Genomic DNA, 95,240 nt, shown 5'->3' on the forward strand with positions numbered 1-95,240 from the left:
GGCGTTGTGTCGAAAATCGTCGAGTAATTCGCGCAAGCGAATGATCAAATGGAAAGGGCGCCCATCCGGCGCCCTTTTTGATGCTAGGTTCTGATCAGTGCGTTTTCCTCAATGTAATCAGCGCATTCTGAGAAGCCACGCAAACGAATCTTTTGCAGTTCGTTCACTGTTACCGGAAGGTCGTACCCTGCTTGTCTGGATAGCCCTTCGCACTGGGGGCCAACTCTGGCGGCGCAACCAGACAGGACACCAGTTCCGATCCAAATCAAAATCAGAAATCGCATTGCGGAACCTCAACTATCGTTTCTTCGTTGTAGATGGTGCTGTCCACAAGTGTCATTTGCCCTCGTAGCATAATCGCGTTTTCGCTGGTTATGCCTTCCGGCAGCTTGAGTGACAGAACTCGGGCAAAGGTCTCACCAATTTTTGCCGCGTTTTCCACAGTCATTACTTGCTCAGATATTCGGAGCTGATTGTCCGGCGCATCGACAATTTCCCGGTAGTCGAGCTTATATGCCTGAATGGAAAAACTGACGGGCTCAATAATTATTCCTTTTGGGTTTTTCACCTGGATTCTGGCGGCAAGCGTACAGTCATCGTGAATTTTCGAGGTAACGGTCAAGGTCGCGTGAGAAGAATGATCCTGTCGAACAAGAACATACCAACCGGCGACCAACGCGGCTGTTATCACAACAATTTTTTGGACAATGTCCAACAACTTATCGGCAGTTTCCATTCACCAACTCTCCACCATCGTTTGGTCACCTGCGGCATTGGCACGCAAGAAAATGCCAGGCAAAGCCTATTTGAGGTGAACCATCGTATATTGGTTGGCTTGAAATCAAGAAGTTAGCTGGAATTTCCCCCGGAACCCTTCTGTGGCCACCAAAAGGCGTGAGATCCAGAAATGCGACAACAAGAGGAGTGGTCCTTACCTGTGCCAGTTTGGTAAGGGTCGACAATTTGAGTGCGACCACTCGTGATCAGCCTGCTCGGAGTTGCGAAGGATTAATCCGCCGCCAGTTGAGCAGCAGCCCTAACAGCCTTGATGTTCTTGCCGTAAATTTCAGGTTTGTCCACCGACCCGCCCTTGAAAACCGCCGATCCGGCGACCAGCACATCTGCGCCCGCCGCAGCGACCAGAGGGGCAGTTTTGGGGTCTACACCACCGTCGATTTCGATGTGCACCGGGCGGTCGCCGATCATCTGGCGCAGGCGGCGGATTTTGCTGGTCATGTCGATGAACTTCTGGCCACCAAAGCCGGGGTTTACGGTCATAACGCAGATGAGATCGGTCAGATCCAACAGATGCTCGACCGCTTCGGCCGGAGTGCCCGGGTTCAGCGCGATACCGGCCTTCATTCCTGCAGCGCGGATGGCCTGCAGGGTGCGGTGCGAATGCGGCCCTGCCTCGATATGGGCGGTCAGCACATCGGCCCCGGCATCGGCATAGGCCTGAATATAGGGATCGACCGGCGCGATCATCAGATGCACGTCCATCACCGTTTTGACATGCGGGCGGAAGGCTTTGACGGCGGGCGGACCAAAGGTCAGGTTGGGAACAAAATGGCCATCCATCACGTCGATATGCACCCAGTCGGCGCCCTGCGCCTCGATGGCCTGAATCTCGGCACCGAAATTGGCGAAATCGGCGGACAGGATCGACGGGGCGATCTTGATGCTGCGGTCAAAGCTCATGGTGGCCTCGTGTCATCTGAACAGTTGAGGATGCGTATAGCGTTGAGGTCAGATGATGGATAGCCCCCGCGACAATCGCGCCGTAACAAAACTTTCACCTTACTGACACACAGCCGTTGAACAGTGGCTGTAGCTGACCGCCAAGACGAATTGGGGGTGGCCTGTGCTGCGTATCGACAAACTGACCAAACGCTTCGGCGATAATCTAGCCGTGGATGCGGCGACCTTGGATGTGGACAAACCGTGCATGATCGGCATCATCGGGCGATCCGGCGCCGGGAAATCCACCCTTTTGCGGATGGTCAATCGCCTGACCGATTCCAGCGAAGGCAAGATCCTGTTCGAAGGCCGCGATGTCACCCAGTTGAAGGGGCGGGACAAGCGGGCCTGGCAAGCCGAATGCGCCATGATCTTTCAGCAGTTCAATCTGGTCCCGCGCATGGATGTGGTGTCGAACGTGCTGCATGGCACGCTGAACCACCAATCGACGCTGGCCACCATGTTCAACCTGTTCCCGATGGAAGACATCCACCGCGCCATCGACATTCTGGATCGTCTGGGCATTGCCGAACATGCGCCGAAACGGGCCGAGGCCCTTTCGGGCGGACAGCAACAGCGTGTCGCTATTGCTCGGTCGCTGATGCAGGACCCGAAAATCATTCTGGCGGACGAACCGATTGCCTCTCTGGACCCGATGAATGCCCAGGTGGTGATGCAAGCCCTGCGCCGCATCCACGAAGAGGATGGCCGCACGGTCATCGCCAACCTGCACACGCTGGATACCGCGCGCCGCTATTGCGACCGCGTCGTCGGCATGCGCGATGGTCGCATCGTCTTTGATGGGCTGCCGGAACAGCTGACCACCGGCGTCGCCCGCGAGATCTATGGGGCCGATGCGAGTTTCTCGGAAGAGGCGACCTCGACCGAGATCGAGACGCTCGACGCCACCCAGAAGGCCCTGATGGAAGCCGAAGCCACCATCTGAGCCACCCCAACCACCTTTCATCGCCCGACCCGATGAGAGGTCGGGGACATCAACCTGGAGAGAGACAGATGAAAAACCTAATTGCTGCCCTTGTTGCGACCACTGCCATGGCCGCGCCCGCTATGGCGCAGGAAATAAGCGAATTCCGCATTGGTATTCTGGGCGGCGAAAACGCCCAAGACCGAATGAGCAAAAACGAATGCCTGCGCGAATACACCGAAGAGCTGCTGGGCGTTCCGACCAAGCTGTTCGCCCCTGCCGATTATAACGGTGTGATTCAGGGCCTGCTGGGTGGCACGATTGACGTCGCTTGGTTGGGTGCGTCGGGTTACGCCAAAACCTATCTGAGCGATCCCGAAGCGGTTGAGCCGGTTCTGGTCAAGGTCAACAGTGATGGCGGCTATGGCTACTACTCGGTAGGCTTTGCGCGCAAAGACAGCGGAATCGCTTCGCTGGACGACATGAAGGGTAAGGCCTTTGGTTTTGGTGATCCGAACTCGACCTCGGGCTACCTGATCCCTTCGATCGAGATTCCACAGGCCACCGGTGCGACCATGGACTCGGGCGATTACTTCGGTGAGGTCAAGTTCACCGGCGGTCACGAACAGACTATCGTTGCGGTAAACAACGGTGACGTTGACGGCGGCGTGACCTGGGCCGACGGTCTGGGCGATTGGGAAGACGGCTATCAGTCGGGCGCGCTGCGCCGTGCTGTGGATGCCGGTCTGGTCGACATGAACGATCTGGTCCAGATCTGGAAATCTGCTCCGATCCCGGAAGGCCCGGTTGTTCTGCGCAAGGCTCTGCCCGAGGATGTCAAAGTTCAGGTCACCGAACTGTGGAATACGCTGGATGAAAAAGACCGCGAGTGTTTCTACGGCGTGGCAGCAGGCGAAGCCAAGAGCTTTGATCCCATCACGCACGAAGCCTACGAGGTCATCATCGAAGCGCGTAAGCTGAAGTCGAACTAAGCCTGCAACTCACATGATCGGGGTCCGGTGTTATACCGGACCCCGTTTTCTCAGGAGCATTCTATGACAGACCTGACCGCAGGGTCCCACAGTGTCGATCAGATCCGCGACGAATACTCAGAAATGACCCGGCGAAAACGGGCTTATGGTGGCATTCTCCTGATCCTGTTTGTGGCTTTGATGGCCGCAGGGTTCCGCACTGCGGATGATCGAAACGCAGGCAGTTTCGTTGACGGTTGGTGCAGGGTTTTCGACTATCCGGCCGAAGTTCTCTCGGAAGCGTGGGAAAAGATCGGCGCGATGCCGGAAAATCTGATCCGGTTCTTTCCGGCCTTGATCGAGACGATCAATATCGCGGCAGCATCAACCCTGATCGGTACGATTGTGGGGACATTTCTTGCCCTGATGTCGACACGGGGCATGGCGCAGTGGCCATCTCTGATCCCATTGTTTCGTCGGATTTCCGATATCTGCAGGGCCATCCCTGAAATCGTTATCGCGCTGGTTTTGATCTTTATTCTCGGCGGCGGTCCGGTTCCGGCAATGATTGCGATTGCCATCCATACCGCCGGTGCATTGGGCAAGCTATTCTCGGAAGTGAACGAGAACGCTTCGCTGAAGCCGATTGAGGGGCTGCATTCGGTGGGCGCGAACTGGTCGCAACGGATGTATTTGGGCGTGATCCCACAGGTCGGACCGAACTATGTCAGCTATGCCTTGCTGCGGTTCGAGATCAACATCCGTGCCTCGGCCATCCTCGGTTTCGTCGGTGCTGGCGGTCTGGGCTATGAGCTGCGCAACGCGATGTCATGGGGGCAGGGGCGCTACGACGAGGCCGCGGCCATCTTCCTTCTGCTTTTTGTCACAATCATGGTCGTGGATCAGCTGTCCGGCTATCTGCGGGATCGCCTGACCCACGGGTCTGAAAAAGGAGCTTCGGCATGACGACATTTGCCACTGATCTGTCGACAGATGACCTCAAGGCCGAGGCCGGTCGTCTGTTCAACCGCAAACGGATCGTGAATTTCGGGTTGCCCGGCCTTGTCGCTGTTTACCTGATCTACGTGTTCTTTGCCTTTGACGTGCCGGGCTTGGCAGGGCGCGCAAACTGGGAAAACGGCAAGACGCTTGTTGCCGACACCTACAGTTACAAAACCCATGTCACGCGAGACAATCGCAATGGAGAGGTGTCCGTTGCGGTCGAAGGGGACCGCAAAGGCACCTATCCCGACGGAACCGCACCCGATTGGGTGGCGCTGGGCGAAACCACGATCATTGACCTGGAGGATGGTCACGTGGTGCGTTTCGGCCCTGAGACAATCGAATATGATATCCCCGGCTATGGCGTCGTGCGCGCCACACCCACCCGCGCCTCTGGGGTGCAGGCCGAGCTACCGGCGGGCGAGGTTCCAGACTGGATCAACGTCTCGAAAAACCGGCTGGCGATCACCACCGATGCGGGGCGTCTGACCGTGACCCGCAACCGGTCCGAAGTGTTCTGCTATTTTCCAGGGTGGGAGCTGTTCTGGTTCACCCTCGACAGCCCGTATTATGGCAAATCTTTCCCCGAGTTGGTCAGCCGCGCCACCGCCGGTGAGGCCGGTGCCATTTTCAACGATTTCTGGACCAACAAGATCTGGCGGCATCAGGATGTGGCCTGGGCCATCTTCGAGACGATCCTGATGGCGTTTCTGGGCACCATGGGGGCAGGGATTATCGCCTTGCCACTGGCGTTCCTGGCGACGCGGAACTTTAACCCCTTGCGGTCGGTGCGCTTTGCCACACGGCGGGTGTTCGACTTTGTACGCGGTGTGGACGCCTTGATCTGGACCGTTGTTCTGGCACGGGCCTTCGGCCCAGGGCCGTTGACCGGAGCGCTGGCAATTCTGGTGACCGATACCGGGACATTCGGCAAGATATTCTCAGAAGCGCTGGAGAATGTGGATGAGAAGCAGATCGAGGGCATGCAGTCGACCGGTGCGAATGCGCCGCAGCGCTATCGCTTTGGCGTGATCCCACAGATCACTCCCGTGCTGTTGAGCCAGCTTTTGTACTTTCTCGAATCCAACACCCGCAGCGCGACCATAATTGGCGCGATTACTGGCGGCGGCATTGGTCTGTTGCTGACGCAGGCGATCATCACTCAGAAAGATTGGGAAGAGGTCGCCTATTACATCGTTCTGATCATTCTCATGGTGATGTTGATGGATTGGTTCTCGGGCTGGTTACGGCGTCGTCTGATCCAGGGCGACAGCGGCAAGAAGAGCAAGCCGAGCAACGCGAAAACCAAAGATTTTATTCTGCCGTGAGCGCAGCTTGAAAGGTCAGGACTATGGCACGATTGCGCACGGATGAACCGTTCATCCATCCCGATTGCCAGATTACCAACAGCAGCTTTGGTGCATTTGTCGAGATTGGCACCGGCAGTCGGATCGCCAACGCGGTCTGGGGCGACTATTCCTATTGCGACCGGACCTGCGACATCGCCAACGCCCAGATCGGCAAGTTTTCGAACATTGCCAGCTTTACCCGGATCGGCGCCACGGATCACCCGTTGCAAAAGGCCTCGCTGCATCATTTTAGCTATCGGTCGGCTGACTATTGGGACGATGCCGAGGATGATGCCGAGTGGTTTGCCCATCGCGCAAGCCGGATCGCATATATCGGGCATGACACATGGATCGGTCACGGAGCGATCATCAAGCCCGAGGTGACAATCGGTAAAGGTGCGGTCATCGCATCCGGGGCGCTGGTGACCAAAGACGTACCGCCCTACATGATCGTTGCTGGGGTGGCGGCCCAACCACTCCGCCCCAGGTTCCCACAAGCGGTTGCGGATCGGATGGAGCAGTTGGCCTGGTGGGACTGGGACAACAGCCGCTTGCGTGACGCATTGCCGGATTTTCGCAAACTAGAGGCCGAGGCGTTTTTGGAGAAATACGAATAGCTGGCCCTGTGACCCCAGGTGCTCCGCGCCCGCAGAAGCATCGGTTTCGCCGATCCCCCTTTGGGGCCTTGGGCCGGGCGCCGCGCTTTGCGCGGCGCTACGCCCAATGGGATGAAACCTCCGATAGGAGGTTGAAGACGGGCGGGAGGCTTACGGGATCAATCCTCGTTCAGGGTCAGCGTAACTCGTTCCCCGGCAAAGGTTGTTCTTCCGTACTCGACAGGATTGCCCTCGGGGTCTGCATTGATGCCGATCGAAAACAAGACTGGTGCGCCCTCGGACAGGTGCAGGTGCAGAGCTTGAGTTGCCGTGGCCGCGCGCGCGGTCAGGCGGGTTGAGATGCGCGTGTAATCCGGCACATCGCATCTTTGCAGGGCTTTGGTGACGGATTGGGTTTCGGTCAGAATCTGCAGAATATCAGGAAATCGCTTGGCCGGAAAAACGCTTTGAAACAGGCCGATGGGTTGCCCGTCGGCCAGAGACAGACCGTCATAGACATGCACCGTGTCGCCGGTTTCAAGCCCCAATGCATCGGCCTCGGCTTCATCCGCGGCCCGTGTGGTCAGGGCGAGGATCTTCTTGCCGGGCATCTTGCCGCTGGCCGAGATGCTCTTGTGGTATCGCACCCGCTTACCAATCGGATACTCGGTTGGTCGGGTGGCGACGAATACACCGGCCCCGCGCCTAGAATGGACCAGCCCCTGGTCGGCCATGTCAGACAGCGCCCGACGAACCGTGTGGCGGTTAACGCCATGCGTTGCGGCCAGTTGCGCTTCGGTCGGCAGCCGGTCACCGGTTTGATATCGCCCTTCGGCAATGTCCGACGTCAGGCTTAGGGCGATGCTTTTCCAGATCGGCGTTTTGTTCATGTCACCAAAAATTCACACAGTTGCGATTGCGAGTCGCCGGGCGGCGGTCTATGATTTGTATAGTTGTATAGGATAAGTAGACAACCCCGCCAAGAGGCTTTGATGACACAACAGAGAGATTCCGCGACCGAGGCGCGTAAGACCTGGATGGGCCTGCTGGCCCGCGCGACAGATGACGCCACGTTGGCGCTGTGGGAGGGCCTCACGGACCGTCCCGGCTTTGAATGGCTGCGCAGCCCCGAAGTGGGCGGCGTGATGGTGCGCGGACGTACCGGCGCCACCGGGGCGCCCTTCAACCTGGGTGAAATGACGGTCACGCGCTGCTCGGTGGTCTTGCAGGATGGCACGGTCGGACATGGCTATGTTCAGGGCCGGTCAAAGCCCAAGGCCGAAGCTGCAGCTGTGATTGATGCGATGATGCAGACTGCGGCAGCAGACCATGTGCGGGAAAACCTGCTCGGTCCGCTGGAACAGAAAATGCAGGCGGTCAAAATCGCGCGGGCAGCAAAGGCGGCGGCAACCAAAGTAGAATTCTTCACGCTGGTTCGGGGAGAAGATTGATGACTGCGCAAACTCAATTCTCGGGCGGGTTCCAGAACATACCGGTTGATTCCGCGCATGCTTTTCGCGCGGCGATGACGGTGATGGCACGCCCTGGCGAAATCCGCAGCCTGTCAGGGGCCGTGCCCCCTGCGCCCTTGTCGGTAGCAGCGGGCACTTTGTTGCTGACTTTATGCGACCCGGAAACCAAGGTACATCTGGCGGGTGAGCTCGACACCGACGCTCTGCGCGAATGGCTGACCTTCCACACCGGCGCGCCGCTGGTTCCTGCTGCCGAGGCGGATTTCGCCGTCGGCACTTGGGGCAAACTTGGTGGGTTGGATCGCTATCGCATCGGAACTGCCGAGTATCCGGATCGGTCAACCACTCTGATTGTTGAGCGTGACAGCCTGGATCAGTCCGGTGCCATTTTGCACGGTCCCGGTATCAAGCAGAGCGCAGGCTTGAACCTACCCGATATCCCTGCGTTGCAACGTAATGCGGCTCTTTTCCCTTTGGGATGTGACTTCTTCTTTACCTGCGGTGACAAGGTCGCGGCCCTGCCGCGCAGTACCCAGATCAGCGCGGAGGGTTAAGCGATGTACGTTGCCGTCAAAGGAGGCGAAAAGGCGATTGAGAATGCCCATGCCTGGTTGGCCGAAGAGCGCCGAGGCGCCCCGGATGTGGCCGAGCTTAGCCTGGTCCAGATCCGGGAGCAGCTGAGCCTGGCGGTGAACCGGGTGATGGCAGAAGGATCGCTGTATGATCCGGACCTTGCCGCACTGGCGATCAAACAGGCGCGTGGCGATCTGATCGAAGCGATCTTTCTGATCCGCGCCTATCGCACGACATTGCCGCGTTTTGGTTATTCCGAACCGGTTGAAACTGGCAATATGGCCTGTGACCGTCGGATATCGGCGACGTTCAAGGATGCGCCGGGCGGGCAGGTGCTGGGCCCGACATTCGACTACACCCACCGCCTGCTAGATTTCAAACTGGCTGCGGATGGCGAAACTCTACCCGCGCCCGAAGGTACGGCGCGACACGAGCCGACCCCGCATATCACCGAATTCCTCAAGGGTGAGGATATTATTCAGGACGAGCCGGTCAGCGATGCTACGCCTGGCGACCTGACCCGCGAACCGCTGGAGTTTCCGGCGGACCGTCCGCTGCGGTTGCAATCGCTGGCGCGCGGGGATGAGGGGTTTGTGCTGGGCATGGCCTATTCGACTCAGCGCGGCTATGCCCGCAACCACGCCTTTGTTGGCGAGCTGCGGATCGGCAAGGTCGCGGTCGAAATGGACATTCCCGAACTGGGCTTTGCCATCGAGATCGGCGAAGTCGAGTTGACCGAATGTGAGACGGTGAACCAGTTCCAAGGCTCAAAGACTGAGCCGCCACAGTTTACACGCGGCTATGGGCTCGTCTTTGGCCAGTCTGAACGCAAATCCATCGCCATGGCCCTGGTCGACCGGGCGCTGCGGTGGGAGGAGCTGGGCGAGGACAATCTGGGCGCACCTGCACAGGACGAGGAATTTGTCCTGAGCCACTCAGACAATATTCAGGCAACCGGTTTCCTCGAACATATCAAGCTGCCGCATTACGTGGATTTTCAATCCGAACTGGAATTGGTGCGCAAGCTGCGCCGCGAGGCCGAGGAACGGGCTGCATCGAGGGAGGCTGCGGAATGAGCTCTGTACGCTTTGCCCTACAGGCTCGTCCTACGGTTCAAAAACCAGTCGCTGCCCTGATTGGGCGATTTTCTGCCGAAAGCTTCGCGCGAATTCACGATTTCGAGCGATTCCCATTCGCACGAAAGGTCGCGGGCCATGGCCCCGAGGCGCCACTTTGCGCGAAAATTGCGCCAGATAAAATAGAGCATAACCGCCAAAATGAGCGAGCAAATACCAAATACGTTCATAAAAACACCAGAAACAAAATAGTTACATCAAATGACTGAATATAACTTCGCATATCTGGACGAACAAACCAAGCGGATGATCCGTCGGGCGATCCTCAAGGGGTTGGCTATTCCCGGATATCAGGTGCCATTTGCCAGCCGAGAGATGCCGATGCCTTATGGCTGGGGTACCGGGGGCGTGCAGGTATCTGCCGCAACTTTGACCCCGGACGATACGTTCAAGGTGATTGATCAGGGCGCGGATGATACGACCAATGCTGTGTCTATCCGTAAGTTTTTCGAGAATACGGCGGGCGTCGCCACCACCGAGGAAACCGAGAAGGCGACGGTCATCCAGACCCGCCACCGCATCCCCGAGGCGAAGCTGCGCGCGGATCAGATTCTTGTCTATCAAGTGCCGATCCCGGAACCGCTGCGGTTTCTGGAACCGCGCGAGACCGAGACACGCAAGATGCACAGCCTCGAAGAATACGGGTTGATGCACGTGAAACTGTACGAAGACATCAGCCAGCATGGTGCGATCTCAACCGCTTATGCTTATCCTGTGATGGTCTCGGACCGTTATGTGATGGACCCGTCCCCCATCCCGAAATTCGACAACCCAAAGCTTGAGATGGACGCGATCCAGCTGTTTGGCGCGGGCCGCGAGCAACGTATCTACGCGGTGCCACCGCATACCAAGGTCGTCAGCCTCGATTTCCAGGACTACCCGTTCGAGGCCACCAAGGCCGACCATCCCTGTGATCTGTGCGGGGCCGAGGACAGCTATCTGGATGAAGTCATCATGGATGATGCAGGCACCCGCATGTTTGTTTGCTCGGACACTGATTATTGCCGGTCGCGCCGCGAGGCGGGCCATGTGGGCCGTTTGGCCAGAGAGGATGCCGCATGAAACGAGAAGATGTGCTTGGAATTGACCACCTTGGCCTTACGGTTTCGGACCTCGACGCCACGCGGACGTTCTTCGTCGATGCGCTGGGTTGGGAGGTCTTCGGCAGCAATCCGGATTATCCGGCGGTTTATGTAACCAATGGCGCGGCGAAGCTGACGCTTTGGCAGCAAAAAGGCAAGGGGCTACAGGGGTTTGACCGGCACAAGAACGTCGGATTGCATCATGTTGCATTGAAAGTTCCCGATGAAGAAGCGCTGACTGCGGTTTTCGATGCGGTCAAAGACTGGCCTGCCGTCGCTGTCGAGTTTGCACCTGAACCCTCGGGTTCAGGTCCGAAACTCCATTTCATGATCCGAGAGCCGGGCGGCAATCGGATCGAGTTTTCATATGACCCAAGGTGAATGAAATGACACCGCTGCTGTGTGTACAGGATATCAGAAAATCCTACGGGGCCCGTATCGGCTGTACCGATGTGAGTTTTGATCTCTATCCCGGCGAGGTGATGGGGATCGTAGGTGAGAGTGGTTCGGGCAAGTCAACCCTGCTGAACTGTCTGGCGGGTCATCTGGAGCCGGATGCGGGGCAGGTGATCTTTGACACTCGTGCAGACGGTCCGGTGGATACCGTGACCATGTCGGAACCTGAACGCCGGATGCTGAGCCGCACCGATTGGGCATTCGTGCACCAACATGCGCGCGATGGCTTGCGTATGTCTGTCAGTGCGGGCGGAAATATCGGCGAACGACTGATGGCCGTAGGTGGCCGCCACTATGGCGATATCCGCGACAAGGCGATCGACTGGCTGGGTCGGGTTGAGATCGAAGTGGAGCGGGTTGATGATCGTCCGACCGCGTTTTCCGGTGGCATGCAGCAGCGCCTGCAGATCGCGCGGAATCTGGTGACCGGCCCCAGGCTGGTCTTCATGGATGAACCGACTGGTGGTCTGGACGTCTCGGTACAGGCTCGCCTGTTGGACCTGTTGCGCGGGTTGGTTCGGGAAATGGGGCTGAGCGCCATCATTGTCACCCATGATCTTGCCGTTGTCCGTCTGCTGGCGGATCGGCTGATGGTGATGAAAAGCGGTCATGTGGTCGAGGCCGGATTGACTGATCAGGTTCTGGACGATCCGCAGCATGCCTATACGCAACTGCTGGTGTCCAGCGTGTTGCAGGTATGAGGGCCGGGACCATGATTGAACTGAACAATGTCAGCAAAAGCTTTACCCTGCACAATCAGGGCAGCGCGGTGATCCCGGTCATGCAGGGCGCTACACTCAGGGTTGAACCGGGTGAGTGTGTGGCGCTGACCGGCGCGTCAGGCGCAGGGAAATCCACCTTGATGCGGGTGATCTATGGCAACTATCTGGCTGCCTCGGGCCAGGTTCTGGTCGGTGGTTTAGACGTCGCCAAGGCTGAACCGCGCGAGATCTTGACCCTGCGGCGCGAAACGCTGGGCTATGTCAGCCAGTTCCTGCGTGTTGTGCCCAGAGTGCCAACGCTTGAGGTCGTGGCCGAGCCGCTTCTTGCCGTTGGTTGCGATAAACAGAAGGCACTGGACAAGGCCGCGGGTCTGCTCGAGCGTCTGAATATTCCTGAACGGCTCTGGTCCCTTAGTCCGACGACCTTTTCGGGCGGCGAGCAGCAGCGCGTGAACATCGCACGCGGTTTTGCCCATGAGTACCCGGCCATGCTGCTGGATGAACCCACGGCCAGTCTGGATGCGCAGAATCGCGAAACCGTCCTGTCCCTGATCCTTGAGGCGAAAGAGCGCGGAGCGGCGATTATCGGCATCTTCCATGATGTTGACGGACGGAAGCAGGTTTGCGATCGCGAGATCAACGTTTCGCAATTCACGCCGGGAATTGCGGCATGACGCTTGCCCCGGTCATAGCGGTTGTCGGTCCGTCAGGTGTCGGCAAAGACAGTGTGATTGAGGCGTTGGAAGCCCGTGCAAAAGGTATCCAGCGGCTGCGCCGTGTCGTCACCCGCCCCGAAGGCGAAGCGGGGGAAGATTTCAAACGGGTCACAGATGACGCGTTTCGACGGATGGAAGGTGAGGGCGCATTCGCGCTCAGCTGGCATGCACATGGGTTGCTCTATGGTGTGCCGAAAGAGATCGCGCAGCAACGTCAGGTGGCGGAGGCAGTTCTGGTCAACCTGTCGCGCGCTGTGTTGTTGCAGGCGCAAGAGATCTTTGGCGATCTGATTGTTATCTCGTTGATTGCAGACGCGAGCGTTCTAGAGCAACGCTTGTCATTGCGCGGGCGCGAAAGTGACAGAGAACAGGCGCGTCGGTTGGGCCAGGCCAAGACCCCGTTGCCTAAGGGGCTGGTCCGGGTGATCGAGGTCGACAATTCTGGTGCTCTGCAGGATACGGTGGCCAAAATTTTGTCCCGCCTTCAGTTGGAAAGCGCATAGCGATGGATCAGGTGAAACCGTCCATCCTCGGCCTCGCCCATCAGGGCCAGATCCGCAATTCGAAAGGGTTTTGGCAAAAGCGGCCCCAGATGGTTTTCCAGGGTGCGCTGGACCGAAGCAAGCACGGGCTTGCCCAACCTGCCGCTCAGGGTGATGTGAAACCGAAACGCGTTCAGCACATAAGGGTATCCCCATTTGACCAGGTTGGCGTCCTGATCCGGTGTCAGTCTGGAGGCGCGGCGATGTTCAAGTTCAGCCGCCGACGGTGGGGACCGGAACATATCAAGCTCTTGAACACAGGCGGCGGCCAACGCGTTCAGCGCGGCTGTGTCGCCCAGTGGTCGCAGGGCAAGAAACCGGCCAAGGCGGGCAATCTCAAGACCTTCCATCATGATTGCGCATTGGCTGGCAGCAAGGGTGGCGCAGGCCTCTTGCAACGCTGTGACGGATTGCCCCTCGCGCAGGCGAAACGGGGGTTTCATGGTCGCGTGCAGCCCGTATTTTCGCGGTACCTCCGTAACCGCTGCAACATCCACACCATCCAGCCCAGGATGGGCGACCTCGGTGCCAGCCTCCATGTCCCAGCCCAGCCAACGGGTTGCGAATTGCGTCCACTCCGCCGTGGCGGGTGGCGCAAAATAGATCGCGTATCGCGTGAATGTCACATTGGCCTCCTATTGCGTGGCCTTCCAATACCTCAAACTGTGTGAAGTTCAGATGACAGAAGAATTGATCCTTGCCAATGCCACGCTGATCCTGCCCGACGAAACCATTAACGGCAGCGTCCGGGTTCAGGGCGACAGCATCACCGAGATCGATACAGGCGCGGCGGTTCCAAGCGGTGCAATCGATTGTGAGGGTGACTATGTCAGCCCCGGTCTGGTCGAGCTGCACACAGACAATCTGGAACGTCATATCCAGCCCCGCCCCAAGGTCGACTGGCCCCATGCGGCGGCAATTCTTGCCCATGACGCCGAACTGGCCAGCACGGGCATCACAACCGTGTTCGATGCGATGCGCGTCGGGTCGATCCCGACTGGTCCGCGATACAACAAATACGCACGTGGCCTGTCCCGCGAGCTGTGGCAGTTACGAGAGCAAGACGCCTTAAAAATCAGCCATTTCCTGCATTTGCGGGCCGAGTTGTGTTCAGAAACGCTGGTCGAAGAACTGGATGAATTCGGCCTCGAGGACCGTGTCGGGCTGGTGTCACTGATGGACCACACGCCCGGTCAGCGTCAATTCCGCGATATCTCAAAGCTCGAAAGCTATCTGAAAGGAAAGCTGGGGTTGGAGGGCAAGGAATTCCAGCAGCATGTCGCGGACCTCAAGGCGATGCGGGACAGGAACGGCGAAAAGCACGAGGTGGAAACCGTAAAGGCGGCCAAACGTTTTGGGGCCATGCTGGCCAGCCATGACGACACCACCCAGGAACAAGTACATGTGTCAGCGGGCCACGGTATCCGGCTGGCCGAATTCCCCACTACCGTCGAAGCGGCGCGGGCTTGCCACGATCACGGGATCAAGGTGATGATGGGGGCGCCGAATGTAATCCGGGGCGGGTCACATTCGGGGAATGTCGCCGCCAAAGAACTGGCCGATCTGGGACACCTGGATATTCTGTCATCGGACTATGTGCCGGCCGCGTTGTTGCTGTCGGCGGCACGGCTGGGGGAGATGTGGGGCAACATGGCCCGTGGACTGCGGACCGTTACGATGTCCCCGGCGCAGGTGGTCGGGCTGGAAGACCGTGGCGAGCTGCGCGCAGGCGCACGCGCCGACGTCATACGGTTCCGGATGCGTGAAGGCGCGCCTGCCCTGAACGGAGTGTGGTCGCTAGGGCGACGTGTGGCCTGATCAGGCCCTGTAGAAAAGGTATCGGTCGGGTGCGATGGTCTCCGGTCCGGTGATCTGTTCAAACCCAACCAGTGGTTGGCCGGATATCAGCAGCCCACCGGGCAGCATGACCTGAGCGATCAGCGGGCTGAGCATCGCCGCCTCAGCCACATCATCCTGCTTGATACCGCGCCCGAAATCGTAATGTGCCAATGCTATTTTTGGGCCACCGGCTGCTAGTTTCTTTAACATAGGACCCGCTTCGCCCTGCAGAAAATCCTCTGCCGGAGGGGTGCTGGACGGGTGGCACTGTAAAACCCTGTCCATGACCCAGATGCGCCGGTCTGGTAGAATTTCACGTAGGTGATCATAGGTGCGGCCATTCCCCAAACCCATGTCCAGTATATCGCCGCTCGTATCTGTAATCTGATCGACCGCCCAGTTCAGCCCGTCGCGTTGGGCCGTCAGGCGGCGCAGCATTGAATCCAATCGGCTCATTCGGGTCTCCGTGATCTATCGTTTTTTGGGGCGGTCCAGACGGTCGCCGGACCATCCAGAAACCGCGTCAGAAAGTCCTGCGTAAAGGACCAGACTTCCTCGTCATGCACCAGGTGATGCGTCAGAATCCCAAACGGCTCGGTATTGTCCGCAGGCCCTTCGCGCCTGTCCCGCAGCAGATCTGTGGCCTGAGCGATCAGCTTGTCCCGAGGGGCCAACCCCCGTGACCCGCGCCAGTCGATCGGGTCCAGATGCGTGTTGACCTGCATAAGGCCAGGTGCCGCCATCTTTGCCTTTCGGGGCGTCGCAGTGGACAGGATTTGATATCCCAGGCCCGGCAATTCCTGCACCATTTCTGAGGCGATACGGTTCCACGGCGGCACGAACATTGGGCACAGCTTGTCGGGAAACAGGGTCTGTAGCCGGGTCAGCCCGGCTCGTGCATCGTTGCGGATGTCCTGAATGGGGCGATGCAGTTGAAACTCTGATTTCTTCTCACTTTTCTGAGCATGGTTTTGATGGGCCCAGCCATGGACCACCGGTATCAATGCGGGCGAGCCTTCGACATGGGTAACCAGATCTTCATCTGCGTCGCGCGGAATAATCGCCAGATGAACCGGCAGTTCCAGTGATGCGGACAGCGCCTCCAGACGTTCCAACTGTGGCGTGACACAGACCGCGTCATCATCCCTCCACCACAGCGGCAGAGTCAGCCCTTCCTGTTGCCACAGATCAAGCTCGGTCATCAGGGGTTGCCAGTCAGCGGTCATGAGCGTGATCCAACAGTGATCTTACAATCTCAACAGACTTTTCTGCCCCGCTGAAACCTTGGCCGGTGCTTGGTCGTTTGGGGGCAGCCAGGATGGCCTCGACAGCCTGCGCCAGTGTTTCTCCAGTCAATTGGTCACTCGGCAATACGTCGATCGCGCTGAGTTTTGACAGGCTTTGGCTGCGCAAAGTCTGCTCGACTTCGCTTCCGTCGTCGAAGGGGATAAAGACCGAGGGTGTGCCAGACTGCAAGATGTCCAACGCAGTGTTGTAACCGCACATGCTGACCGACGCGGCGGCCAAGGGCAGCATTTGGCGAAAGTCCGGGCGCACCGGTTCTAACGTCACAGGGGCGTCGCCAGCCAGTTTTGTCAGGTGTTTTATACGTGCCGAGGCGTCCTGTCCGCCCACCAACAGGCGCCAGCGCCTGTTGGGCATCTTTCGTGCGGCCTCGATGGCCGCCTGAAAGATAGGCTCGCCCACCGACCCACCGCCAGCGCTTACCAGAATCTCACCTTTACCGATCCCTTCGGGATGCGGGGTCGGTGCCGTAGGGGCCACGAACCCGGTATAGAACAGGCGATGCGCCAGACGTTCCGAGACTGGCCAGCTTACATCCAGCGGGATCATGTTCTGGTCTGAATGGACAAGGACACCGTCAAAGAGGTCAAGAATGATTTCCTCGGTGCGCTGGGCTTTGGCAGGTTTGGATGGGGGCGCCAGTATGTCCCTGACAGATCCCAAAATAACCGGACGGGGACCCTGTGCGTGGGCCGCCTCCAACAGGGCGTCGAACTCATCCGCCAGAGATCTGCGGCCAAAGGGGTACAGCTCGGTGATCAGCGCATCCGGGGCAAAGCTCCGCAGCGCCTCTGTCAGGGCAAACTTGCGAGCATCGAAATAGGCAGCATCTGCGACCTCATCCGAATGCGTCAGCAATCGCGTGAAATTGGTGCCGTCTGAGCGCAATGGCGGCAGCCCTAGCAAGTCGATCCCGGTATGGTCCAGCTGCGGCGCGGACATTCCGCCCGAGACCAGCAAGACCTTGTGACCCTCAGCGGCAAAGGCCCGGCCCAATGTAAGTGCGCGGCTCAGATGTCCGGTGCCCAGCAGATGGGTCACAACAATCATCACCCTCATATGCGGGTCTCCTGCCGGATCAAACGGATAGGGTCAGTTTCGGGGCGCATGGACTCCATGTCCACGATATAGAGGCGGTTGCGCTTGATCTTAAAGGGGGCGGGGCCGTCAAAATCCCATCCCCAGGCGCGGGCCAGAATGACCCGCATGATACCGATATGGCAAACGGCTACGGTATTTTCGCCAAGACTGGCAAGCCAAGGTTCCAGCCGCTGCCAAATTTCGCCGGGGCTTTCACCTCCGGGGGGTAGGAAACCCCAACCCCAATCCTCGATATGGCGATAACCGCTTGCGGGATCGGCAATGAGATCGGTGCCGTGCTGCCCCTCCCAAGCGCCCCAGTTCATTTCCGTGAGGGCCTCGGACTTCAACGGTTCGCGCCCTGAAACCAGTTGTGCCGTTTGGGCCGCACGCGCCAACGGGCTGGACCAGACCATAGCCTGATCCCAAGGGGAGGGCAGGGAATAGCATGCCAGTTCTGTCTGAGCCTGTTCATCCAATGGAATATCGCTGCGCCCCTGAATGCGCCCGGCGCGGTTCCACGCCGTATGCCCGTGGCGCAATAGGGCGAGCTTGCTCATGTGGATGCCTCCAGCAAAGGATCAACAGCCGTCCAGAACCGATCAGTTGCATCGGGCATCAGGTGGCGCGCGGCTATATATGCGGCCGATTGGCTGCCTTGAGAAGACCGCAGTGCCGGATTGTCCAGAAGAGTGCGCAGCCTTGCAGCCAGCCCCTTGGCCCCTTCAGCAACCGAAGGATAGTCGGACGGCATAAGCACATCCCGGACGCCCGGCCTGTCTTGCGCGACCACGGGGATACCATGTGCCTGAGCCTCTAGATAGATCATACCATAGGCCTCATTCACGCCGGGCCAGACCATCAGGGATGCGGTAGCATAAGCCTTGCGCAGCGCGTCGCGATCAAGCTGCCCCAGAAACCGGACTTTCGTGCCAAACTTGGCCATCAGCGCTTCGATTTCGGCGCGGGCGGGACCATCGCCCGCAATAGACAGGGACCAATCGCCCTGCAGGTGGCGCAGTGCCTGTTCAAGCACCCGGTAAGAGGCCAGCTTGTCGCCGTGTCGCATCATGCCCACGGCCAGCATCGGGCCATCGCAGCTAGAGGCCTGCGGCAGCGAGGAGGCGGGAAGAAACGGCGGAAGCTCGACAAGCGTCTGATTTCCGAACTGCTCGCGTTCCAGCGTGATGAGGTCATTGGCGGTGTGATAAAAGATCACCCGGGCCGCGTCGCAGGCCTGATGGGCCGCTTGGGCAAACCCTGACCATGGCCCCTGAAGGCGGCTGTAGGCACGGGTGCTTTCAAGCTGAACATAGGGTATGTTTCGCGCCGTACTTACACGGGGTCCAATCAGATCAGGGGCCTTGTAATAATTGTGATAGGTCACCCATAGCGCAGTGTCAGCAGGTAGGTCGTAGGTCAGGCGCAGCACCTCGGCATCAGCCTCATGGCGCAGCTTGGCTTGGACCTCTTTGTCGCCGTGCTTGTCGAATACGCGCAGGTCCGAGGCCAGATCCACCGCATCCCCTCGGGCTTGGATTGCAAGAAGAAGATTTCGTGCCATTTCCCGGTCCCCCGACGGCACCGGGCTGTTGGGGGATTTCATCGGGGCATAGAAGGCGATGCGCGGCATCAGCTCTTATGCGCGCCCAGCGCGCTTAACCTGGCAGACAAAAGCGCTATGCCCGGGTCCATGCGGAATTCGGTGATCAGGCGATCATAGGCAGCGCCCGCCATACCAGCAGCTTGTGCGGGGTTGGCCGCCAGCTTTGAGATCGCATTTGCCAGCGCGACCGGATCGTCGTCCGTCAGGACGCCATGCGTGCCTGTCTCGATAAACTCAGGAATCGCAGAAACGGGGGTCGAAAGGATTGGCAGATATTGCGAGGCGGCTTCCATCAACACATTGGGCAGGCCATCCCGGTCCCCATCTGCGGCGATCCGGCTGGGCAGAACAAACAGGTCTGCTGTGCGCATCGCGGCGATGACCTCGGGTTGGTCACAGGCCCCTTTCCAGGTGATGCGCCCGGACAACCCGGCCGATGCGGCCCGGTTCTGCAAAGTATCACTCAGGCTTCCTCCGCCGATATGCGTCCAGTGCCAGTCAAGATCTTCTGGCAGCATGGCGAATGCATCAATCAGGCGATCAAAGCCTTTCTTTTCGACCAACCTCCCAACGGACAGCATATGAAAAGGGCTGTCAGCGGGGCGTAAGCCGCGTTCCGGCGGGGCTGGAAAGCGGCCCAGATCCAGCCCGTGATAGATCAGTTCAACCCGTGCCGGATCGTCGGCTAGGCTGCGCAGATGCTGGGCGCCGATCGCGGTGCAGGTTGCACCAAAAGCTGCTCCGTAAGTGTCGGAGTGCAACTTTTCCGATTTTTCCCAATCCGGTGACGTCCAGATATCTTTTGCATGGGCTGAAAAGCTCCACGGAAGGCCGCGCATGATCGCGGCATAGCGCGCGACCGACGAGGGCGTATGCATGAAATGCGCATAGAGAACCTGTGTGCTGGCGGGCAATTCCGCAGCCAGAACGCTGGCCTGACCGAACCGACGGATGCGGTTATGCGTGGGATCGCGGCGCAAATCAGCGCGCCAGATCTTATAGGCCGCGCCGTATCCCGGAAGGCACTGCGCTTGTTCGCGGGCAGCCCATATGCGCTGAGGTTCTTGATACAGATATTCCGGCAGATATCGAACCTGGCCACGAAACCTGTCGTGCAGCGGATGCCGTTTCACATCGGTTGGATGACGCAGGGACCAGATGTCGAACTGATGGCCGGCCTCTTGCAGAGCAACAAGTTCCTGCGCGATGAACGTTTCGGACAGGCGCGGCCACCCTTTGACCAACACCGCCAGATTGGATGCGCCTGCGGTCATCCGGTTGCCCGTTCCTGTTCCTGATTCAGCAATACCTCAATGCGCCCGGTGACATAGTCCAACCCGTCCAGCAGGCCCTGTTCAATGGCCTGAGACGGCAATGGCTGATGTGGTAGATCGCGAATGGCACGGACCATGGAATCGGTTGTTAGCCCGTCACGGAACTCGTCCAACATCCGGATCAGTCCCAGATCCTCGGCGCGTGAGGCACGGATCCACTGTTCCATACGCGGACTTGTCCGTGGAACAATGACGGCGCGTTTGTCAAAGGACAGGACCTCGCAGAACGTATTATACCCGCCCATACAGACAACGCCAGCCGCGCCGTGGAACAGCGTTTCGATCTGGGATTCAAAGCCGACGGCGGTCACACGCCCGTTCAAGGCGGCCACACGGGTTTCGAATTCGTCCCGCAGATCACCAGACAGGAACGGGCCATAGACCAATACCGCGCGTGGTGACAGGTCGGGGTCCTTTTCGTAAGCCGAAAGAACCAGGTTCACCATCGCCTTGCCGTCCCCACCACCACCTGGGGTAATCAGGATATAGGGCTGTTCCGGTGGGGTACCGATTGGCCCCAGATCACGACGCAAATAGCCAGTCCAGTGAATGCGCGACTGGGCCGCGTGATTCAGAGGCAGCCCCTTGGTCGGATCATAGATCGAACGCAGCCCGTAAACCCAGATTTCATGATAGAATCTTTCAGTCGCTGCAGTTGCCTCTTTCCGTTCCCACTCTGCGGCCAGAACTTCGGGTTCATCCAGAACATCACGCAAACCCAGCACCAGTTTGGTGCGCTGCGAGAGCAACAGGTTTTCGAGTGTTGGCAATAGCTCGCCGCGGAACCCGGTGGGTTCTTTGTCTACGATCAGAATGTCCGGGTCGAACTGCTGAACGGCGGTCTGAATCAACCCCGATCGCAACTCGGTCACCTCGTCGATCCCCATCCCGATTGTCTGAGACGCGTATGACCCGTCCGCCCGTTTGGTCACGCCAGGCAGACGCACGTGGTCGACCCTGCGCGGAAATGTGAACCGGCCAGCGACGGGCGATCCGGTCAGGATCAGGGATGATGCCGTTGGATCCGCCTGCGTAATTGCGGCGGCCAGTGCACGAGACCTGCGCAGATGGCCCAGCCCGAACGTGTCATGGCTGTAGAACAGGATCCGTGGCGCGCGGCCAGTAGTATCGTTTTGTCTTCCTAGGCTCATGCCTTCGCCTGTCTTAAGTGTCTTGGTGTCGGTCCGCGCATCGGCACCTGTTAGCTTATCGTCTTTCACCCGTCTTGCCAAAGGGCCTTGTGACCCGCCGACTGGAAGGGACTGCGTAAAACGTCAGCCATTCCTCTGGTAAGCCGCAAGGTGCCTTTTCGTTTTTGCGCAAAGACCTTAGCTGCTTGCCCGAAAGTGTATGCCCAGCCCGTCATATTCAGTTTTGAAGCGGATGAAAACATCCGATTCCAACTCATTGCACCCGGAACACGCCTGTGCACTTTATCGGGACCGCAGCGGCGCATAAATTGAAGTGTTCGGAAAGCTTCTGTAACCTGCGACAACATGCGACCCGGAAGCGAGAATTCATGAGATTTAACCTATTGGCTGCAATGGCCCTGTTCGTCTGGGTAGCTATGCTATCTCTGGGGTCGGAAGCGACGGCGCAGACTTCGCTTATACCCGGGTATGGTTCGGGGTCTGGCACGACATCTGAAGCAGATAAGGAAAGCGAACTGGCTGACGCGATCCGATCAGCCACCGAAGCGGGTGCAAGCGTCATTGTCATCGACAGCGCCGGTCAGCTTGTCTCATCTGGTGGCAATACCGCCTCGACGCACGACGATATCGCCCATGACCCGATGTCCGAAGGGTCACAGTTGATGAAGGCGCAAGAGCGGTTCTCGAAGTTCCGCGAGTCGATGGAGTCGCGCCTGCAGGCTTTGCCGTATTCGATCTTCGAAGTGCAATATGTTTTGCGAGAGACCAGCCCGGACGGCCGAATACAGACCTATGTCGAAGTGTTGGGCTGGAATATACTCTTCCTTCTTCTGGGGCGCTGGCTGTCGATAGAAATCTACGGCAAGCGTCTTGCAAAAAGGCTGGTGGTGGCGCGGTCAAAAGAAGATCCGCAAGGCTATCGCGAAAAAATGCCCTTTCTGGTCTTTCGCTTTTTCATGGGTGTTGGGGCCACGATCTTCGCGATGCTGATGGCCCTGATCGTGGGCTATCTGATCTTTGGCGAGGCTGAAGATCTTTCGATTCAGTTCACGACCACCGCCATATTCACGGCTTTCTTTCTTGCACGCACAGTTTCCGATCTTTGGCGTATGGTGTTGTCTCCTTACCTCAGTCAGTACCGGCTGCCGCCCTTTTCCGACCGGGAGGCAAAACGCCTTTACGTCTGGGCCTCGGCAATCGCGACATATGATATCTCGGTAGTATTGTTTTCTACCTGGGTTGCGGATTTTGGTCTGAACTACAATGTCTATGCGATGGTCTATGGCGGCCTGACCATGTTTGGCGCCTTGGGCAATGTTCTGATGATTCTGTTCAACGCCCGCGCCATCTCGAACGCGATCCGAGGCGGGCGGTCAAAGGAACAGGTATCCTGGATTTTGCGCCTGATATCGATTGCCTGGGCGCCGGTTCTGGCAGTTTATATCGTGTTCAGCTGGTTCAAACTGGCTGTTGATCTGGTGCTTGAGAACGAGAATTCCATTCCGATTGTTGCCAGCAGCTATGCCATCTTCATGTCTGTGGTCATTGCCTATGGCGCGATGAACTATCTGCTTGAACGCTACTTCGTCCGCAATCGCCAGATTGAAGAGCTGAACGCAGAGACTGGCGCCGGTGTTGAAGAGGATGAGGTTCCCCAAACCCCGCAAGCGGAAAAGAGAAAGCACTCAATCGTCACCTATGAGGATCTGGCGCGACGTGTGGCCGGCATCCTGGCATTTGTCGTCGGGTTATATGCTCTGGTCGTGATCTGGAATCCGGACGCAAGCTGGAGCGAAGACCTGCCTATTGAACGGGCTCTCGACGTGATGGTTATCCTGTTCATGGGCTATATCTTGTTCCATTTCTTCCGTGTCTGGATTGATACCAAGATTGCTGAGGAAGAAGACGTAGCCGGTGGAGAGGTTGAACTGGGCGACGAGGGCGGGGAAGGCGGGCAAAGCCGTCTTGCGACACTGCTGCCGTTGTTCCGTGGCGCAATTCTGGCGGTTGTTGTTGTGACCATCGTTCTGATTGTCCTGATGGAATTGGGTATCAATGTCAGCCCGCTGTTCGCCGGTGCCGGTGTCGTGGGTCTGGCCGTTGGGTTCGGGTCGCAAACGCTTGTCCGGGATATCTTCTCGGGCGCGTTTTTCCTGATGGATGATGCCTTCCGCAAAGGCGAATATATCGACATTGGCGATGTGAAGGGGACGGTCGAGAAAATCTCGGTCCGGTCGTTCCAGTTGCGGCACCATCTGGGCGCACTGAATACGATCCCCTTTGGCGAGATCAAGGTTCTTACCAACTATTCGCGTGATTGGGTGATCATGAAGCTGCCCCTGCGGGTGACCTATGACACCGATGTCGAAAAAGTACGGAAACTCATCAAGAATTTGGGCCAAGAGCTTTTGAGCGATCCGGTGATTGGGGATAATTTTATCCAGCCATTGAAATCGCAGGGCGTGATCGAAATGCAGGATTCGGCGATGATTATTCGGGTCAAGTTCATGACCAAGCCGGGCGATCAGTGGCTGGTGCGTAAGAAGGTCTATCAGGATATCCGCGAATTGTTTGCCCGCGAAGGGATCAAGTTTGCTCATCGTGAGGTGACCGTCAGGCTTGCCGACGGAAAAGAGGCCGAAAACCTGACACCGCAGGAACGCGAAGCGGTGACCGGTGCAGTGCATGCGGCCATCGACGAGGATTATCTGGACGATATCGGTCCTGGAGGCGACGACCGCTAGGGACCGCTCCCGCCTCTTTGGGCTGCGTCTCTGACGAGACCCCTTCCAAAGCGTTGGGCCGGACCGCGCGGCTGCCGGCGAGGGCGTAGGCGTAGGGCTATGACCAGGTGGCGCTCGACGTGCCCAGTTTGCTTGCGGGCAGGTCCCACGACATCTGGGCCGGACCAACCGAGAGCGCGGGCTTCAACCTGTGGCCAGGTCCCCATCCAGAGGTTTCGGTTTTGGTCGTGAAATCCGCAGGAACCGAAGCGCCAATTTCTGTCTTGGTGTCGAACTTGCCTAGAATGGTCAGCAGGTCAGCCGTGCGTGCCAGCGACAATCGGGCCTGCATGATCGGCGCACCCATCGCGGCTTCGGACAATGCTGACAGGACGGCGGCAGCCATCAGATATCCAGTCGCGTGGTCCAGCGCCTGCACCGGCAGGGGTGTCGGCTTGTCTGCACCGGCCCATACCCGACCTGCATCGGCAATCCCGCTGCTCATCTGTACGAGGCTGTCAAATCCGCGCCGCGAAGACCAAGGGCCTTGCCAGCCATAGGCATTCAGCGTGACTTCTACTCTGTTCGGGGCAATCTCGTCCCGTTTGGCTTGGGTGAGGCCCAGCGCGTCCAATGCGCCAGGGCGGTAGCCATGAATGAAAACATCCGCCTGAGCCAGCAACGCGTGAAGTGTCTTGGCACCTTCCGGCGATTTCAGGTCAAGATAGGCGCAGCGCTTGCCCAGGGAAATGTCCGGGATCACACCGGGTTCATCCCAACCCGGAGGATCAATGCGCAGGACCTCTGCCCCGAACCCCGCCAGAGTTCTAGTTGAAACCGGACCGGCCAGAACGCGGGTCAGATCAAGCACGCGCAGACCTGCCAGCGGGCGCTTGGCCGTTGCCTTTGGCCGGTCGCGAAGCTTAATCTGTCGGGGTTTGTGCCATCCGATCAGCGGGTCCCGTGAAACCGCGCGCCCCTGTGGATGATCCTGCCATTCCCCACGGCTGCGCATGGCGGCTGCCACACCACCCTCAGCCACGACAGCGTTTTCAAGATTGGCCGCCGACAAAGTTGCAACAGCCTTTGTAACCGCGTCCCGATCTCCTTTGACCTTCAGGACTTTCAGGGCGGCCGCACGGTGCTGAGGCAGGTTCGTGTGCAGCCTGATCCAACCATCATTGGCAAGGTAATCACCGGCGATACTGTCCCAGAGGTTGGGCATTTCCCAGCCATCGGGTTTGAAAGAATATCCGTACCAGAGAGACGCCAACCGGTGATCGACCAAAATCTCGGGCGGGCTTTGGGTCAGGTTCAGCGCGCCCATCAGGCGTGCCAGTTCCTGACCAACAGCCGCAAAGCTGGCGGTCGCCAGTTCGGAGACTGCATACACGCTGGGTCGCGCTCCGGTGCCGGTTGTCCGATACCCTTCGGGTGATGGCAGTACGGATAACAGCGTCATTGCTGATACGGATCCAGGCTGTCACGAAGCCCGTCACCCAGAAAGTTGAATGCCAGCACGATGACAATGATCGGCAGCATCGGGATGGCCGTCCAGGGGTAGATCTCGATCGAGGCAAGGTTCTGCGCATCGTTCAGCATCACACCCCAGCTGACGGCCGGGGCGCGCAGCCCAAGCCCAAGGAAGCTGAGCGCCGTTTCGCCCAGGATCATTGCCGGGATCGACAGGGTTGCCGATGCGATCAGGTGCGACATGAAGTTGGGTAGCAGGTGTTTGCGGATCACCCGGCCCGAGCTTGCTCCCATCATTTCGGCTGCACGTACGTATTCTTCTTCGCGCAGCGAAAGGAATTTGGCACGAACAGATCGCGCAAGGCCAGGCCAGTCGAGAATCCCCAGGATAATCGAGATGATGAAGAATACCGCGACCGGGCTCCAATTCGAGGGGACCGCCGCTGATAGCGCGAGCCAAAGGGGCAATTCAGGTAGTGAGCGCAGAATTTCGATTATACGGTTAATCACCCAGTCGATTCTGCCGCCAAAATATCCCGCAATCGAGCCGAACAGGATACCAAGAAAGAAGGACACTGAAATCCCGATCAGACCCACCGTCAATGACAGCTGGGCGCCAAAGAGGATACGGCTGAATACATCACGGCCCAGACGATCCGACCCCCATAGGAACAAAGTCGCGTCTTCAGGCGCGCAGAACAGATGCGTGTCCGACTTGATCAGACCCGCCAGCTTGTACTCGGCCCCTTCGCAGAAAAACTTGATTGGCCGCGGGGTGTCGGTGTCGGCGACAAACTTCCACTGGAAGGTCTCCAGATCCGCCTCGGCCACCATCGAATAGACATAGGGGCCGATGAATTCGCCCTCATGGAACCAGTTGATGCTTTGCGGCGGGGCATAGAGGTGCTCGTCATTACGTTCATTCGGGCCATAGGGCGCGATGAAACCCGCAAAGGGCAGCATGAGATAGCACAGCAACAGGAAGACGCCGGAAATCAGGCCCAGCTTGTGGGTTCGGAATTTGCGCCAGACCAGAATCCAGTTCGGAGCATCCAAATCGGCGCGCTCAAGTTGTTGCAGGGCGGCATCGGGATCGAATGGTGCGTCGTCGACATAGCGACCATCAGGATGTTGGGTCATGCTTCACGCCCCTCATATCGGATGCGCGGGTCCAGCATGACCAGCAGAATGTCAGAGATCATCGTACCGATCAGTGTCAGCAAAGCCACAAACATTAGGATGAAGGCGGACAGGAACTGGTCCTGGGTTTTCAGCGCCGTCAGCAATGTCGGGCCGATCGTCTGAAGGCCCAGAACAACCGATACCAGAACAGAGCCGGAGACCATCGAAGGCAGCAGGTTTCCGATATCCGCGACAAAGGGGTTGAAGGCCACGCGCAGCGGGTATTTGGTCAGCATCCGCGACGGGGCCATGCCTTTGGCAATGGCGGTTTCCACATAGGGCTTGCCCAGTTCATCCAGCATGTTCGCCCGCAGCCGCTGCATCATGGCCGAGGCGCCAGATGTGCCGATCACAAAGGTCGGTACGATCAAATGGACGAGGATGGATTTCAGCTTTTCCCAACTCATCGGCAACCCTTCAAAGGACGGGTCCATCAGGCCTCCGATTGGCAGGTTGAAATAGCGGTGCCCATAGTAGAACAGGATCAGTGCCAGTAGAAAGTTCGGCGTTGCCAGACCCAAATAGCCCACAAAGGCCGAGGTATAGTCGATCCAGGTCCGCGACTTCGCGGCTGCAAGAACACCCAGGGGAAGGGCCACTGCATATACGAACAGGATGGCGGCCAGATTAACCACGACGGTCAGCCACAGCGTGTCGCCCACGATTTCTGCGACCGGGCGGTCAAATTCAAAGGACCAGCCGTAGTTGCCTTGCACCAGCCCATCGAACCCATGCGGGCCAGGCCAGAAACCGATCCAGATCAGATATTGCTCCCACATGGGGCGATCTAGCGCATATTCCGCGCGCAGGAATTCTGCCTTGGCCACACCCGCCGATTGTCCGGACGCCTGCAGTTCAGCGATCTGGTTGCTGAGATAGTCGCCCGGGGGCAGGTTGATAATCACGAATACCAGAACCGACACCACCAGAAGGGTCAGCAGCATCGTGAAAAAGCGATAGACTGCATAGCGCAGCATGACCATGTGGCTGCTCCTGATCAGTCGGCGAAAAAGAATTCGTCCGGCCGGTGAATGCCGAAATGTGCGCCGGGTTCCCAGGCCCACATGGCCTGCTCGGGGACGTTGCGCAGGCGGTTCGATACGACGATAGGCTGAGGCGCACCGTTCAGAATGCCAATGGCATAAAGTTGGTCAGCGTGGATTTTCAGCATCTCATCCCATGCGGCCTTGCGTTCCTCATCAGTCGAGGCGACCTCCCAGTTATGGGCCAGTTCCATCAGGCGCTCGGCCTCAGGCATATCGGGTTTCTCGCCAACATCGCCTCCAGTCTGATAGTACTGCCCCCATTTTGGCCAGGCCAAAAACACCTGATCGGTAGGGGCAAGATAAGCTGGTGAGGTGTGGTGTTGCGGGATGCCGTCATCCCAGCCGAACCAGACGGACGCCATTGTGCTGCCGGCAAACACCCGGTTGCGCAGAATGTCCCTGTCCAATGGGCGCATAATAAGATCGACGCCAATGTCGCGCCATGTGTCCGTGACGATTTGCAACGCGTTTTCGACCTCTTGCCGCTCACCTGCGGTTTCGATGACCAGCTCCATCGGGCGGCCATCGGGCAACAGTCGCGTGCCGTCTTTGTCGCGCTCGGTCAGGCCGGCCTCGTCAAGCAGCGCATTCGCCAATTCGATGTCGTACTGTGCCCATGCCTTTGCGTTTTCTTCGTTGAAGAAGGGCGAAGCGGGCAAGACCGACATCGCGGCGGGATGGGCCAGTTTGAAATACAGCGCCTGATTTATCGTTTTGCGGTCGATTGCCAGAGACAGCGCGCGGCGAACACGCGCGTCACGCAAAACGGCACGCCATGCTTCGTCTTCGTAGTTCAGATTGGGGTAAATCGCGATCTGTGAGGCAACCCCGGTTTTCCACAGCAAGGTTTTGTAGTCTCCACCAGCCTCGCCCTTTTTCAAGATCGAAGCGTCGCGGAACGCCAGTCCGCGCCCCTGTAGATCGGATTCGCCAGCATTGGTTTTTGCAGCAACCAGACCCCCGGCCACGATCTCCATCTCGACCACGTCGATATAGGGAAGCTGCACCCCATGGCTGTCGATGCGATGAAAATAGGGATTGCGAACAAAGTTGTGACGGATCTTTTTGCCCGAACTTGCATTCAACCAGGGCTGCAAAGTTGGCAACTCGTGGTTGTCAAACTTGTAAAGGTTGTCGAGTTTGTTGTGTAAAGCTGCCCAGCTTTTGACGCGGGCATCTTCAACCTGAAAGGCAAGCTTTTCTGCGTCAGCGTATTTCTCGTGGTACTGTTTCAGGAACTCGGAAGGGCGGTAGATGAAAGGCGGGCGCGCTTGTGCCAGAGCCTGCAGGAAGCCGGGGTTGGGATCTTCCCATTCAAACACAACGGTCGTTTCATCGGGGAAGGTCACGGTCGGAGTCTTGCCTTCGACGATCAGAAAATCCGGTGGTCCCGACGGGCTGAGCAGTTCGTTATTTGCCACATCCTCCCACCAGTATCGGAAGTCCTCGGAAGTGAACGGAGAGCCATTCGACCATTTGTGACCTTCACGCAGGTTGAGGGTGTATTTGCGGTTGTCGTCGTTCTGGAAGGATTCAAGCAGGTCTGGAACGACCTGATAGGTCTGGTCGAACCCAACAAGGCGGGCGTATCCGTAAACGACCATCTGCCGGATGTCTTTGGACCGAGTAATCATTGTGCGCAAAGTGCCGCCCTGTTTGCCGAATTCCCTGCCTTTTGCAGCAAGATCCACAATCAGGGGTTCGGCGGGAATTCGGTCCTGTATGGGGGGAAGGTTCCCCGCATTCACTTCGGTTTCCCAGAAAGTACTTTCTTGCAGCTCGGGCATGTCTGCCGTGGCGGGCAGGGCCCATGTTGCGGCCAGCGCAACGGCCAGTAACAGCGGGCGAGTGGTCTTAAACATGGCATCGTACCTTATGGCCGGGCTCCATCTCTACCAATGAAGGTACCACGGAGTCGGTAAATCGGAAGGCGTCATCCCAACTGTCAGGTGAACCAGCACCCAAAGCAACCAAATTCAGGTCGATGGGGCGGTTGATGTCGGGCTCTGGTTGCGCAGCAATCAGTGCCTTGGTGTAAGGGTGACGAGGGTTGTAAAACAGTGTCTCGGGCGGGGCCTGTTCCACGACAAGCCCACGACGCATCACAGCAACTTCGTCGGCAATGCGTGCAACAACCGCAAGGTCGTGCGAGATGAAGAAATACGACAAATTCAGGCTGTCCTGCAAATGTTCCAGCAACGTCAGGATTTGTTCCTGAACCGATACGTCCAGAGCCGAAGTGGGTTCGTCACAGACAATAAGCTGAGGGTCGAGCATCATTGCGCGGGCAATCGACAGGCGCTGTCTTTGGCCGCCGGAAAAAGCATGGGGATAGCGTTTCAGCATATCGGCGTTCAGGCCAACACGTGTCAGCATCTCGGCCGCTTTTTCGCGCTGCTCGGCGGTCGATCCGATACGATGAATCTCCAACGGTTCGGTCATCGCATCCTGAATGCGCATGCGAGGACTGAGCGAGCTGTAGGGATCCTGAAACACCATCTGCGCCTTGCGCTGAAACGCGGTGCGCTGGGTCCGCGTCATCTTGTGAACGGTGATTGCTTCTTCATCGGGGGAGGATCGAAACAGAACCTCTCCGCCCGGATCAGGCGGCTCAGCCCCTAGTGCGATGCGGGCGGCCGTAGTTTTGCCCGAGCCGCTTTCGCCGACGATCGCCAGCGTCTTGCCCCGCGCGAGGTTCAGATCGACTCCGCGGCAGGCATAGATCAGGCGTTCGCCCTGCCAGCCCTTGCTGGATCGCATCGTATAGGTTTTCGACACGGCCTTCATCTGAAGGATCAGATCTTCGTCGGGCATCGGGATGCCAACCGCGTCCTGATCCGGAATCTCGGGCGCGGCGTTGAACAACTGTTGGGTATAGGGGTGAGCAGGGCTGGTCAGGATCGGTGCCGCAGCTCCAGCCTCCATCACGCGGCCTTTGTGCATGACCACGACCTGTTCGGCCATATTGGCGACGACCCCCAAATCATGGGTCACAAGGATCAGTGCCATTCCCGTTTCACGCTGAAGCTCTTTGATCAGCCCCAGCACCTGGGCCTGTGTCGTAACGTCCAATGCTGTCGTCGGCTCGTCCGCGATCAGTAATTCCGGTTTGGAAACCATGGCCATAGCGATCATGGCGCGTTGGCGCATCCCGCCGGACAGCTCGAACGGGTAAGAATCATAGGCGCGCTGAGGGTCTGGAAAACCCACGCGTTCGAACTGTTCCAGAACCGTTTTGCGGGCCTGTGCCTCGGAGGCATTGCGATGCAGCCAAAGAACTTCGCTGACCTGATTGCCAATTTTGTGCAGGGGAGAGAGCGAGCGCATCGGCTCTTGAAAGATCATCGAGATCCGATTGCCACGAATGCCGCGCATCTGACGTTCGCTGATCTGGGTCAGTTCCTCCATGCCTTTAGAATCATTCAGAGTAATCGTACCGCTTCGAATTTGGGCTGCTCGGGGAAGAATGCGTAAAGCAGCCCGGCATGAGATCGTTTTCCCCGACCCTGATTCACCCACAAGCGCAAGTGTCTGTCCCGCTTCGACGTCGAAGTTGACGCCTTGAACCACAGACTCTCCGGCACCAAATCCGATGCTGAGGTCCCGGACAGACAACAACGCAGTCATGCGGGTATTCCACCCGTTAGGCCGTAGCTCGGCATAGGCTTGATCAACTCCCTGTGTTTTTTGTCGCAGTTTCGCGCGGTTGTGCCTGTATAGTCAAACCCGTTCTTAGGGTGAAATGTCGCGAAAACGTGAAACTGAGGCCGATTTGCCTACACAATGCCTTGAGGATTTGTCATCACATGCGATGTCGGTCACAGGTTATGTGTCGTCAAATATCAAGGAGAGATTTCCCAGTGCCCGATCCCCAAAGCCGTCTTGACCTGTTCATCGACCGTATGGTGTCGCAGCGTGCCTGCCTGGACCATGCCATTGCACAGACAAGCACCATGTCCGGTCCGGTGTTCGAGCTGGGATTAGGGAATGGTCGTACTTATCATCACATGGTTCAGTACATTCAAAACCGTCCGGTCTATGTGTTCGAGCGCGCCGTGGCCTCCCATCCGGACTCTACCCCGCCCGAGGATCTGGTGATTCTGGGGGATGTGCGTGAGACTCTGCCTGCGGCGCTGGAACGGTTTGGGGCGACGGCCAGTTTGATCCATGCGGATCTTGGCGGCCATAACAGGGACAAGAACGATGCTTTCGCGCGGTTGGTTTCCCCCCTGATAGAACCGTTGTTGGCAGAAGGTGGGCTGATGGTGTCCAGCGACCGGATGTATTTCGAAAACCTGACCGAAATCCCGCTGCCTGAACATGCGGTGGACGGACGTTGCTTTATCTACCGCCGCTAAGCGCGAGAAGGATACCAAATGCTTTTCTATGATTGCACGACCGCTCCAAACCCGCGCCGCGCGCGCATGTTCATCGCAGAAAAAGGGCTGGAGATTGAAACGCGCAATATCTCGATAGCAAAGGCGGAACAGTTGGATGGCGCTTTCCTTGCGGTAAACCCCAATGCGACGATCCCTGTTCTGGTGACGGATGAGGGTGCAACGCTGACCGAAAACCTGGGCATTGCCGCCTATCTTGAGGCGCGCTTTCCCGAACCACCTTTGATGGGACGTACGCCAGATGAAAAGGGGCTGGTCCTGATGTGGAACAGCATTGTCGAGCAGCAGGGTGGAGTGCCTATTGCCGAGGCTCTGCGCAACACCCATCCAGCGTTCAAGGATCGGGCGATTCCAGGCCCTGCGAACTATGCCCAGATTCCCGAGCTGGCTCAGCGCGGCACGGCTCGGGTGGGCCGGTTTTTCGATTTGCTTGAAACGCGGCTGAAGGATAGCGCGTTTGTTGCGGGGGCTGAGTTCACGCTGGCCGATATCTCGACCTTTGTGTTCGTTGACTTTGCCCGCGTGATCAAGATGCGGATTCCACAGGAAAATACCGCGACGCTGTCTTGGTTCGACAAGATCGCATCGCGTCCAAGCGCACAGCTTTAATGCGTTGAAATTGAGCTGTCTGAACTTGCTCACTTGCACTGTACAGAAATGTCTAGACAGGTGTGAACAGTATCACTAGCGTCTCCCTCGAGTCATGCAGGGGAGAGCATAATGAAATCTCAGTATCGCGTTGTGGTCATCGGTGGCGGCGTTGTGGGCGCCTCGGTTCTGTATCACTTGGCCAAATTCGGCTGGTCAGATGTGGTCATGCTGGAACGGCGGCGATTGGCGTCGGGATCGTCCTGGCACGCGGCGGGCGGTATTCACGCGCTGAACGCGGATCCGAACATGGCGTCGCTGCAGGCCTATACAATCGACCTTCTCAGCGAGATCGAGAAGGAATCCGGGCAGAATATCGGCCTGCACATGACCGGTGGTCTGACTTTGGCTGGAACGCCCGAGCGGTGGGAGTGGCTGCAGGCCAACTATCGTATCTTCCAGTCTATCGGTATCGAAGACTGCGAATTGCTGACTCCACAAGAGGCGCAAAAGCGCTGTCCCATTATGTCGACTGACGGCGTTCTGGGCGCGATGTGGGCCGATCGAGAAGGCTATATCGACACGACCGGTACGGTTCAGGCCTATGCAACTGCTGCCAAGAAACGCGGTGCCGAGTATTACGAGGAGACCAAGGTCGAGGAATTGATCCAGACCGATGATGGCTGGCAGGTCGTGACGGACAGGGGCACAATAACTTGCGAGCACGTGGTCAATGCCGCGGGGCTTTGGGCCAAGCAGGTCGGGCGCATGGCGGGGGTTGAGCTGCCAGTGTCGCCGCTGAAACATCACTATCTGATCACGGATACAGTGCCCGAAGTGGCGGCGGCGGATTTTGAGATGCCAATGACCGTGGACCTCGAGGGGTTCACCTATATGCGGCAAGACCAAAAGGGCGTTCTGGTTGGTATCTATGAGGTCGACCATGAACATTGGGCAATGGACGGTGCGCCGTGGAATTATGGCGAGGAACTGTTTCAGGAGCAGCTTGACCGGATTGAGAATGAACTGACGCTGGGCTTTGAACGCTATCCGTCGATCCAGAATGTCGGCATCAAAACCTGGGTCAACGGGGCGTTTACATTCTCGCCTGATGGTAACCCGCTGGTCGGGCCGGTTCCAGGTAAGCGCGGGTATTGGACCGCCTGCGCTGTCATGGCCGGGTTCCTGCAAGGCGGCGGCGTTGGCAAAACGCTGGCAGAGTGGATGATCCATGGCGAGCCCGAGGCCGATGCATGGCCGATGGACATTGCCCGCTATGGCGATTTTGCTCAGAACAAACGCTATATCCGTGAAACCACCGGGCAATTCTATTCCCGCCGTTTCGTGATGACATATCCGAACGAACAGCTGCCTGCCGGTCGTCCGCTGAAGATGGCGCCAGCTCATGACGCGATGACTGAAGCGGGATGCAAATGGGGTGTCAGCTGGGACCTTGAGGTGCCGCTGTACTTCGCGCCGAAAGGGTTCGAGGAAACGCCGACCCTCAAGCGATCCAACGCGCATGATATCGTGGCCAAGGAATGCAAGTTGATCCGCGAGGGCGTCGGCCTGATGGACATCTCTGGCTTTTCCCGGTTCGAGGTCACCGGGCCAAATGCCGAGCTGTGGCTGGATCGCGTGATGGCCTCGAAACTTCCCGCGCCGGGACGGGCCAAGTTGGCACCAATGCTGGGTGAGAATGGGCGGCTCAAAGGGGATTTGACCGTTCTGAACTGGGGCGATGGCACCTGGTGGATCATGGGCAGCTATTACCTGCGCGCCTGGCATATGCGCTGGTTCGACGATCATATGATCGACGGAGTCGAGGTTCGCGATCTGGGCGAGGAGTATTGCGGGTTCGGTCTGGTCGGGCCGAAATCGCAGGAGGTAATCGAAAAACTGGCCGAGCAAGACATCTCCGGCCTGAGATTCATGGGCTGTGGTGATTTTGATATCGGTCTTGTCAGGGCTCGCGTTGCGCGCATGTCAGTCACAGGTGAAAAAGGCTATGAGATCAACTGCCGCTATGGTGATCACATCAAGCTGCGCCGGATGTTGCTTGAGGCCGGGGCTGATGAGGGCATTCGTGAATGTGGGTTCAACGCGATGCTGTCCACGCGGCTTGAGAAAAGCTTTGGCATCTGGTCGGCTGAATTCACTCAGCTTTACACGCCGGGCATGACCGGCATGGATCGCTGGATCGACTGGGACAAGGATTTCGTCGGTAAAGAGGCCGCCTTGGCCGAACGCGATGGCAATGGTCCTGCGCAGGTTCAGGTGACGCTTGAGGTTGATGCTCTGGACGCAGATGCCAGCGGATACGAACCTGTCTGGTCAGGGGCAGAGCACGTGGGTTTTGTCACCTCGGGCGGCTATGGCCACTACACCGGCAAGTCCCTGGCGATGGCGCTGGTCAATCGTGACAAGGCCGCACCAGGCACTGAACTGTCTGTCCATGTGGTTGGGGTCGAACGACCTGCGCGGGTCATCGCGCCGTCGCCCTATGATCCACAGGGCAAAGCGATGCGGGGTTGAGCGTGTCGGCCAGTGATCAGGGACGCAGGCGCAGACGGCGCGGCGTGGATGCCGCGCCGCCGCCCGGTCGGGATATCAACTATCGCCAGCTGAAAAATCCTTTTCCACTGATGGAGGTCTTTCCCGCAGACCAGATCGCCGACATGCACGAAACCGCGCTGCGCATCTTGCAAGAGCTGGGTGTGAAAGTTCTGCTGCCCGAGGCGCGGAATATCTTTGCCAAAGCTGGCGCGCGCGTGGATGTCGATAGCGAAATGGTTTTTATTGGTCGCGACATGGTCGAGGCCGCCGTTGCCTCGGCCCCGAAATCCATCACCTGCCGAGCCGGTGCGTCGCACCGGGATTTCACGCTGGAACTGGGTAGCCTTGTGTTTCAACCGGGGGCAGGGGCCCCCAATGCCACCGATCTGGAGCGCGGGCGTCGCCCGGCGACGGGGCAGGATTATCTGGAGTTCCTGAAACTCACCCATCATTTCGACGTCTTTCAAATGATCTCGCCTCAGGTTGAACCGCAGGATGTGCCGACCCCTCTGCGGCACTATTTCACCACGCAGGCGCAGATGGAGCTGACAGACAAGTTCCCATTCTTCTTCTCGCGCGGGACACCGCAGGTGATGGATTGCTTTGAGATGCTGACGACCGCGCGAGGCCTGTCGGATGACGAATTTAGGACCCACCCGTACAGCTATACGATCATCAACACGAACAGCCCGCGCACGCTGGACATACCGATGGCGCAGGGGCTGATCGACTTTGCGCGCCACGGGCAGATGTCAATCATCACGCCCTTTACGCTGATGGGGGCGATGGCACCGATCACGGTGGCGGGGGCCATCACCCTGTCCCATGCCGAGGCGTTGGCCGCACTGACTCTGACGCAATTGGCGCGTCCCGGTGCGCCTGTGTGCTATGGCACTTTCACCAGCAATGTGGATATGAAATCCGGTGCTCCGGCCTTTGGAACGCCCTCGCATTTTCAGGCCTCACTGGCGGCCGGGCAGTTGGCGCGGCATCTGGGCCTGCCGTGGCGCTCGGCTGCGGGCTCGGCTTCGAACATCAATGATGTGCAGGCGGCAAATGAAAACCAGTTTGGCCTATGGGGGTGCCTGATGGCTGGGGCGACGGTGATCATTCACTCGGCGGGATGGCTAGAGGGCGGATTGACCGTGTCCTTTGAAAAACTGGTCTGCGACGCCGAAGTGTTGAACATGGTGGCCGAGCTGTGCGCCGGGGTGCAGGCTGGCGAGGCTGAAATTGGGTTCGACACTGCGCTAAGCGAGGTTGAGCCCAGCGGACATTTCTTTGCATCCAGCCAGACGATGGAACGCTACAATACAGAATTCTACGAGCCACATGTCCATGATTATGCCAATTTCGGCACCTGGGCCGAGCGTGGATCGTTGGACGCAAACAGTCGTGCGACCGGTGTATGGAAGGAAATCTTGGCCAATTTTCAGCCACCTGAGCAAAACAGCGACCAGATTGGCGCGCTGAAAGACTTTATTGCCAAACGTACCGAAGAGGGCGGCGCGCCGCCGGAGAGTTAAATGAATACGAAACCCATCCTGCACCGGGACGACCCGGAAGCTGAACCGCTGATCGGCAATATCAAGGTCACGCGCGACGACTGGCTGAACGTGGCGTTGGATGTGCTAATCTCGGACGGGGTCGATCAGATCAAGGTGATGAATCTGGCGGAACGGATGGCCGTGTCTCGGTCGTCCTTCTATTGGTACTTCAAATCGCGCCAGGAACTGCTGGATGCTCTTCTGGCACGGTGGCAGGCCACCAATACCGCGGCATTGGTCGCGCAGGCTGAAGCTCCGGCAAAGACGATAACCGGTGCGGTGTGCAATGTGCATCGCTGTGTCGTCAATACCGACCTGTTTGACACCGCGCTGGATTTCGCGGTGCGCGACTGGGCGCGCAAATCGGGCAAGGTGCGGCGCGCGCTTGACCAGTCTGACGCGCGACGGTTGCTAGCGCTGCACGCCATGTTTGCCCGCTTTGGCTATTCCGAGGTCGAGGCGGAAACCCGTGCGCGCGTGCTGTATTACATGCAGATAGGATACGATCTGGCGCAGCTGAATGAACCGATGTCCACGCGGATATCAATGGTGCCGCATTATCTATATGTCTTCACCGGGGTCGAGCCGAGGCCAGAGGAAGTGGAAGAATTCAGCGCCTATTCGCGCCATCACTGGAAAGGAGAGCCATCATGAGTCAACCAGATGCAATCATCATCGGAACAGGCGTGATCGGGGCGGCCATCGCGTTCGAAATGGCCAAGGCCGGGTGGAAAACCGTATCTCTGGACCGGAACGCTCAGGTTGGCCATGGCTCAACCGCCGGGTCCTGCGCGATCATCCGGATGCATTATTCCACCTTTGACGGCACGGCATTCGCCTGGGAAGGCTATCATTATTGGCGCGACTGGGCCGAGTATCTTGGCCTGCCGCAAGGCGCCGATCTGGCCCAATTCCGCGAAACCGGCTGTCTGGTCATGAAGACCGAGGCGAACGGGCTGCTGGAAAAACACATGAAGAACAGTTCCGCGCTGAATTGCCCATTCGAGGTATGGTCCCCGGAACAGGTCACCGACCGGCTGCCGGTCTATTCGCAGGACAGTTTTGCCCCCGCTCGTCGCATGGATGATCCCGAGTTTGGGCAGCCCAACGGACGCAAGATGCAAGGCGGCGTTTACTGGCCTCAGGCCGGGTATGTCACCGATCCGGCCCTGTCTGCACAGAACCTGATGGATGCCGCCAAACAGCACGGGGCCGAGGTGCGAACCGGGGCCGAAGTGGTCGAGATTTTGACTGATGGCGGGCGAGTTTCTGGTGTCAGGTTGGCATCGGGAGAAGACATTCATGCGAAAGTTGTGGTTAACGTAGCCGGGCCGGGTTCGGCCATCATCAACGGGATGGCTGATGTTCTGGATGACATGACCATTCAGACCCGCCCCTTGCGCCAAGAGGTCGTTCACGTCCCTGCGCCCGAGGGGTTTGACTTTGAAAATGACGGCACAATCGTGTCGGACAGCGATATCGCCTGCTATTGCCGGCCTGAGCATGGCAACCACATCCTGGTGGGCTCGGAAGACCCCGAATGCGACCCACATCAATGGTGCGAAGATGACGTAACCTATAATCGCGACTTTACCGACCAGTGGACGACACAAGCGATGCGCTATGCCCAAAGAGTGCCTAGCCTTGGCATTCCTTCCAAGACCCGCGGTGTGGTGGACCTGTATGATGCGTCGACGGATTGGATTCCAATCTATGATAAATCCAGCCTTCCCGGTTTTTATATGGCCTGCGGATCCAGTGGAAATCAGTACAAGAACGCGCCCGTTGCAGGCAAGATGATGACGGCGCTGATCGGGTATTGCGAAGACGGGGCGGATCATGACAGTGCGCCGCTACAATTTGAACTGCCCTATATTGGACGCACAATCGATGTCGGTTTCTATTCCCGCAAGCGCCCGATCAACAAAGAAAGCAGTTTTTCCGTTTTGGGCTAGCCGACGCGTCCTGATGCACTAGCATTCACGGGATCGAGTTGAGCCCGGACGCATAATGACCAAATCGAAGAACAAGGTTCTGATCCTCGGCAGCGCCCCCACCGCGCTGCGTGCGCGGGACTGGGCGCGTACGCCGTTCACGCATATCGTCGCTATCAACAATGCCTGGCGGGTCCGCGCAGACTGGGATTTTCTGATCCACCCCGAGGATTTCCCGACCAAGAACATGCCCACATCTGTCAGTGACATTCAGCGTATAGTCACTGCAAATGAATACGTTCCGATACAGAACGGTTTCGGTGGATTTGTCTATGCCGGGGGAACGATGGCCTTTACCGCCGGATACTGGGCTTTGTCTGCATTACAGCCCTCGGTTCTGGCTTATTGCGGTTGCGATATGATATATTCCGGACAGGGTCGGACACATTTCTACGGCAACGGAGCCGCAGATCCGTTGCGACCCGATGTGACCTTGCGACTGCTCGAGGCGAAGTCGGCGCGACTAGGATTGTTTGCTGCGGCGCAGGGCTGTCGCACAGTGCGATTGTCCGAAGGGCCAAGCCGACTGGTTTACCCCTCGGTCGACAGCGAAGATTTGTCTTCGGTCGAGATGCCTTCTACATCGGGGATGGCTGAGATCATACGGTCGGAGTCGGATCTTGGATATTTCGTGGAGTCTGGACGGTACTGGGAGGTTGAGACCGAGTTCGACCCGCAGAAGATTGATGCCTTGGACCAACGGTGGCTATCGCTCTATCCATCGGCCTCTCAGCTCTGAATTGCTGTGGTATTTCTGGTTCAGGCCGCGAATGTCGCCCAGGCCCAGACCATTGCCACATAGGTCAGATTATGCATGCACTGATCCAGCCCGGCTGCCCGCCAAAAGGCTGCCTGAGTCGGCATAAGCTGTTTTTTGTCGGAATAGCTGGCTTTGGCAAAATCGATGTTGAAATGAACTATCCACTCTAGCGCGGCAATGATCAGGATAAACGGCAGCGGAGCGCCGAAAACCAAAAAAACCAATACCGAACCAACAACATGCACAGCAGCATGTTGCGCGCGTCCCCAGTGAAAATACTCACCCCGGCCTGACAGCATCTTGGGCGTCTGGAGGTAAAAATCTGCAAACATATGTTTGATCTGCAATAAGCAGAGCATCAATAACACAGTGCCTAATGTGGCAGGCAAAAGACTCCTCCCGATATCGTCCTAAAGCGAACAGTAGGGGCTAATGTGAGGTTGCGCAAATGAACTTGTTCACATTCGGCAAATATCTGTTCAATTCGGAAACTATTTGCGTCTGCAGGCTTGATTGCGGTAAATTCAGACTGTGGAATTTACGAGAATTTCGTAAAGACCGGGTCAGTGATCCGCAGCAGGGGCAGGTTCCATAGAACGCACGATTTTCCGTTTTATCTGGAAATATTCAAAGCGCGACCAGCTGATTTTGCTGGCCGTAACCACGTCTTTGTTTCCGCTGCTTTACCTGACGCTGGAACTGCCCAAGCGCATCATCAATGACGCGATCGGGGCTGCGACCCCTGTTGTTGATGTGCTGGGCTACAGCCTGTCGCAAACGAATTTTCTGATCATATTATGCATTGGGTTTCTGCTCGCCGTTCTGGCGCATGGTTTGATGAAAATGCGTATCAACACCATGAAAGGCGTCCTGAGCGAACGGATGCTGCGCCGATTCCGTTATCAGATGATCAGCCGCGCCTTGAGATTTCCGCAACCCTATTTCGAACGGGTCAGCCAAGGCGAAATGGTGTCGATGATCACCGCTGAAAGCGAGCCGATGGGTGGGCTGATGGGCGATGCGATCAGCCAGCCGGTATTGCAGGCGGGACAGATGATCACGATCCTGTCCTTCCTGTTCCTACAGAGCTTTTGGTTCGGGCTTGCTGCCGTTTCCCTGATCCCGTTACAGGCATGGTTGATCCCAAAGCTGCAGCGCCAGATCAATCTGTTGAACAAAAGCCGCATCCAGGAAGTGCGCGTGCTGGCTGCACAGATCGGTGAAAACGCAGCAGGTGCGTCAACGCTGCGGGCAAATGGTGGCTGGCGGTATCGCCGGGCAATGATCTCGGATCAGCTGGGCCGGTTGTTTGAAATCCGCTTCGATATCTACCAGAAAAAGTTCTTTATGAAGTTCATCAACAACTTCATTTCGCAGCTTACCCCATTCCTTTTCTATCTGGTTGGCGGCATTCTGGTCTTGCAGGGCTCGGTCTCGTTGGGTGCGTTGGTTGCGGCTTTGGCGGCTTACAAGGATCTCAGTTCGCCTTGGAAAGAGTTGCTGACCTATTACAATCAGACACAAGATATGTCCTTGCGCTGGGATGTTGTGATCGAACGCTTTGCGCCCTCTGGAATGCAGGACGAAAGCCTGTTCGAGGGCGAGCCCGACAAACATCCCAGGCTGGACGGGGATATTGTTCTGAAACATGCGTCTGTTCGTGACATGGACGGGAATCTGGTTCTGGACGACCTCGATCTGACATTCCCAGGCGGTAAAACCATCGGAATCGCTGCGCCCAGCGAAGAAGACCGGCGCGCGGTTTCGGAATTGCTGACCCGAGAGATCCTGCCCAGTTCCGGCAGGGTAACGGTCGGGCAGGAAGATTTGTCAAAGCTGCATCAGGGAGTCATTGCTGCGCGGATCGGTTTTGCCTCATCGCGACCGGTTATGTTTCAGGGAACTTTGGGCGACAATGTGATGATGCCGATGCGTCTTCGTCCTCTGTCGACAGAATCAGACGACCCCGGCTTTGCTGAAACAAGACGAGCGGGCAACAGTACCGACCCGTTTAGAGTTGATTGGCTGGACCCGTCGCTGGCTGGTTTGAACACCGTGGAAGACCTGCGCGACTGGTGGTTACAACTGATCGACGGTCTAGGTTCGGGCGCTGCCCTGTTTCAGCGCGGTGCTGAACAGACATTCGAAGCCAACGAGCACCCCGAGTTGGTCAGAAAACTGGTTGAACTACGGCCCAAAGTTCAGGAGGCGGTGGTCAAGGCTGGGCTGCAACAGCAGGCTCTGATCTTTGACCGCAATGCATATAATGCGGCCTTGCCGGTCGCGGAAAACCTGCTTTTCGCGACACCCTGCGTTCCGGTCACTCAGGAAATACTGACCCGTCAGGGCGTGTTTCTGGGCCAGCTGCGCGAGCTGGGCTTGGACGAAACCCTGGTCAGCCTGACGCGCGATGTCATTGATATGTTGCGCCAGATCTTTGGGTTGGACGGCACGGACCACCCGTTGTTCCGCAAGCTTGGCCTGCAGGCCGAAGTCTACGAAGCTGCAGTCGAACTGGTAGAGCGCACCCGAAACGAAGGTGTCAGCGGTCTGGATGATGGGCAACTGGCCAACCTTTTGGCGGTTCCGTTTGTCATCTCGGCTGAACAGATTGGTCCCGCGTTTACGGATGAATTGAAAAACCGCATACTTGAATTGCGGCAAAGCCACTCCGAAAAACTGCTGCAACATCTGAATGATGTCTTCGTACCGCTGAAGGAAACCGAGTTTGCCCCCGGTCTGACCGTGATGGAGAACGCTTTGTTCGGTAAGGTCAGCCAGATCGGCGGCGCGCGATCAGATGAGGTCCGTAAGCTGATCGTTGATGTCCTTTCTGAAAACGGAGCCCGACCTTTGGTGGTCGAGCTGATTTACGATGTACCGGTCTCGCTGGGCGGGCAGAACCTGCCTGCGGTTTTCGCCGAACCTTTGGCCTTTACGCGGGCTACGATCAAGAAACCCGACATTCTGATCCTTGATAATGCCTTGGCAAGCTATGACATGGAAACTCAGATTGCGGTCTATAAGAACCTGCGCGCCCTATTGCCAAATGCGACGGTGATTTATCTGAACGATCAGTACGAAAACCCTGACGTATTCGACATGTTCATAGAAATAAGGCAAGGTCGTGTGGTTTCAGACGAAGGACCCGCCGACGTGGAAGAAGATAGCGCAGCATCAGCCGATTTGGCGCGCAAGCTTCGTGCGCTGGAACAGACGCCGCTGTTTTCCGGTCTTGACCGCAGACAGCTGCGCCTTCTGGCATTTGGTGCGCGCTGGTTCCAGGCCCAACCGGGAGAGGTGGTGTTCCTGAAAGACGACCAGCCCACCGATGGGGCCTATGTCGTTTTGGAAGGCGAGGCAGGCCTGTATTTGCCGCAATCAGAAGGTCCCGATCAACTGATCGCAACGGTTGGCTCCGGCGCATTGGTCGGAGAGTTGGGGTTGATCCGAAAGGAACCCCGCGCCCTGAGCATGATTGCGGAAACCGACCTGTCTTGTCTGCGTATCGGTGAGGAAGAATTCCTGGCCGTGGTCGAAAACGATGCCGCAACCGCTTTCAAGCTGATGCAGGTGATCGCCGGCTATGTTTCGAACTAGGGGTTGGCTTCAGGTTTGCAGAACAGGTCGTATAGCAGCTGGATGACTTTCGCTGTATTTCCGTCTTGCAGGGAATAGTAGATGGTTTTGCCATCGCGCCGTGTCGACACCAGCTGTTCTTCTCGTAGGCGCGCCAACATCTGACTGACTGCGGCTTGCCGGATTTGCAGCAGTTTTTCCAGCTCACCAACCGATTTCTCGCCATCACCCAGATGGCACAAAATCATCAGGCGGCCTTCATGCGCCAGCGTCTTCAGGTACGCGGCGGCACGTGCTGCACTTTCCTGCATGCCGGGCGGAGTTTCGTCCGTATTCAGTGTTTCGTGGTCTTGAACTGTCACGCGCGTATAGGTTCCAAACTTGGCTTTGGCGCAATATGACTCAGAATTTCAGTACTTGTCACCCCTTTGCAGCAGGGGCACCGCCCTGAAAGGCGTTGCCGTTGGCATAGTCGCAAGGTTCTTCCTGCATCTGAAGGTGCAACCCATCGCCGGTATAGGGGTGTGAGCGGGCCATATCTTCGTCCACTTCGATCCCCAACCCTGGCGCATTCGGTGCCACGACAAAGCCATTTTCAACGCGCAGTGAACCTTTGATCAAAGCGTCGTGATACGGCGTATCAATGGTTTCCAGCAACAGCAGATTTGGGATTGAGGCTGCCAGATGGATGTTGGCGGCCCATTCAACTGGACCAGCATAGAGATGCGGAGCCATCTGGGCGTTGAATATCTCGGCCATGGCTGCGACTTTCTTCATCTCCCATATCCCACCTGCACGCCCAAGGGCGGGTTGCAGGATTTCTGCAGCACCTGCGCGCAAAACTGCACCGAATTCGGCTTTGGTGGTCATGCGTTCCCCGGTTGCCACGGGTATTCGCACGTTGCGAGCGACGCGGGCCATGTCTTCGATCATGTCAGGTGGGGTAGGTTCTTCGAACCAAAGCGGTGAATAGGGTTCCAGCGCCTGACCCAGCCGGATTGCGCCTGCGGTGTTGAACTGACCGTGGGTGCCAAACAACAGGTCGGCCCTGTCGCCGACCGCTTCACGGATCGCTTTGCAAAAGGCAACTGACATCGAGATGTCGGACATAGCAGGCATATGCCCGCCACGGATCGTGTAGGGACCAGCGGGATCAAATTTTACTGCCGTGAAGCCGCGGCTCACCATTTCAGCTGCACATTCCGCGGCCTGGTCGGGCGAAGTCCAAAAGTCGGCCAGGTCATGCTGGGGCAGGGGGTAAAGGTAGGTGTAGGCCCGGATGCGTTGATTAACCAGCCCACCCAAAAGCGCATAAACCGGACGGTCGCGATCTTTACCCAGAATGTCCCAACACGCGATTTCCAACCCTGAAAACGCACCCATTACGGTCAGGTCGGGGCGCTGGGTAAAGCCGCTGGAATAGACGCGGCGGAACATAAGCTCGATATTCTCGGGGTTCTCGCCGAGCATATGCCGTTCAAAGACATCCCGGATTACGTGACACATAGCTTCAGGTCCAATGGATGAGGCATAGCATTCGCCCCAACCGGTGACGCCTGTGTCGGTAGTAACCTTTACCAGTATCCAGTACCGGCCACCCCAACCCGGAGCAGGGGGGGCCGTGACAATGATATCGAGATCCTGCAGTTTCATAGGATATACTCCAGCCGGGGCTGCTTAGGCCCTGTCAAACATGATGACGTTTCGTTTGGCCGATCCGGTTTTGGTATCCGCAATCGCCTCGTTGATTTGCGACAAGGACCAGCGGCCCGAGATCAGTTCATCCAGCCTCAGCCGCCCCTGTTCATACAGGTCGATCATCCAGGGAATATCACGTTGGATCACCACATCCCCCATCTTTGACCCGATCAGCCCCTGACCAAGTGCGGCCAGGACAACAGGTTCATAGCTTGCCATGTCGCCGGAATGGGGCATCCCGATCATGATGGCCTTACCGCCTCGGCCAAGATAGCGAACGGCCTGGTCATAGGCCGGGATCGCACCGACTGTGATCAGCACGGCATCGGCCCCTCGACCGCCAAGTGCGCGGTAAGCTGCCTTCCATGGTGCGTCCAAAGTGGCCAGAACGCCGTGGGTTGCACCAAATTCCTTTGCAATGGCCAGTTTGTCCTCGGTCATGTCGACCGCAACGATGCGACGGGCACCCGCAATCCGTGCGCCTTGTATGGCGTTCAGGCCAACGCCTCCGGCCCCGATCACGACGACATCCTGACCCGCGCGCAGACCGGCTGCATTCACGGCAGCGCCCACACCGGTGATCACCCCGCAAGACAGCAGACTGGCCACATCCTTTGGCATGTCCTCGGGGATTTTCACGATCTGCCGGTGGCTGACCACGACTTTTTCGGCAAAAGCCCCGCACGCCATTGCCTGCTCCAGCGGCCCCCCGTCAGCGGTGCGCAACGGACCTTTTACAGTGTCGTGGGGTGTTTCACATAAGGTTGGCTTGCCACCCGCGCAGGAGGGGCAGGAACCGCATGCACGGATCAGCGTCACCACGATGGAATCGCCAACCTCGAACCCTTCGGTCATGCCGCCCGTTGCGGTGATCACACCCGCGGCCTCATGGCCATATACAGCGGGCAGGAATCCACCCCAGGCGCCGCTGGCGAAAGAAATGTCGGAATGGCAGATCGCAACTGCATCCAGGGTGACCTCGACTTCGCCGGCGGCGGGCGGGGCGATCAGCACGTCTTCTATGACCAGGGGTTTGTCGAATGCCCGACATACGGCCGCCTTGATGGATTGCATGTTGTCCTCGTATTCGGTTTGAATCACGGTGGCGCGGTTCGGAATGCCCTGCAAGGCCGAAACCGTCATCGTCATGTCGTTGTTATGCAGAAATGGGGCGAGATCTGTAAAAGAGGATAAGGCCGACAATCATAAGGCACATGGCCAGAAGAAACGGCGCGCCGGGAAAATAGATGGCGGTGCCGGGCTTTGCGAACCAGGCAAATACGCTGCTCATGACCAGAGGGGAAATCACCATGGAAAGCGCGTGCAGTGAAGTTAGCACGCCCTGAAGCTCTCCTTGTTGCGAATCTGGTGTTGCGCGCGAGGCCAGAGCCTGGATTGCCGGGGTTGCGACTGCGCCGATAGCCGTGATCGGGATCAGCATCAGCGCGATTATTCCATTGGTCAGAAAAGCCAGAAGCAAAAAGCTGACAATCTCGAACACCATCCCGAGAAGGATTGTTACGCGTTCGCCGAGATAACGTGTGGCGGGGCGTATCAATCCGCCCTGAACCGCGGCCATTCCAATTCCGTAAAGACCCAGCGACACACCAATCATCTGGGGTGACCATCCAAAACGCTCGGCGGTGAAATAGGCCCAAATGGCCGGATAGACATAGATTGAGACAGAATAGAGGAAATAGACCCACAACATCGGACGGATCCCCGGCAGCGCCGCGATGGCACGCAGTGAATTCACGGGGTTAGCGCGGCGCAGGCTGAACGGGCGCCGGTTCTTATCGGTCACCGTTTCAGGCATCACCATCAAACCGACGCCGAATGTTATGGCCGAAAGCGCTGCGGCAGCCCAGAAGGGCGCACGGGTCCCATATTCGCTCAGCAATCCGCCGATGACCGGACCCAGGACAAAGCCAACCCCGAATGCCGCCCCTAACAGACCGAAATTCGCAGCTTTTTCGTGGGGTTTCGACACATCCGCCATGAACGCCGCGGCGGTGGAATGAGTTGCGGCTGTGATCCCGCCGACGATCCGACCGGCAAGTAATAGCCAGATACTGCCAGCAAGCGCCATGACCACATAGTCCAACGACATAACAAACAGAGATACCAACAATACCCCCCTGCGCCCGAAAGCGTCAGACAGGTTGCCCAGGATCGGTCCAAAGATAAATTGCATCGCTGCAAAAGCGGTGCTTAGGACGCCGCCCCAGATCGCCGCGCTGGCCAGCGTACCACCCTGAACATCAATAATGAGCTCGGGCATAATGGGCAGCACAAGGCCAATCCCCATTGCATCAATCATGACAGTGGCAAGAACAAACAGGAAAGGTAAGCGCATGGGAACCGACAAAGAAAGTTTCGGGCACCCTATCGGGGGTCAGGTTCAGAGGAAAGCCGCAAGATTTCGCAGATCAGTCAAGAGTATCAAAGCCCTGCGCGATGTCGTCCAATAGATCGGTCAGTTTTTCAGGGTGCGAAAAGAATGGCGAATGAGAGCTTTGGATGGAATGGCGCATTCCCTCGGGCATGCTGAGGCTCATGATGTGCTGGTATTCAGGCGGGATGGTATGGTCGTCGAGTGTTCGGATATATGCTTTGGGCATATCCTGAAAATGTGCTGTCAGGGTAAGCCGTGTCTCCTGAGGTGCAATGGCCTGCGGGCAAAGCCGAGCCAGCGCATAAAGCAGGACCTCTTCCGGGCAGTCGTGGTAAAACAAGGCCTTCACGCTTTCGGGTTTGACCGTATAGGACAGCCCGTCAGTCGATTTTTCGACGGCATCAACTATTGTTTGCCGCGGTGATTTCCGGCGCATCTCGACCATCGACAATCCGTTCTCGGGGACGTAGGCGGACAGGAAAACAAGTCCGCGCATCGCATCCGGTCTCAATTCGGCGGCGGCACTAATGGGGTATCCCCCCCAAGAATGGCCGACGATGATCGTATCCGATCTGCTCGCAGCCAGAACGGCGTTCCGGCAACTGTCCAGGGTCACCTGGTCGATCGACGTCGGGTCAGATCCGTGGCTGGGCATATCAATTGCGCGGACCGAATGGCCGCGTGTTTCAAGTGCTGGGATCAAATCTCTCCAACACCAGGCACCATGGCATGAGCCATGGACCAACAGAAAATCCGCCAAAGCAATGCTCCTTCAGATATGACCGATGCCAGTCAAAAAGTCTTTTAGTAGCGCCGCGTATTCAATGGGTCGTTCGACGCAAGGCAGATGGCCCGCTTTGCGTATCAATTCGAAACGGGCACCGGGAATTAGATCAATGGTTTCTTTTACTAGATCCGGCGGGGTAGAGCCATCCTCACTGCCCGCAATGCCCAAAGTCGGCAAACGCAGGCCACTTGTCGGCGTGTAAAAATCTGTTCCGGAAATGGCGGCGCAACATCCCAGATATCCTTCAACAGGTTGCCGCACCATCATGTTGCGCCATAGCAGGTGCTGGGGCGACGCGTGGAAAGCCCGCGAGAACCAGCGCTCCATAGTTGAGTCGGCTAACATTTCGATGCCGCCGATCCGGACGGCTTCCATACGGTCCGCCCAAATCGCCGGGGTGGCTATTTTGGCCGCTGTATTTGACAGAACCAGCCCGCGAATCAAATCCAGGCGTTTGACGGCCAGACCTTGCGCGATCATCCCGCCGATGGACAGACCGACAAAAACGCAATCTCGGACCTTTAGGTGATCCAGAAGGCCTTCGGCATCGCGGATCAGCGCCCCCATCGAATAGGGCGCCTGAGGCGCCGAGGACAGGCCATGCCCGCGTTTGTCGTATCGAATGACTCGCAGCCCATCAGGCAGGTATGGCAGCATCGCATCCCACAGGTGCAGATCGGTGCCCAGCGAGTTCGCGAACACGATCGGCGCGCCTTGTGGGTCGCCGTCGATCCGGTAATGAAGCTGTACATCCCCAAGGTCAGCTATCTGCATAAAAATCCTCAGTCTTTGCATGCTGAACTGACACGCTGCCGGAACCGACGGCGGTTGTCAGGTCAGGAACTCCATAGCTTTGGCAAAAACGTCCGGGTCCGCATTGCCACCCGATGCGACAATGATAACGGCGTCTCCTTGAATTTCGGACCTGCGAAACAGCGCTGCGGCCAGGGAAACCGCACCGCCCGGTTCCAGCACGATCTTCAGGCGCAGAAAGGCCAAAGCCATGGCGCGCATCGCCTCTTCTTCGGTCACAGACAGGCCGGGACCGCACAGCCGTTGCAGGATCGGAAAGGTGATGTCGCCGGGTTGCGGGGTCAGAATGGCGTCGCAGATATTGCCAGATGTGGCCGCGTTGTTCTGTATTCGTCCCAGTGCCAACGAGCGTTTGACGTCGTCAAACCCTTCGGGCTCGCAGGGGCGGGCGCGCAGACCGGGTGCGTGCCCCTCTAGCGCAAGCGCAATACCCGAGGTCAGCCCCCCGCCGCCGCAACAGACCAGCACATCAGCCTGTTCGACGCCCAGCACAGCCGCCTGGCGCGCGATTTCCAGCCCGGTTGTGCCTTGTCCGGCGATCACCAGCGGCTCATCATAGGGGCGGATCAAGGTCAGGCCGCGCTCGGATGCCAGGGCTTCGCCGATCTCTTCGCGGCTTTCATTGGCGCGGTCGTACAGAACCACCTCGGCCTCCAGCGCGCGCGTGTTGTCGATTTTGAGCTTTGGGGCATCCGAGGGCATGATGATAACAGCCGAAATACCATGCTGTGCGGCGGCATAAGCCACGCCCTGAGCATGATTGCCCGAGGAATAGGCGATCACACCTTTCTTTCGGTCTGCTTCACTGAGGCCCGAAATGGCCGACCACGCCCCGCGAAACTTGAAACTGCCGGTGTGCTGCAGGCATTCCGGTTTTACCAACACGCGGCGTCCCGCGATTTCATCCAAAAACGGAGAGGTCAGGATTGGTGTTTCTCTGACGTGCCCTTGCAGACGCAGGGCTGCGGCTTCGATCATTTCAAGTGTGCTCATGCCGCGTCCAGTACTTTGCGAATAACGCCCAATGATTGAGGTTCGTCCAGAAACGGCACGTGTCCGCGATCGGGCACGGTAGCCGAGATCAACCCCGGATGCCGGTTCTGCATCTCGGCCAATGTCTGCGCGCTCAGAAGATCGGAATTTTCACCGCGAATGACACCCGTTGGGATGTCGTGCAGGGCCTCGAAGAAAATCCACATATCCGGGATTGCCCCGGCTGCGGCCTGTTCCAGCAGCGCTGTGCGCAGGGCCGGATCATAGCGCAGGGTCAAACCTTCTGTCGTTTCCTGATTTTGAAATTCAGCCATCTGCCGCCATCTTTCCAGCGAAATCCCTGGAAACTGCGGGCCCATCATGTGCTGAAGCGCCTGCGCGGCCTCGTCATAGGTTTTCGAGACCGGTTGCTTGCCGACATATTCCATTATTTTGGCGATGCCCGATGGGTTAAAGACCGGACCAACATCATTGAGCACAACAGCCGCCAGCCGCTTTGGGTGGGTGGTGGCCAAGGTCATCGCGATCAGGCCTCCACGTGAGGTCCCAATCACGGTCACCTGATCCAGGCCAAGATGATCCAGCAGATCAATCACGTCTTGAGATTCGCGTAACAGGCTATAGTTCCCGTGATCCGAGTCATGCTCGGATTGCCCGCGCCCGCGATAATCCATCGCGATCATCCGCCAATCGGTCATGTGCGGGGCAAGAAATGAGAAATCCCGGCTGTTTCGGGTAAGGCCTGCCAGACACAGAACCGGCCTGCCGCTGCCGGTGTCTTCGAAATAGAGGCGTTTGCCGTCGTTGGTCGAAAAAAAGGGCATCAGAGTCCTGCAAGTTCCGGAATGGATGTCAGGTCGGACAGTACATGCGTTGGCTGCCATGGCAATCGATCCATTGGTTCGTTCGCACGGTTGACCCAGGCGGTGACGAAACCATAGCCACTGGCCCCCGCCGCGTCCCAGCCATTTGAGCTGACGAACAAGACTTCGTCGCGCTCGCAGCCGAAGCTCTGCGCGACCAGATCATAAACCTTGGCATGCGGTTTGAAGACGCCGACGCTTTCGACCGACAGAATATCATCCAGAACGCCGCTTATACCTGCGGATTGAACCGCACCATCCAGCATCGGCGGTGATCCGTTCGACAAGATCGCAGTCTGCATCCCGCCGGCCTTCAGGGTGGCCAGCATTTCGGGAACCTCGGGATAGGCCTGCAATTCCCAGTAGAGATCAAGCAGGCGCTGGCGTAGGGCCGGGTGCTGGTCCAGCCCCGTTGCCTCTAGTGCCCAATCCAGACCGTCTTGGGTGACGTCCCAAAAATCTGCATGTGCATCGGCCACCGCACGCAGCCAGGTGTATTGCAACTGTTTCAGGCGCCAGTGATTGGCCAGATCCGGCCATTTCTGCTGTAACGCCTCAAAGCCGGGTTCTGATGCAGCTTGCCTTGCGGCTGCGGCCACATCGAACAACGTGCCGTATGCATCAAAAATGCAGGTTGTGATCGGCATCAATTCCCCTCCGTTCATTCGGTGCAGGTTTGCAAAAGTGCTAAGGGTTTACAATGTTGCTTCATTGCCTAGGTTTGACCGCTCAATTTTCTATCGGCCGGAGGCCAAAATGACAGCGATAAAACAGGGCGACACAGTTCGCATCCACTATACCGGTACGTTGCAGGACGGGAATGTCTTTGACAGTTCACAAGGGCGCGATCCACTGGAATTCGAGGTGGGGTCCGGGCAGATTATTCCCGGATTGGACAGTGCAATGCCTGGTCTGGTGGCCGGGGACAAAAAACGTGTCGAGATCGCCTGCGTTGATGCTTATGGGCCGATCAATCCCGAAATGCGTCAGAGCATTCCACGCGAAGGTATTCCGGACGACATCCCGCTTGAACCCGGCACCCAGTTGCAGATGCAAACGCCCGAAGGGCACGCATTGCCGGTAACTGTTGTCGAGGCTGATGAGGTGACCGTCACGCTAGACGCGAACCATCCTCTGGCCGGAAGGGACCTGATTTTCGAAATCGAAGTGGTTTCGGTGAATTGAGTTTCGTGATCTGGATCAGCCTGAAAACAGGCTGGTCCATGATGCAAAGATCTCGCGTACATGCGGCTGAGTGAAGAATACAAACAGCATCAGCAGCATTGTTAGGGTCATCAAGACGACGCGGCCCTTAAACCCCAGAAAACCCGGTTTTTGGCGGGAAACCCGCTTGCTGCTGGCGATGATTTGCTCTGCTTTGTTCATGCAACTATCCCTGCCTGCGAAAGATGGTCAAATCTTGGCACTGACAGGGAAAGAAATGGTCACATATGGTCCGGTTGAGGCATTCCCAGAACGTGGAAGCCACCATCAACACGAATAACTTCGCCCGAGGTGCATGCCCCCGCATCCGAAGCCAGATAAACCGCGGTGCCGCCGACAGCCTCAAGCGTGGCATTGCTGCGCATTGGAGCGTTCTGGTCGCAGAACTTGAAGGTCTTGCGGGCCCCACCGATGGCCGCACCGGCCAGTGTTTTCATCGGACCCGGAGAGATTGCGTTCACCCGGATTCCGTCAGGTCCAAGATCGTTGGCCAGATAACGGGTCGCTGATTCCAGCGCAGCTTTGGCCACACCCATTACGTTGTAGTTGGGCACAACCCGGTTAGACCCCTGATAGGTCAGCGTCAGGATCGTACCGCCGTTTTCTTTCATCATCGGATAGGCGCGGCGGGCCACTTCGATCAGCGAATAGGCCGAAATATCCATCGAATTCTTGAAATTCGCCCGGCTGGTGTCCAGGAACCGGCCTGTGAGCTCGGATTTGTCAGAATAGGCGACGGCGTGGACAACAAAATCTATGGTGGGCCAGCGCTGGGCAAGCTCGTCAAAAGCGCGATCTAACGACTCGTCATCGGTGACGTCCGCATCGACCATGAAATCGCTGCCAAGGCTCTGCGCCAACGGTTCCAGCCGCTTTCCGAATGCCTCGCCCTGATAGGTGAATGCCAATTCGGCGCCCGCTTCGTGCATGGCCTTTGCGATGCCCCATGCGATCGAACGGTCATTCGCCACGCCCATAACGAGGCCGCGTTTGCCTTTCATTAGATCTGACATTCCATTCACCCGTTATACTTTGAAAGAACCATGGACCCGTTCGTCCCACCAAAGCCGAAGCTGTTGGTCATGACGCTGTCCAAACCTGCATTTTCAACTAGCTGAGTTGCAATTTCTCCGGGCTGGATGCCCTCGGCAAGCGTGTCGACGTTGATCGACGGCGTTATAAAATCATGTTCCAGCATCAAAAGGCAGAAAATAGCCTCCAGCGCGCCAGCCGCACCTTGTGCGTGACCTGTCATCGACTTGGTCGAGGAAATCGGCGGCACGCTACCCTCGCCAAAAATACGGCGCACAGCTTCGACTTCACCGACATCTCCGACCGGGGTCGAGGTGCCATGGGCATTGATGTAGTCGACCTTGCGGCCTTCGGGCAGGGTGTCCAGCGCCAGACGCATGGCGCGTTCGCCACCTTCGCCAGAGGGGGCTACCATGTCGTGACCGTCGGAGGTTGCTGCAAAACCCGTCACTTCAGCATAGATTTTGGCGCCGCGTGCCAATGCGTGTTCCAGATATTCCAGCACGACAATACCGCCTCCGCCGGATATCACGAACCCGTCGCGGTCTTGGTCGAATGCACGAGAAGCTTTTTCGGGCGTATCGTTGTATTTCGACGACATGGCACCCATTGCATCGAACAGACAGGACAAGGTCCAGTCCAGCTCTTCCCCGCCGCCCGCGAACATTATATCTTGTTTGCCCATCATGATCTGCTCTGCGGCATTGCCGATGCAATGCAACGAGGTCGAACAGGCCGAAGTGATCGAGTAATTGATGCCCTTGATCTTGAAGGCGGTCGCAAGGTTGGCCGAAATGGTTGAGCACATGCATTTAGGAACTGCAAACGGGCCGATCCGCTTGGTCGCGCCGTTTTTCAGCACGGTCTGATGTGCGGTCAGCATGGCGCTGGTCGACGGTCCGCCCGATCCGGCGACAAGGCCGGTACGTGGGTTGGCAACCTGGTCTTCGGTCAATCCTGAATCGGCAATCGCCTGGCTCATCGCGATATGCGCATAGGCCGCTCCGGGACCCATAAAGCGCAGGGTGCGCTTGTCCACATGTTCGCTAACGTCGATTTTGAGCGACCCGGCGATCTGGCTGCGAAAGCCATGTTCGACCATCTGGTCATTGGCCACGATGCCGGACTTGCCGGCCTTGAGTGAGGTCAGAACCTCTTCGGCATTGTTCCCGATGGAAGAGACAACTCCCAAGCCGGTGACAACTACTCGACGCATGTGCGTGCTCCTTATTTGGGGCCGGTCAGGCTCAGGCTTCGGACAGAACTACTTTCATGTCCTTGACATCGTAAATCATCTCACCGTCGGCTTCGACGATACCATCTGCGACACCCATAGTCAGGCGGCGGGTCTGGATCGCTTTCTTGAAGTCGATTTTATAGGTCAGCATCTTGCGGTCCGGGCGTACCATACCTGTCAGCTTGACCTCGCCCACTCCAACGGCCATGCCGCGCCCTTTCCAGCCGCGCCAGCCCAGGTTGAATCCGGTCAGCTGCCACAAACCGTCCAGGCCCAAGCAGCCGGGCATGATCGGGTTGCCGGGGAAATGGCAATCAAAGAACCAAAGGTCGGGCGTAATGTCGAATTCAGCAAGAATATGACCTTTGCCATGGGCGCCACCATCGGCCGAAATCTCGGTGATCCGATCCATCATCAACATCGGCGGGGCGGGCAACTGTGCGTTCCCGGGGCCGAATAGTTCGCCGCGGGCGCATTTCAGCAGATCGTCCTTGTCAAAGCTGCTTGGGAATTGGGCCATTCTGCGCCTCTCCTGCCAGGGGTCTTTCCATCTAATTTGGTCTCGTCTAGCACCCGTATGCAAGGTCCTGCAAGAGCAGTGGCCTACATCATGTTGTGTTTACATTATTCTCTGCGAATGAAATTCATTTGAAATTACCTGACTACAGCACTTATATATACCTCAGCAACAAATTGGTATTGGACTGATGACAGCAGATTGCCAGAGCATAGCCACAGGTTGGTTGGTTCACGCCGGATTGCGTCCGACGCGTCAGCGCGTAGCATTGGCAGAGCTGCTGGTCGGTGATGGCCGCCATCGCCACGTCACCGCCGAAAGCCTGTTTGAATCGGCCAAACAGAACGGAGATGCTGTTTCTCTGGCGACGGTTTACAACACGTTGCGCGCCTTTTGCGATGCCGGGGTTCTGCAGGAAATTACCGTTGACGGATCGAAAAGCTATTTCGACACCAACACGCATGATCATCCGCATTTCTATTGGGAAGATGAGGGCCGGCTCAGCGATGCTCCGTCCGAACAGCTGGTCATCCAGCGACTGCCGGAAGCGCCTGAAGGGGTTGAGATCGCGTCGGTCGACGTTGTGATCCGTCTGCGTAAAAAGTAAACTTACGTCATCAGTCCGGTCAGGATGTCCTGTGCCTTTTCGCTATGCGAATCTATAGGGCCTGTTCCATGCCGTGCCACAACAACGGGTTCTGCTGCGATTTCATCTGACACAGGTATGCTGACCAACGGCATCCCGTCATAGCTGGTCTTGGCAGGAATGTTGGCATAGCTGATGGCAACGCCTTCGCCATGCGCCGCGAGGCTGCGTTGGATCTCGGGCGACGCGGCCCGATGTGCGACAGTTGGGTTCTGTCCGAGTTGACGGAACAGACCAAGGAAATGCTGCGCAGAGAGCCCCTCGTTCGACAGGATCAGCGGGTGGGCCACGATATCGTGCAATGACACCTGTGCATGATGGGCTAGCGGATGGCCTTCTGACATGACTGCGATGGGTCGGTTGGTGAACAAGGTGGTGGTGGAAAAGGCGGCATCCAGCGTTAGACCATAGGTCAGCGCAAGGTCGATCTCACCATTGACGAGGCCGGAAATCAGGCCCTGAAACTCGTCTACGCGATACGTGATATCAACTTCGGGCATGTTCTGTCGCAGGCTATGCAGAGCTTTTGCCAGCAGGAAAGGCGCGAGGTCGTCGAAACAGCCCAGACGCAGGCGCGTGGTTGCGGTCCCGTCTGTTCCAGAATTTTCCAAACGTGCGGCACGTGTCAGCAGGGCCTCGGCGTTTTCAATAAAGCTGCGTCCCTGCGGTGTCAGCGCCATGGCCGCTCCGCGCTTTCGGATAAACAGCGGATAGCCCAACTGGTCTTCGACCCGGGTTAGCGCATTCGACAGAGCTGGCTGCGAAACATTTAGATGCAACGCTGCAGCAGACAGGCTGCCATGCCGTCCGATGGCGCAGACATATTCATATTGGCGTAGGGTAACGTATAACATAAAGTTAACTATACATTTCAAAGATATTATTTGAATAGATGAAAATCTCATGAGCAAATTCAGGTTAAATTCGAACGGAGGCACAGATGGCTCACCCCCTGGTTACGCAAGAGATGATTGACACATACCAACAGGACGGCGTGGTTCTGATCAAAGGTTTGTTTGCCGACTACGTGGATACGCTGCGTGACGGCATCGCGGTCAATATGGCTGAACCCGGACCATATGCGTCGGACAACCAAAAACAGGGCGAAACCGGTCTGTTCTTTGATGATTACTGCAACTGGTCGCGTATCGAACAGTTCCAGAACGTGATCCACAATTCACCGGCAGCCGAGGTCGCAGCGGATCTGATGCAGTCGCAAACCGTACAAATGTTCCATGACCATGTTCTGGTGAAAGAACCAGGCACGTCGATGGCAACGCCGTGGCACCAGGATGGGCCATACTATTTCGTCGAGGGCAGTCAGACGATCAGTTTCTGGTCGCCATTGGACCCGGTGACACAGGCCACCCTTCGTTGTGTGGCAGGTTCACATAGATGGGAGAAAGAGGTTCTGCCCACGCGTTGGGTCTCGGAAGAAGGGTTTTTCGCGGATGAAGGCCAGTACATCCCCATTCCCGACCCCGATGCCGAAGGTATGAGGGTGGTTGAATTCGAAATGGAACCCGGTGACGCGGTTGCCTTCAACTACCGTACGCTGCATGGCGCGCGTGGAAACCAGTCTGACAGCCGCCGCCGTGCTTTTTCCTTGCGGTTGGTTGGGGAGGATGCGCGATATGTGGAACGTCCGGGGCGCACTTCGCCTCCGTTTCCGGGCCACGACATGCAGCCCGGGCAGCGTTTGCGGGAAGATTGGTTCCCGGTTCTGCTGCGACGCTGAACTGCCTAGAACCACTGCCCCGATTCGATGAGCCCCAGTTCCAGCAGCTGCTGGGATGACCACTGGAACCGAGCTGAGTTGCGCCAGCGGAAGCTGGGGATGTCGAAGGTCGACCCCGCGTTGCTTTTAAGCGCCTTGGCTGCGCGGAAGGAACAGATCGCCGCCGTCAGATTGTGGTGCCAGGGGCAGGAATAGGTGTTGTACTCGGGCTCATTGAACGTGTGGTCGGGCAGTAACAACAGATCGTTTCGCGATTTGAACAACCCGATTCTGTCGATGCGGCGGCGTTCATAGGGGATGTGATCTTCGAACCGCCAGCGCAAACCGCCGGATATGTCCAGCTGTCTTTCCAGCGGGTGTCCTTCGGCGTTGTGTCGGGCATGTGCGTAATACCCGGTGCTGTCCAGCATGGCTTGGTCAGGGGCAACCCCGTTTGGAAACGCGCCCAGGTCATCAGCATACAGGTCGATCACATGGGTTAGCATGGCGTTCCGGCGTTCTTCGGTGTGAAAGGCCAGTAACTCGCCGATCGTGCGTGTTTCGCAGAAGGGGAAGAACAGGTATTCAGCGTTATAGCAGTAATACATCCAATGGTCAGGAGCGGCCCGGATGACCTGATTAACCGTGTCAAAGACGACGGTTCTCGGTGCGCAGGTCAGTGTCACTCTGTGGATACGCTCGGTCAGTTCAGAATCCAGCGTAAAGGCTTCGGGCATGAACACGATCAGTGATTTGAAGCCAAGGTTCAGATGGTGCCGGATGGTGCCGTCGATCTCGACATCGTCTTCGGCGAAGATCATCGCAACCGGACCTTTGGCCAACGCGGCCTTGCCGGATTGAAGGAAAGAAGTGAGACTGTCGTACTGCATTGCCTGTCCGGCCCCGTCCAACTGGAGTTTTCGGCCAAAATCGGGTAATCGCGCTGGCATTGCAAGCGGCGTTCGTTGGGTATAGATGACGCCGATCCCGCGAACGCAAAGGCCCAACCCCATGTCAGAACCCAAAAAGCTGTACATCAAGACCTATGGTTGCCAGATGAACGTCTATGACAGCGAGCGTATGGCCGAGACCCTGGGCGGGCAGGGCTATGTCGAAACCCAGAGCCCGGATGACGCGGATATGATTCTGCTGAACACCTGTCACATCCGGGAAAAAGCAGCCGAAAAGGTCTATTCCGAGCTGGGGCGTTTCAAAGGGTTGAAAGCCGAAAAACCCGATCTCAAGATCGGGGTCGCGGGCTGCGTCGCGCAGGCCGAGGGCGAAGAAATCATGCGCCGTCAACCCCTGGTCGATCTGGTGGTTGGCCCGCAAAGCTATCACCGTCTGCCTGAGATGGAAGCAAAGACGCGCGATGGTGCCAAGGCACTGGACACGGATTTCCCCGAAGAAGACAAGTTCGAAAAGCTCAAGAATCGTCCCAAAGCCAAACGTGGCCCCACCGCTTTTCTGACCGTTCAGGAAGGCTGCGATAAATTCTGTGCCTTTTGTGTCGTGCCCTATACCCGAGGCGCCGAAGTCAGCCGTCCGGTGGACCGTATCGTCCGCGAGGCACAGGATCTGGTCGAACGTGGCGTGCGCGAGATCACTCTGCTGGGTCAGAACGTCAACGCCTATCACGGTGCTGGACCGAACGGCGACATGACGCTGGCGGGACTGATCTGGGAGTTGAACAAGGTTGACGGGCTAGAGCGCATCCGCTTTACCACGTCGCACCCGAATGACATGGCCGACGACCTGATCGAGGCGCACGGCACCTGCGAAAAACTGATGCCCTATCTTCATTTACCGGTCCAGTCGGGTTCGGATCGCATTCTGAAGCGAATGAACCGCAGTCACACAGCCGAGAGCTATTTGCGTCTGATCGAGCGTATCCGCGCTGCGCGTCCGGATATTGTCATGTCTGGTGATTTCATCGTTGGGTTCCCTGAAGAAACCGACCAAGATTTTCAGGCCACCATGGATTTGGTCGAGCAGGTCAAATACGGCTATGCCTATTCGTTCAAGTATTCGACGCGCCCAGGAACGCCTGCAGCCGAGCGGTCTCAGGTTGATCCTGGGGTGGCGGATGACCGCCTACAGCGGCTGCAGGGATTGATCACGCGTCATCAGCGCGAAATTCAGGATGCCATGGTTGGACGCAAAGTCCGCGTTCTGTTCGAAAAAACCGGCCGGTTGCCGGGACAGATGGTGGGAAAATCTGAATATCTTCATTCGGTTCACGTCTCTGACGCGGATGTGGAAATCGGCGCGCTGCGGGACGTTTTGATCACCGGATCAGGTGCGAATTCTCTGGCGGGGCAGTTGCTCTGACCCGTCCTTTATCTGTGATGCGGATACCATCGCTGGTATTTGTTTCCAAGATTTACCCTTGATTTATCACTTGGAATTATGTTCCGAGAAAAGTCAGGTTTTTTCGGGACCTAGGCTAACGCCTCCTGAAACGGCATATCAGTGCTGATCCTGGTGTCGGATCGGGATGACGGAGGGTGCGAGTGAAACTTTTGAGATTTAGTGCAGGGCCAAATATCAGGGTTGCCCTTCCCGCAATGGCCGCGTTGTTTCCGGTATTCAATTCCGCTGCCGCAGGGAATCTGGATCCGGATTTATCTGAACCGCCGGTAATATCGTCAGCACGGTATGGCAGCGATGTCAGCGCCTTCTATCTGGGTTTGACAGCCGGCTATTCGACCAGCGGCTCGGACCGCTTTGGCCTGACGACGCCTACAGATACGTTCGCTGTCGGCGAATTGGACCTCACCGGCAGTTACGGTGGTATTCGGGGCGGTTGGCGCGGTCTTCTGCCCGCAAAAGGCGGGCGTGACTACGTCTATGGGGTCGAGTTGGGCTATGATTTCGGATCTCTGGACGATGAAGTGTCGACGCAGATCGGAACCTCGGTCGTCAATGGCGGTTCAGAGATTTCGGATGTCATCTCAATTCGCTTTCGGAACGGTCTGACAAACCCAAGTGGCAGAGTGTTATACTTTATTTCCGTTGGTTACGTGCATGGCGATATAACCACGACCAGTTCGATTACATCCGGGGCAACAACCCAGTCCTTTCAGGATAAAGACAGTCGAAAAGGGTTCTCGGCCAGCATTGGCGCCGAGCACAAATTGAATGAGAACTGGTCGATCACTGGGGAATATGAATACGTCCGGTTCGATTCTGAAACCGTCGAATTTGACAACGGGTTTACGACCAAATCGACGCCCCGTTACCGTGGTTTGCGGTTTGGCCTGAACTATCAGTTCTAGGTTTGCCTGTATGGAACGTTCGCGGTGCCTCCAACTTGATCGGCGGTTTTACCATTCTGTACGGAAAATTTGAATCTCTGGCTTGCGCCCACCAAGAAATGTTGTCTACGCTTGGGGTGAAACGCCCAGACAGGAGAGCGGATTGGCCATTGGTGCCCTGAACCCACCGCAAAATGAAACGCCCCAGCGGGAAGCGTTTGTTGAATTTCCAGACAATCGGTTATTGATAGATCTTTGCGGCGAATATGACCGCAACCTGACCGAAATCGAACAGAAGCTGACCGTACAGATCGTGCGCCGTGGCAACCAACTGGTTGTCATGGGTGACGACGAATCCCAAAAACAGGCGATCGAAGTTCTGCAAGCGCTGTATACCCGCCTGGAAGGTGGTCGTGACGTAGAAGCAGCGGATGTAGACCGCGAACTTCGCATGGGCGGGTCGGAAACAGGAACCGGCAGCCGGGATGGCGATCAGCTTGAGATGTTCAAGGGTGGTTCGGTTGAGATCAAAACCCGCAAAAAGCTGGTCGAGCCGCGTACTGACGCCCAGAAGGTCTATGTTCAGTCCTTGTTCAACAATGAGCTGGCCTTTGGCATAGGTCCGGCGGGCACAGGTAAGACCTATCTGGCCGTGGCCGTTGGCGTATCGATGTTTATCGGCGGGCATGTCGACCGCATCATCCTCAGTCGTCCCGCCGTCGAAGCGGGCGAAAAGCTGGGATATCTACCTGGCGACATGAAGGACAAGGTCGATCCCTATATGCAGCCGCTCTATGATGCGCTGAATGATTTTTTGCCCGGGAAACAACTGGCCAAGCTGATCGAGGAAAAGCGCATCGAGATTGCACCTCTGGCGTTCATGCGTGGCCGTACGCTCGCGAACGCCTTCGTTGTGCTGGATGAGGCGCAGAACGCCACGACCATGCAGATGAAAATGTTTCTGACCCGTTTGGGCGAAGGCAGCCGCATGGTCATAACAGGCGACCGGTCACAGGTTGACCTGCCGCGCGGGGTTCAGTCGGGATTGGCGGATGCAGAACGGCTGTTGAGCACGATACCAAATATCAGCTTCAACTATTTCACCTCCAAGGATGTTGTCCGGCACCCACTTGTCGCCGCGATCATCGAGGCGTATGAGGCCGATACGGGCCGTGAAACGGGTTGATCTTCTGGGTCCCGGTATCGGGATTTTGGACATGGTGGCATGAACCTGGAACTATCGGTTGAAGACACGCGCTGGGACGGGCTCGAGTTTTTGGCAGAGCGCGCCACAAGGGCGGTTTTGGATCATTGCGATCTTGATGCGGACCTGTGTGAGGTTAGCCTGCTGGGATGCGACGATGCACGGATCGCCCAGTTGAACACGGAATTCCGTGAAAAGGCGTCACCGACCAATGTGCTTAGCTGGCCAGCCGAAGATTTGGCTGCGGATTCCGCCGGGCAGACTCCGATACTCCCTGAACCCGATTTCTCAGGGGAAATTGCTCTGGGCGATATCGCGATTTCTTATGATACTTGTGCTCGCGAGGCGGCAGAGGCAGGGAAAAACATGGATGATCATGTCACACATCTGATCGTTCACGGCCTGTTGCATTTGCTGGGTTATGATCACATTCGTGATCTCGACGCCACGCTGATGGAGGGTGTTGAGGTGGAGATACTTGGCAAACTGGGTATTGATGACCCATATAATGCTTAGAGCGAGCCTTTCGGCTTATCATTTGGAATGGGAAAATGGGCGAAACAGACGGCAGTTCTATGGCGGCGCAGGGCGCGCAACCGAAGGACGGCAACGAAAATGTCACTGAGAGACCAGGACTTTTCTCTCGAATAGTGGATGCGTTCTCAACGCAGAGTGAAGACTCGGCTTCTGAGGTCAATGGGCAAGAGGTCGATCCGGCTCAACCTCGCGGCATGATTAACCTGCGCCGGATGCGGGTCGAGGATGTGGCGATTCCCACGGTCGAGATCGTGTCAGTACCGTCGACGATATCCAAAGATGAGCTGGCCCAGGTTTTCCGGGAAAGCGGTCTGTCCAGGATACCTGTATATGAAGGAACGCTGGATACGCCTTTGGGTTTTATCCACCTGAAAGATTTCGCGTTGACGCACGGGTTCAACGGCGGCTCGACTGAGTTTGATCTGGTGTCGATGTTGCGGACATTGCTGTTCGTGCCGCCTTCGATGCCGATCGGTGTGCTGATGACCAAAATGCAAACCGAGCGCCGCCACATGGCATTGGTGATCGACGAATATGGTGGTGTCGACGGGTTGCTGACGATCGAAGACCTGATCGAACAGGTTGTTGGTGAGATCGCGGACGAACATGATGCGGATGAAAGCCAACTTTGGGTTCAGGAAAAACCTGGATGTTATGTGGTGCAGGCGCGGATACCCCTTGAAGATTTCGAAGCCGAGATCGGGCGATCCTTGACCAGCCACGAAGATGTCGATGAGGAAGAGATCGACACGCTTGGCGGGTTGGTCTTCATGTTGTCCGGACGGGTTCCGGCACGAGGAGAGGTTGTTCTGCATCCGGAAGGGCCTGAATTTGAGGTGATTGATGCGGATCCGCGGCGCATCAAACGGCTGCGTGTCATGCTGCCGGATATCGTTGCATGAACCTGATACGGGCTTGGCCCATTTGGCTTAGATTTGTCCTTTCTGGTTTGTTGGGAGGGCTGGCTGCATTTGGACTGGCTCCCTTTGGGTATTGGGTGGCTACTGTATTGGCGTTGGTGTTGGTCGCACCAATATTTCAGAGCACCGAGACACGTGCGCGTGCGGCGTGGATCGGTTGGGCATTTGGGACCGGGTATTTCGCCCATGCACTCAGCTGGATTGTCGAGCCGTTTCTGGTGGACGCCGATCGTCACGCTTGGATGGCTCCGTTTGCTTTGGTCTTCATGGCTGGTGGTTTGGCGCTGTTCTGGGCGCTGGCATTCTGGGTTGCTCGCAGGCCCGGCGCGCGCGGGGTTTCACAGGCGTTGTTTCTCGCCTTGGCAATCTCGTTGGCGGAATGTGCCCGGGGTTATGTTCTGACCGGGTTCCCCTGGGCCGGGCTGGCGCAGGTCTGGGTCGAGACCCCTGTTGCGCAGCTACTGTCACTTTTTGGGCCTTACGGGCTTGGGGCGCTGACCTTGGTGGCGACTCTGCCACTAGGGGCGGCTTTGGCGCTGCGTTCCAGAGTATTCGTGCCCTTGGGCATCAGTGTGGCATCGGTCGCATTGGCTTTGGGCTATGCAGGGACGCGGCCCGCTGTGGTCGAAACGGGACATATCGTTCGCTTGGTTCAGCCCAATGCGTTGCAACATCAGAAATGGGATCCAGAGTTTGCACCTCTTTTCTTCGCACGTCAGATTGAGTTTACTGCCGCCGAACCGCAGCCAGACCTGATCGTTTGGCCTGAAACCTCGGTTCCCGCCTGGCTGGGCAGCGCGCAGCCGTATCTGGATGCCATCGCCGAGGCGGCGCAAGGCACGCCGGTTGTTCTGGGAATTCAACGAGGCGACGGGCCGCGTATCTACAACTCGATGATCTACCTTGATGTGGATGGGGCTCAGCAGGGGCTGTACGACAAACATCATCTGGCGCCTTTTGGCGAATATGTTCCGTTTGGCGACGTGATGGCGCGGTTCGGGATCTATGGCATGGCTGCAACCACCGGACATGGGTTCAGCGCCGGGTCGGGGGCGGCGCTGCTGGATGCAGGCCCATTGGGTAAAGCGCTGCCGTTGATCTGCTACGAAGCTGTGTTCACCCAGGATGTCCTATCCGCGCCGGGGCGCGCTGATTTCCTTCTGCAAATCACCAATGATGCGTGGTTCGGAACGCGCTCAGGACCGTATCAGCACCTGGCTCAGGCACAGATGCGCGCCATCGAGCAGGGGCTGCCCATGATGCGTTCGGCCAATACCGGCGTCTCCGCCATGATTGACCCGCTGGGCCGGATCACCGAGGCCCTGCCGCTTGGGCAGGCGGGCTATATTGATGCCGGACTTCCGGCGCCTCATTCTCCGACGGCTTATTCCCGAATGGGGGATAATACTGTCTTTGCCGTGTTATTGGTGCTGTTTAGCCTGTTTTGGTACGGGCTGCGGCGGCGAAACCTATGATTTCGCATTGACCCTCGGTTTTGGGGGGCTTATCCCCTCTTGTGCCCATCACAACGGCTTCCTGGCGTGACGGGGTAATCTTAATGGAGCACTTGTATGTCCCGACAGAACTATACCTTTACTTCGGAATCCGTTTCCGAAGGGCATCCGGATAAGGTTTGTGACCGTATTTCCGATGCTGTACTTGACGCATTTCTGAACGAAGAACCCGAGGCACGCGTTGCGTGCGAGACCTTTGCGACAACGGATCGCGTGGTGATCGGCGGCGAAGTGGGGCTGTCTGATCAGGACAAGCTGCATGACTATATGGGCCGCATCGACGAGATCGCCCGCGCCTGTATCAAGGATATCGGCTATGAGCAGGATAAGTTCCACCACGAGACGGTAGAAGTTACGAACCTGCTGCATGAGCAATCTGCACATATTGCGCAGGGCGTAGATGCGTCGGGTGACAAGGACGAAGGTGCTGGTGATCAGGGCATCATGTTCGGCTATGCCACCACCGAGACACCCGCGCTTATGCCTGCGCCGATCCAGTATTCCCATGCAATCCTGCGCCGTCTGGCCGAGGTGCGCAAGAACGGGACCGAGCCTGCGCTGGGCCCGGATGCGAAATCGCAGCTGTCAGTGATCTACCAGGATGGCAAGCCGGTTGGCGTCAGCTCGATCGTTCTGTCGACCCAGCATCTGGATGAGACGCTGAGCTCGGCCGATATTCGCGCCATTGTTGAGCCGTATATCACCGAAACTCTGCCCGAGGGTTGGCTGACCGATCAGACCGATTGGCACGTGAACCCCACCGGCAAGTTCGTCATTGGCGGTCCGGATGGCGATGCGGGTCTGACCGGTCGTAAGATCATCGTGGACACTTATGGTGGTGCAGCGCCTCATGGTGGCGGAGCGTTTTCGGGCAAAGACCCGACCAAGGTAGACCGTTCGGCGGCTTATGCCGCGCGTTATCTGGCTAAGAATGTCGTGGCCGCGGGAATGGCCGAGCGTTGCACGATCCAGCTGAGCTATGCCATTGGCGTTTCCCGGCCTCTGTCGATCTATGCGGACACGCATGGCACGGGGCAGATCGCGGATGATCGGATTGAAAAAGCCGTCGGCCAGGTGATGGACCTGACCCCACGTGGCATCCGTCAGCATCTGGAGCTGAACAAGCCGATCTATCAGCGCACAGCAGCCTATGGCCATTTTGGTCGCCAGCCGGAAGCGGATGGGGGTTTCAGCTGGGAGCGTACAGATCTAGCAGACGCGTTGAAAGCGGCGGTTTGATCTGACTGGTATTATTAGGTGCGCCCTTGCGGGCGCGCCTATTTCTTGGGAAATGTATGAGAGGCGGCGGCTATTCTGCTCTGCCGCCGCCCCTTGCCTCTGAGCCGTCCCCGCAGTATGGGCACCGCCATGAGCACCCAGACACCCCAACGCCCCCGCAGAAACTTTTATGGCCGGTTCAAAGGCAAGACCCTGAAGCAAAGCCAAAAGACGTATCTGAGCGAAGACCTCGATGCGCTGTCTCCGGGTGCTGTGGACTGGGAGAGCAATCCTGAACGCAATCCGCTGGATCTGAAGGAACTGTTCGGTGGCAAGGATGTCTGGCTTGAGATCGGCTTTGGCGGCGGCGAGCATCTGGTGCATCAGGCGGCCAGCAATCCCGATATCGGTATCATTGGGGCTGAACCCTATATCAACGGTGTTGCCATGTTGTTGGGCAAGATTCGCAAGGCTGGGGTCGAGAATCTGGCGGTGCATCCCGGCGATGCGCGCGATCTTTTTGATGTCTTGCCCGAAGCCAGCATATCACGCGCCTTTCTTCTGTACCCCGACCCCTGGCCCAAAACCCGGCATCACCGCCGTCGGTTCGTGACCCCAGAGCATCTGGAGCCGTTGGCGCGGTCGCTGAAACCGGGCGCGATCTTTCGCGTTGCAACAGATATTCCCGACTATGTGCGCCAAACGTTGGAAGAGGTGCCTGGCGCTGGTTTTGAATGGTTGGCGGAACGCCCCACCGATTGGCGTGAGCCCTGGGAGGACTGGATTTCCACGCGCTATGAGCAGAAGGCCCTGCGCGAAGGGCGGACACCGCATTACCTGACCTTCCGCCGCAACGGCTAATTGCGGCTGGACCAAGCGGCCCCAATTCGCTAATCGGCTTGGGAACTGATAGCGAAAACAGGAGCCCCCATGTCCGGACACGGCACGCCCATCCCGATGACCTCGCACCCTTGCGGTCCGCTGACCGGAACGGCCGAGGTGCCTGGTGACAAGTCGATCTCGCACCGATCGCTGATCCTGGGCGCGATGGCCGTGGGTGAAACCCGGATCACCGGTCTGTTGGAGGGTGAGGACGTTCTGGACACCGCAAAGGCGATGCGTGCATTTGGGGCTGAGGTGACGGATCACGGGGGTGGCGAATGGTCTGTCCATGGTGTGGGCGTCGGTGGCTTTGCCGAACCCGATCAGGTCATAGACTGCGGCAACTCGGGCACCGGCGTTCGGTTGATCATGGGCGCGATGGCGACCTCTGCGATTTCCGCGACATTCACAGGGGATGCCAGCCTCAACAAACGCCCTATGGCGCGGGTAACCGATCCTCTGGCGTTGTTTGGTGCGCAATCTGTGGGACGCACCGGGGGGCGCCTACCCATGACGATTGTGGGTGCAGCAGACCCTGTCCCAGTAAAGTACGAGGTTCCTGTTCCCTCCGCACAGGTGAAATCTGCCGTTTTGTTGGCAGGTCTGAACGCACCGGGCAAGACCGTGGTGATTGAGGCCGAAGCGACCCGGGACCATTCCGAGCGGATGCTGGCCGGGTTTGGGGCCGAGATTACCGTCGAGGACACGGATAAGGGGCGTGTTATCACCCTGACCGGGCGCCCCGAACTGAAGCCGCAGGTCATAGCCGTTCCGCGCGACCCCTCAAGCGCGGCCTTTCCGGTCTGTGCTGCGCTGATCACGCCCGGATCCGATGTTCTGGTTCCGGGCATCGGCCTGAACCCGACCCGCGCGGGTCTGTTTACCACTCTGCGTGAGATGGGTGCTGACTTGACCTATGAGAATGAGCGCGAAGAGGGCGGCGAACCGGTTGCCGATCTGCGCGCACGCTATTCGCCCGATATGAAGGGAATCTCGGTTCCTCCGGAACGAGCGGCCTCGATGATTGACGAATACCCGGTTCTGTCTGTGGTCGCGGCAAATGCCACGGGCACCACGATGATGGGCGGCGTGAAAGAGCTGCGCGTCAAGGAAAGCGACCGTATTGATGCGATGGCCCGCGGCCTGCGCGTTAATGGCGTCACCGTCGATGAGGGCGATGATTGGTGGTCTGTGGATGGTTTGGGAATTGGCAATGTTCCCGGCGGCGGCACCTGTGAGAGCTTTCTGGATCATCGGATCGCGATGTCCTTTATGGTTATGGGTATGGGGGCGAAAAAACCGGTCGGGGTCGACGATGGCGGCCCGATCGCAACATCTTTCCCGATCTTCGAACCGTTGATGGCTGGCCTTGGTGCGCGGCTGCAGCGAAACAACCGGTAAATGCGATGGCAGTTGCCAGTTTCACCATAGCAATCGATGGCCCGGCAGCAGCGGGGAAGGGCACGATTTCCAATGCCGTTGCCGCCCATTTCGGGTTTGCGCATCTCGATACCGGCCTGCTTTACCGTGCGGTTGGCCGCAGAACGCTGGAAGGTGCCGACCCGGTTAGTGCCGCGCAAACGCTGACGGCCGAGGACCTGGATCAGGGTGATCTGCGCACCACTGAAATCGCGCAAGCGGCCTCGAAAGTTGCAGTTATCCCCGAGGTGCGGGCTGCATTGGTCGATTTTCAGCGCGCCTTTGCGCGCCGCGCGGGCGGTGCGGTGTTGGACGGTCGCGATATCGGAACCGTTATTTGCCCGCGGGCCGAGGTGAAACTGTTTGTCACCGCCAGCGCCGAAGTGCGCGCTGAGAGACGGTTTCTGGAACTGGACGCCAAGGGCCATCAGGTTACACGCGCACAGGTGTTGGCCGATGTGCGAGAGCGGGACGCTCGGGATGCCGAACGCAGCACGGCACCTATGAAGCCAGCTGAGGATGCGGTCATACTGGATACCTCGGACCTGAGCATTGACGCAGCTCTCGCCCGCGCGATTGAGGTCATCGAACCAGTTCTGCCCTAGGGCCGTTTGCCAGAGCAAACACAACTTTGTTCACTAAGCTTTGTTTGGCCAGTGCCCGAGGCGTCGATTACCTTTGTATCGACATCTGCCGGAGGTAATCGATGTTCCGCCTGATTTTGATTTTTACCTTTCTCGCCAGTGCGCTTTCAGCGCAAGAGGCAGAACCGCCAATGACCTACGAGCGTTTGGGCAAGATATTGTTTGCGCTTGACCCCGAGACAGAGCCTCTTGGGCCGGGCTTTCAGCTTACCATCGCGGAGGTTCCCGTTCTGGTGATTACTGACGTCAATGCGGACCGGATGCGGGCCATGGTGTCGATCCAAAGTGTCGAAGATCTGAGTGCTCAGGACATGCAACGGATGATGCAGGCGAATTTCGACAGTACCCTGGATGCGCGATATGCGATTGCCAATGGCACCTTGTGGGCTGCGTTCATCCACCCCTTATCGCGGCTGGAAAGGGATCAGTTGATCTCGGGGCTGGCCCAGACGGTGAACATCGCCAACACCTACGGCACCTTGTATTCCAGCGGAGTTGCGGAATTTGGCGGCGGCGATAGCAATGATCTTCAGCGCGCTCTGATCGAAGAGCTTCTGAAAAAAGGCGAGGATATCTGACGCAGGGCCGGTACTTGCGCATTTCCTTTCTCGCAGCATCCACCATCCTAAAGAAAGTCGCGCAGTGGCGAGCGGCCTGTGTTGCCGGGTCTGATGACCCGACATGTATGTAGGTTCGGCCGTCATAGTGCCTAGCTGGATGCAGGAAAGCTGTTATAGTTTCTCTCAGGCAAAAAGGGAAAGCTGCTTTACAAGCCCCAAAATCAAAAAGGGCAGGCGGCTAAAAAACCCCAAAACCAACAGGGACAGAAAATATGAATAATCGTTTGCGCAAGATCACCATTGTGGGTGGCGGCACGGCAGGTTGGATGACCGCGCTGATCCTGGAAATGGTGTTTTCACGCACGTCAGCACCCAAGGATCGCCCGCGTATCTGCCTGATCGAAAGCCCCAATATCTCGACTGTGGGCGTTGGCGAGGCCACGGTTCCACGGATGCCGGTCACGCTGCGCCAGGCCGGCATTTCAGAGCGGGATTTCTTTCGTGAGACCAACGCCTCGTTCAAGCTGGGCGTGAAGTTTTGTAATTGGAACAAGGACGCCAAAGGCAATCGCATTGATTACGTGAACCCTTTTGCGCATGGCCAGTTGTTAGAGGGGTTAGAGCCTGCAGAATACTTCCTGCGCTTTGGCAATGGCGATAGGGATTTCACGCAGTCCATCTCGCCCCATGATGATCTGGCACGCCTGTGCAAAGGTGGACGGCCACTGGGTCAGCCAGAGTTTGAGCAGCGGTTCGGTTATGCCTATCATCTGGATGCTGTGAAGTTTGCAGGCATGTTGACCAGGGTTTGCACCAAGCGCGGCGTTGAGCATATCCAGGACGAGGTGAAATCGGTCGAGCTGGATGAGCAGGGCAATGTCAGCCATCTGATGCTGGAAAAGAAAGGCCGCCATGACATTGAGATGGTCGTGGATTGCACCGGGTTTCGCGGCTTGATTATCAACAAGGCGCTGGGCGAGCCTTTCATGGACTATTCTGACTATCTGCCCAACGACCGCGCCATGGCGTTGCAGATCGAGCACCCGGATCCAGAAAAAATTGAAAGCGTCACACGGTCCACCGCACTTGGCGCGGGGTGGACCTGGCGGGTGCCACTCTTTAACCGTGTGGGCACGGGCTATGTTTACTCATCTGCGCATCGCACGGATGAACAGGCGGCGGATGAATACCTCGAATGGCTGGGCGACAGCGGCAAAGGTGCGACGCCGCGTGTGATCCCGATGCGTATCGGACGCGTGCGCAATGCCTGGGTCAAGAATTGCGTGGCGATCGGACTGGCCGGAGGGTTCATCGAACCGCTGGAAAGTACAGCGATCCACATGATTGATCATGCGGTGCGCTGGTTCGCCGAGCATCTGCCTACGCGGGACATCGAACCGTCGCTGCGGGCGAGATATAACAAGCAAATGGATAAGCTCTATGACGAGGTTCTGGATTTCATTTGTCTGCACTACCGCTTGGGCAACCGCACGGATGATCAATATTGGATCGACGCGCGGACCGAAATGAAGATACCGGATCGGCTGGCCGAGAACCTTGAGCTGTGGCAGCACCGCCTGCCTTTGGAACGAGATATCGAGTTTGCAACGCTTTTCGATTTCCGCGTCTATCAAACGGTTCTTTTGGGTAAGCAGGTCTATGATACGGGCTATGGTGCCGGCATCCGCGATCGCTTGCGGCCGTTGAAGAAACCGATCTGGTTCCAGTGGTGGAAAGGCGCGAAAGTGGATCTTGCGCAGATACTCAGATCAATGCCTGATCACAAAACCCTGCTGCGCGATATCCGGGGCGAGCTAGAGCGCCCTGCCTTTGGAAAGGCCGCAGCAGCGAAGCCAACAGTCGCGATGCCGGGCGCGGCCCCGGTACCTTTGGCGGTCCAGAACATGCCGAATTTTGCCGAAATCCAAAGCGGCTCAAAAGATCTGCAACTGTTTTAGGCGCTCTGTCCTTTCGGAGCTGAAGAAGAATACAAATCGACCCGACCTCAGCCATGCAAGGCTGGGGTTTGCGTGTTATTTTGTGATATGCACGGTAAAACTTGCAGCGCCTGTGCGAACCCGTTATAGAGCGCGCGTCGACAAGGCGATTTGAGCCATAAAACAATGAGACGAGCAGGGTCGGACCAACCGGCCCTCTTTGTTTTGCGGTATATGTCAGATCGTCTGACCAATCCACTAAGACCGGCGGAGACAACCGCTCGGCCAGCAAAAACGTTATGTAAAGGAAAACACTGCCAGATGGCTGATACAACCATGGAGGAATTCGAAGCCCTCCTGAATGAAAGCTTCGAAATGGACACGCCCGAAGAGGGTTCTGTTGTCAAAGGTAAGGTTCTGGCGATCGAAGCCGGCCAAGCCATCATCGACGTCGGCTACAAAATGGAAGGCCGCGTTGATCTGAAAGAATTCGCAAATCCTGGCGAAGCCCCTGAAATCACTGTTGGTGACGAGGTTGAAGTTTACCTGCGCGCCGCAGAAAACGCCCGTGGCGAAGCTGTCATCTCACGCGAGATGGCCCGCCGTGAAGAGGCATGGGACCGTCTGGAAAAAGCATATGCCGACGACCAGCGCGTCGAAGGTGCAATCTTTGGTCGTGTCAAAGGTGGCTTCACCGTCGATCTGGGTGGTGCAGTTGCGTTCCTGCCCGGCTCGCAGGTTGACGTGCGCCCCGTACGCGACGCTGGCCCTCTGATGGGTCTGAAGCAGCCGTTCCAGATTCTGAAAATGGACCGTCGCCGTGGCAACATCGTTGTTTCGCGCCGCGCAATCCTGGAAGAATCGCGTGCCGAACAGCGCGCCGAGGTTATCGGCAACCTGACCGAAGGTCAGACCGTAGAAGGCGTGGTCAAGAACATCACCGAATACGGTGCGTTTGTTGACCTGGGCGGCGTTGACGGCCTGCTGCACGTCACCGACATGGCATGGCGCCGTGTGAACCACCCGTCCGAGATCCTGACGATCGGCGAGACCATCAACGTTCAGGTCATCAAGATCAACAAAGAGACCCACCGCATCAGCCTGGGCATGAAGCAGCTGCAGGAAGATCCGTGGGATCTGGTTGCAGCCAAGTATCCGCTGAGCTCGGTTCATCAGGGTCGCGTCACCAACATCACCGACTACGGCGCGTTCGTCGAGCTGGAAGCCGGTGTCGAAGGTCTGGTGCACGTGTCCGAGATGTCCTGGACCAAGAAAAACGTCCACCCCGGCAAGATCGTTTCGACGAGCCAGGAAGTCGACGTCATGGTTCTGGAAATCGATGGCGCCAAGCGTCGCGTGTCTCTGGGCCTGAAGCAGACTCAGCGCAACCCGTGGGAAGTGTTTGCAGAAACACACCCCGAGGGCACCGAAGTCGAAGGCGAAGTCAAGAACATCACCGAATTCGGTCTGTTCATTGGCCTCGAAGGCGACATCGACGGCATGGTTCACCTCAGCGATCTGTCCTGGGACGAGCGTGGCGAGGATGCCATCCAGAACTACCACAAGAACGACGTGGTACAGGCCGTTGTGTCTGAAGTGGATGTCGAGAAAGAGCGTATCTCGCTGTCGATCAAAGCCCTGGGCGGTGACAAGTTCGCCGAAGCCGTGGGCGGCGTAAAGCGTGGCTCGATCATCACCGTTGAGGTCACCGCGATCGAAGATGGCGGCATCGAGGTAGAGTACGAAGGTATGAAGTCGTTCATCCGTCGTTCCGACCTGAGCCGTGACCGTGCCGAACAGCGCCCCGAGCGTTTCTCGGTCGGTAACAAGGTCGACGTCCGCGTCACCAATGTCGACAGCAAGACCCGTCGTCTGGGTCTGTCGATCAAGGCACGTGAGATCGCCGAAGAGAAAGAGGCCGTGGAACAGTACGGTTCTTCCGACTCGGGCGCATCGCTGGGCGATATCCTGGGTGCAGCGCTGAAGTCGGGCGACTAAGTCCGAGCCTCAGTCAAGCCGAATTTCTGGCCCCGCGTGAAAGCGCGGGGCCGTTTTTGTTGCGAATCAACATGTTCGCATTTTCAGGCTAATTGAGGCTTAGGTTCATGCATTTGTCGGGCAAATTACATGAACTGGCAAAAATTCGCGTTACTTAACTGTAATTTTCAGCCTTTGCCCGCAGAGTTTACGTTCCCCCGAACCCAGTTTTTTCCTATACTGTTCAGAATAATAGGCATGGTTAACCGGTCGCCTGGGAGGGTAACGCACATGATCCGTTCAGAACTGATTCAGAAAATCGCCGACGAGAACCCGCATCTTTATCAGCGTGACGTCGAGCGAATCGTGAATACCGTGTTCGAAGAAGTAACGGATGCGATGGCGCGAGGGGATCGGGTTGAACTGAGAGGCTTCGGGGCGTTTTCAGTGAAACAGCGCGATGCCCGTGTGGGTCGTAACCCGCGCACCGGCGAAACTGTGCAGGTCGAAGAAAAATGTGTTCCGTTTTTCAAAACTGGCAAGTTGCTAAGGGACCGGTTGAACGGTAAAGCCTAGGCCATGATGCGCTACCTTCGATATGCTTTTCTCGCGGTCCTCGGGATCGTCTTGATTTCAGTCTCTCTGGCCAACCGCGAAGCGGTTGAGCTGACGCTTATTCCCTCGGCTATAGCCGATTTGCTTGGCTTCAATTTCAGCGCCTCGTTGCCGCTGTTCGTGGTGGTTCTGGGTGGCATCGTCGCTGGCCTGGTCATTGGCTTTCTTTGGGAATGGCTGCGCGAGCACAAGCACCGCCGCGATGCTACCGCCAGCAAAGGTGAAGTGCGCAAGCTTGAGCGTGAGGTCAAGAAGCTCAAGAAAGCGCAGAACGAAGGACAGGACGAAGTTCTCGCCCTGTTGGATGAGGCCAGCTGAGGCCCGGAATGTCGGATGTAGCGGTTAAAATCTGCGGCCTGACTGCACCAGATCACGTGCGCGCAGCAGCTGATGCGGGTGCACGGTATCTTGGTTTCAACTTCTTTCCGAAATCGCCTCGATATGTTTCGCCTCAACAGGCAGCAGCTTTGTTCGAGCATGTCCCCGTTGGGGTTGCAAAGGTCGCCTTGGTTGTGAACGCCACGGATGAGTTGTTGGACAGTATCACCGCAGTCGCCCCTTTTGACATGTTGCAGCTGCATGGCTCAGAATCTGTCGAGCGGGTGCAGGAAATCAAGGCGCGCTATGGGTTGCCTGTTATCAAGGTGGTTGGTGTTGCAGATGCCGAAGACCTGGCCGACATTGATACTTATTGCGATGTTGCCGATCAGTTGCTGATAGATGCCAAGGCGCCAAAGAGCTCGGTTCTGCCGGGTGGAAACGGGCTGGCGTTTGACTGGCGTTTGCTGGCTGGGCGCAAATACTGGCGCAAGCCCTGGATGCTGGCCGGTGGGTTGAACCCCGGCAATGTGGCCGAGGCCATCCGTATGACGGGCGCGCGTCAGGTCGATGTCGCCTCGGGCGTGGAAAGTGCACCGGGCATCAAGGATGCCGCGATGGTTCGTGCGTTTGTAGACGCTGCAATTCGGGCCGGCTGAGGTATCACATCTAAGGATTCCCATGTGCGTTTTGCCATGGCAAATCCCGCCGCTACCTCCTATGAACAACGGGTACGACGATGGAGACACCCATGGCCAACGATCTTTTCAATTCCTTCATGTCCGGCCCAGACGAGCAGGGCCGTTTCGGCATTTTCGGCGGGCGTTTTGTCAGCGAAACGCTGATGCCGCTGATCCTGGCGCTGGAAGAGGAATATGAAAAGGCCAAGGACGATGCCACATTTTGGGCCGAGATGGACGATCTGTGGGCCAACTATGTGGGACGCCCCTCGCCATTATATTATGCCGAACGCCTGACCGAGCATCTGGGTGGCGCCAAAATCTATCTGAAGCGCGATGAGCTGAACCACACCGGCGCGCACAAGATCAATAACGTATTGGGCCAGATCATTCTGGCGCGGCGCATGGGCAAGACCCGGATCATTGCCGAGACCGGCGCCGGACAGCATGGCGTGGCCACAGCCACCGTTTGCGCCAAGTTCGGTTTGAAATGCGTGGTCTATATGGGCGCGCATGATGTGCAGCGACAGGCCCCGAACGTGTTCCGCATGCGCCTGCTGGGGGCCGAAGTGATCCCTGTGACGTCAGGTCGTGGCACATTGAAAGACGCGATGAACGATGCGTTACGTGACTGGGTGACCAACGTGCGCGATACGTTTTATTGCATCGGTACAGTTGCTGGCCCGCACCCGTATCCGGCGATGGTGCGCGACTTTCAGTCGATCATCGGCAAGGAAGCAAAGGAACAGATGCACAAGGCCGAGGGCCGTTTACCCGACACGCTCATCGCCGCCATCGGTGGTGGATCGAACGCAATGGGTCTGTTCTATCCGTTCCTGGATGATAAATCCGTCAACATCATCGGTGTCGAAGCCGGTGGTAAGGGCGTGAACGACAAGATGGAACATTGCGCCTCGCTGACCGGCGGCCGCCCCGGTGTTCTGCATGGCAACCGCACCTATCTGCTGCAGGATGATGACGGGCAAATCCTCGAAGGATACTCGATCTCGGCTGGTCTGGATTACCCGGGCATTGGCCCTGAACATTCATGGCTGAATGATATCGGCCGCGCGCAATATGTGTCGATCACCGACAAAGAGGCGCTTGAGGCGTTCCAGCTTTGCTGTGCAACCGAAGGCATCATCCCGGCGCTTGAACCTAGCCATGCGCTGGCTCATGTGATGAAGATCGCGCCGGATCTGCCCAAGGATCACCTGATCTGCATGAATATGTGTGGACGTGGTGACAAGGATGTTCAGACCGTGGCGAAATATCTGAACTTCGACATGTCGGATACCGAAGGTCGCAGCGCCGATTGACCAGGCGGTAAAATTTGAAATTTCTGACAAAAGCTGTGTGCCTTTGAACGGTGTGCAGCTTTGGTTTCCAGCCTGCGGCTTTTCGAATGTTGCGCAGCTGGGTAATTTTGTTGCGCACCCGCCACAGGTGCATTTCCACCTCTCAGAATATCATTGAGCGAATCCTGCCTCTTCGCCTAAACCCGCCGTTACCGGTCAAAACGGGCCGGACCCTAGCGAGCAGAGGTGATCACTCTCTCGGTGCGGACGGCGCTGCCGAAACCGTATGCCAGGGCCGAAACCGGGGATTGGTACATGCTTTGTAGCTCAGGTGGAAGAGCGGCAGATGGCAAGTCTGTGAGCGAAGGTTCGACTCCTTCCAAAGCTCCAAATGTAGCTCATTCTGGTTAGAGCAATCGACTGTTAATCGATGTGTAGCGGGTTCGAGTCCCGCCATTTGAACAAACGCTGTTAGGTCAGCACCGGCCTTCAACGCCGGTCCGTGAAAACGGTCCAAATCATTAAGATCCGGGTGTTCCCCAGCAGGGGTGGCACCGCGCTACGTCAGGCTTTGGCCGGGCGGGGCAGGGGTCTTCGCTGCTCTGGTCTTGGGCCGGAGGGCAGATGACGGTGTCGCCGGATTGACGCCCCGCTTGATCCCTTGGGAACAGGCGGCGCATTGGTCCCGCGCCCCTCTCTCTGACCCTCTCGCAAAAGGGCACGGCGCGGGGGATGCCCGGTCTTTCACAGCCTTTATCCGAAGGCTTCACACCTGTCACCCAATCGGGGTGCAACCCACTGAAAACATGAAAAGGAGTTCGCTTTTGCGACGACGATAGAGCGAGATGAAAAGGAGAAATGAAATGATACTATTCCAAGATCTGATCGACCGGCTGACCGGTCATCAACGGCTGACCCTGACCGAGACCCAGCGGGTGCTGGTTTTGCGCAAGGGGGTAATTGACACCATCCTCGGCCCCGGGAAACACCGGCTGCCACGCAGGGATGTGCTGACCGAGCTGCACGATCTGGAGGCTCTCTTTTTCGTGTCGCCCTATGAGCGGGCGCTGATGCAGAACCGGCTCGAACTGGCCGAGGCGCACCTGACCGAGTTTCGGGCAGGGCCCGACGAGGTTCTGGTTCTGCTTCGGGATGGCGTGCCCGCTCGAGTGCTGATTCCCGAAGTACGGGCGCTAGTTTGGAAGGATGCCGGCCCCTGGGCCGTTGAGCAACACGCGCTGACCGAGTCCATGGTTGTGCACAAAGCGGTCGCGCAGCGGCTGGTTCGGGTAGGGCTGCAGATGCACCTGACGCGGGTCGAGATTGCCGAAGGGCATGTCGGTTTGCTGACGGTGGATGGCGTGCTGGTGGATCGGCTGAACCCCGGCGCTCATGCCTTCTGGAAGGTGGGCCGGAACGTCGAGGTCAAGCAGATCGACCTGCGGCAACGAACCCATGAGGTAACGGGTCAAGAGATACTGACCAAGGACCGGGTGACCATCCGGGTCAACCTCAGCGCCGATTACCGGGTCGTCGATCCGGTCAAGGCGATGGGGGCGGTGAAGGATTTTGATCAGGCCCTGCACCGGGCCCTGCAACTGGCGTTCCGGAAGACCCTTGGGTCGATGACGCTTGACCGGCTACTTGCCGAGAAGGTGGGCGTTGACATCGAGGCTGCGGATCGGGTGCGGACACAAATGGCCGGGATCGGCATCGAAGTGGGTGAGATCGCGTTGAAAGACGTCATCCTGCCCGGCGAGATGCGCGAAATCCTGACCGCCGTAGTCGCTGCCGAGAAACAGGCCGAGGCCAACGTCATCCGGCGGAGGGAAGAAACCAACGCCACGCGGTCTTTGCTGAACACCGCGAAAGTGATGGCGGAAAACCCGGTGATGCTGCGACTGAAAGAGCTGGAAGCGCTGGAAACCATCGCCGGCAAGGTCGAGCGGCTGACGGTTCATAACGGAACCGAGGGTCTGATGTCTGACCTTGTGAAATTGCGGGATTGATCCCGAATAAGGGCCGGTCCGGGTGATCCCGGGCCGGTCTGCCTAGTCCTGAACCGCGTGTTGGTTGAGAATGCGCAGAGGCACGATGTCCAGCGCCCGTTGATGTGTCGCCTCAAGATGAACCTTGGGCGCGCATCCTTCGTCGTGGGCTTGCAGGAAGCGACCCGCACATAAACACCAGCTGTCACCGGCACGCAGCCCTGGAAAATTAAACTCGGGGCGCGGCGTGCTGAGGTCATTGCCGACATATTTCGAATAGGCCAGAAACTCGACCGTCATTACCGCGCAAACCGTGTGGCTGCCCTGATCCTCGGGGCAGGTATTGCAGGCGCCATCGCGAAAGAACCCGGTCAGCGGATCGCGGGAGCAAGGGGCGAGCACGCCCCCCAGAACATTTATGCTTTCCTGTTTCTGCATAAGAGCATCTTACAGGCTTTGCGCAATCTTGCGGAACATTTCTATGTTGATCTCATTCACGCCAGGGTCTCGAAACTTGCGATCGGCTCCGGTGGACACGATCAGAACCCCGCGCGGCTGGTCGAAATAGATATACTGACCATAGACGCCGCGGGCCATGAACTCGCCCTCATGCGCGCCCACGGGAATCCACCACTGATATCCATAGCCGATCTTGCCCGATGCGGTCGGGGCACTGGGCAGGACCGAAGCGGCGATCCATTCAGCCGGTACCAGTTGCTGCCCATCATGAACCCCGTTTTGCAGGATCATCTGACCGAAACGCGCATAGTCGCGGGTGGTGAAATTCAAGCCCCCCAGAACAAAGGCAACTCCGGCCCCGTCGGTCACGTAATAGCCATCCCGCTCCAGCCCAAGCGGCTGTACAATGCGCTCTGTAAGCAGTTCGGCCACGCTGCGACCGGTTGCTCCTCGGACCACCATACCGATAACATGGGTGTCGATTGACACGTATTTCCAGGTTTCTCCGGGTGTTGCGAAACTGTCTTGCAGCGAGGCGGCAAAATCGTCCAGTTCTCGGCCTAAGGCGACCACTCGACCCATCCGGTTGATGTCAGAATTGTAATCCAGATAATCCTCGTTGAAGGTCACACCGCTGGCCATGTTCAACACGTTGCGGATCGTCGTACCATCATAGGCCGTGCCTTGCAGTTTGGGTACGTATTGCACGACAGGATCGTCCAATGAGGCGATTGCGCCTTCGTCCAGCAATATGCCGAACAATGCAGAAAGATAGCTTTTGGCAACCGACCACGAAATGCGTCGATCGTCTGGTGTGGTGCCCAGATAGTATTCCTCAAACCGGATCTGCCCGCCCTGCATCACAAGCAAGGATGTGACCGACCGGTCTTCGATCCATTGATCCGTGCCTGCTGGCAGGTCAAACCCGGGCCCGTAAGGCAATTCCCATGTGGCCCCATCCCCACGCGGCAAGTTGACGGTTTTGAAAGCTGCATCCATATGCGAGAAGTTGTGAACGATCTTTTCGGGGGAAAACAATGAGTTCACCGCCATCAAGCGTTGAATTTCCTCGCGTTTCCAGAACCCGACAACGGCGGCTGCCAGCACAAGCATCAGCGCGATACGCAGCACCCATTTAAACAAAGCTCTCATTTGTCGCCTCCCATGATTGCCGGTATTGGAGCCTGCCCGGGAAAATTCCGCAATCCGGACGTAGGGGCAACGGCAAGGGCGCTATTTGAACTTGTCCATCAGCTTCTGCATGGCTGACCTGCTGTCCTCGGCGGGTTCGGTAATCGTCTGGGCCGTTGGTTTTGGGTGCTCGGACGGTGACTTGGACGAACGTGGCGGTGCCGTTCGCTGGGCAACGGCGTTCATGAACTTACCGCCATCGCCATTGGCCAGGTGCCTTGCGCCATCCGCAACGCCGCGCAGGACATCTTCCAACCAGTCGTTGTCAGCCTTCGCGAAATCGCCCAAGACATATGGCGAAACCAATTCTTTCCGCCCGGGATGACCGATCCCAAGGCGCACCCGATCATAGGCTGGGCTGATATGTTCGTGGATCGACCGAAGCCCGTTGTGACCGGCATGGCCTCCGCCTGCCTTGACGCGGACCTTACCGGGCGCCAGATCCAATTCATCATGTAGGACAGTGACGTCGGTCGAATCCAACTTGTAAAACCGCATGGCCTCGCCCACCGATTGACCGGACCGGTTCATGAAGGTCTGAGGCTTGATAAGCAAAACCTTTTCTTGACCCAGCCGCCCTTCGGCGATTTCGGCCTGAAATTTGGATTTCCAAGGACCAAAGCCGCAATCCTCGGCGATCCGGTCAACGGCCATAAAGCCAATATTGTGCCGGTTTCGAGCATATTTTGATCCGGGATTTCCCAGGCCGACAAACAGCTTCATCGTCATGTCCTTGTCTCAAGCGCGATATCGCAACTGGTTGATGGCACGGATCGGGGCCGATTTTCCAGCCCAATGGGCAAAAGAAAACGGGACCCCGATGGGGCCCCGTCACAAAAACCGAAACTTTGGATCCGGCCTTATTCTTCTTCGCTTCCGACGACTTCGACTTCATCGGGTGCAACATCACCCTCTTCGCCCTCTTCGTCATCGCTTGTAGCCAGGCCGGTTGGGGCCGAGATGTTGGCGATCACAAAGTCACGGTCGATGGTCGGCTTGGTGCCAGCAGGCAGATCGACCGACGAGATGGTGACAACGTCGTTGATGTTCAGACCGGTCAGATCAACGGTGATCTTCTCAGGAATCTCACCAGCGGTACACATCAGCTCGACCTCAGGACGGACAACGGTCAGAACGCCGCCTTTCTTGATGCCGGGGGCCTCTTCCTCGTTGATGAAATCAACCGGAATAAACAGTGCGATCTTGGTGGTCCGACGCAGGCGCATCAGGTCCAGGTGGGTCGGCAGGTCTTTGACAACGTCACGCTGAACGTCGCGGCAGATGACGCGAACGTCTTCCTGGCCTTCAACCTTCAGGTTCCACAATGTCGACTTGAACCGGCCCGCTTTCAGGCGCTTGAACAGTTCGTTGAACGGGATCTGGATCGGCAGCGGCTCTTTGTCGCCACCAAAAACAATGCCCGGAACCATGCCGTCGCGGCGTGCCTGACGAGCGGCGCCCTTGCCTGTCCCCGTCCGTTCCAGAGCTACGAGATCAGGAATCTCTCCAGCCATGATATTTCTCCAATGTTAGGGCGGGTATCCTCCAAGGCTGTATACCCGCGTGAAGCCGCGTCCTTAGCTTGATTCATTGAGTTTGGAAAGGGGTTTTTGCAGCTCGTCTATTTTGCGAGGCTCTGTCCCGCGCTCCGAGGTATTTTCGGCCAGATGAAGCAGGGAATCCTTACTTCAACTGGCTCTAAATATCTCGGGGGAGGCGGCCAAACGGCGACAAGGACAGAGCCCCCATGCGCGCGATCAATCTGTCCAGCTCCCTCCGAAGTCTTTCGGGACAAGCAAATTGTGCCGGCCCAGATCGCTCACATTGCGTTCACCGCAAAGTGCCATGGTCGTATCAAGTTCTTTCTGAATGATCTCAAGTGCCGTGGTCACGCCTTTCTGGCCCATTGCGCCAAGACCGTAAACAAAGGCGCGCCCGATAAAGGTGCCCTTCGCGCCAAGTGCCAGTGCTTTCAGAACGTCCTGGCCAGATCGGATGCCACTGTCCAGATGCACTTCGATGTCGTTCCCGACAGCGTCCATAATCTCGGGCAGGACACGAATGGAACTGAGCGCCCCGTCCAACTGGCGTCCGCCGTGGTTTGAAACCACGATGGCATCGGCGCCCAGCTTGGCGGCCATCTTGGCATCCTCGGAATCCAGGATACCTTTGAGGATCACCTTGCCGCCCCATTGGTTCATCAGCTTTTCAACCTTGCCCCAATCCAGGCTGGGGTCGAATTGTTCCGCCGTCCATGTGCCCAGCGATCTTGTATCAGTGATATTATCAACATGGCCAACAATATTGCCGAAGTTCCGCCGTTTGGCGCCTAACATTTCGATGCCCCAGGTCCATTTTGTCATCAGATTGGCGATGGTCTTGGGCGTCAGCTTTGGCGGCGCGGACAGACCATTCTTTAGGTCCTTGTGGCGCTGCCCGAGTATTTGCAAGTCCAGGGTGATCACAAGGGCCGAACATTTTGCATCCTTGGCGCGTTGGATCAGCCGAGAGACATAGTCCTGATCCTTCATGGTGTAGAGTTGGAACCAGAAGGGCGCAGTGGTGTTCTCGGCCACCTCCTCGATAGAATTGATTGACATCGTGGACAGGGTAAAGGGGACGCCAAAAGCCTCGGCTGCTTTGGCGGCTTTGATCTCACCATCCGCGTGCTGCATGCCGGTCAGACCAACGGGGGCAAGGGCAACAGGCATGGTAACATCCTGTCCGATCATCTGCGACGCCGTCGTGCGCCCGGTCATATCAACCGCTACCCGCTGGCGCAGGCGGATATCTTCGAAATCCGAGCTGTTGTCGCGAAAGGTCTGCTCGGTCCAGCTGCCGCTTTCGGCATAGTCAAAGAACATGCGCGGGACGCGTCGTTCATAGATGTGTTTGAGGTCTTGGATATTGGTGATGACGGGCATGAGATGCGGCTTTCGAAAGATTGGTCCTTTTTCTTTACCAATTTTTCGAAAGCCTCGCAACGCCACGTTTCTGTGCGCAACGTTAGGTGCAATAGAAAAACCGCAGCCGGGTTGCGCCGACTGCGGTCAAGATTGCGAAACCGGTCGTTGGATCAGGCCGAATGTGCCCCATCTGCCAGCGATTTGACAAAATCCAGAACTTCACCAACCGACTTCCCGGCGGCGATCTGGCTGACAATGGCCGAGCCGACCACAGCGCCATCGGCAACAGTTGCGATTGCCCGCGATTTTTCCGGGGTATTGATTCCAAAGCCCACGATCACTGGCAAATCCGTGGCGGATTTGATCCGAGAGACCTCGGGGCCTACATTCGTGGCCTGGGCTTCGGCTGCACCTGTGATCCCCGTGATCGAGACGTAATACACAAATCCCGAAGTGTTCTGAAGAACGCGCGGAAGCCGTTTGTCATCCGTTGTCGGCGTGGCGAGGCGGATAAAATTCAATCCAGCCGCCTGTGCAGGCAGACAAAGTTCGTCATCTTCTTCGGGAGGCAGGTCAACGACGATCAGGCCGTCGATGCCAGCCTCAGTAGCGTCCGCCAGAAACCTTTCCACACCGCGGCTGTAGATGGGATTGTAATACCCCATTAGCACAATAGGCGTTGTATCATCCGTTTCCCGAAAAGCACGTGCAAGATCCAGTGTGCGTTGCAGGGTCATCCCGCCCTCTAGGGCGCGTTGTCCTGCTGCCTGGATGGTCGGACCATCCGCCATTGGGTCGGTGAACGGCAGCCCAAGTTCGATCACGTCGACACCGGCACCGGGCAAGCCCCTGACGATCTCAAGCGAGGTGTCGAAATCGGGGTCACCGGCCATGATGTAGGATACGAAGGCCTTTTTGCCCTCGGCCTTGAGGGCGGCGAACTTGGCGTCGATACGGGTCATCTGCGGTCCTTGCATACGGATTTGAACCTGATGTGCAGAAACTTTGCACGGAAATCAATCCCGCCGCGCCAGATTGCTTCAGAACCCGTAGTGATAACGCATGAACACTGAGTTGACGCCGGGATTGAAACTGTCCGTGCTCGCGTTCGAATTATGGGTGATGGCCAGCGAGAGCTTGTTTCCGTTTTCCAGGGCATATCCAATTCCGAAAAGGCTGCGGATCTGGAAATTTCCGCCGAGATCATTGTCATCATTTGAGGCGTTGTAGTAGCCAGGCATCACGCTGGCCTCTGCGAACCACCGGTCAGAGATCGTATAGAGACCGACCAAACCGGCGCCAATATGCGTGTCGGCATCTGCATCCACCGTCAGAGCCACACCCCAGCCAGCACTGAGGCGCGTGGCTTCGTGAAACGGGCTGTGCTGATATTCCAGTGACACGACCGCCTGATCATTGCTGCTGGTGTGGGTGAAATCCGCATATCCTGCTCCCAATACGATGGACTGCCCGTGTGCCATGGTCGTGGTGGCCAGCAAAGTGCTCATTAAGAAAAGTGTTTTCATCTCGGTACTTCTTGGTTTTCTCAACTCCCTGTCAGTTGGTGACGTGGCAGTGGCAGAATCAAGTATTCGAAGTACACGTTTGATTAACAGATAAGTGATGTTGCAACTGGGACTCGACCTGTTGCCGCCGTCTGGGTTGCGCATTTGCCCGGACGTGAATAGAAGACGCCGTCGTATCGCTTCAGGAGGCCGAGATGGGCTTTAAAATGGGAATCGTGGGTTTGCCGAATGTGGGCAAGTCAACTCTCTTCAATGCGCTGACCAAGACAGCGGCTGCTCAGGCGGCGAATTTCCCGTTCTGCACCATTGAACCCAATGTGGGTGATGTGGCCGTGCCCGATGACCGGCTGGACAAGCTGGCGGCGATTGCAAGTTCAAAGCAGATCATCCCGACGCGAATGACGTTTGTGGATATCGCGGGCCTGGTAAAGGGCGCGTCAAAGGGCGAGGGGTTGGGCAACCAGTTTCTGGCCAACATCCGTGAGACTGACGCCATCGCTCATGTGTTGCGCTGCTTCGAAGATGGTGATGTGACCCATGTCGATGGCCGCGTCGATCCCGTGGCGGATGCCGATACGATTGAGACCGAACTGATGCTGGCCGATCTGGAAAGCATCGAAAAGCGCCGTGCCAATCTGGTGCGCAAGCTGAAGGGCAACGACAAAGAGGCACAGCAACAGGAACGTTTGCTTGCCGAAGCGCAGGCCATGCTGGAAGACGGCAAACCCGCGCGTCTGGTCGAAGTTAGCGACGAAGACGACAAGGCGTGGAAGATGCTGCAACTGCTGACCACCAAACCGGTTCTCTATGTCTGCAACGTCTCGGAAGAAGAGGCCGCCGAGGGCAATGAATATTCAGCCCGTGTGGCTGAAATGGCCGCAGCGCAAGGCAACTCGCACGTCATTATCAGTGCCAAGATCGAAGAAGAGATTAGCCTGCTGGAAGAGGACGAAGCGCAGATGTTCCTCGAGGAAATGGGGCTGGAAGAGCCAGGTCTCGACCGTCTGATCCGCGCAGGCTACGACCTGCTGAAGCTGGAAACCTATTTCACCGTCGGCCCGAAAGAGGCCCGCGCCTGGACCATCCGCACCGGCACCGCCGCGCCGCAGGCAGCTGGCGTCATCCATGGCGATTTCGAAAAGGGTTTCATCCGTGCTGAAACGATCGCGTATGACGACTATATTACGGCAAACGGAGAGCAAGGCGCCAAAGAAGCGGGCAAGATGCGGGCCGAAGGCAAGGGCTATGTCGTCAAGGATGGCGATGTGATGCACTTCTTGTTTAATACTTAAGCGCCTTGGCATTGCGAACTGCAGAAAAGTCAGATGCCTCCAGTATCGCTGCCATCTCGATTGAGGTTTGGATCGGAACCTACCTCAAACATGGTGTCAGTGGGATTTTTGCAGATTTCGCCTTGTCGGAATTCACGGCAAGCAAAGTATTAGAACAGATTCAAAACCCGGATGAATTCATTCTGGTGTCCGACAATAATCAGGGGATTGACGGGTTCATCCGTGTTTCCCCTGCACGCATCGCCCCTGTTTCCGGGTGGTGGGGCATGGAGATATCGACATTCTACGTCCAGCCGCGCCATCACGGAAAAGGTATCGGAAGTCGTCTTTTGGCAGCCGCGCTGGAACATTGCCGGGATCAGGGGGCAGACGTGGTCTGGCTGATGACCAATGCTGAGAACACCTCGGCCATCAAGTTCTATCTGGCCAAGGGTTTTGAGTTCATTGGAGAGACCCACTTTCAGATCGACGATCAGAAGTATTTGAACAACGTCTATGCGTTGCACTTTTCCTGATCAGGGAAAGAGGCCCCTTTCCAGACCAAATATTCTGTAAGATGGTCTTCTTTCCTTCTGCTTCAAGCGTTCATGCGCTTTGTGGCATCTTCCAGAATGAGGTCCGCGCCGCGCGCGGCCAGCATCATCACAGGCGCATTGGTGTTGCCTGAGGTGATGCTTGGAAACGAGGACGCGTCGACCACCCTAAGGCCTGCCACCCCATGCACCCGCAGTCGAGAATCCAGAACTGAATCCTGTTCCGATGTCCCCATGCGACATGTACAGCTTGGATGAAATATAGTTCCGGCGTTGGTGCGGAAATTCTCTAACATCTGGTCGTCATTCATCCGCGTAACATCTGGTTCTATCCTGGTCCGCGTAACACTGCGGATCGCCTCAGTGTGCGCCAGTTTCTGTAACACCCGACCCGCTTTGATAGCCATGTCGCAGTCATGGTTTGTGGAGAGAGAGTTCGGTTGGATGGCGGGTGAATCCATGGGATCTGCCGAACGGATGTTGATCTCCCCTCTGCTTGTCGGCCTGCAGGGCTGGGCGCACAGAAGAAAGCCTGCTTCGGTATCAACGCCCGGCTGTCCTTTGGTGTCGGTCTTATAGGACATCGGATTGCAATAGATTTGCATATCAGCAAATTCGGCGGTTTCGTCCGAACGCACAAAGCCGCTGACCTGGTTGACGGGGACGCTGAGTGGCCCGCTGCGGGTCAACAGATAACGAATACCGGACAACATCTGTCCCAACCGATTGCCAAGCGTATTATTCAATGTCGGCTCGGTCGCATGAAAGAATTGGGATATGCCAAGATGATCCTGCAATCCCTGTCCAACCTGCGACAGGTTTTGGCGCACTTTGATGCCGTGCCTTTTCAACAGGTTCGCAGGCCCGATCCCCGAAAGCTGCAAGAGCTGTGGCGAATTTACGGCTCCGGCAGACAGGATGACTTCACGGATCGCGAAGGACGTGACCACCTGACCCCCAACGTGATAGCGGACACCGGTGGCTTTGCCCTGATCCAGAATGACGTTCTGCACCAGAGCATTGGATACCACCCGCAGATTGCTGCGTTTCAGGGCAGGGCGCAGGAACGCGGCTGCTGATGACCAGCGGCGGCCGTTTTTGACAGTACTGCGCAGCCTCATCATTCCTTCGGCGTCCTGACCGTTCAGATTGTCAGAAATATGCCAGCCCATCTGCCGTGAGGCCTCCAGAAAGTGGCGCGAAAACGGGTGCATGCCCTCACTGACATCGCTGACCACGAGAGGGCCGCCCTCGGAGGAAGGTGTTTGGCCTCTTTCGACATGGGTCTCGATCGCCTCATAGGTCTGGCGTACTGTTTCCCAGTTCCAACCCTCTGCGCCTGCCTTGGCCCAGTCATCAAAATCATGCGAGAGGCCGCGCAGATAGGCCATGGCGTTGATCGAGCTTGATCCGCCAATAACCCGCCCGCGCGGCCAATAGGCCTGACGGTTGTTCAACCCGGGATCAGCCTGGGCCGAGTAACACCAGTTCACCTTGGGATCGTTGAAGGTTTTGCCGTATCCCAGCGGTACATTGATCCAGAAACGGCGATCGGTTCCACCGGCTTCTATCAGCAACACTTTATGGCTGCCACACGCGCTCAGCTTATTTGCCAGCACGCAGCCGGCAGATCCGGCGCCCACGATGATATAGTCGAAGGTCTGCGTCATCTCGAACCGTTCTGGGTAATTGGCCCCATGATTTGCACGCAATGATTGTCAATACAAACAATGTATATTACCCATTAGACATAATTTTCATTGAAGGTAGGAAATGGCGAAACTGCCCCATGTCACCTGGTTGCGGGCTTTTGAAGTTGCCGCGCGTCACAACAGTTTCTCTGCGGCAGCAGAAGAGCTGGGGCTGACATCAGCCGCCGTCAGTCAACAGATACGGTTGTTAGAGAAGCATCTAAACGTATCCCTGTTCGAACGCTTGCCGCGCGGGGTTGCCCTGACCGAAATCGGGCGGGCCTATGCGATGCCGGTTCAAAAGACGTTCTCCGAGTTGAGAGACGCAACCAGCGGCCTTTTCACCAATTCCCGCAGGCGGGTGGTCAAAATACGGGCCTCCATCTCATGTGCGGGGCTGGTAATCGCACCAAGACTGGCTGAGTTTGAAGACCTGCACCCCGACATCAAAGTGGACCTCTCCACGTTCGTCTGGGCGAACCGGTTTGGAGAGGAAGAAAGCGATATTGATATCCGGTTCGGCTATGGTGACTGGGATGACGGGATCGTCTCGCATCTGGGCCATGAATGTGCGGTGCCGGTCTGCCATCCCGATTATGCGGCATCTTTTGGCGCAGATCTGAGCATTCAAAATCTGGCTCAGGGCCGGGTCGTCACAATCAAAGGGTCCGAGAATGACTGGATGAGATTGTCCGATCAATACACGCTCAATTTGGGCGCGCCCTCCAGAACGCTTCGAATGGATTCGTCACTTTTGGCTCTGCAGGCCGTCACGGCGGGGCAGGGCGCGGCCATGGTATTAGAGAGCTTTGCCCATGAGTACATTAAGCAGGGTTTGCTGGTGGCACCCTTTGATTACCGTCTACCCATTCAGCCTTCGCACTATCTGGTTAAACGCAAAGGCGCTGAAGACCGTATCGAGGTACAGGTTTTCGCAAGTTGGGTGACGTCACTCTATTAGCGGGCTATTCCAGCGATACCCATAGCACACGGGCATCTTCGGTACTGGTTGAAATACAGCCGTGCCCCATTCCACTGTCATAATAGAGCGAGTCCCCGGCTTTCATCGGCAGCGGACGGTAGTGTTCCGACACAAAAGTCAGCTCTCCGCTGAGGACAAACATGAACTCTTCTCCAGAATGGCGAATCCAGTTATCAAATTCGGAAATGTCGCGCGCCTTGATTGTCGCGATATAGGGCAGCATCCGTTTGCTGGTCAGCTCTGAACACAGCAACTCATGGATATATGTGGAGGTGTCCTTGATCTCACCGTCGCCCTTGGGCGTATAATCGCGACGGCCTGATATACCCGATTGACCGGACTGCAGAAACAGCTGCGGTGTACTGAGGTCAAGCGCCTGTGTGAGCCGCCGAACAATATCAAAGCTGGGCTTTGTCTGGTTGTTTTCGATTTTTGACAGGGTTGATCGACCGATCCCGGCAGCACGACCGGCTTCTTCCAATGTCCAGCCTTTTGCACGGCGCGCGTCGCGGATCGAGCGGCCCAGAGCCATACCCTCGTCCTGATCGTCCATTCCGGAAACATCCGTTAAATTCTCTTCTGCCACGTGAAATCCCCCTGTTTTATCGATGCTTGCATAATTTCCAATCAAAATCAAATTTACCATTGTAAGAAAAATGTTGCCTTAAGGATGAAAATTCCACTATAGGAAACAAAGTTTCGCAATTTGGATTCGGAACCGTGGGAGGAGACCATGTTTAAAACGTCGCTGGCTGAGGCCGATCCGGTAATCTCTGCGTCGATTTCCCGTGAGGGTGCCCGTCAGGCGGATCAGATCGAACTGATCGCATCTGAAAACATCGTCTCGCAGGCGGTGATTGATGCGCAGGGGTCTGTGCTGACCAACAAATACGCCGAAGGGTATCCCGGTCGCCGGTATTACGGTGGCTGCGAATATGTCGACGAGGTCGAATCCGAAGCTATCGAGCGGTTGAAGAAACTGTTTGGGTGCGAATACGCAAACGTACAACCTCATTCCGGTGCTCAGGCGAATGGAGCGGTCAAGCTGGCGCTGCTTAGCCCCGGTGACACGATATTGGGAATGTCGCTGGATGCTGGCGGGCACCTGACCCACGGCGCGAAACCCGCGCAATCGGGCAAATGGTTCCGTCCGGTGCAATACGGTCTGAACGATGCCGGGCTGATTGATTATGATCAGGTCGAGGCATTGGCAGAAGCTGAGAAGCCCAAGCTGATCATCGCGGGCGCATCGGCCTATTCGCAGAAAATCGACTTTGCGCGCTTTCGGGCAATCGCTGACAAGGTTGGGGCCTGGCTGCTGGCAGATATGGCGCATATCGCGGGGCTGGTGGCGACTGGGCTGCATCCGTCGCCTGTTGGGCACGCTCATGTGGTGACGTCGACCACTCATAAGACCCTACGTGGACCACGCGGCGGGATCATCCTGACCAATGATGAAACACTGGCCAAAAAGATCAACTCGGCTGTGTTTCCGGGTCTGCAGGGTGGCCCGCTGATGCATGTGATCGCGGGCAAGGCCGTAGCCTTTGGTGAAGCTTTGAAGCCTGAGTTCAAAACCTACATGCAGCGCGTAGTCGACAGCGCGGCGGCTTTGGCGAATGTGATGATGGCGCGAGGCTGTGACATCGTTTCTGGCGGAACCGAGAACCATCTGATGTTGGTCGATCTGCGCCCCATCGGCGTGACCGGCAAAGATGCCGAAGCCGCGCTTGAGCGTGCAGGTTTTACTTGCAACAAAAACAGTGTTCCCGGCGATCCGAAAAAGCCAACGATTACCAGTGGTATTCGTCTGGGCACCGCTGCCGGATGCAGCCGTGGATTTGGCCCCGAAGAGTTTACGACGATCGGTCATCTGATTGGCAACGTGCTGGACGCTTTGGCTCAGTCTTCTGACGGGGATGCGACCGTCGAAAAAGAAACTCGTGAAAAAGTCCGCGCCCTGTGCGCGAGCCATCCGATCTATTGAGGTTAAATCATGAGCACCTATGACCTGATCGTTATTGGCGGTGGCCCCGGCGGATATGTAGCGGCCATTCGTGCCGCTCAGCTGGGCATGAATGTCGCTTGCGTCGAGGGGCGGGGTGCTCTTGGCGGGACCTGTCTGAATGTGGGGTGCATACCCTCCAAAGCGTTGCTGACCTCCTCGGCCAAATATGCCGAGATCAGCCATCTCTCCTCCCATGGCATTGAGGTCGAGGGGGCCAGCATCGACATCGGCGCGATGATGGGGCGCAAGGACAAGATCGTTGGTGACCTGACCAAAGGGATCGGATTCCTGTTCAAAAAGAACGGTATCGACCTGATCGAAGGTTGGGCCAGTATTCCGGCTGCAGGGCAGGTTCAGGTCGGCGACACGATCCATGAGGCAAAGAACATCCTGATCGCCACCGGGTCCGAGCCCACCTCGCTGCCGGGGATTGAGATTGACGAGCAAGATATCCTCAGCTCAACCGGGGCGATTGCGCTGGACACCGTGCCGGATCATCTGGTGGTGATCGGTGCCGGTGTCATCGGATTGGAACTGGGTCAGGTCTGGGCGCGTCTGGGTGCCAAAGTCACGGTGGTTGAATATCTCGACCGTGTTCTGCCCGGCATTGATGGAGAGATCGCCAAGCTGGCACAGCGCGCCCTGTCAAAGCGCGGGCTGAAATTCCAACTGGGCAGGGCGCTGAAATCGGTCGGGAAAACCGACGCGGGCCTGTCCCTGATCGTGGACCGAGTTGGCAAGGACAAGGAAGAAGTGATCGAGGCCGACAAGGTCCTGATCGCTGTAGGCCGCCGCCCTGTGACGCGCGGACTAGGGTTGGACGCGCTTGGCGTTGCCCTGAGCGCGCGCGGCTTCATCGAGGTTGATGGCACATTCCAAACCTCGGTCCCCGGCATCTATGCAATCGGTGACTGTGTGCCCGGACCAATGCTGGCGCATAAGGCCGAAGAAGACGGCGTCGCCTGTGTCGAAATCCTGGCCGGTCAGGCCGGGCATGTGGATTACAACACCGTTCCGGGCGTGGTTTACACCGACCCCGAGGTCGCCTCGGTCGGTTTGACCGAGGAGGCGCTGAAAGAGGCTGGCACTGACTACGCGGTCGGCAAGTTCGCCTTCATGGCAAATTCGCGCGCGCGCTCGACCGGCGAAACCGACGGTGCGGTCAAGGTGCTGGCCGATCCCAGCGGCAAGATCCTCGGTGCGCATATCTGCGGCTCGCATGGCGGCGACCTGATTGCCGAGCTGGTTCTGGCCATGACCAAAGGCGCAACAGTTGCTGAAGTTGCCGCAACCTGTCATGCGCACCCTGCCATGGGCGAGGCGGTCAAAGAGGCCTGCCTTGACGCCCTGGGCCGTGCGATTCACGCTTAACGAGGATCAGCCAGATGACCATCCAGCTTCGCCCTCGTCACCCGGAAAAAGCCAAAAAGGCTGACAGTGTCATTCCGCGTAAACCGAAATGGATTCGGAAGAAACGGGTTGAAAGCGCAGAATATTACGAAACCCGCCGCCTGATGCGTGACCATAATCTGGCTACCGTTTGCGAAGAGGCTGCTTGCCCAAATATCGGCGAATGCTGGTCCAAGCGCCACGCGACCATGATGATCATGGGCGAGGTCTGTACCCGCGGCTGTTCCTTCTGCAACGTTGCCACTGGCCGCCCCGACGCTCTGGACCAGTTCGAACCCGGCCGTGTGGCCGTTGCGGTGAAAAAGTTGGGCCTGCGTCATGTCGTGATCACCTCGGTTGACCGGGATGATCTGGCTGATGGCGGCGCTGAACATATTGCCCAAACCATCCGTGCTGTGCGCCACCAGAATCCCGGCACAACGGTAGAAGTTCTGACCCCCGACTTTCTGGGCAAAGGGGACGCGGCCGATCTGGTATTTGCGGCCGCCCCCGACGTATTCAATCACAATCTCGAAACGGTTCCGCATCTGTATCCTACAGTGCGTCCGGGCGCGCGGTATTACACTTCGCTGCGTCTGTTGGACGATGCCAAGCGCGCCAACCCCGAGATCTTTACCAAATCCGGCCTGATGGTCGGGCTGGGTGAAAGCCTTGGCGATGTGCGGCAGGTGATGGATGACCTGCGCGCCGCGAATGTCGATTTTCTGACAGTGGGGCAATACCTGCAGCCGACCGCAAAACATCACCCGATTGACCGGTTCTGGACACCGGAAGAATTCGCCCAGCTTGAGCAGATCGCACGCTCAAAGGGCTTTCTGCACGTGTCAGCCACGCCGCTGACCCGTTCGTCGTTCCACGCGGACGAAGACTTTGCCGCCCTCAAGCAAGCTCGCCAACGGGCGATTGCTGCCGGGGCATAATCCAAACGCGCTAGGGAGGAATACCATGGAAGCGTTAAATTCAATCGTAGGGGCCATCAATGGCGTCGTGTGGGGGCCGCTGATGCTGGTCCTCATTCTTGGCGTTGGCTTCTTCCTGCAGGTGGGGCTGAAATTCATGCCGATCCTGCGTATCGGCACGGGCTTTAAGCTGCTGTTTGCCGGTCGAGAAAGTCAGGGCGATGGGCAGATCAGCCCGTTCAACGCACTGATGACGTCGCTGTCGGCGACCATTGGTACGGGTAACATCGCCGGTGTTGCTACTGCTGTCTTCCTGGGCGGTCCGGGCGCTTTGTTCTGGATGTGGATGACCGCCCTGGTGGGCATGGCCACCAAATATGCCGAGGCTGTTCTGGCGGTGAAATACCGTGAGAAGGACGAGCTGGGCAACTTTGTCGGTGGTCCGATGTACTACATCAAGAACGGTCTGGGTGCGAAATGGGCCTGGCTGGGTGTTGCATTTGCCCTGTTCGGCGCAGTTGCAGCCTTTGGTATCGGCAACGGTGTGCAAGCCAATGGTGTTGCACAGGTTCTCGAAGCCAATTTCGGCCTGAATACCTCGGTCACCGGTGTGGTGCTGATGGTTCTGACCGCCGCTGTAATCCTGGGTGGTATCACGCGTATCGGTGCCGTTGCCGGTAAACTGGTTCCGTTCATGGCGATTGCCTATATCATCGCGGGTCTGCTGGTTCTGCTGATCAATATCGGTGAAATCGGCAATGCTGTGTCGTTGGTCTTCACCTACGCCTTCACACCCTCGGCCGCCGAAGGTGGCTTTGCGGGCGCCGCCGTTTGGGCCGCCATTCGCTTTGGTGTGGCACGCGGTGTCTTTTCGAACGAAGCCGGTCTGGGTTCCGCCCCGATCGCGCACGCAGCAGCCGAAACCAAAGGTCCGGTAAACCAGGGCCTGATCGCGATGCTGGGAACGTTCATCGACACTATCATCGTCTGCTCGATCACCGGTTTGGCAATCATCGCCTCGGGTGCGTGGACCACGGGTGAATCCGGTGCCGCGTTGACTTCGGCCGCCTTCGAAATGTCGTTGCCGGGCATTGGTGGCTACTTGATCGCCATTGCGCTGTCGATCTTTGCCTTTACCACCATCCTCGGTTGGTCGTTCTATGGCGAAAAATGCGTCGAGTTCCTGTTGGGTGTGAAATCTTTGGTGCCATACCGCGTCTTGTGGATTATCATGATCTACTTTGGTGCAACCGCGGATCTGGGTTTCATCTGGCTGCTGGCTGACACGCTGAACGCCATGATGGCCATCCCGAACCTGATCGCCCTGGCCTTGCTGAGCCCCATCGTCTTCAAACTGACGAAAGAGTTCTTTGCCTCCGGTGGCAAGTCTGAAGAGCCGGGTGGCACGCCTGCCGAATAAACCGGGCACTGAAAACCTACGGGGGGCCATTCCGGCCCCCCGACTTGAAACAGAATTCCTATTTCGAGGAGAGGCGTGATGGCCACGAAAATCCTGCTGCCGATTGATCACTCTGACGACCGTTCCTGGAAACAGGCATTGCCGGTCGCATTGGAACAGGCGAAATTCTACGGTGCCGAACTGCACGCGGTCGCCGTCATCCCCGAGATCATCCAGCTTCCGAACCTGCCTGCCAATTATGGCGCGGGCGCCAGAGAACATGTGCGCAACGCGGTTCAGACCATTTTGGACAATGGTGGCGCCGCGGGCGTAGCTGTCCATGTCCAAGAGGGCAGCGTCTACCGCGAAATTCTGAAGTTCGCTCACAAAGAGAGCTTCGACATGATCGTCATGGCGTCGACCAAGGGCGATTTCCCGAATTATGAAATTGGTCCGAACCTGGCACGCGTGGTGCGCAATGCGCATTGCACCGTCATGGTTGTTCGTGACCAGTCCCGCTGATCGAAAGGTACCTGAAATGACGGATATTAGGCGCACGCCTTTGCATGGTTTGCATGTTGAGTTGGGTGGGAAGTTGGTTGATTTTGCGGGCTG

The 95,240-nt window shown here is 57.4% G+C and carries 94 protein-coding genes, 1 tRNA gene and 1 riboswitch; of the genes, 54 read left to right on the plus strand and 41 right to left on the minus strand.

Annotated features, from left to right (window positions below):
* Positions 1 to 271 precede the first annotated feature (271 nt).
* Both AC2FH6_RS20500 and rpe read right to left on the minus strand, forming a co-directional pair.
* Positions 272 to 736, minus strand: a complete 465-nt coding sequence (locus AC2FH6_RS20500; RefSeq protein ID WP_496704073.1) for a hypothetical protein — start codon at positions 734 to 736, stop codon at positions 272 to 274.
* Between the two features lie 272 nt (positions 737 to 1,008).
* Complete coding sequence (gene rpe / locus AC2FH6_RS20505; protein ID WP_496692905.1) at positions 1,009 to 1,698, minus strand: ribulose-phosphate 3-epimerase; 690 nt, start codon at positions 1,696 to 1,698, stop codon at positions 1,009 to 1,011.
* Between the two features lie 163 nt (positions 1,699 to 1,861).
* On the opposite strand from rpe, the gene phnC reads away from it, so the two are divergent.
* From phnC to AC2FH6_RS20530, 5 genes are all read left to right on the plus strand, one after another.
* Positions 1,862 to 2,683, plus strand: coding sequence for a phosphonate ABC transporter ATP-binding protein (gene phnC / locus AC2FH6_RS20510; protein ID WP_496704074.1), 822 nt, complete (start codon positions 1,862 to 1,864; stop codon positions 2,681 to 2,683).
* A 68-nt stretch (positions 2,684 to 2,751) separates the two neighbouring features.
* Entirely contained in the window at positions 2,752 to 3,654 is a 903-nt protein-coding gene (phnD, locus tag AC2FH6_RS20515; protein WP_496703501.1) for a phosphonate ABC transporter substrate-binding protein, read from the plus strand.
* A 63-nt stretch (positions 3,655 to 3,717) separates the two neighbouring features.
* Entirely contained in the window at positions 3,718 to 4,599 is an 882-nt protein-coding gene (gene phnE / locus AC2FH6_RS20520) for a phosphonate ABC transporter, permease protein PhnE (RefSeq protein WP_496692908.1), read from the plus strand.
* Positions 4,596 to 5,963 carry a phosphonate ABC transporter, permease protein PhnE gene (gene phnE, locus AC2FH6_RS20525; RefSeq protein WP_496704075.1) on the plus strand — a complete coding sequence of 456 codons (1,368 nt, stop codon included), beginning with the start codon at positions 4,596 to 4,598 and terminating at the stop codon, positions 5,961 to 5,963. Before phnE (AC2FH6_RS20520) ends, phnE (AC2FH6_RS20525) begins: the two co-directional genes overlap by 4 nt.
* Before the next feature lie 23 nt (positions 5,964 to 5,986).
* Entirely contained in the window at positions 5,987 to 6,601 is a 615-nt protein-coding gene (locus tag AC2FH6_RS20530) for an LbetaH domain-containing protein (protein WP_496704076.1), read from the plus strand.
* Between the two features lie 158 nt (positions 6,602 to 6,759).
* On the opposite strand, the gene phnF is transcribed toward AC2FH6_RS20530, so the two are convergent.
* On the minus strand, positions 6,760 to 7,470 hold the full coding sequence (gene phnF / locus AC2FH6_RS20535; RefSeq protein ID WP_142639335.1) for a phosphonate metabolism transcriptional regulator PhnF: 711 nt from the start codon (positions 7,468 to 7,470) through the stop codon (positions 6,760 to 6,762).
* A 102-nt stretch (positions 7,471 to 7,572) separates the two neighbouring features.
* On the opposite strand from phnF, the gene phnG reads away from it, so the two are divergent.
* Genes phnG through AC2FH6_RS20580 form a run of 9 tightly spaced genes read left to right on the plus strand, consistent with a single transcriptional unit; the run spans position 7,573 to position 13,240 of the window.
* On the plus strand, positions 7,573 to 8,031 hold the full coding sequence (gene phnG, locus AC2FH6_RS20540; RefSeq protein ID WP_496704077.1) for a phosphonate C-P lyase system protein PhnG: 459 nt from the start codon (positions 7,573 to 7,575) through the stop codon (positions 8,029 to 8,031).
* On the plus strand, positions 8,031 to 8,606 hold the full coding sequence (gene phnH / locus AC2FH6_RS20545) for a phosphonate C-P lyase system protein PhnH (protein WP_496704078.1): 576 nt from the start codon (positions 8,031 to 8,033) through the stop codon (positions 8,604 to 8,606). The genes phnG and phnH overlap by 1 nt, the downstream gene beginning before the upstream one ends.
* A 3-nt stretch (positions 8,607 to 8,609) precedes the next feature.
* The gene (locus AC2FH6_RS20550; protein WP_496704079.1) at positions 8,610 to 9,701 is read left to right on the plus strand and encodes a carbon-phosphorus lyase complex subunit; all 1,092 of its coding nucleotides are present in this window, start codon (positions 8,610 to 8,612) and stop codon (positions 9,699 to 9,701) included.
* On the plus strand, positions 9,698 to 9,970 hold the full coding sequence (locus AC2FH6_RS20555) for a hypothetical protein (RefSeq protein WP_496704080.1): 273 nt from the start codon (positions 9,698 to 9,700) through the stop codon (positions 9,968 to 9,970). Before AC2FH6_RS20550 ends, AC2FH6_RS20555 begins: the two co-directional genes overlap by 4 nt.
* Positions 9,963 to 10,823 (plus strand): alpha-D-ribose 1-methylphosphonate 5-phosphate C-P-lyase PhnJ, encoded by an 861-nt coding sequence (locus tag AC2FH6_RS20560; protein WP_142639343.1) that lies wholly within the window; start codon positions 9,963 to 9,965, stop codon positions 10,821 to 10,823. Before AC2FH6_RS20555 ends, AC2FH6_RS20560 begins: the two co-directional genes overlap by 8 nt.
* The gene (locus tag AC2FH6_RS20565) at positions 10,820 to 11,224 is read left to right on the plus strand and encodes a VOC family protein (RefSeq protein WP_282027594.1); all 405 of its coding nucleotides are present in this window, start codon (positions 10,820 to 10,822) and stop codon (positions 11,222 to 11,224) included. Before AC2FH6_RS20560 ends, AC2FH6_RS20565 begins: the two co-directional genes overlap by 4 nt.
* Before the next feature lie 5 nt (positions 11,225 to 11,229).
* Entirely contained in the window at positions 11,230 to 12,000 is a 771-nt protein-coding gene (gene phnK, locus AC2FH6_RS20570) for a phosphonate C-P lyase system protein PhnK (RefSeq protein WP_496703514.1), read from the plus strand.
* Positions 12,001 to 12,011: 11 nt separating this feature from the next.
* Positions 12,012 to 12,695, plus strand: a complete 684-nt coding sequence (gene phnL, locus AC2FH6_RS20575) for a phosphonate C-P lyase system protein PhnL (protein ID WP_496704081.1) — start codon at positions 12,012 to 12,014, stop codon at positions 12,693 to 12,695.
* Positions 12,692 to 13,240, plus strand: a complete 549-nt coding sequence (locus tag AC2FH6_RS20580) for a ribose 1,5-bisphosphate phosphokinase PhnN (protein WP_496704082.1) — start codon at positions 12,692 to 12,694, stop codon at positions 13,238 to 13,240. Before phnL ends, AC2FH6_RS20580 begins: the two co-directional genes overlap by 4 nt.
* Here AC2FH6_RS20580 and AC2FH6_RS20585 read toward each other — a convergent pair.
* A complete protein-coding gene (locus AC2FH6_RS20585) occupies positions 13,222 to 13,905 on the minus strand; it encodes a DUF1045 domain-containing protein (protein ID WP_142639353.1) in 684 nt (227 codons plus the stop codon). The genes AC2FH6_RS20580 and AC2FH6_RS20585 overlap by 19 nt on opposite strands.
* Before the next feature lie 52 nt (positions 13,906 to 13,957).
* Here AC2FH6_RS20585 and AC2FH6_RS20590 point away from each other — a divergent pair, with 52 nt between their 5' ends.
* A complete protein-coding gene (locus tag AC2FH6_RS20590; RefSeq protein ID WP_496704083.1) occupies positions 13,958 to 15,097 on the plus strand; it encodes an alpha-D-ribose 1-methylphosphonate 5-triphosphate diphosphatase in 1,140 nt (379 codons plus the stop codon).
* On the opposite strand, the gene AC2FH6_RS20595 is transcribed toward AC2FH6_RS20590, so the two are convergent.
* From AC2FH6_RS20595 to AC2FH6_RS20625, 7 genes are read right to left on the minus strand one after another with little or no spacing between them, the layout of a single operon-like run.
* A complete protein-coding gene (locus tag AC2FH6_RS20595) occupies positions 15,098 to 15,574 on the minus strand; it encodes a class I SAM-dependent methyltransferase (RefSeq protein WP_496698837.1) in 477 nt (158 codons plus the stop codon). It lies immediately after the preceding gene.
* Positions 15,571 to 16,344, minus strand: coding sequence for a polysaccharide deacetylase family protein (locus AC2FH6_RS20600; RefSeq protein ID WP_496704084.1), 774 nt, complete (start codon positions 16,342 to 16,344; stop codon positions 15,571 to 15,573). The genes AC2FH6_RS20595 and AC2FH6_RS20600 overlap by 4 nt, the downstream gene beginning before the upstream one ends.
* Positions 16,334 to 17,482 (minus strand): glycosyltransferase family protein, encoded by a 1,149-nt coding sequence (locus tag AC2FH6_RS20605; protein WP_496704085.1) that lies wholly within the window; start codon positions 17,480 to 17,482, stop codon positions 16,334 to 16,336. The genes AC2FH6_RS20600 and AC2FH6_RS20605 overlap by 11 nt, the downstream gene beginning before the upstream one ends.
* Complete coding sequence (locus AC2FH6_RS20610; RefSeq protein WP_496704086.1) at positions 17,479 to 18,063, minus strand: histidine phosphatase family protein; 585 nt, start codon at positions 18,061 to 18,063, stop codon at positions 17,479 to 17,481. The genes AC2FH6_RS20605 and AC2FH6_RS20610 overlap by 4 nt, the downstream gene beginning before the upstream one ends.
* Entirely contained in the window at positions 18,060 to 19,136 is a 1,077-nt protein-coding gene (locus AC2FH6_RS20615; RefSeq protein WP_496704087.1) for a glycosyltransferase family 4 protein, read from the minus strand. Before AC2FH6_RS20615 ends, AC2FH6_RS20610 begins: the two co-directional genes overlap by 4 nt.
* Positions 19,136 to 20,383, minus strand: a complete 1,248-nt coding sequence (locus AC2FH6_RS20620) for a glycosyltransferase (protein WP_496704088.1) — start codon at positions 20,381 to 20,383, stop codon at positions 19,136 to 19,138. Before AC2FH6_RS20620 ends, AC2FH6_RS20615 begins: the two co-directional genes overlap by 1 nt.
* On the minus strand, positions 20,380 to 21,594 hold the full coding sequence (locus tag AC2FH6_RS20625; RefSeq protein ID WP_185956733.1) for a glycosyltransferase family protein: 1,215 nt from the start codon (positions 21,592 to 21,594) through the stop codon (positions 20,380 to 20,382). The genes AC2FH6_RS20620 and AC2FH6_RS20625 overlap by 4 nt, the downstream gene beginning before the upstream one ends.
* Positions 21,595 to 21,962: 368 nt before the next feature.
* Here AC2FH6_RS20625 and AC2FH6_RS20630 point away from each other — a divergent pair, with 368 nt between their 5' ends.
* On the plus strand, positions 21,963 to 24,338 hold the full coding sequence (locus tag AC2FH6_RS20630; protein WP_281973444.1) for a mechanosensitive ion channel family protein: 2,376 nt from the start codon (positions 21,963 to 21,965) through the stop codon (positions 24,336 to 24,338).
* Positions 24,339 to 24,435: 97 nt separating this feature from the next.
* Here the strand turns inward: AC2FH6_RS20630 and AC2FH6_RS20635 are convergent, their stop codons facing one another.
* From AC2FH6_RS20635 to AC2FH6_RS20655, 5 genes are read right to left on the minus strand one after another with little or no spacing between them, the layout of a single operon-like run.
* Positions 24,436 to 25,779, minus strand: coding sequence for a CoA transferase (locus AC2FH6_RS20635; protein ID WP_496703526.1), 1,344 nt, complete (start codon positions 25,777 to 25,779; stop codon positions 24,436 to 24,438).
* On the minus strand, positions 25,776 to 26,930 hold the full coding sequence (locus AC2FH6_RS20640) for an ABC transporter permease (protein ID WP_142639373.1): 1,155 nt from the start codon (positions 26,928 to 26,930) through the stop codon (positions 25,776 to 25,778). The genes AC2FH6_RS20635 and AC2FH6_RS20640 overlap by 4 nt, the downstream gene beginning before the upstream one ends.
* A complete protein-coding gene (locus AC2FH6_RS20645) occupies positions 26,927 to 27,955 on the minus strand; it encodes an ABC transporter permease (RefSeq protein WP_271951540.1) in 1,029 nt (342 codons plus the stop codon). The genes AC2FH6_RS20640 and AC2FH6_RS20645 overlap by 4 nt, the downstream gene beginning before the upstream one ends.
* 14 nt (positions 27,956 to 27,969) lie before the next feature.
* Positions 27,970 to 29,880, minus strand: coding sequence for an ABC transporter substrate-binding protein (locus tag AC2FH6_RS20650; RefSeq protein ID WP_281973447.1), 1,911 nt, complete (start codon positions 29,878 to 29,880; stop codon positions 27,970 to 27,972).
* Complete coding sequence (locus tag AC2FH6_RS20655; RefSeq protein ID WP_142639379.1) at positions 29,873 to 31,645, minus strand: ABC transporter ATP-binding protein; 1,773 nt, start codon at positions 31,643 to 31,645, stop codon at positions 29,873 to 29,875. The genes AC2FH6_RS20650 and AC2FH6_RS20655 overlap by 8 nt, the downstream gene beginning before the upstream one ends.
* Positions 31,646 to 31,845: 200 nt before the next feature.
* Here AC2FH6_RS20655 and AC2FH6_RS20660 point away from each other — a divergent pair, with 200 nt between their 5' ends.
* The 7 genes from AC2FH6_RS20660 to AC2FH6_RS20690 all read left to right on the plus strand — a co-directional run bounded on the left by AC2FH6_RS20660 (position 31,846) and on the right by AC2FH6_RS20690 (position 39,839).
* The gene (locus AC2FH6_RS20660) at positions 31,846 to 32,376 is read left to right on the plus strand and encodes a class I SAM-dependent methyltransferase (protein WP_142639381.1); all 531 of its coding nucleotides are present in this window, start codon (positions 31,846 to 31,848) and stop codon (positions 32,374 to 32,376) included.
* An 18-nt stretch (positions 32,377 to 32,394) separates the two neighbouring features.
* Positions 32,395 to 33,024, plus strand: a complete 630-nt coding sequence (locus tag AC2FH6_RS20665; RefSeq protein WP_142639383.1) for a glutathione S-transferase — start codon at positions 32,395 to 32,397, stop codon at positions 33,022 to 33,024.
* A 111-nt stretch (positions 33,025 to 33,135) separates the two neighbouring features.
* Positions 33,136 to 35,538, plus strand: a complete 2,403-nt coding sequence (locus AC2FH6_RS20670) for a GcvT family protein (protein ID WP_496704089.1) — start codon at positions 33,136 to 33,138, stop codon at positions 35,536 to 35,538.
* A gap of 2 nt (positions 35,539 to 35,540) precedes the next feature.
* Positions 35,541 to 37,085: a trimethylamine methyltransferase family protein gene (locus tag AC2FH6_RS20675; RefSeq protein WP_496704090.1), complete on the plus strand. Its 1,545-nt coding sequence runs from the start codon at positions 35,541 to 35,543 to the stop codon at positions 37,083 to 37,085.
* A complete protein-coding gene (locus tag AC2FH6_RS20680; RefSeq protein ID WP_271951552.1) occupies positions 37,086 to 37,760 on the plus strand; it encodes a TetR/AcrR family transcriptional regulator in 675 nt (224 codons plus the stop codon).
* Positions 37,757 to 39,061 carry an NAD(P)/FAD-dependent oxidoreductase gene (locus AC2FH6_RS20685; protein WP_496704091.1) on the plus strand — a complete coding sequence of 435 codons (1,305 nt, stop codon included), beginning with the start codon at positions 37,757 to 37,759 and terminating at the stop codon, positions 39,059 to 39,061. The genes AC2FH6_RS20680 and AC2FH6_RS20685 overlap by 4 nt, the downstream gene beginning before the upstream one ends.
* 55 nt (positions 39,062 to 39,116) lie before the next feature.
* Entirely contained in the window at positions 39,117 to 39,839 is a 723-nt protein-coding gene (locus AC2FH6_RS20690) for a hypothetical protein (RefSeq protein WP_496692931.1), read from the plus strand.
* A 20-nt stretch (positions 39,840 to 39,859) separates the two neighbouring features.
* Here AC2FH6_RS20690 and AC2FH6_RS20695 read toward each other — a convergent pair whose 3' ends face one another.
* Positions 39,860 to 40,219 carry a DUF3307 domain-containing protein gene (locus AC2FH6_RS20695; RefSeq protein WP_496692932.1) on the minus strand — a complete coding sequence of 120 codons (360 nt, stop codon included), beginning with the start codon at positions 40,217 to 40,219 and terminating at the stop codon, positions 39,860 to 39,862.
* Between the two features lie 244 nt (positions 40,220 to 40,463).
* Here AC2FH6_RS20695 and AC2FH6_RS20700 point away from each other — a divergent pair, with 244 nt between their 5' ends.
* Positions 40,464 to 43,460 (plus strand): ABC transporter transmembrane domain-containing protein, encoded by a 2,997-nt coding sequence (locus tag AC2FH6_RS20700; RefSeq protein WP_496692964.1) that lies wholly within the window; start codon positions 40,464 to 40,466, stop codon positions 43,458 to 43,460.
* On the opposite strand, the gene AC2FH6_RS20705 is transcribed toward AC2FH6_RS20700, so the two are convergent.
* The 9 genes from AC2FH6_RS20705 to AC2FH6_RS20745 form a co-directional block, all read right to left on the minus strand.
* Positions 43,457 to 43,750 carry an ArsR/SmtB family transcription factor gene (locus tag AC2FH6_RS20705; RefSeq protein WP_142639497.1) on the minus strand — a complete coding sequence of 98 codons (294 nt, stop codon included), beginning with the start codon at positions 43,748 to 43,750 and terminating at the stop codon, positions 43,457 to 43,459. The two genes, AC2FH6_RS20700 and AC2FH6_RS20705, sit on opposite strands and share 4 nt — an antisense overlap.
* 109 nt (positions 43,751 to 43,859) lie before the next feature.
* On the minus strand, positions 43,860 to 45,092 hold the full coding sequence (locus tag AC2FH6_RS20710) for a mandelate racemase/muconate lactonizing enzyme family protein (RefSeq protein WP_496704092.1): 1,233 nt from the start codon (positions 45,090 to 45,092) through the stop codon (positions 43,860 to 43,862).
* A gap of 24 nt (positions 45,093 to 45,116) precedes the next feature.
* A complete protein-coding gene (locus tag AC2FH6_RS20715; RefSeq protein WP_496704113.1) occupies positions 45,117 to 46,211 on the minus strand; it encodes a zinc-binding dehydrogenase in 1,095 nt (364 codons plus the stop codon).
* Positions 46,212 to 46,293: 82 nt separating this feature from the next.
* Positions 46,294 to 47,493: a TCR/Tet family MFS transporter gene (locus tag AC2FH6_RS20720; protein ID WP_496690370.1), complete on the minus strand. Its 1,200-nt coding sequence runs from the start codon at positions 47,491 to 47,493 to the stop codon at positions 46,294 to 46,296.
* A 73-nt stretch (positions 47,494 to 47,566) separates the two neighbouring features.
* Entirely contained in the window at positions 47,567 to 48,292 is a 726-nt protein-coding gene (locus AC2FH6_RS20725) for an alpha/beta fold hydrolase (protein ID WP_496704093.1), read from the minus strand.
* Positions 48,293 to 48,304: 12 nt separating this feature from the next.
* Positions 48,305 to 49,093: a 3-oxoadipate enol-lactonase gene (pcaD, locus tag AC2FH6_RS20730; protein WP_282022270.1), complete on the minus strand. Its 789-nt coding sequence runs from the start codon at positions 49,091 to 49,093 to the stop codon at positions 48,305 to 48,307.
* Between the two features lie 57 nt (positions 49,094 to 49,150).
* Positions 49,151 to 50,125, minus strand: coding sequence for a threonine ammonia-lyase (locus tag AC2FH6_RS20735; RefSeq protein ID WP_282022271.1), 975 nt, complete (start codon positions 50,123 to 50,125; stop codon positions 49,151 to 49,153).
* A complete protein-coding gene (locus AC2FH6_RS20740; protein ID WP_496704094.1) occupies positions 50,122 to 50,949 on the minus strand; it encodes an alpha/beta fold hydrolase in 828 nt (275 codons plus the stop codon). Before AC2FH6_RS20740 ends, AC2FH6_RS20735 begins: the two co-directional genes overlap by 4 nt.
* Positions 50,949 to 51,635 carry a haloacid dehalogenase type II gene (locus tag AC2FH6_RS20745; RefSeq protein ID WP_496704095.1) on the minus strand — a complete coding sequence of 229 codons (687 nt, stop codon included), beginning with the start codon at positions 51,633 to 51,635 and terminating at the stop codon, positions 50,949 to 50,951. Before AC2FH6_RS20745 ends, AC2FH6_RS20740 begins: the two co-directional genes overlap by 1 nt.
* A 109-nt stretch (positions 51,636 to 51,744) precedes the next feature.
* Here AC2FH6_RS20745 and AC2FH6_RS20750 point away from each other — a divergent pair, with 109 nt between their 5' ends.
* Positions 51,745 to 52,173 carry an FKBP-type peptidyl-prolyl cis-trans isomerase gene (locus AC2FH6_RS20750; protein WP_142639411.1) on the plus strand — a complete coding sequence of 143 codons (429 nt, stop codon included), beginning with the start codon at positions 51,745 to 51,747 and terminating at the stop codon, positions 52,171 to 52,173.
* Positions 52,174 to 52,188: 15 nt separating this feature from the next.
* On the opposite strand, the gene AC2FH6_RS20755 is transcribed toward AC2FH6_RS20750, so the two are convergent.
* From AC2FH6_RS20755 to fabA, 4 genes are read right to left on the minus strand one after another with little or no spacing between them, the layout of a single operon-like run.
* On the minus strand, positions 52,189 to 52,374 hold the full coding sequence (locus AC2FH6_RS20755; RefSeq protein WP_496692941.1) for a hypothetical protein: 186 nt from the start codon (positions 52,372 to 52,374) through the stop codon (positions 52,189 to 52,191).
* Between the two features lie 59 nt (positions 52,375 to 52,433).
* Entirely contained in the window at positions 52,434 to 53,225 is a 792-nt protein-coding gene (locus tag AC2FH6_RS20760) for an enoyl-ACP reductase FabI (RefSeq protein ID WP_142639415.1), read from the minus strand.
* 5 nt (positions 53,226 to 53,230) lie between these two features.
* The gene (gene fabB / locus AC2FH6_RS20765; protein ID WP_496704096.1) at positions 53,231 to 54,460 is read right to left on the minus strand and encodes a beta-ketoacyl-ACP synthase I; all 1,230 of its coding nucleotides are present in this window, start codon (positions 54,458 to 54,460) and stop codon (positions 53,231 to 53,233) included.
* Between the two features lie 31 nt (positions 54,461 to 54,491).
* Complete coding sequence (gene fabA, locus AC2FH6_RS20770) at positions 54,492 to 55,001, minus strand: bifunctional 3-hydroxydecanoyl-ACP dehydratase/trans-2-decenoyl-ACP isomerase (protein WP_496704097.1); 510 nt, start codon at positions 54,999 to 55,001, stop codon at positions 54,492 to 54,494.
* A 187-nt stretch (positions 55,002 to 55,188) separates the two neighbouring features.
* Here fabA and irrA point away from each other — a divergent pair, with 187 nt between their 5' ends.
* Positions 55,189 to 55,605 (plus strand): iron response transcriptional regulator IrrA, encoded by a 417-nt coding sequence (gene irrA / locus AC2FH6_RS20775; RefSeq protein ID WP_496704098.1) that lies wholly within the window; start codon positions 55,189 to 55,191, stop codon positions 55,603 to 55,605.
* A 2-nt stretch (positions 55,606 to 55,607) separates the two neighbouring features.
* On the opposite strand, the gene AC2FH6_RS20780 is transcribed toward irrA, so the two are convergent.
* On the minus strand, positions 55,608 to 56,498 hold the full coding sequence (locus tag AC2FH6_RS20780) for a LysR family transcriptional regulator (protein ID WP_496704099.1): 891 nt from the start codon (positions 56,496 to 56,498) through the stop codon (positions 55,608 to 55,610).
* An 86-nt stretch (positions 56,499 to 56,584) separates the two neighbouring features.
* Between AC2FH6_RS20780 and AC2FH6_RS20785 the strand changes: the two genes are divergently transcribed.
* Positions 56,585 to 57,382: a phytanoyl-CoA dioxygenase family protein gene (locus AC2FH6_RS20785; RefSeq protein WP_496704100.1), complete on the plus strand. Its 798-nt coding sequence runs from the start codon at positions 56,585 to 56,587 to the stop codon at positions 57,380 to 57,382.
* Between the two features lie 5 nt (positions 57,383 to 57,387).
* Here AC2FH6_RS20785 and AC2FH6_RS20790 read toward each other — a convergent pair whose 3' ends face one another.
* Positions 57,388 to 58,251 carry a glycosyltransferase family protein gene (locus tag AC2FH6_RS20790; RefSeq protein WP_496704114.1) on the minus strand — a complete coding sequence of 288 codons (864 nt, stop codon included), beginning with the start codon at positions 58,249 to 58,251 and terminating at the stop codon, positions 57,388 to 57,390.
* A gap of 121 nt (positions 58,252 to 58,372) precedes the next feature.
* Between AC2FH6_RS20790 and miaB the strand changes: the two genes are divergently transcribed.
* From miaB to AC2FH6_RS20885, 19 genes are all read left to right on the plus strand, one after another.
* Positions 58,373 to 59,692, plus strand: coding sequence for a tRNA (N6-isopentenyl adenosine(37)-C2)-methylthiotransferase MiaB (gene miaB, locus AC2FH6_RS20795; protein WP_496704101.1), 1,320 nt, complete (start codon positions 58,373 to 58,375; stop codon positions 59,690 to 59,692).
* Positions 59,693 to 59,874: 182 nt separating this feature from the next.
* Positions 59,875 to 60,639 (plus strand): outer membrane protein, encoded by a 765-nt coding sequence (locus tag AC2FH6_RS20800; protein ID WP_496704102.1) that lies wholly within the window; start codon positions 59,875 to 59,877, stop codon positions 60,637 to 60,639.
* 142 nt (positions 60,640 to 60,781) lie between these two features.
* Complete coding sequence (locus AC2FH6_RS20805) at positions 60,782 to 61,804, plus strand: PhoH family protein (protein ID WP_142639428.1); 1,023 nt, start codon at positions 60,782 to 60,784, stop codon at positions 61,802 to 61,804.
* A gap of 39 nt (positions 61,805 to 61,843) precedes the next feature.
* Entirely contained in the window at positions 61,844 to 62,338 is a 495-nt protein-coding gene (gene ybeY, locus AC2FH6_RS20810) for an rRNA maturation RNase YbeY (RefSeq protein WP_282022278.1), read from the plus strand.
* Positions 62,339 to 62,373: 35 nt separating this feature from the next.
* On the plus strand, positions 62,374 to 63,261 hold the full coding sequence (locus AC2FH6_RS20815; RefSeq protein ID WP_142639432.1) for a hemolysin family protein: 888 nt from the start codon (positions 62,374 to 62,376) through the stop codon (positions 63,259 to 63,261).
* The gene (gene lnt / locus AC2FH6_RS20820) at positions 63,258 to 64,754 is read left to right on the plus strand and encodes an apolipoprotein N-acyltransferase (protein WP_496704103.1); all 1,497 of its coding nucleotides are present in this window, start codon (positions 63,258 to 63,260) and stop codon (positions 64,752 to 64,754) included. Before AC2FH6_RS20815 ends, lnt begins: the two co-directional genes overlap by 4 nt.
* Positions 64,755 to 64,796: 42 nt before the next feature.
* Positions 64,797 to 64,845: riboswitch (SAM-SAH riboswitch) on the plus strand.
* A gap of 5 nt (positions 64,846 to 64,850) precedes the next feature.
* A complete protein-coding gene (gene metK, locus AC2FH6_RS20825; RefSeq protein ID WP_142639436.1) occupies positions 64,851 to 66,032 on the plus strand; it encodes a methionine adenosyltransferase in 1,182 nt (393 codons plus the stop codon).
* A 129-nt stretch (positions 66,033 to 66,161) separates the two neighbouring features.
* Positions 66,162 to 66,872, plus strand: a complete 711-nt coding sequence (gene trmB, locus AC2FH6_RS20830; protein ID WP_496704104.1) for a tRNA (guanine(46)-N(7))-methyltransferase TrmB — start codon at positions 66,162 to 66,164, stop codon at positions 66,870 to 66,872.
* A 69-nt stretch (positions 66,873 to 66,941) separates the two neighbouring features.
* A complete protein-coding gene (aroA, locus tag AC2FH6_RS20835; protein WP_496704105.1) occupies positions 66,942 to 68,294 on the plus strand; it encodes a 3-phosphoshikimate 1-carboxyvinyltransferase in 1,353 nt (450 codons plus the stop codon).
* A 5-nt stretch (positions 68,295 to 68,299) separates the two neighbouring features.
* A complete protein-coding gene (locus tag AC2FH6_RS20840; protein ID WP_496704106.1) occupies positions 68,300 to 68,917 on the plus strand; it encodes a (d)CMP kinase in 618 nt (205 codons plus the stop codon).
* 101 nt (positions 68,918 to 69,018) lie between these two features.
* Positions 69,019 to 69,534, plus strand: coding sequence for a hypothetical protein (locus AC2FH6_RS20845; protein WP_271951586.1), 516 nt, complete (start codon positions 69,019 to 69,021; stop codon positions 69,532 to 69,534).
* Between the two features lie 254 nt (positions 69,535 to 69,788).
* Positions 69,789 to 71,474: a tryptophan halogenase family protein gene (locus AC2FH6_RS20850; protein ID WP_142639447.1), complete on the plus strand. Its 1,686-nt coding sequence runs from the start codon at positions 69,789 to 69,791 to the stop codon at positions 71,472 to 71,474.
* 300 nt (positions 71,475 to 71,774) lie between these two features.
* Complete coding sequence (rpsA, locus tag AC2FH6_RS20855; RefSeq protein ID WP_142639449.1) at positions 71,775 to 73,451, plus strand: 30S ribosomal protein S1; 1,677 nt, start codon at positions 71,775 to 71,777, stop codon at positions 73,449 to 73,451.
* A gap of 270 nt (positions 73,452 to 73,721) precedes the next feature.
* A complete protein-coding gene (gene ihfB / locus AC2FH6_RS20860) occupies positions 73,722 to 74,006 on the plus strand; it encodes an integration host factor subunit beta (RefSeq protein WP_037310872.1) in 285 nt (94 codons plus the stop codon).
* 6 nt (positions 74,007 to 74,012) lie between these two features.
* Entirely contained in the window at positions 74,013 to 74,363 is a 351-nt protein-coding gene (locus tag AC2FH6_RS20865) for a lipopolysaccharide assembly protein LapA domain-containing protein (protein ID WP_271951622.1), read from the plus strand.
* A gap of 8 nt (positions 74,364 to 74,371) precedes the next feature.
* On the plus strand, positions 74,372 to 75,022 hold the full coding sequence (locus tag AC2FH6_RS20870) for a phosphoribosylanthranilate isomerase (protein ID WP_496703554.1): 651 nt from the start codon (positions 74,372 to 74,374) through the stop codon (positions 75,020 to 75,022).
* A 92-nt stretch (positions 75,023 to 75,114) separates the two neighbouring features.
* On the plus strand, positions 75,115 to 76,362 hold the full coding sequence (gene trpB / locus AC2FH6_RS20875) for a tryptophan synthase subunit beta (protein WP_281973469.1): 1,248 nt from the start codon (positions 75,115 to 75,117) through the stop codon (positions 76,360 to 76,362).
* A 366-nt stretch (positions 76,363 to 76,728) separates the two neighbouring features.
* Positions 76,729 to 76,803, plus strand: a tRNA-Asn gene (locus tag AC2FH6_RS20880).
* A gap of 401 nt (positions 76,804 to 77,204) precedes the next feature.
* The gene (locus AC2FH6_RS20885; protein ID WP_496704107.1) at positions 77,205 to 78,350 is read left to right on the plus strand and encodes a slipin family protein; all 1,146 of its coding nucleotides are present in this window, start codon (positions 77,205 to 77,207) and stop codon (positions 78,348 to 78,350) included.
* A gap of 42 nt (positions 78,351 to 78,392) precedes the next feature.
* On the opposite strand, the gene AC2FH6_RS20890 is transcribed toward AC2FH6_RS20885, so the two are convergent.
* From AC2FH6_RS20890 to AC2FH6_RS20920, 7 genes are all read right to left on the minus strand, one after another.
* Positions 78,393 to 78,767, minus strand: a complete 375-nt coding sequence (locus AC2FH6_RS20890; protein ID WP_142639459.1) for a DUF2237 family protein — start codon at positions 78,765 to 78,767, stop codon at positions 78,393 to 78,395.
* Positions 78,768 to 78,776: 9 nt separating this feature from the next.
* Positions 78,777 to 79,940 carry a serine hydrolase domain-containing protein gene (locus tag AC2FH6_RS20895; RefSeq protein ID WP_496703561.1) on the minus strand — a complete coding sequence of 388 codons (1,164 nt, stop codon included), beginning with the start codon at positions 79,938 to 79,940 and terminating at the stop codon, positions 78,777 to 78,779.
* Between the two features lie 81 nt (positions 79,941 to 80,021).
* Positions 80,022 to 80,702: an aminoacyl-tRNA hydrolase gene (gene pth, locus AC2FH6_RS20900; protein WP_496704108.1), complete on the minus strand. Its 681-nt coding sequence runs from the start codon at positions 80,700 to 80,702 to the stop codon at positions 80,022 to 80,024.
* 137 nt (positions 80,703 to 80,839) lie between these two features.
* Positions 80,840 to 81,493: a 50S ribosomal protein L25/general stress protein Ctc gene (locus AC2FH6_RS20905; RefSeq protein ID WP_142639464.1), complete on the minus strand. Its 654-nt coding sequence runs from the start codon at positions 81,491 to 81,493 to the stop codon at positions 80,840 to 80,842.
* 243 nt (positions 81,494 to 81,736) lie between these two features.
* A complete protein-coding gene (locus tag AC2FH6_RS20910) occupies positions 81,737 to 82,903 on the minus strand; it encodes an alpha-hydroxy acid oxidase (RefSeq protein WP_282022282.1) in 1,167 nt (388 codons plus the stop codon).
* Between the two features lie 152 nt (positions 82,904 to 83,055).
* Positions 83,056 to 83,847: a tryptophan synthase subunit alpha gene (gene trpA, locus AC2FH6_RS20915; protein ID WP_142639469.1), complete on the minus strand. Its 792-nt coding sequence runs from the start codon at positions 83,845 to 83,847 to the stop codon at positions 83,056 to 83,058.
* Positions 83,848 to 83,925: 78 nt separating this feature from the next.
* A complete protein-coding gene (locus tag AC2FH6_RS20920; RefSeq protein ID WP_142639471.1) occupies positions 83,926 to 84,411 on the minus strand; it encodes an acyloxyacyl hydrolase in 486 nt (161 codons plus the stop codon).
* Between the two features lie 194 nt (positions 84,412 to 84,605).
* On the opposite strand from AC2FH6_RS20920, the gene ychF reads away from it, so the two are divergent.
* A complete protein-coding gene (gene ychF, locus AC2FH6_RS20925) occupies positions 84,606 to 85,703 on the plus strand; it encodes a redox-regulated ATPase YchF (RefSeq protein WP_271951604.1) in 1,098 nt (365 codons plus the stop codon).
* Between the two features lie 11 nt (positions 85,704 to 85,714).
* A complete protein-coding gene (locus AC2FH6_RS20930; protein ID WP_496704109.1) occupies positions 85,715 to 86,218 on the plus strand; it encodes a GNAT family N-acetyltransferase in 504 nt (167 codons plus the stop codon).
* Positions 86,219 to 86,280: 62 nt separating this feature from the next.
* Here AC2FH6_RS20930 and AC2FH6_RS20935 read toward each other — a convergent pair whose 3' ends face one another.
* A complete protein-coding gene (locus AC2FH6_RS20935; RefSeq protein WP_496704110.1) occupies positions 86,281 to 87,906 on the minus strand; it encodes a GMC family oxidoreductase in 1,626 nt (541 codons plus the stop codon).
* A gap of 103 nt (positions 87,907 to 88,009) precedes the next feature.
* Here AC2FH6_RS20935 and AC2FH6_RS20940 point away from each other — a divergent pair, with 103 nt between their 5' ends.
* Positions 88,010 to 88,888, plus strand: a complete 879-nt coding sequence (locus tag AC2FH6_RS20940; RefSeq protein WP_496704111.1) for a LysR substrate-binding domain-containing protein — start codon at positions 88,010 to 88,012, stop codon at positions 88,886 to 88,888.
* Positions 88,889 to 88,892: 4 nt separating this feature from the next.
* Here AC2FH6_RS20940 and AC2FH6_RS20945 read toward each other — a convergent pair whose 3' ends face one another.
* Positions 88,893 to 89,462, minus strand: a complete 570-nt coding sequence (locus AC2FH6_RS20945; protein WP_282022285.1) for a helix-turn-helix domain-containing protein — start codon at positions 89,460 to 89,462, stop codon at positions 88,893 to 88,895.
* 180 nt (positions 89,463 to 89,642) lie between these two features.
* Here AC2FH6_RS20945 and glyA point away from each other — a divergent pair, with 180 nt between their 5' ends.
* The 5 genes from glyA (at position 89,643) to AC2FH6_RS20970 (ending at position 95,147) form a co-directional block, all read left to right on the plus strand.
* A complete protein-coding gene (gene glyA, locus AC2FH6_RS20950; protein WP_496704112.1) occupies positions 89,643 to 90,896 on the plus strand; it encodes a serine hydroxymethyltransferase in 1,254 nt (417 codons plus the stop codon).
* Positions 90,897 to 90,905: 9 nt separating this feature from the next.
* On the plus strand, positions 90,906 to 92,288 hold the full coding sequence (gene lpdA, locus AC2FH6_RS20955) for a dihydrolipoyl dehydrogenase (protein ID WP_281995890.1): 1,383 nt from the start codon (positions 90,906 to 90,908) through the stop codon (positions 92,286 to 92,288).
* Positions 92,289 to 92,302: 14 nt separating this feature from the next.
* Entirely contained in the window at positions 92,303 to 93,247 is a 945-nt protein-coding gene (gene lipA / locus AC2FH6_RS20960; protein WP_281995889.1) for a lipoyl synthase, read from the plus strand.
* A gap of 25 nt (positions 93,248 to 93,272) precedes the next feature.
* Positions 93,273 to 94,646 carry an alanine/glycine:cation symporter family protein gene (locus AC2FH6_RS20965; RefSeq protein WP_282022286.1) on the plus strand — a complete coding sequence of 458 codons (1,374 nt, stop codon included), beginning with the start codon at positions 93,273 to 93,275 and terminating at the stop codon, positions 94,644 to 94,646.
* Between the two features lie 78 nt (positions 94,647 to 94,724).
* On the plus strand, positions 94,725 to 95,147 hold the full coding sequence (locus AC2FH6_RS20970; RefSeq protein WP_282022287.1) for a universal stress protein: 423 nt from the start codon (positions 94,725 to 94,727) through the stop codon (positions 95,145 to 95,147).
* Positions 95,148 to 95,240 lie beyond the last annotated feature (93 nt).

This window comes from Ruegeria sp. CDSC045 (assembly GCF_059610725.1).

Bases quoted from the DNA above. Each gene is read 5' to 3' on its own strand.
- AC2FH6_RS20500 (WP_496704073.1), bottom strand. From the start codon at position 736: ATGGAAACTGCCGATAAGTTGTTGGACATTGTCCAAAAAATTGTTGTG.
- rpe (WP_496692905.1), bottom strand. From the start codon at position 1,698: ATGAGCTTTGACCGCAGCATCAAGATCGCCCCGTCGATCCTGTCCGCC.
- phnD (WP_496703501.1), top strand. From the start codon at position 2,752: ATGAAAAACCTAATTGCTGCCCTTGTTGCGACCACTGCCATGGCCGCG.
- phnE (WP_496692908.1), top strand. From the start codon at position 3,718: ATGACAGACCTGACCGCAGGGTCCCACAGTGTCGATCAGATCCGCGAC.
- phnE (WP_496704075.1), top strand. From the start codon at position 4,596: ATGACGACATTTGCCACTGATCTGTCGACAGATGACCTCAAGGCCGAG.
- AC2FH6_RS20530 (WP_496704076.1), top strand. From the start codon at position 5,987: ATGGCACGATTGCGCACGGATGAACCGTTCATCCATCCCGATTGCCAG.
- phnF (WP_142639335.1), bottom strand. From the start codon at position 7,470: ATGAACAAAACGCCGATCTGGAAAAGCATCGCCCTAAGCCTGACGTCG.
- phnG (WP_496704077.1), top strand. From the start codon at position 7,573: ATGACACAACAGAGAGATTCCGCGACCGAGGCGCGTAAGACCTGGATG.
- phnH (WP_496704078.1), top strand. From the start codon at position 8,031: ATGACTGCGCAAACTCAATTCTCGGGCGGGTTCCAGAACATACCGGTT.
- AC2FH6_RS20550 (WP_496704079.1), top strand. From the start codon at position 8,610: ATGTACGTTGCCGTCAAAGGAGGCGAAAAGGCGATTGAGAATGCCCAT.
- AC2FH6_RS20555 (WP_496704080.1), top strand. From the start codon at position 9,698: ATGAGCTCTGTACGCTTTGCCCTACAGGCTCGTCCTACGGTTCAAAAA.
- AC2FH6_RS20560 (WP_142639343.1), top strand. From the start codon at position 9,963: ATGACTGAATATAACTTCGCATATCTGGACGAACAAACCAAGCGGATG.
- AC2FH6_RS20565 (WP_282027594.1), top strand. From the start codon at position 10,820: ATGAAACGAGAAGATGTGCTTGGAATTGACCACCTTGGCCTTACGGTT.
- phnK (WP_496703514.1), top strand. From the start codon at position 11,230: ATGACACCGCTGCTGTGTGTACAGGATATCAGAAAATCCTACGGGGCC.
- phnL (WP_496704081.1), top strand. From the start codon at position 12,012: ATGATTGAACTGAACAATGTCAGCAAAAGCTTTACCCTGCACAATCAG.
- AC2FH6_RS20580 (WP_496704082.1), top strand. From the start codon at position 12,692: ATGACGCTTGCCCCGGTCATAGCGGTTGTCGGTCCGTCAGGTGTCGGC.
- AC2FH6_RS20590 (WP_496704083.1), top strand. From the start codon at position 13,958: ATGACAGAAGAATTGATCCTTGCCAATGCCACGCTGATCCTGCCCGAC.
- AC2FH6_RS20595 (WP_496698837.1), bottom strand. From the start codon at position 15,574: ATGAGCCGATTGGATTCAATGCTGCGCCGCCTGACGGCCCAACGCGAC.
- AC2FH6_RS20600 (WP_496704084.1), bottom strand. From the start codon at position 16,344: ATGACCGCTGACTGGCAACCCCTGATGACCGAGCTTGATCTGTGGCAA.
- AC2FH6_RS20605 (WP_496704085.1), bottom strand. From the start codon at position 17,482: ATGAGGGTGATGATTGTTGTGACCCATCTGCTGGGCACCGGACATCTG.
- AC2FH6_RS20610 (WP_496704086.1), bottom strand. From the start codon at position 18,063: ATGAGCAAGCTCGCCCTATTGCGCCACGGGCATACGGCGTGGAACCGC.
- AC2FH6_RS20615 (WP_496704087.1), bottom strand. From the start codon at position 19,136: ATGCCGCGCATCGCCTTCTATGCCCCGATGAAATCCCCCAACAGCCCG.
- AC2FH6_RS20620 (WP_496704088.1), bottom strand. From the start codon at position 20,383: ATGACCGCAGGCGCATCCAATCTGGCGGTGTTGGTCAAAGGGTGGCCG.
- AC2FH6_RS20625 (WP_185956733.1), bottom strand. From the start codon at position 21,594: ATGAGCCTAGGAAGACAAAACGATACTACTGGCCGCGCGCCACGGATC.
- AC2FH6_RS20630 (WP_281973444.1), top strand. From the start codon at position 21,963: ATGAGATTTAACCTATTGGCTGCAATGGCCCTGTTCGTCTGGGTAGCT.
- AC2FH6_RS20635 (WP_496703526.1), bottom strand. From the start codon at position 25,779: ATGACGCTGTTATCCGTACTGCCATCACCCGAAGGGTATCGGACAACC.
- AC2FH6_RS20640 (WP_142639373.1), bottom strand. From the start codon at position 26,930: ATGACCCAACATCCTGATGGTCGCTATGTCGACGACGCACCATTCGAT.
- AC2FH6_RS20645 (WP_271951540.1), bottom strand. From the start codon at position 27,955: ATGGTCATGCTGCGCTATGCAGTCTATCGCTTTTTCACGATGCTGCTG.
- AC2FH6_RS20650 (WP_281973447.1), bottom strand. From the start codon at position 29,880: ATGTTTAAGACCACTCGCCCGCTGTTACTGGCCGTTGCGCTGGCCGCA.
- AC2FH6_RS20655 (WP_142639379.1), bottom strand. From the start codon at position 31,645: ATGACTGCGTTGTTGTCTGTCCGGGACCTCAGCATCGGATTTGGTGCC.
- AC2FH6_RS20660 (WP_142639381.1), top strand. From the start codon at position 31,846: ATGTGTCGTCAAATATCAAGGAGAGATTTCCCAGTGCCCGATCCCCAA.
- AC2FH6_RS20665 (WP_142639383.1), top strand. From the start codon at position 32,395: ATGCTTTTCTATGATTGCACGACCGCTCCAAACCCGCGCCGCGCGCGC.
- AC2FH6_RS20670 (WP_496704089.1), top strand. From the start codon at position 33,136: ATGAAATCTCAGTATCGCGTTGTGGTCATCGGTGGCGGCGTTGTGGGC.
- AC2FH6_RS20680 (WP_271951552.1), top strand. From the start codon at position 37,086: ATGAATACGAAACCCATCCTGCACCGGGACGACCCGGAAGCTGAACCG.
- AC2FH6_RS20685 (WP_496704091.1), top strand. From the start codon at position 37,757: ATGAGTCAACCAGATGCAATCATCATCGGAACAGGCGTGATCGGGGCG.
- AC2FH6_RS20690 (WP_496692931.1), top strand. From the start codon at position 39,117: ATGACCAAATCGAAGAACAAGGTTCTGATCCTCGGCAGCGCCCCCACC.
- AC2FH6_RS20695 (WP_496692932.1), bottom strand. From the start codon at position 40,219: ATGCTCTGCTTATTGCAGATCAAACATATGTTTGCAGATTTTTACCTC.
- AC2FH6_RS20705 (WP_142639497.1), bottom strand. From the start codon at position 43,750: ATGCAGGAAAGTGCAGCACGTGCCGCCGCGTACCTGAAGACGCTGGCG.
- AC2FH6_RS20710 (WP_496704092.1), bottom strand. From the start codon at position 45,092: ATGAAACTGCAGGATCTCGATATCATTGTCACGGCCCCCCCTGCTCCG.
- AC2FH6_RS20715 (WP_496704113.1), bottom strand. From the start codon at position 46,211: ATGCAATCCATCAAGGCGGCCGTATGTCGGGCATTCGACAAACCCCTG.
- AC2FH6_RS20720 (WP_496690370.1), bottom strand. From the start codon at position 47,493: ATGCGCTTACCTTTCCTGTTTGTTCTTGCCACTGTCATGATTGATGCA.
- pcaD (WP_282022270.1), bottom strand. From the start codon at position 49,093: ATGCAGATAGCTGACCTTGGGGATGTACAGCTTCATTACCGGATCGAC.
- AC2FH6_RS20735 (WP_282022271.1), bottom strand. From the start codon at position 50,125: ATGAGCACACTTGAAATGATCGAAGCCGCAGCCCTGCGTCTGCAAGGG.
- AC2FH6_RS20740 (WP_496704094.1), bottom strand. From the start codon at position 50,949: ATGCCCTTTTTTTCGACCAACGACGGCAAACGCCTCTATTTCGAAGAC.
- AC2FH6_RS20745 (WP_496704095.1), bottom strand. From the start codon at position 51,635: ATGCCGATCACAACCTGCATTTTTGATGCATACGGCACGTTGTTCGAT.
- AC2FH6_RS20750 (WP_142639411.1), top strand. From the start codon at position 51,745: ATGACAGCGATAAAACAGGGCGACACAGTTCGCATCCACTATACCGGT.
- AC2FH6_RS20755 (WP_496692941.1), bottom strand. From the start codon at position 52,374: ATGAACAAAGCAGAGCAAATCATCGCCAGCAGCAAGCGGGTTTCCCGC.
- AC2FH6_RS20760 (WP_142639415.1), bottom strand. From the start codon at position 53,225: ATGTCAGATCTAATGAAAGGCAAACGCGGCCTCGTTATGGGCGTGGCG.
- fabB (WP_496704096.1), bottom strand. From the start codon at position 54,460: ATGCGTCGAGTAGTTGTCACCGGCTTGGGAGTTGTCTCTTCCATCGGG.
- fabA (WP_496704097.1), bottom strand. From the start codon at position 55,001: ATGGCCCAATTCCCAAGCAGCTTTGACAAGGACGATCTGCTGAAATGC.
- irrA (WP_496704098.1), top strand. From the start codon at position 55,189: ATGACAGCAGATTGCCAGAGCATAGCCACAGGTTGGTTGGTTCACGCC.
- AC2FH6_RS20780 (WP_496704099.1), bottom strand. From the start codon at position 56,498: ATGTTATACGTTACCCTACGCCAATATGAATATGTCTGCGCCATCGGA.
- AC2FH6_RS20785 (WP_496704100.1), top strand. From the start codon at position 56,585: ATGGCTCACCCCCTGGTTACGCAAGAGATGATTGACACATACCAACAG.
- AC2FH6_RS20790 (WP_496704114.1), bottom strand. From the start codon at position 58,251: ATGCAGTACGACAGTCTCACTTCTTTCCTTCAATCCGGCAAGGCCGCG.
- miaB (WP_496704101.1), top strand. From the start codon at position 58,373: ATGTCAGAACCCAAAAAGCTGTACATCAAGACCTATGGTTGCCAGATG.
- ybeY (WP_282022278.1), top strand. From the start codon at position 61,844: ATGAACCTGGAACTATCGGTTGAAGACACGCGCTGGGACGGGCTCGAG.
- AC2FH6_RS20815 (WP_142639432.1), top strand. From the start codon at position 62,374: ATGGGCGAAACAGACGGCAGTTCTATGGCGGCGCAGGGCGCGCAACCG.
- lnt (WP_496704103.1), top strand. From the start codon at position 63,258: ATGAACCTGATACGGGCTTGGCCCATTTGGCTTAGATTTGTCCTTTCT.
- metK (WP_142639436.1), top strand. From the start codon at position 64,851: ATGTCCCGACAGAACTATACCTTTACTTCGGAATCCGTTTCCGAAGGG.
- trmB (WP_496704104.1), top strand. From the start codon at position 66,162: ATGAGCACCCAGACACCCCAACGCCCCCGCAGAAACTTTTATGGCCGG.
- aroA (WP_496704105.1), top strand. From the start codon at position 66,942: ATGTCCGGACACGGCACGCCCATCCCGATGACCTCGCACCCTTGCGGT.
- AC2FH6_RS20840 (WP_496704106.1), top strand. From the start codon at position 68,300: ATGGCAGTTGCCAGTTTCACCATAGCAATCGATGGCCCGGCAGCAGCG.
- AC2FH6_RS20845 (WP_271951586.1), top strand. From the start codon at position 69,019: ATGTTCCGCCTGATTTTGATTTTTACCTTTCTCGCCAGTGCGCTTTCA.
- AC2FH6_RS20850 (WP_142639447.1), top strand. From the start codon at position 69,789: ATGAATAATCGTTTGCGCAAGATCACCATTGTGGGTGGCGGCACGGCA.
- rpsA (WP_142639449.1), top strand. From the start codon at position 71,775: ATGGCTGATACAACCATGGAGGAATTCGAAGCCCTCCTGAATGAAAGC.
- ihfB (WP_037310872.1), top strand. From the start codon at position 73,722: ATGATCCGTTCAGAACTGATTCAGAAAATCGCCGACGAGAACCCGCAT.
- AC2FH6_RS20865 (WP_271951622.1), top strand. From the start codon at position 74,013: ATGCGCTACCTTCGATATGCTTTTCTCGCGGTCCTCGGGATCGTCTTG.
- AC2FH6_RS20870 (WP_496703554.1), top strand. From the start codon at position 74,372: ATGTCGGATGTAGCGGTTAAAATCTGCGGCCTGACTGCACCAGATCAC.
- trpB (WP_281973469.1), top strand. From the start codon at position 75,115: ATGGCCAACGATCTTTTCAATTCCTTCATGTCCGGCCCAGACGAGCAG.
- AC2FH6_RS20885 (WP_496704107.1), top strand. From the start codon at position 77,205: ATGATACTATTCCAAGATCTGATCGACCGGCTGACCGGTCATCAACGG.
- AC2FH6_RS20890 (WP_142639459.1), bottom strand. From the start codon at position 78,767: ATGCAGAAACAGGAAAGCATAAATGTTCTGGGGGGCGTGCTCGCCCCT.
- AC2FH6_RS20895 (WP_496703561.1), bottom strand. From the start codon at position 79,940: ATGAGAGCTTTGTTTAAATGGGTGCTGCGTATCGCGCTGATGCTTGTG.
- pth (WP_496704108.1), bottom strand. From the start codon at position 80,702: ATGAAGCTGTTTGTCGGCCTGGGAAATCCCGGATCAAAATATGCTCGA.
- AC2FH6_RS20905 (WP_142639464.1), bottom strand. From the start codon at position 81,493: ATGGCTGGAGAGATTCCTGATCTCGTAGCTCTGGAACGGACGGGGACA.
- AC2FH6_RS20910 (WP_282022282.1), bottom strand. From the start codon at position 82,903: ATGCCCGTCATCACCAATATCCAAGACCTCAAACACATCTATGAACGA.
- trpA (WP_142639469.1), bottom strand. From the start codon at position 83,847: ATGACCCGTATCGACGCCAAGTTCGCCGCCCTCAAGGCCGAGGGCAAA.
- AC2FH6_RS20920 (WP_142639471.1), bottom strand. From the start codon at position 84,411: ATGAAAACACTTTTCTTAATGAGCACTTTGCTGGCCACCACGACCATG.
- ychF (WP_271951604.1), top strand. From the start codon at position 84,606: ATGGGCTTTAAAATGGGAATCGTGGGTTTGCCGAATGTGGGCAAGTCA.
- AC2FH6_RS20935 (WP_496704110.1), bottom strand. From the start codon at position 87,906: ATGACGCAGACCTTCGACTATATCATCGTGGGCGCCGGATCTGCCGGC.
- AC2FH6_RS20940 (WP_496704111.1), top strand. From the start codon at position 88,010: ATGGCGAAACTGCCCCATGTCACCTGGTTGCGGGCTTTTGAAGTTGCC.
- AC2FH6_RS20945 (WP_282022285.1), bottom strand. From the start codon at position 89,462: ATGGACGATCAGGACGAGGGTATGGCTCTGGGCCGCTCGATCCGCGAC.
- glyA (WP_496704112.1), top strand. From the start codon at position 89,643: ATGTTTAAAACGTCGCTGGCTGAGGCCGATCCGGTAATCTCTGCGTCG.
- lpdA (WP_281995890.1), top strand. From the start codon at position 90,906: ATGAGCACCTATGACCTGATCGTTATTGGCGGTGGCCCCGGCGGATAT.
- lipA (WP_281995889.1), top strand. From the start codon at position 92,303: ATGACCATCCAGCTTCGCCCTCGTCACCCGGAAAAAGCCAAAAAGGCT.
- AC2FH6_RS20965 (WP_282022286.1), top strand. From the start codon at position 93,273: ATGGAAGCGTTAAATTCAATCGTAGGGGCCATCAATGGCGTCGTGTGG.
- AC2FH6_RS20970 (WP_282022287.1), top strand. From the start codon at position 94,725: ATGGCCACGAAAATCCTGCTGCCGATTGATCACTCTGACGACCGTTCC.